The 113,136-nt window shown below is 68.4% G+C and carries 107 protein-coding genes and 1 tRNA gene (2 of these 108 running past the window's edge); 33 read left to right on the top strand and 75 right to left on the bottom strand.

Annotated elements, in window-relative coordinates; all coding sequences use genetic code 11:
- Positions 1–604: the 5' portion of a ThuA domain-containing protein gene (locus HFP15_RS15385; RefSeq protein ID WP_168515961.1), read on the bottom strand. Its footprint begins 173 nt before the window's first position; only the first 604 of its 777 coding nucleotides appear in the window; it begins with the start codon at positions 602–604; its stop codon lies beyond the left edge, outside the window.
- A 22-nt stretch (positions 605–626) separates the two neighbouring features.
- The gene (locus HFP15_RS15380) at positions 627–1,391 is read right to left on the bottom strand and encodes an SDR family NAD(P)-dependent oxidoreductase (protein ID WP_168515959.1); all 765 of its coding nucleotides are present in this window, start codon (positions 1,389–1,391) and stop codon (positions 627–629) included.
- 90 nt (positions 1,392–1,481) lie between these two features.
- On the opposite strand from HFP15_RS15380, the gene HFP15_RS15375 reads away from it, so the two are divergent.
- Positions 1,482–1,889 (top strand): VOC family protein, encoded by a 408-nt coding sequence (locus tag HFP15_RS15375; RefSeq protein ID WP_168515957.1) that lies wholly within the window; start codon positions 1,482–1,484, stop codon positions 1,887–1,889.
- Positions 1,890–1,899: 10 nt separating this feature from the next.
- On the opposite strand, the gene HFP15_RS15370 is transcribed toward HFP15_RS15375, so the two are convergent.
- On the bottom strand, positions 1,900–2,373 hold the full coding sequence (locus HFP15_RS15370) for a VOC family protein (protein ID WP_210717279.1): 474 nt from the start codon (positions 2,371–2,373) through the stop codon (positions 1,900–1,902).
- Between the two features lie 61 nt (positions 2,374–2,434).
- Here HFP15_RS15370 and HFP15_RS15365 point away from each other — a divergent pair, with 61 nt between their 5' ends.
- Positions 2,435–3,748 carry a cytochrome P450 gene (locus HFP15_RS15365; RefSeq protein WP_168515953.1) on the top strand — a complete coding sequence of 438 codons (1,314 nt, stop codon included), beginning with the start codon at positions 2,435–2,437 and terminating at the stop codon, positions 3,746–3,748.
- 15 nt (positions 3,749–3,763) lie between these two features.
- Positions 3,764–4,774, top strand: a complete 1,011-nt coding sequence (locus HFP15_RS15360) for an LLM class flavin-dependent oxidoreductase (RefSeq protein WP_168515951.1) — start codon at positions 3,764–3,766, stop codon at positions 4,772–4,774.
- Between the two features lie 27 nt (positions 4,775–4,801).
- Here the strand turns inward: HFP15_RS15360 and HFP15_RS15355 are convergent, their stop codons facing one another.
- The 3 genes from HFP15_RS15355 to HFP15_RS15345 are packed head-to-tail and all read right to left on the bottom strand — an operon-like array spanning position 4,802 to position 7,230.
- Positions 4,802–5,614 (bottom strand): hypothetical protein, encoded by an 813-nt coding sequence (locus tag HFP15_RS15355; protein ID WP_168515949.1) that lies wholly within the window; start codon positions 5,612–5,614, stop codon positions 4,802–4,804.
- A 54-nt stretch (positions 5,615–5,668) separates the two neighbouring features.
- On the bottom strand, positions 5,669–5,881 hold the full coding sequence (locus tag HFP15_RS15350) for a hypothetical protein (protein ID WP_168515947.1): 213 nt from the start codon (positions 5,879–5,881) through the stop codon (positions 5,669–5,671).
- Positions 5,882–5,883: 2 nt separating this feature from the next.
- Positions 5,884–7,230, bottom strand: a complete 1,347-nt coding sequence (locus tag HFP15_RS15345; protein ID WP_168515945.1) for an aromatic ring-hydroxylating oxygenase subunit alpha — start codon at positions 7,228–7,230, stop codon at positions 5,884–5,886.
- A 120-nt stretch (positions 7,231–7,350) separates the two neighbouring features.
- Here HFP15_RS15345 and HFP15_RS15340 point away from each other — a divergent pair, with 120 nt between their 5' ends.
- Entirely contained in the window at positions 7,351–7,791 is a 441-nt protein-coding gene (locus HFP15_RS15340) for a limonene-1,2-epoxide hydrolase family protein (RefSeq protein ID WP_168515943.1), read from the top strand.
- A 61-nt stretch (positions 7,792–7,852) separates the two neighbouring features.
- Here the strand turns inward: HFP15_RS15340 and HFP15_RS15335 are convergent, their stop codons facing one another.
- On the bottom strand, positions 7,853–9,493 hold the full coding sequence (locus HFP15_RS15335) for a PEP-utilizing enzyme (RefSeq protein ID WP_168515941.1): 1,641 nt from the start codon (positions 9,491–9,493) through the stop codon (positions 7,853–7,855).
- A gap of 228 nt (positions 9,494–9,721) precedes the next feature.
- Here HFP15_RS15335 and HFP15_RS15330 point away from each other — a divergent pair, with 228 nt between their 5' ends.
- A complete protein-coding gene (locus tag HFP15_RS15330) occupies positions 9,722–12,004 on the top strand; it encodes an ATP-binding protein (RefSeq protein ID WP_168515939.1) in 2,283 nt (760 codons plus the stop codon).
- A 6-nt stretch (positions 12,005–12,010) separates the two neighbouring features.
- On the opposite strand, the gene HFP15_RS15325 is transcribed toward HFP15_RS15330, so the two are convergent.
- From HFP15_RS15325 to HFP15_RS15310, 4 genes are all read right to left on the bottom strand, one after another.
- Positions 12,011–12,259, bottom strand: a complete 249-nt coding sequence (locus tag HFP15_RS15325; protein WP_168515937.1) for a hypothetical protein — start codon at positions 12,257–12,259, stop codon at positions 12,011–12,013.
- A 94-nt stretch (positions 12,260–12,353) separates the two neighbouring features.
- Entirely contained in the window at positions 12,354–13,304 is a 951-nt protein-coding gene (locus tag HFP15_RS15320) for a PDR/VanB family oxidoreductase (RefSeq protein WP_168515935.1), read from the bottom strand.
- 5 nt (positions 13,305–13,309) lie between these two features.
- A complete protein-coding gene (locus HFP15_RS15315) occupies positions 13,310–14,212 on the bottom strand; it encodes a TIGR03619 family F420-dependent LLM class oxidoreductase (protein ID WP_210717278.1) in 903 nt (300 codons plus the stop codon).
- Between the two features lie 10 nt (positions 14,213–14,222).
- Positions 14,223–14,669: a nuclear transport factor 2 family protein gene (locus HFP15_RS15310; RefSeq protein ID WP_210717277.1), complete on the bottom strand. Its 447-nt coding sequence runs from the start codon at positions 14,667–14,669 to the stop codon at positions 14,223–14,225.
- Between the two features lie 114 nt (positions 14,670–14,783).
- Here HFP15_RS15310 and HFP15_RS15305 point away from each other — a divergent pair, with 114 nt between their 5' ends.
- The gene (locus HFP15_RS15305; protein WP_168515933.1) at positions 14,784–15,389 is read left to right on the top strand and encodes an RNA polymerase sigma factor; all 606 of its coding nucleotides are present in this window, start codon (positions 14,784–14,786) and stop codon (positions 15,387–15,389) included.
- Here HFP15_RS15305 and HFP15_RS15300 read toward each other — a convergent pair.
- Positions 15,376–16,746 carry an FAD-dependent oxidoreductase gene (locus HFP15_RS15300; protein ID WP_168515931.1) on the bottom strand — a complete coding sequence of 457 codons (1,371 nt, stop codon included), beginning with the start codon at positions 16,744–16,746 and terminating at the stop codon, positions 15,376–15,378. The two genes, HFP15_RS15305 and HFP15_RS15300, sit on opposite strands and share 14 nt — an antisense overlap.
- Before the next feature lie 170 nt (positions 16,747–16,916).
- Here HFP15_RS15300 and HFP15_RS15295 point away from each other — a divergent pair, with 170 nt between their 5' ends.
- From HFP15_RS15295 to HFP15_RS15285, 3 genes are read left to right on the top strand one after another with little or no spacing between them, the layout of a single operon-like run.
- Complete coding sequence (locus HFP15_RS15295) at positions 16,917–19,208, top strand: RND transporter family protein (RefSeq protein WP_246271700.1); 2,292 nt, start codon at positions 16,917–16,919, stop codon at positions 19,206–19,208.
- Complete coding sequence (locus HFP15_RS15290) at positions 19,205–20,305, top strand: peptidylprolyl isomerase (RefSeq protein ID WP_168515929.1); 1,101 nt, start codon at positions 19,205–19,207, stop codon at positions 20,303–20,305. The genes HFP15_RS15295 and HFP15_RS15290 overlap by 4 nt, the downstream gene beginning before the upstream one ends.
- A gap of 21 nt (positions 20,306–20,326) precedes the next feature.
- Complete coding sequence (locus HFP15_RS15285; protein ID WP_168515927.1) at positions 20,327–20,752, top strand: hypothetical protein; 426 nt, start codon at positions 20,327–20,329, stop codon at positions 20,750–20,752.
- A gap of 8 nt (positions 20,753–20,760) precedes the next feature.
- On the opposite strand, the gene HFP15_RS15280 is transcribed toward HFP15_RS15285, so the two are convergent.
- The 12 genes from HFP15_RS15280 to HFP15_RS15225 form a co-directional block, all read right to left on the bottom strand.
- Positions 20,761–20,916, bottom strand: coding sequence for a hypothetical protein (locus HFP15_RS15280; protein WP_168515925.1), 156 nt, complete (start codon positions 20,914–20,916; stop codon positions 20,761–20,763).
- 91 nt (positions 20,917–21,007) lie between these two features.
- Positions 21,008–21,964, bottom strand: a complete 957-nt coding sequence (locus HFP15_RS15275) for a hypothetical protein (protein ID WP_210717276.1) — start codon at positions 21,962–21,964, stop codon at positions 21,008–21,010.
- 72 nt (positions 21,965–22,036) lie between these two features.
- Positions 22,037–22,267 carry a hypothetical protein gene (locus tag HFP15_RS15270; protein ID WP_168515923.1) on the bottom strand — a complete coding sequence of 77 codons (231 nt, stop codon included), beginning with the start codon at positions 22,265–22,267 and terminating at the stop codon, positions 22,037–22,039.
- Between the two features lie 4 nt (positions 22,268–22,271).
- A complete protein-coding gene (locus HFP15_RS15265) occupies positions 22,272–23,564 on the bottom strand; it encodes an MlaD family protein (RefSeq protein ID WP_168515921.1) in 1,293 nt (430 codons plus the stop codon).
- The gene (locus HFP15_RS15260; RefSeq protein ID WP_168515919.1) at positions 23,564–24,835 is read right to left on the bottom strand and encodes an MlaD family protein; all 1,272 of its coding nucleotides are present in this window, start codon (positions 24,833–24,835) and stop codon (positions 23,564–23,566) included. Before HFP15_RS15260 ends, HFP15_RS15265 begins: the two co-directional genes overlap by 1 nt.
- Positions 24,836–24,845: 10 nt before the next feature.
- Positions 24,846–26,240 (bottom strand): MlaD family protein, encoded by a 1,395-nt coding sequence (locus HFP15_RS15255; protein WP_168515918.1) that lies wholly within the window; start codon positions 26,238–26,240, stop codon positions 24,846–24,848.
- Positions 26,237–27,508, bottom strand: coding sequence for an MlaD family protein (locus HFP15_RS15250; protein ID WP_168515916.1), 1,272 nt, complete (start codon positions 27,506–27,508; stop codon positions 26,237–26,239). The genes HFP15_RS15255 and HFP15_RS15250 overlap by 4 nt, the downstream gene beginning before the upstream one ends.
- Complete coding sequence (locus tag HFP15_RS15245; protein ID WP_168515914.1) at positions 27,508–28,848, bottom strand: MlaD family protein; 1,341 nt, start codon at positions 28,846–28,848, stop codon at positions 27,508–27,510. The genes HFP15_RS15250 and HFP15_RS15245 overlap by 1 nt, the downstream gene beginning before the upstream one ends.
- On the bottom strand, positions 28,845–30,083 hold the full coding sequence (locus HFP15_RS43485) for an MlaD family protein (RefSeq protein WP_168515912.1): 1,239 nt from the start codon (positions 30,081–30,083) through the stop codon (positions 28,845–28,847). Before HFP15_RS43485 ends, HFP15_RS15245 begins: the two co-directional genes overlap by 4 nt.
- A 1-nt stretch (position 30,084) precedes the next feature.
- Positions 30,085–30,900 carry an ABC transporter ATP-binding protein gene (locus HFP15_RS15235; protein WP_312871603.1) on the bottom strand — a complete coding sequence of 272 codons (816 nt, stop codon included), beginning with the start codon at positions 30,898–30,900 and terminating at the stop codon, positions 30,085–30,087.
- 11 nt (positions 30,901–30,911) lie between these two features.
- Complete coding sequence (locus tag HFP15_RS15230) at positions 30,912–31,745, bottom strand: ABC transporter permease (protein WP_168515910.1); 834 nt, start codon at positions 31,743–31,745, stop codon at positions 30,912–30,914.
- Between the two features lie 33 nt (positions 31,746–31,778).
- A complete protein-coding gene (locus HFP15_RS15225) occupies positions 31,779–32,627 on the bottom strand; it encodes an MlaE family ABC transporter permease (RefSeq protein WP_168515908.1) in 849 nt (282 codons plus the stop codon).
- A gap of 380 nt (positions 32,628–33,007) precedes the next feature.
- Between HFP15_RS15225 and HFP15_RS15220 the strand changes: the two genes are divergently transcribed.
- On the top strand, positions 33,008–33,766 hold the full coding sequence (locus HFP15_RS15220; protein WP_168515906.1) for a hypothetical protein: 759 nt from the start codon (positions 33,008–33,010) through the stop codon (positions 33,764–33,766).
- Positions 33,767–34,013: 247 nt separating this feature from the next.
- Here HFP15_RS15220 and HFP15_RS15215 read toward each other — a convergent pair whose 3' ends face one another.
- The 17 genes from HFP15_RS15215 to HFP15_RS15135 all read right to left on the bottom strand — a co-directional run bounded on the left by HFP15_RS15215 (position 34,014) and on the right by HFP15_RS15135 (position 52,734).
- Positions 34,014–34,994: a spirocyclase AveC family protein gene (locus HFP15_RS15215; RefSeq protein ID WP_168515904.1), complete on the bottom strand. Its 981-nt coding sequence runs from the start codon at positions 34,992–34,994 to the stop codon at positions 34,014–34,016.
- Positions 34,991–35,236 (bottom strand): hypothetical protein, encoded by a 246-nt coding sequence (locus HFP15_RS15210; RefSeq protein ID WP_168515902.1) that lies wholly within the window; start codon positions 35,234–35,236, stop codon positions 34,991–34,993. Before HFP15_RS15210 ends, HFP15_RS15215 begins: the two co-directional genes overlap by 4 nt.
- Positions 35,237–35,254: 18 nt before the next feature.
- The gene (locus HFP15_RS15205) at positions 35,255–36,283 is read right to left on the bottom strand and encodes a peptidylprolyl isomerase (RefSeq protein ID WP_168515900.1); all 1,029 of its coding nucleotides are present in this window, start codon (positions 36,281–36,283) and stop codon (positions 35,255–35,257) included.
- Positions 36,280–38,607 carry an RND transporter family protein gene (locus HFP15_RS15200; RefSeq protein ID WP_246271699.1) on the bottom strand — a complete coding sequence of 776 codons (2,328 nt, stop codon included), beginning with the start codon at positions 38,605–38,607 and terminating at the stop codon, positions 36,280–36,282. Before HFP15_RS15200 ends, HFP15_RS15205 begins: the two co-directional genes overlap by 4 nt.
- Positions 38,608–38,611: 4 nt before the next feature.
- On the bottom strand, positions 38,612–39,904 hold the full coding sequence (locus HFP15_RS15195) for an MlaD family protein (protein ID WP_168515898.1): 1,293 nt from the start codon (positions 39,902–39,904) through the stop codon (positions 38,612–38,614).
- A complete protein-coding gene (locus tag HFP15_RS15190; RefSeq protein ID WP_312871602.1) occupies positions 39,901–41,148 on the bottom strand; it encodes an MlaD family protein in 1,248 nt (415 codons plus the stop codon). The genes HFP15_RS15195 and HFP15_RS15190 overlap by 4 nt, the downstream gene beginning before the upstream one ends.
- Positions 41,145–42,464, bottom strand: coding sequence for an MlaD family protein (locus HFP15_RS15185; RefSeq protein WP_168515896.1), 1,320 nt, complete (start codon positions 42,462–42,464; stop codon positions 41,145–41,147). Before HFP15_RS15185 ends, HFP15_RS15190 begins: the two co-directional genes overlap by 4 nt.
- Complete coding sequence (locus HFP15_RS15180; protein ID WP_168515894.1) at positions 42,461–43,723, bottom strand: MlaD family protein; 1,263 nt, start codon at positions 43,721–43,723, stop codon at positions 42,461–42,463. The genes HFP15_RS15185 and HFP15_RS15180 overlap by 4 nt, the downstream gene beginning before the upstream one ends.
- Before the next feature lies 1 nt (position 43,724).
- Entirely contained in the window at positions 43,725–45,077 is a 1,353-nt protein-coding gene (locus HFP15_RS15175) for an MlaD family protein (protein ID WP_168515892.1), read from the bottom strand.
- Entirely contained in the window at positions 45,074–46,297 is a 1,224-nt protein-coding gene (locus HFP15_RS15170) for an MlaD family protein (RefSeq protein WP_168515890.1), read from the bottom strand. The genes HFP15_RS15175 and HFP15_RS15170 overlap by 4 nt, the downstream gene beginning before the upstream one ends.
- A 4-nt stretch (positions 46,298–46,301) precedes the next feature.
- Complete coding sequence (locus HFP15_RS15165; protein WP_168515887.1) at positions 46,302–47,123, bottom strand: ABC transporter ATP-binding protein; 822 nt, start codon at positions 47,121–47,123, stop codon at positions 46,302–46,304.
- 10 nt (positions 47,124–47,133) lie between these two features.
- Positions 47,134–47,973 carry an MlaE family ABC transporter permease gene (locus tag HFP15_RS15160; RefSeq protein WP_210717275.1) on the bottom strand — a complete coding sequence of 280 codons (840 nt, stop codon included), beginning with the start codon at positions 47,971–47,973 and terminating at the stop codon, positions 47,134–47,136.
- Complete coding sequence (locus tag HFP15_RS15155) at positions 47,970–48,848, bottom strand: MlaE family ABC transporter permease (RefSeq protein WP_168515885.1); 879 nt, start codon at positions 48,846–48,848, stop codon at positions 47,970–47,972. The genes HFP15_RS15160 and HFP15_RS15155 overlap by 4 nt, the downstream gene beginning before the upstream one ends.
- Positions 48,842–49,120 carry a hypothetical protein gene (locus HFP15_RS15150; protein ID WP_168515883.1) on the bottom strand — a complete coding sequence of 93 codons (279 nt, stop codon included), beginning with the start codon at positions 49,118–49,120 and terminating at the stop codon, positions 48,842–48,844. Before HFP15_RS15150 ends, HFP15_RS15155 begins: the two co-directional genes overlap by 7 nt.
- Before the next feature lie 102 nt (positions 49,121–49,222).
- A complete protein-coding gene (locus tag HFP15_RS15145; protein ID WP_168515881.1) occupies positions 49,223–49,633 on the bottom strand; it encodes a sterol carrier protein in 411 nt (136 codons plus the stop codon).
- 110 nt (positions 49,634–49,743) lie between these two features.
- Positions 49,744–51,291 carry an acyl-CoA synthetase gene (locus tag HFP15_RS15140; protein WP_168515879.1) on the bottom strand — a complete coding sequence of 516 codons (1,548 nt, stop codon included), beginning with the start codon at positions 51,289–51,291 and terminating at the stop codon, positions 49,744–49,746.
- A 12-nt stretch (positions 51,292–51,303) separates the two neighbouring features.
- A complete protein-coding gene (locus tag HFP15_RS15135) occupies positions 51,304–52,734 on the bottom strand; it encodes an aldehyde dehydrogenase family protein (protein ID WP_312871601.1) in 1,431 nt (476 codons plus the stop codon).
- Positions 52,735–52,857: 123 nt separating this feature from the next.
- On the opposite strand from HFP15_RS15135, the gene HFP15_RS15130 reads away from it, so the two are divergent.
- A complete protein-coding gene (locus HFP15_RS15130; RefSeq protein WP_168515877.1) occupies positions 52,858–53,649 on the top strand; it encodes a coniferyl-alcohol dehydrogenase in 792 nt (263 codons plus the stop codon).
- A 50-nt stretch (positions 53,650–53,699) separates the two neighbouring features.
- On the opposite strand, the gene HFP15_RS15125 is transcribed toward HFP15_RS15130, so the two are convergent.
- Together HFP15_RS15125 and HFP15_RS15120 are read right to left on the bottom strand one after the other, a co-directional pair.
- Positions 53,700–54,956 (bottom strand): cytochrome P450, encoded by a 1,257-nt coding sequence (locus tag HFP15_RS15125; RefSeq protein WP_168515875.1) that lies wholly within the window; start codon positions 54,954–54,956, stop codon positions 53,700–53,702.
- A gap of 45 nt (positions 54,957–55,001) precedes the next feature.
- Positions 55,002–55,406, bottom strand: coding sequence for an SCP2 sterol-binding domain-containing protein (locus HFP15_RS15120; protein ID WP_168515873.1), 405 nt, complete (start codon positions 55,404–55,406; stop codon positions 55,002–55,004).
- 205 nt (positions 55,407–55,611) lie between these two features.
- On the opposite strand from HFP15_RS15120, the gene HFP15_RS15115 reads away from it, so the two are divergent.
- Positions 55,612–57,948, top strand: coding sequence for a LuxR C-terminal-related transcriptional regulator (locus HFP15_RS15115; RefSeq protein ID WP_168515871.1), 2,337 nt, complete (start codon positions 55,612–55,614; stop codon positions 57,946–57,948).
- Between the two features lie 6 nt (positions 57,949–57,954).
- Here the strand turns inward: HFP15_RS15115 and HFP15_RS15110 are convergent, their stop codons facing one another.
- Positions 57,955–59,421 carry an AMP-binding protein gene (locus HFP15_RS15110; RefSeq protein WP_168515869.1) on the bottom strand — a complete coding sequence of 489 codons (1,467 nt, stop codon included), beginning with the start codon at positions 59,419–59,421 and terminating at the stop codon, positions 57,955–57,957.
- Positions 59,411–60,016, bottom strand: coding sequence for an RNA polymerase sigma factor (locus tag HFP15_RS15105; RefSeq protein ID WP_168515867.1), 606 nt, complete (start codon positions 60,014–60,016; stop codon positions 59,411–59,413). Before HFP15_RS15105 ends, HFP15_RS15110 begins: the two co-directional genes overlap by 11 nt.
- Positions 60,017–60,230: 214 nt before the next feature.
- On the opposite strand from HFP15_RS15105, the gene HFP15_RS15100 reads away from it, so the two are divergent.
- Positions 60,231–61,385 (top strand): acetyl-CoA C-acetyltransferase, encoded by a 1,155-nt coding sequence (locus HFP15_RS15100; RefSeq protein WP_168515865.1) that lies wholly within the window; start codon positions 60,231–60,233, stop codon positions 61,383–61,385.
- A 2-nt stretch (positions 61,386–61,387) separates the two neighbouring features.
- Positions 61,388–62,536 carry an acyl-CoA dehydrogenase family protein gene (locus HFP15_RS15095; protein WP_168515863.1) on the top strand — a complete coding sequence of 383 codons (1,149 nt, stop codon included), beginning with the start codon at positions 61,388–61,390 and terminating at the stop codon, positions 62,534–62,536.
- Between the two features lie 16 nt (positions 62,537–62,552).
- On the opposite strand, the gene HFP15_RS15090 is transcribed toward HFP15_RS15095, so the two are convergent.
- From HFP15_RS15090 to HFP15_RS15070, 5 genes are read right to left on the bottom strand one after another with little or no spacing between them, the layout of a single operon-like run.
- Entirely contained in the window at positions 62,553–63,323 is a 771-nt protein-coding gene (locus tag HFP15_RS15090; protein WP_168515861.1) for an enoyl-CoA hydratase/isomerase family protein, read from the bottom strand.
- A 5-nt stretch (positions 63,324–63,328) separates the two neighbouring features.
- Positions 63,329–64,135 carry an enoyl-CoA hydratase/isomerase family protein gene (locus HFP15_RS15085; protein WP_168515859.1) on the bottom strand — a complete coding sequence of 269 codons (807 nt, stop codon included), beginning with the start codon at positions 64,133–64,135 and terminating at the stop codon, positions 63,329–63,331.
- Complete coding sequence (locus HFP15_RS15080) at positions 64,132–64,905, bottom strand: enoyl-CoA hydratase/isomerase family protein (RefSeq protein WP_312871600.1); 774 nt, start codon at positions 64,903–64,905, stop codon at positions 64,132–64,134. Before HFP15_RS15080 ends, HFP15_RS15085 begins: the two co-directional genes overlap by 4 nt.
- Complete coding sequence (fabG, locus tag HFP15_RS15075; RefSeq protein WP_168515857.1) at positions 64,902–65,654, bottom strand: 3-oxoacyl-ACP reductase FabG; 753 nt, start codon at positions 65,652–65,654, stop codon at positions 64,902–64,904. The genes HFP15_RS15080 and fabG overlap by 4 nt, the downstream gene beginning before the upstream one ends.
- Positions 65,651–66,103: a MaoC family dehydratase gene (locus tag HFP15_RS15070; RefSeq protein WP_168515855.1), complete on the bottom strand. Its 453-nt coding sequence runs from the start codon at positions 66,101–66,103 to the stop codon at positions 65,651–65,653. The genes fabG and HFP15_RS15070 overlap by 4 nt, the downstream gene beginning before the upstream one ends.
- Before the next feature lie 55 nt (positions 66,104–66,158).
- On the opposite strand from HFP15_RS15070, the gene HFP15_RS15065 reads away from it, so the two are divergent.
- From HFP15_RS15065 to HFP15_RS15050, 4 genes are read left to right on the top strand one after another with little or no spacing between them, the layout of a single operon-like run.
- Positions 66,159–66,989, top strand: coding sequence for an SDR family NAD(P)-dependent oxidoreductase (locus tag HFP15_RS15065; RefSeq protein ID WP_246271698.1), 831 nt, complete (start codon positions 66,159–66,161; stop codon positions 66,987–66,989).
- An 18-nt stretch (positions 66,990–67,007) separates the two neighbouring features.
- Complete coding sequence (locus HFP15_RS15060; protein WP_168515853.1) at positions 67,008–67,637, top strand: TetR/AcrR family transcriptional regulator; 630 nt, start codon at positions 67,008–67,010, stop codon at positions 67,635–67,637.
- Between the two features lie 8 nt (positions 67,638–67,645).
- Positions 67,646–68,803 (top strand): acyl-CoA dehydrogenase family protein, encoded by a 1,158-nt coding sequence (locus tag HFP15_RS15055; protein ID WP_168515852.1) that lies wholly within the window; start codon positions 67,646–67,648, stop codon positions 68,801–68,803.
- A gap of 22 nt (positions 68,804–68,825) precedes the next feature.
- Positions 68,826–69,521, top strand: a complete 696-nt coding sequence (locus HFP15_RS15050) for a TetR/AcrR family transcriptional regulator (RefSeq protein WP_312871599.1) — start codon at positions 68,826–68,828, stop codon at positions 69,519–69,521.
- Here HFP15_RS15050 and HFP15_RS15045 read toward each other — a convergent pair whose 3' ends face one another.
- From HFP15_RS15045 to HFP15_RS14995, 11 genes are read right to left on the bottom strand one after another with little or no spacing between them, the layout of a single operon-like run.
- Positions 69,522–70,742 carry an NAD(P)/FAD-dependent oxidoreductase gene (locus tag HFP15_RS15045; RefSeq protein WP_168515850.1) on the bottom strand — a complete coding sequence of 407 codons (1,221 nt, stop codon included), beginning with the start codon at positions 70,740–70,742 and terminating at the stop codon, positions 69,522–69,524.
- A 7-nt stretch (positions 70,743–70,749) separates the two neighbouring features.
- Entirely contained in the window at positions 70,750–70,941 is a 192-nt protein-coding gene (locus HFP15_RS15040) for a ferredoxin (protein ID WP_168515848.1), read from the bottom strand.
- An 18-nt stretch (positions 70,942–70,959) separates the two neighbouring features.
- Positions 70,960–71,823 carry an SDR family NAD(P)-dependent oxidoreductase gene (locus HFP15_RS15035; RefSeq protein WP_168515846.1) on the bottom strand — a complete coding sequence of 288 codons (864 nt, stop codon included), beginning with the start codon at positions 71,821–71,823 and terminating at the stop codon, positions 70,960–70,962.
- Between the two features lie 50 nt (positions 71,824–71,873).
- Positions 71,874–73,076: an acetyl-CoA acetyltransferase gene (locus HFP15_RS15030; RefSeq protein ID WP_168515844.1), complete on the bottom strand. Its 1,203-nt coding sequence runs from the start codon at positions 73,074–73,076 to the stop codon at positions 71,874–71,876.
- Positions 73,076–74,494, bottom strand: coding sequence for an OB-fold domain-containing protein (locus HFP15_RS15025; protein ID WP_246271697.1), 1,419 nt, complete (start codon positions 74,492–74,494; stop codon positions 73,076–73,078). The genes HFP15_RS15030 and HFP15_RS15025 overlap by 1 nt, the downstream gene beginning before the upstream one ends.
- Positions 74,491–75,687: an acetyl-CoA C-acetyltransferase gene (locus HFP15_RS15020; RefSeq protein WP_168515842.1), complete on the bottom strand. Its 1,197-nt coding sequence runs from the start codon at positions 75,685–75,687 to the stop codon at positions 74,491–74,493. Before HFP15_RS15020 ends, HFP15_RS15025 begins: the two co-directional genes overlap by 4 nt.
- Positions 75,684–76,946 carry an acetyl-CoA hydrolase/transferase family protein gene (locus HFP15_RS43880; RefSeq protein WP_168515840.1) on the bottom strand — a complete coding sequence of 421 codons (1,263 nt, stop codon included), beginning with the start codon at positions 76,944–76,946 and terminating at the stop codon, positions 75,684–75,686. The genes HFP15_RS15020 and HFP15_RS43880 overlap by 4 nt, the downstream gene beginning before the upstream one ends.
- Positions 76,943–77,152: a hypothetical protein gene (locus HFP15_RS15010; RefSeq protein WP_210717320.1), complete on the bottom strand. Its 210-nt coding sequence runs from the start codon at positions 77,150–77,152 to the stop codon at positions 76,943–76,945. Before HFP15_RS15010 ends, HFP15_RS43880 begins: the two co-directional genes overlap by 4 nt.
- 12 nt (positions 77,153–77,164) lie before the next feature.
- Positions 77,165–77,650 (bottom strand): aromatic-ring-hydroxylating dioxygenase subunit beta, encoded by a 486-nt coding sequence (locus tag HFP15_RS15005; protein WP_168515838.1) that lies wholly within the window; start codon positions 77,648–77,650, stop codon positions 77,165–77,167.
- Entirely contained in the window at positions 77,647–78,921 is a 1,275-nt protein-coding gene (locus tag HFP15_RS15000) for an aromatic ring-hydroxylating oxygenase subunit alpha (RefSeq protein WP_168515836.1), read from the bottom strand. The genes HFP15_RS15005 and HFP15_RS15000 overlap by 4 nt, the downstream gene beginning before the upstream one ends.
- Positions 78,918–80,621, bottom strand: a complete 1,704-nt coding sequence (locus HFP15_RS14995) for an AMP-binding protein (RefSeq protein ID WP_168515834.1) — start codon at positions 80,619–80,621, stop codon at positions 78,918–78,920. The genes HFP15_RS15000 and HFP15_RS14995 overlap by 4 nt, the downstream gene beginning before the upstream one ends.
- Positions 80,622–80,756: 135 nt before the next feature.
- Between HFP15_RS14995 and HFP15_RS14990 the strand changes: the two genes are divergently transcribed.
- From HFP15_RS14990 to HFP15_RS14950, 9 genes are all read left to right on the top strand, one after another.
- Positions 80,757–81,476, top strand: a complete 720-nt coding sequence (locus tag HFP15_RS14990) for a hypothetical protein (RefSeq protein ID WP_168515832.1) — start codon at positions 80,757–80,759, stop codon at positions 81,474–81,476.
- Positions 81,477–81,517: 41 nt separating this feature from the next.
- Positions 81,518–82,054: a cytochrome c oxidase subunit 3 gene (locus HFP15_RS14985; protein ID WP_210717272.1), complete on the top strand. Its 537-nt coding sequence runs from the start codon at positions 81,518–81,520 to the stop codon at positions 82,052–82,054.
- A gap of 8 nt (positions 82,055–82,062) precedes the next feature.
- The gene (locus HFP15_RS14980) at positions 82,063–82,338 is read left to right on the top strand and encodes a cytochrome C oxidase subunit IV family protein (protein ID WP_168515828.1); all 276 of its coding nucleotides are present in this window, start codon (positions 82,063–82,065) and stop codon (positions 82,336–82,338) included.
- Between the two features lie 17 nt (positions 82,339–82,355).
- A complete protein-coding gene (locus tag HFP15_RS14975; RefSeq protein ID WP_210717271.1) occupies positions 82,356–83,993 on the top strand; it encodes a PEP-utilizing enzyme in 1,638 nt (545 codons plus the stop codon).
- On the top strand, positions 83,990–84,883 hold the full coding sequence (locus HFP15_RS14970) for a DUF7064 domain-containing protein (RefSeq protein ID WP_168515826.1): 894 nt from the start codon (positions 83,990–83,992) through the stop codon (positions 84,881–84,883). Before HFP15_RS14975 ends, HFP15_RS14970 begins: the two co-directional genes overlap by 4 nt.
- A 12-nt stretch (positions 84,884–84,895) precedes the next feature.
- Complete coding sequence (locus HFP15_RS14965) at positions 84,896–85,510, top strand: hypothetical protein (RefSeq protein ID WP_210717270.1); 615 nt, start codon at positions 84,896–84,898, stop codon at positions 85,508–85,510.
- Positions 85,507–86,985 carry a pyruvate, phosphate dikinase gene (locus tag HFP15_RS14960; protein WP_168515824.1) on the top strand — a complete coding sequence of 493 codons (1,479 nt, stop codon included), beginning with the start codon at positions 85,507–85,509 and terminating at the stop codon, positions 86,983–86,985. Before HFP15_RS14965 ends, HFP15_RS14960 begins: the two co-directional genes overlap by 4 nt.
- Entirely contained in the window at positions 86,982–88,598 is a 1,617-nt protein-coding gene (locus tag HFP15_RS14955) for a PEP-utilizing enzyme (protein ID WP_168515822.1), read from the top strand. The genes HFP15_RS14960 and HFP15_RS14955 overlap by 4 nt, the downstream gene beginning before the upstream one ends.
- A 110-nt stretch (positions 88,599–88,708) precedes the next feature.
- Positions 88,709–90,232, top strand: a complete 1,524-nt coding sequence (locus tag HFP15_RS14950) for an acyl-CoA synthetase (RefSeq protein ID WP_168515820.1) — start codon at positions 88,709–88,711, stop codon at positions 90,230–90,232.
- 38 nt (positions 90,233–90,270) lie between these two features.
- Here the strand turns inward: HFP15_RS14950 and HFP15_RS14945 are convergent, their stop codons facing one another.
- The 4 genes from HFP15_RS14945 to HFP15_RS14930 form a co-directional block, all read right to left on the bottom strand.
- Positions 90,271–91,983, bottom strand: a complete 1,713-nt coding sequence (locus HFP15_RS14945) for a phytoene desaturase family protein (RefSeq protein ID WP_312871598.1) — start codon at positions 91,981–91,983, stop codon at positions 90,271–90,273.
- A gap of 115 nt (positions 91,984–92,098) precedes the next feature.
- Positions 92,099–93,001, bottom strand: a complete 903-nt coding sequence (locus tag HFP15_RS14940) for a hypothetical protein (RefSeq protein WP_168515818.1) — start codon at positions 92,999–93,001, stop codon at positions 92,099–92,101.
- 242 nt (positions 93,002–93,243) lie between these two features.
- Positions 93,244–93,861: a TetR/AcrR family transcriptional regulator gene (locus tag HFP15_RS14935; protein WP_168515816.1), complete on the bottom strand. Its 618-nt coding sequence runs from the start codon at positions 93,859–93,861 to the stop codon at positions 93,244–93,246.
- A gap of 241 nt (positions 93,862–94,102) precedes the next feature.
- Positions 94,103–94,693 carry an acyl-CoA-like ligand-binding transcription factor gene (locus HFP15_RS14930; protein ID WP_168515814.1) on the bottom strand — a complete coding sequence of 197 codons (591 nt, stop codon included), beginning with the start codon at positions 94,691–94,693 and terminating at the stop codon, positions 94,103–94,105.
- A gap of 86 nt (positions 94,694–94,779) precedes the next feature.
- On the opposite strand from HFP15_RS14930, the gene HFP15_RS14925 reads away from it, so the two are divergent.
- Both HFP15_RS14925 and HFP15_RS14920 read left to right on the top strand, forming a co-directional pair.
- A complete protein-coding gene (locus tag HFP15_RS14925) occupies positions 94,780–95,607 on the top strand; it encodes a mycofactocin-coupled SDR family oxidoreductase (RefSeq protein ID WP_168515812.1) in 828 nt (275 codons plus the stop codon).
- 15 nt (positions 95,608–95,622) lie between these two features.
- Positions 95,623–96,480, top strand: coding sequence for a mycofactocin-coupled SDR family oxidoreductase (locus HFP15_RS14920; RefSeq protein WP_168515810.1), 858 nt, complete (start codon positions 95,623–95,625; stop codon positions 96,478–96,480).
- 211 nt (positions 96,481–96,691) lie between these two features.
- On the opposite strand, the gene HFP15_RS14915 is transcribed toward HFP15_RS14920, so the two are convergent.
- From HFP15_RS14915 to HFP15_RS14900, 4 genes are all read right to left on the bottom strand, one after another.
- Positions 96,692–96,768, bottom strand: a tRNA-Arg gene (locus tag HFP15_RS14915).
- Between the two features lie 283 nt (positions 96,769–97,051).
- Positions 97,052–97,783: an SDR family oxidoreductase gene (locus HFP15_RS14910; protein WP_168515808.1), complete on the bottom strand. Its 732-nt coding sequence runs from the start codon at positions 97,781–97,783 to the stop codon at positions 97,052–97,054.
- On the bottom strand, positions 97,783–99,180 hold the full coding sequence (lpdA, locus tag HFP15_RS14905; RefSeq protein ID WP_168515806.1) for a dihydrolipoyl dehydrogenase: 1,398 nt from the start codon (positions 99,178–99,180) through the stop codon (positions 97,783–97,785). The genes HFP15_RS14910 and lpdA overlap by 1 nt, the downstream gene beginning before the upstream one ends.
- 35 nt (positions 99,181–99,215) lie before the next feature.
- A complete protein-coding gene (locus HFP15_RS14900; protein ID WP_168515804.1) occupies positions 99,216–99,620 on the bottom strand; it encodes a nitroreductase family deazaflavin-dependent oxidoreductase in 405 nt (134 codons plus the stop codon).
- A gap of 143 nt (positions 99,621–99,763) precedes the next feature.
- Between HFP15_RS14900 and HFP15_RS14895 the strand changes: the two genes are divergently transcribed.
- Together HFP15_RS14895 and HFP15_RS14890 are read left to right on the top strand one after the other, a co-directional pair.
- Positions 99,764–100,804 (top strand): LacI family DNA-binding transcriptional regulator, encoded by a 1,041-nt coding sequence (locus HFP15_RS14895; protein WP_168515802.1) that lies wholly within the window; start codon positions 99,764–99,766, stop codon positions 100,802–100,804.
- A gap of 144 nt (positions 100,805–100,948) precedes the next feature.
- Complete coding sequence (locus HFP15_RS14890; protein WP_168515800.1) at positions 100,949–101,569, top strand: TetR/AcrR family transcriptional regulator; 621 nt, start codon at positions 100,949–100,951, stop codon at positions 101,567–101,569.
- An 89-nt stretch (positions 101,570–101,658) separates the two neighbouring features.
- Here the strand turns inward: HFP15_RS14890 and HFP15_RS14885 are convergent, their stop codons facing one another.
- Together HFP15_RS14885 and HFP15_RS14880 are read right to left on the bottom strand one after the other, a co-directional pair.
- On the bottom strand, positions 101,659–102,321 hold the full coding sequence (locus HFP15_RS14885; RefSeq protein WP_168515798.1) for a histidine phosphatase family protein: 663 nt from the start codon (positions 102,319–102,321) through the stop codon (positions 101,659–101,661).
- A gap of 9 nt (positions 102,322–102,330) precedes the next feature.
- Positions 102,331–103,533 carry a S8 family peptidase gene (locus HFP15_RS14880; protein ID WP_168515796.1) on the bottom strand — a complete coding sequence of 401 codons (1,203 nt, stop codon included), beginning with the start codon at positions 103,531–103,533 and terminating at the stop codon, positions 102,331–102,333.
- A gap of 127 nt (positions 103,534–103,660) precedes the next feature.
- Here HFP15_RS14880 and HFP15_RS14875 point away from each other — a divergent pair, with 127 nt between their 5' ends.
- Complete coding sequence (locus tag HFP15_RS14875; RefSeq protein ID WP_168515794.1) at positions 103,661–104,542, top strand: hypothetical protein; 882 nt, start codon at positions 103,661–103,663, stop codon at positions 104,540–104,542.
- A 15-nt stretch (positions 104,543–104,557) separates the two neighbouring features.
- Here the strand turns inward: HFP15_RS14875 and HFP15_RS14870 are convergent, their stop codons facing one another.
- Complete coding sequence (locus tag HFP15_RS14870; RefSeq protein ID WP_168515792.1) at positions 104,558–106,168, bottom strand: acyl-CoA synthetase; 1,611 nt, start codon at positions 106,166–106,168, stop codon at positions 104,558–104,560.
- 120 nt (positions 106,169–106,288) lie between these two features.
- Here HFP15_RS14870 and HFP15_RS14865 point away from each other — a divergent pair, with 120 nt between their 5' ends.
- Positions 106,289–107,941, top strand: coding sequence for a bifunctional 3'-5' exonuclease/DNA polymerase (locus HFP15_RS14865; RefSeq protein ID WP_168515790.1), 1,653 nt, complete (start codon positions 106,289–106,291; stop codon positions 107,939–107,941).
- Here the strand turns inward: HFP15_RS14865 and hrpA are convergent, their stop codons facing one another.
- The 3 genes in view from hrpA to ybiA are tightly spaced (at most 46 nt apart) and all read right to left on the bottom strand, a layout consistent with a single transcriptional unit that may run on beyond the window.
- Positions 107,942–111,796, bottom strand: a complete 3,855-nt coding sequence (gene hrpA, locus HFP15_RS14860; RefSeq protein ID WP_168515788.1) for an ATP-dependent RNA helicase HrpA — start codon at positions 111,794–111,796, stop codon at positions 107,942–107,944.
- A 46-nt stretch (positions 111,797–111,842) separates the two neighbouring features.
- Positions 111,843–113,006, bottom strand: coding sequence for a lactate 2-monooxygenase (locus tag HFP15_RS14855; RefSeq protein ID WP_168515786.1), 1,164 nt, complete (start codon positions 113,004–113,006; stop codon positions 111,843–111,845).
- 46 nt (positions 113,007–113,052) lie between these two features.
- Positions 113,053–113,136: the 3' end of a riboflavin biosynthesis intermediates N-glycosidase gene (gene ybiA / locus HFP15_RS14850; protein ID WP_312871597.1), read on the bottom strand. It continues 429 nt past the right edge of the window; the window shows 84 of its 513 coding nt (coding positions 430–513); the start codon falls outside the window, past its right edge; it ends in the stop codon at positions 113,053–113,055.

The following is a 113,136-nucleotide window of genomic DNA, read 5'->3' as shown; positions in this document are numbered from 1 at the left end:
CGTCGTTCGTGTCGCGCCTGCCCAGTACCGCGTTCCAGGTCGACCAGACCGTGCGATCGGTCAGCGGCGCGTCGGTGACCAGCAGTGGTGTGATCGCGGTGTCATCGATGTCGGCCAGATACAGCTCATCCGTGATCGTGAACCCGTCTTCGAGCCCGGCGACAACCGGATGGGCGGCCACCGCGGCGATCTTCTGCGACACCGCGTGCCGGTATCCGGAGTCCGGATGCCCGGCCTCCCGGATGAACCGGAACCGGCCGCCCATGACCTTCGCGTAGTCGTCCCACAGCGGCCACGCCGCCAGCGCGTGGTGCAAGAAGACGAACCCATGGCCGCGATCCACGACCCGCAGGAAGTCCTCGCGGAACTCGCCGGGTGGCTCGTGGAGATCGGGGGGCGTGTGATCGGGTTTGAACCCGAAGCCAGGCATGTCGTACATGAGGTACGCGTCCCACCGGTGCGGTTCCACGCCGGCGAAATGCCGTTGCGCCGCGGGCTGTTCGACCTGGACGCACTCTATACCCGGAAGCGATTCGAGCATCGCGCCGAACGCGTTGCGGTCGTAGGAGTGCCCTCGGGTCACCGTCAGTACCTGTCGTGCCATCGCCGCCTCCGCTCGGGCCCGGTCAGTGCTGGACACGGGTCAGCAGCCCGCCGTCGACCACGAGATTCGCCCCGGTGCAGAAGCTTGCCCGCGCGCTGAGCAGGAATGCCACCGCGTCGGCGACCTCGGCCGGATCACCGAAGCGGCGCAGGGCCACCCTGTTCTTCACCATGTCGTAGACCTCGGGGCGTCCTTGCCTGACCTGATCCCAGGCACCGCCTGCGAACTCGACCGGCCCCGGCGAGACCACATTGACCCGGATGCCGTCCGCGGCGTACGCCTGCGCGAGAGCCGACGCGTGGTGCAGCACCGCTGCCTTGATGGCGCCGAACGAATTGGGCCCGGAGGGCATCCCGACGTCCAGAGCGCTGGTCGAACCGATCGCCACGATGGCACCGTGACCGGCCCCGGCGAGGTGCGGCCGGGCGGCCTCGGCCAGAACCGCGAACGCCTGAAGATCGCCGCGAACGCTGTCCACCCAGGAGTCATCACCTTTGAGGCTTCCGGGCGACGCGTTCGACACCACGATGTCGAGACCACCGAGGTTCTGCGCACTCGCCTCGACGAAGGCACGCACCGCCGCTGGATCGCCGACGTCCACGACGTCGGCGAACACCCGCACCCGCCGCGCCTCGAGCTCATCGCGAACCTGCGAGAGCTGCTCTTTGCCGCGTGCGCAGAGCGCGAGCGCGCAGCCTTCGCGAGCCAGCACGTCCGCGACGACCTTCCCGATCCCTCGGCTCGCGCCCGTGACAAGTGCACGCCGGCCCTTCAGTCCCAGGTCCATCCGCCACCCCATTAAGTCTTGTGCAAAATAATCTATTCAGCGACCATACTTTCAAACATGGTTAGCCTGAACAAGCTTCGAGGAGTCGACATGGGTGCGCAGCTGGTGAAACCGACCATCGACATCGGCATCGTGACCACGAATCCCGAGGCGATGGCCGACTTCTACGGCACCGTGATCGGATTCCCGCCACTTCCCGATGTCCCGATGGACGGCTTTCGGGTCAAGCGGTTCCAGGTCGGCGAGTGCGTGCTGAAGATCGTGACCTTCGACGACGAACCCGGCGGCCGCGCGGTGACCGGCACCCTCGGCGACTCGACGGGCCTGCGCTACTGGACCGTCTCCGTGGCCAACCTCGGCCAGATCCTCGCCGCGGTGGAGGGCGCCGGGCAGAAGGTCGTCGACGGCCCCACCGAAGTACGCCCCGGCGTGACCATCGCCCTCGTGACGGACCCGGACGGCAATCTCCTCGAGTTCGTCAACCGCCCGGCGACCTGAACCCACGGTCTCAGGACAGCACGCCGGTGTCGAACCATCGCTCCAGGCGCTCGCGCTGCGCCTCGTTGACGTACTCGATGCGATGAGCTGGTACGGCCGCCGAGCGAGCGTAGATGACCGAGATCGTGCCGTCGGGCTGCCGGAAGACGGCGTCGACCGGGTCACCGGCGGTCTCCAGCCACTTCAGCCGCGCGACCGGATCGGGCTCCCAGACGCCGAGATGATGCAAGCCCGCCTGCGCCGGGGAGTAGATACCCCGCCCCTGGCACTCGATGACCTCCATGCGGAAGGGCCGGTCGCGCGTGTAGGCGACGAGCATCTCCAGTGGTCCCGTCGTGCCACCGAGACGGTCCTCCACCTCGTGCACGGTGAGCCTCGTCGGTTCGTTGAAGGTGTGACCGAGGCGCGATTCGAGATCGCGGATCGCGGCCCGCATGTCGGGAACGACGAGGCCCGCGTGATAAGGCATCAACAAGACCGTCACCTTCCTAAGTCCAGTGGTGAACAGTAGATTCCTAGAGTAATACGCGAGCGAGGAGGCCGTCATGCCTGAAGTTCTCAACGCGAAGCCGGGCGACGGGATCGCGCCGGACAGCCCGTTCGCCCGCCTGCTGTCACTCGATCCGGCGGCCCTCCGATGTCCCTTCGACGCGTACGCGAGCCTGCGCGAACAAGGTCCGGTGGTGTGGAGTGGCCGGCTCAACGCGTTCGTGGTCAGCCGGTATCCCGACATCCGGGAGGTGCTTCGCGATCCGGTGACGTTCTCGTCCCGGCACGCCAGTGGCTCCAGTTCCGTGACCGCGCTCGCCGAGCGGATCATGAACAACCCAGACTTCCCGGAGGATGTGCGCGGGCAGGCGGAACGGCGCCTGCGGTTGAGCCGGTCCCCTGTGCTGCTCAACGCGGACCCGCCGCTGCACCAGCGCCACCGGCGGCTGGTCAGCCACGCGTTCACGCCCCGGCGCATAGCCGAGATGGAGCCACTGTTCCAGCGCGTCACCGACGAGTTGGTCGACGCCTTCGCAGGCAAGGGCACGGCCGAGTTGGTCGCCGATTTCGCGCTTCCCCTTCCCATGACGGTGATCGCGACGATCCTCGGCGTTCCACCTGAACTGATGGCCACGTTCAAGAAGTGGTCCGGCGCCTTCACCCGTGGCGTCGGCGCGCTCGACCTGCCGCACGGTGAAATCTGCGAGCTGTTCCGATCGGTCGGCGAGTTCTACGACTACTTCACCGACCAGCTCGAGATCCGGCGCGGCGCACCGGCCGACGACCTGCTCACCGATCTGCTCGGCGCCCGTGTGGACGGTGAGCATCCACTGACGCCGGACGAGATCCTGCAGATGCTCGTCCAGTTCCTCATCGGCGGCAACGAAACCACCACGAATCTGATCGCCGGCACCATGCTGCACCTGCTACGCGATCCCGTTCGTCTCGACCGCGTCAAGGCGGATCCGGAGCTGGTTCCCGCGCTGATCGAGGAAGGACTGCGACTCGAGGCGCCCACCCAGGGGATGTTCCGCACCGCCACGGCCGGCACCGAGATCGGCGGTCACCCGATACCGGAGGGCGCCATGATCTATCTCGTCTTCGCGTCCGGCAATCGCGACGCCTGCGAGTTCGCCGATCCCGACATGATCGACCTCGACGCCCCGAGGCCGCACCACCTCGCGTTCGGCCGCGGGGAGCACGTCTGTCTCGGCGCCAACCTGGCGCGCCGCGAGAGCATCATCGCGATCCGGACGCTTCTCGCTCGCCTGCCCGGCATCGCCGCGTCCGTCGAGGTCGATGATCTGGACTATCACCCGACGTTCATCCTGCGCGGCCCCGCCCGGCTGCCCGTGACGTTCACCGCGTGAGCGAGGAGGCACAGCATGCGGATCGGCCTGCGCTACGACATGCGGGCGCCCGACCTCGGCCCGGGATCCGCCTCGCCCGCGCAGCTGTACGAGGCCGCCGTGGAACAGGCGAAATGGGCTGACGAACAGGGCTTCGCCGCCGTCTACCTCGCCGAACACCATGGCGCGGAAGACAACTACTGTCCCGCACCGATGATTCTGGCGGCCGCGATGGCGGGCGCCACCCGCTCGATCGCGCTGCACCTTTCCGCCCTGTGCATCACGATGCACCATCCGCTACGGCTCGCCGAGGACCTCGCCGTCCTGGACCTCATCGCCGGACCGGGCAGGCTGCTCGTCACCGCGGGCATGGGGTACCGCCCGCACGAGTTCGAGATGTTCGGTGTGGACTACCCGGGCCGCGCCGCCGTCTACGAGCACACGCTGGACGTGCTCCGGCGGGCGTGGACCGGGGAAGAGTTCGTTTTCGACGGCACGACCGTCAGGGTGACCCCCACCCCCGCCTCCCCAGGCGGGCCTACGGTCTACATCGGAGGCAACGCGAAGCCCTCCGCGCGTCGCGCGGCCCGCTTGGGCCTCGGCTACCGGCCAGCAAGCGAGGAGCTTTACGAGTACTACGAGGCCGAGTGCGCGCGAGCCGGCCGTCCCGCTCCCGAACCGTTCCCGAAACATGGCCCGGCGTTCGTGCACGTGACCGAGGACCCCGAGCGAACGCTGGCGCGACTGGCGCCGCATCTGGTGCACGCCAGCACCATGTACGCCCGGTGGGCGGGCGAACGCGCCGGAGCCCGCGTGAACGGCTACTGGAAGGAACTCGGCGACATCGAGTCGATCAAGGCGGATCCGCGGATGTGGATTCTCACGCCGGAGGAAGCGGTCCAGCGGCTCCGTGCGCTCGAACCGGATTACGAGCTGCGGCTGCACCCGCTGCTGGGCGGCATTCCGCCGGAGCTGTCGTGGCAGAGCCTGGAGCTTCTCGTCGGCCAGGTCCTGCCGCAGGTGCCAACCGCGGCCACGCGAGACTGACAGCTGAGGCGGGACCTGCGGCGAGCCCTAGACTTCCGAGGTCGCGGTCCCCGCGCTCAGTTCCGTCCGGGCCACTCGGGGTGTCGCGGTGACGCCACGGCCGACGACGTAGAGGGTGCCCAACGCGAGAGCAGCCGTGACGACCGCGGCGAGGTTCTGCACGACGGCTCCGGCGTCGCTGTTGATCGCGGCGTAGACAGGCCAGCCTGCCCACAACTCCCACCCTGCGAATGAGGCCGGGATGAGGATGATCGCGAGTGGGTAAGCGCGGCGACCGAACTGCCGTACCGCGAGGACGAGCAGAGCGCCGCCGAGAAGCTCTCCGAAATTGGCGAAGACCCACCAAAGAGGAAAGTCCGATCCGATACGCCAAGGCTGCTCGCCGTAGTAGTCGTAAGCGCTCGTGATGATGTAGCCCTCGAGGACGAAGTTCATGACGGCCTGCCCGGCGACACACCACCAAAAGAGCTTCCAGGTGGTACCACGGCGGAATATCTGAAAGAACACGTAGAAGGTCACGCCCGTGAAGAACGTGTACACGAACAACGCCCACCATGGGTATTCGATCGGAACGGGCAGGTCACGGAACTGGGTCCACGCCACGATATTCCCTTTGTGGAAGCGGAGCTTGCCGAGCGCGTCCCAGATGGGTTCCACCGGATTGCACAAGACGCTGCCGAGAAGACAGTAGAGGGGCAGCGCCGAGCGAGTCCGGATCAGCTCGATCAGGCCCGCCAACAGGATGATCGCCGCGAAGGAGCCGAACACGACGAAGAACGTCCATGCGTGAGCGGAAGTGATCGTCGGGACCGTAGTGATATCCGATTGTTGCGCGAACACTGCTACCTCCTGATGGACTTCCGAACAGGCGCCCGTCAAGCTCGGCCGCGGGCCTCAGTGCGATGCCGTGTTGATGCGGTGGCTGTTGCGCGGCGAACTCACCCACCCGCACAGATGTGGGTCCGCGTCGAACTTCGCGCCGTCGAGCCATCGCCCCTGCGGCGTGTAGTACCCGATCTCGCCGTCGCGCCGCGTGACGCGCACCCGGCCCGGCTCGGCGAGTTCGTACAGGACACCGCTGAACGGGCTGCGCACTCCTCCCGCCATGCTCACTCACCCTCCACGTAGCGGCGCAGCAGCCGCTGCATCCACTTGATGTTGTCCTCCTGGTAGGACGCGAACGTCACGGTCTGCTTCGTCGCGGTTTCCAGTCCGAACTGCACCTTCTCCATGTTGAAACAGTCCTGGTCCAGGATGTTCCCCACGATGCCGAGCCCCGCGACACTGCTGAACGGGTCGTCGAAGCCGAGCCTGACCTCCTCGGCCGGTGCCGGACGCTCACCGGTGAACGGGGACACGTAGAACACGTCCATCACGCAGGTCCGGTGGTCGTCGCCGTTCGGCCGGAACCGGTAACAGATCTTGTGCACCCCGCCCCACGGCATGAAGTTCGGGAAGACGGTGTAGGTGAAGTTGTCGACGAGTTCGCAGTCCGCCCACTCCTCGACCCTGTCACCGATGAAGCCGCGCCATTTCTCCCTGCTGGTGCGGACGACGAACGAGCGCGCCGTCTCCCCCGGCTCGGGTTCGACCGGCAGCTGTTCACCCTCACGGACGTCCAGTGTCGCTCGCAGCAAGTCCTCGGTGTCCGGGTCCCCCGGCATCATCGGCCCGACGACCTCCGAGGGAGTGATGAAACGCGCGAACGTCTCGTAGCAGTCGACCTGGCAGACACCGAACGCCGCGTACGGCACGGTCTGCGGATGCGTCGCCGCGGCGTGCCAGCACTCCATGAACGCCTCTTGCGCGACCTTCCAGTTGCACCGGAGCAGCTTCGACACGTGCGCCTCGACATAGCGGTTCTTCATGTCCCACTTGGCGAAATGCTCCGGCAGCGCGCCGAGGAACGACGTCAGCGGCTCGGCGCCGGGATCGGGGTTGATGAACACGAAACCCGCCCAGGTCCCGACCCGAACCTGGGGCAGCTTGAACTCTTCCGGGTCGACGTGCGCGAACTCCCACGGAGCCGGAATCCGCTTCAGATCACCGTTGAGCTCCCAGGTCATCGCGTGGAACGGGCACCGGATCTCCGAGCACCGGCCGGCGAAGTCCTTCAACTGCCGGCCCCGGTGCAGGCAGGCGTTGGGAAACGCGCGGATCTCGTCGGGGCCGGATCGCACGATGAGGTAGGACAGTCCGGCGATCTCGTAGACATAGTGGTCGCCGACCTCGGGAATGTGCTCCTCGCGACAGGCGAGCTGCCAGACCTTCCTCCAGAGCTTCGCCTTTTCCTTCTCGTGCCAGGTCCTCGACACGTAGATGTCGATCGGCGCCTCGTCGAAGTCGAAGTCACCCCTGGACTCCTGACGGATGTGCTTGGGCACCTCACGGGTGTCCAGGTTCAGCACGTCCTGGTAAGAGATCAGCCGATCTCCTACCTCGATCCTCTCGCCCACGGTGGTCCTCGCCTCCCTCGCTTCGGTCGGCTTCAGCCTACCTTCGCATTTACTAGATTGGTAGACTATTTGTGACGCGAGCAAGTACCTGGTACCTCGCCGAACGATCAAGGAGACCGCGTGAAGATCAGCGACAGCGCGCAGCCCCGGAACGAGGCCGAACAGGTCGTGGTGAACTTCCTGGACGGATGGGGTCCGGGGGCATGGCCACACATGCGCGAGTGCTACGACAAGTGGATGACCGACGATGTCTCCTGGGAGAACACGGGGTCGCCGCCGACCAAGGGCAAGGAGGCGGCCAAGGAGTTCCTCACCGCGCTGCACGACACGCTCGACATGGAGTACTGCACGGCGGAGCTGCACAACCTGGCATCTCGCGGCGACATCGTGCTGACCGAACGCACGGACAGGGTCCACCTCGCGGACGGTTCGGTGGCGATCGAGATCCCGATCATGGGTACGTTCGAGGTGCGTGACGGCAAGATCGCCCGCTACGCCGACTACAACGCGGACTCGCCCATCAAGGAACGCTTTCCGCGCCACGCCCGAGGGGACTACTGAGACACCTACGACGAAGAGGGCCCGTGCGGCGCACGGGCCCTCTTCGTCGTACCGGCCACGTTCACCCGCCGCGGTTGGCCCGCTCGATCACGCGGACGACGTTGTGCTGCCCGTCGACCAGGATCTGGTCACCGTCGTGAATACGCGCGGTGCCGTCCCCGGTTCCGATCACGTACGGAATGCCCATTTCCCGCGCCACCAGCGCACCGTGGCTCGCCGCGCCGCCGAGATCGATGACGAGCGCCTCCGCGAGCGTGAAAAGCGGCGCCCAGCTGGGATCGGTGAACCGGCACACCAGGATGTCACCCGGTTCGAGCTCGACGTCGTCGTTCGGGTCCAGGACCACACGCGCACGGCCCTTCACCTGCCCGCCCCCGGCGGCCGCACCGGTGATCTGGTCGCCCTCGTCGCCCGGTCCCGCGGACGGTGCCCGCTCCGCCGTCGTCACCTCGGGCATGCCCTCGAACGAGCTGGGCAGCTTCATGCGCTTGTACTCTTCGCGGGTGCCACGCCGGTAGGCGATCAACTCGCTCGCATCCGGAAGCCGGCCCTCCACCAACCGGTCGAGCTCCTCCAAGGTCAAGAAGAAGACATCGTCGACTTCGGCCAACCTGCCGCCGGCGACCTCTTCCCTGCCGAGGTCGCGGGCCGCCGCCCGGCAGCCGTCCAGCGTCATCAGGTAGCCGGCTTTGCCGATCTCGTTGTTGCGCACGATGTTCCTCGCCCTGGCCAGGACGAACTTGAGGGCCGGCCGCCCGAGCGCGGAGGTGGCCTTCAACAGCTCCGCCTGGGCCTGTGCGCCGGCGCGGACGGCCTCCTCCTCGCGGGCCCGCGGCGAGACGTAGTTCTGCCGGGCGGCCATCGAGCGGGCCATCGAGCGCAGCGGCGCCGGTTCCTCGCGCCAGGAACGGGTGTAGACGTTGCCCTCGTTGGGACCGTGGAAGCCGTACTCGGCCAGGAACGCCTCTTCGGTCAGCTCACCCTGCGCGAGCCGCCACAGGTCCTCGGCCATGCCGACCTCGCGGACGTTGCCCTGCCCGGAAAACGCCCGCGTCGCCAGCGAGGTGTCCCCGGCCTTCGCCGCCGCGTCGTGCAGCGCACTCTGTACCGCCTGCAGCTGAAGCCGGACCTTGCAGTGGATACCGAAGATGCGCTGGAACCTGTCCCGCGCCTCGTGCAACCGGTCGATCGGGCGGGCGATGGTGTGCCTGCCGGTACGACTCGCCTCGAAGACGTCGCGATGCCACCACTGACGCACGTCCTCGTACACCGCGCGCAGCTCACTGCCGGTCCGGAGCATGGCCCGCGGCATCTTCACCAGGATGATCGGGATCCGCCACGGCCTCGCCGGTTCCTTCGGGACGCCCTCGCGGGTCGCGCCCATGATGTCACGTTCGAGGTCGTTGGGATCGACGCCGGGCATCGGCGCGACCATGCGCCGGACAGCGTCCACATTGAACGCCTGCCGACCGTAGATCGCGGCGGTCTTGAGATCGTTGGGATCGTCGGACATGACGATCTCCCTGCGCGCCACGACGCCGAACGAATACATCGACCACAGGACGCCCTCTTCGAGACCTCGCCCCCACACGCTCCAGCACAGCGGGGACAAGATGTCGGGAGTGGCTTCGGAGACATTGGTGATCGACCAAAGACGTCCCGGCTCACTGGTTCCCCGAACGGGATCGAACAACTCGGCCATACGTGCTTCCTCTCGAATGACGATCTCATCGGCGAGACGCCTGGGCAAATACTCTAGTAACAATTAGTCGGTTACGCGAGTATTCTTTCGAGTGTTCGTCCACCACAGTGCACAGTCGACTACACGGCGCGCAAGCACGGTCACGGTGAGGGACCGATTGGACATGGTTCAACACGAAATCCGCCGAGCCCGTTGGCAGCGGACACGGCCAGGTGAGATCGTTGTTCCATGGGTGCGCGTTCAGTGAAGAACCTCCCAGCCGAGCTGACGAGCTTCATCGGCAGGCGTGATGACCTGCTGCGCGCGAAGAACCTGCTCACGACCTCGCGGCTGCTCACCCTGACCGGCATGGGCGGCACCGGGAAGACGCGCCTGGCCCTGCGGCTCACTCACGAGACCCACCGCACCTTCCCGGACGGCGCCTGGCTGGTCGAACTCGCCGATCTTCGCCAGGGGGCGCTGCTTCCCCAGGCCATCAGCGCGGTACTGGGCATCCGAGACGAATCGAGTGATCCGGTCGGCACCCTGATCAGCCACCTGCGAGGCCAGCGCTGCCTGCTCGTCCTCGACAACTGCGAGCATCTGGCCGAGCCGGGCGCGATACTGATCGGCGAGCTCCTGCGCGCGGCCCCGACGCTGAAGATCCTCGCCACGAGCAGGCACGTGCTCGGCGTCGAGGGTGAGCAGGTCTTCCCCGTGCCGTCGCTGGCCCAGGACCGCCGCGACAACCAGCCCAGCGAAGCGATGCAGCTGTTCGAAGAACGGGCCGCTTCCGCCGCGCCGAGCTTCCGGCTGAGCGCGGACAATCGCGAGATCGTGGCCGCCATCTGCCGTCAGGTCGACGGCCTCCCACTCGCTGTCGAGCTCGCCGCGGCCAACGTCCGCTCGTTCTCTCCCGCCGAGATCCTCGACCGGCTTTCCGACCCCGACCTGCTCACGGCGAGCGAGCGGACACGCCCTGCCCGCCACCGCACCCTCGACGCCGCGATCGAATGGAGCTATCGCCTGTGCTCGCCACAGGAACGACGCACCTGGGAACAGCTGTCGGCCTTCTCCGGAGGTTTCACCGCGCAGTCCGCCGAAGCGGTGTGCACCACCCTCGACGAAGACGTCACCGTGCTGCGCGCACTGATGGGGCTGATCGACAAGTCGATCGTCGCGCGAGTCGACGGTGCCGATGGCGGCCGGACCCGATACCGGATGCTCGAGCCGGTACGTCAGTACGCCGCCCAGAAACTCACGATCGCGCCCGACGCCGACGAGGTGCGCAGGCGCCACCGCGACTACTTCCTGCAGCTCGCCCGGTGCGGGCTGGAGGCCTACTGCAGTTGCGGTGACGTCGAATGGTTCGCCACGACCACCACGGAGCGCGCGAACCTGCGGCAGGCACTCGATTTCAGTCTGTCCGACGCGCGCGACCCCGAGATCGCGGTCGAGATGGCGGCGACGCTGCGGCCGTTCTGGCAGCAGACGGGAGCCATCCTCGAGGGATATCGCTGGTTGTGCGCGGCTCTGGAACGGGTCGCGGCGCCAGGACGGCCCCGCGCGGCGGGCCTGGTCTCGGCGGCCGTCCTCGGTTTCCTTCTGGAGGAAACCGAGCGCGCGCGGGCCCTGCTCCGGGAACACGTGGAGTTGACGGCCCGCCACGGGTACGACGAATTCGGCACCCTCGTGCTCTTCGCATCCGCACTCGAGGCATTCGCCGACGGTGACGTCAGGTTGGCCTTCGACCGGTCGGAGAAGGCCGTCGAATCGGCATCCGACCGGGAGAATCCGGGCATCGTCGCCGAGTCGATGGCACTGGCGGCGTTGTACGCCTTCGTGCTCGATCACGAGCAGGCCGAGACGATAGCGGCCCGCTTCGTGTCCTATACCGAGTCGCACAAGGCGCACCTGCTGAAGGCGGTGGCGTTGTACCCGCTCGGTGCCGTCCGGTGGCGCAAGGGCGATGTGGCATCCGCGACCTCTCTCATGCGCGAGGCGCTGCGGCTCTACCAGATGTTCGACCATCCGGGAATGGTCGCGGTGTGCGTCGAAGGCCTGGCGTGGTCGGCGGCCGAGACCGACTCCGAGCGGGCGGCGACTCTGCTCGGGGCGGCTAAGTCGGTGTGGAAGTACAGCCAGATGCGCCTTCCCGAAACCGCCGTCGGCCAGGTCGGGCAGACCATCGAGGCGCGCCTCCGGCAGGACATGGGCGACCTGGGGTTCGAAGAGGCCTTCGCCGCGGGCCAGCAGCTGTCCTTCGACGACGCCGTGACACTGGCCATCGGTGCCCCGGCCGAACCTGCTCACAAGCCGAAGAAGCCCTCCGCTCGCGCCGGGCTGACCCGGCGCGAGCGAGAGATCGCGGCACTCGTCGTCGACGGCCTCACCAACCGGGAGATCGCGGCCAAGCTCGTCATCTCCCACCGCACGGCCGACGCGCACGTGGAGCACATCCTCGCCAAGCTCGGTTTCCGGTCACGCACGCAGATCGCGCGGTGGTTCAGCGAGCAGGAGCAATCGGGCTGAGGCCCCTCAGGCGGCCGTCGCCAGATACGCGAGCGCTTCCACACCGGCGGCGGTGAGGGAAACACCGCCGGCGACGGGACGATCCGATCGTGCGACCAGGCCCAGCCGCTCCAGCCTGCCGAGCGCGTACAGTTCCTCCTCCGCGGTGCCGTCCGGGTGCGCCGCCGGTTCGGCGAGCCCGGCCCACTGGTGCGAGTGTGCGAGCAACTCCGTGATCCCAATCTGCTCGAGCACGAGCAGGTCTGCGCTGTTCATGCGTGTGACCTCCTTGTCAACGTCCTCGAGCCTGCCGGACCGCGACCGGCCCGCCCATTGGCCAAACCACCTACGTAGGTACCTATGTCGGGCGTCACAGATCCAGCACGAGGCGCCCGCCGAGGCACCGGCTGACGCAGATCATCATCGTCTCCCCCGCCTCGCGCTCGTCCTCGGTGAGGTAGCTGTCGCGATGGTCCGGGGTGCCCTCGAGTACCGGGGTCTCGCACTCGCCGCAGTACCCCTCCTCGCAGGAGTACGCGACGTCGGGTACGGCATCCCGCACCGCGGCGAGGATGCTGTGTTCTTCCGGCACCAGAACGGTCGTGCCCGTTCTCCCGAGCACGACCTCGAACGCCGCTCCGGACGTGTCGGCCGGCCCGTCGGCGCCGAACCGCTCCACACGAAGCGACGCCCCGGTCGCGTGCGTGGCGAACTGCTCGGCCACGGCATCGAGCATCCCGCCCGGCCCGCAGGCGTACACCAGCGTGTCCGGGCCCGCACCCCGCAACGCGGCCGCGAAGTCGGGCCGCCCATGCGTGTCCTCGGGACACAGTTCGAGTCGTTCGGCCGGATAGGCGGCCAGGTGCTCGCGGAACGCCATGCTCGAGAGCGTGCGTCCGCCGTAGAGCAGCTTCCACGACGCGCCACGCGCACACGCGGCGGCGATCATCGGCAGGATCGGGGTGATGCCGATTCCTCCGGCGAGGAACAGGTACTTCTCCGCCTGGTCGAAGGGGAAGTTGTTCCTCGGCTCGCCGACGGTCAGCTTCTGCCCGGTCGCGGCTATGTCGTGCAGTTCCCGCGAACCACCCCGGCCGTGCTCTTCCCTCAGCACGGCGACGACATACTCCTCGGCCCGGTTCACGTCGCCGCACAGCGAGTACTGGCGGGACAATCCGGACGGCAGCGTGACATCGATGTGTGCCCCGGGTTCCCAGCGGGGCAGCCGGCCACCACCGGGCTCGCGCAGGACGAGCGAGATGACGTCGCGGGCCTCCCGGCGCACCTCGTCGATCACGAGGTCGAACTGCCTTCGAGCCATCGTGTTCAGCTCCTCGCCGCGTCGAGGACGGGCGCCAGGCGCTTGAGCAACTCCATCCAGTCGCCGCCGGACTGGATCTCCGAGCAGAAGTTCGTCTCCACGATCACGCCCTCGAGGCCGGCCCCGGCGGCCTCGAGGGTCCGCTCGGCGACCTCGTCGACGGTGAGCCGCTTGCCCGCCGTCGACTCCAGCGCCACCCGATAGATCGCGCCGACCGGCGCGCGTCCGGGTTCCCGCATCTCGTTGATCTCGCCCAGCGTGTCGACCACCTGCCGTATCGGCATCGAGCCCGGGTTCCACAGGTCGAAATCACGTGCGGTGCGAACCAGTCCCTTCGCCGACCACATCCCGGACATCAGCTTCGGCCTGCGCAGTGGCTTCGGCCGGATCAGCGAAGGCGCGATGGTGAAGAACGGCCCGTCGTGCCGTACCGGGTCGGCACCCCAGCAGGCGAGCAGAGCCGGAACGAAGTCGTCCATCCGCCGGCCGCGGGTGCGAGGGTCGACACCGACCGCCTGGTGTTCCTCGTGCGACCACCCGGCGCCGAAGCCGACCGTCGTCAAACGCCCCCCACTAAGCTGGTCGATCGTCGACAGACGCTGCGCCAAGGGCGCCGGCCAGTGATTGCCGCCGACGAGGATGCTGGTGCCCAGCTCGATGCTTTCGGTCCACGCCGCGACGGCCGCGAGCAGCTCGGTGGGGCCGAACACCGACTCGTACGCCTTGGGCTGGGCGGAGGCGCTCCCGCCGTACTCCCCGCTCTGCGACAGCGCGTACAGGAAATGGTCCTGCACCCATAGGTGCGCGAAGCCCATCCGCTCCGCTTCCCGCGCGAAGTCCTTCACGAGCGGGCCGTCGACGTGCGGACCGAGCTGGGGAAGGGCAAGGCCCACCGCGATGGCGCTCACGACCGCCTCCTCACTGCGACTCGAGGACGACACGCTTGATCCGGCTCAGCTGAGTCCTCGAGATCCGCCATCGCCCGTCTTCGTTGCGGTACTCCTCGGTGTAGTGTCCGTATCCGGTGTGCGACTCGTACTTGCTCTCCTGCGGAGTCTCGACGATGTCGAACATCGGCCAGATACCGCGAGCGTGCGTCTCGTCCAGGATCTCGATCTCGGGTACGTGTCCGTGGTGGACAGAGACCGCGCCGTCGAAGTGGCGCCTGGCGGAGTCGACGAACTGTTCACGTGTCATCGGCTTGCTCGTCGACTCCGCGAAGTCGATTTCGAGGTCGGCGGTGAACAGCTCCGAGAACATGCCCCACAACTTCAGGTCCACCGCACGGAAGTAGCGTGCCTTCAGCTGCCTGATCTCCTCGATGGCGGCCAGCCTGCGGACCACCTGCTCAATCGATTCCTCCACGCCCGAACACCCTTTCCTCTTCGCCCAGTACTTCGCCAGAATAGTCTACTACTAGACAATCTCCAATACTCCTTCATATAGTCGATCAGTAGACTAATGACGGAGGGACCGGCGATGAGCGCGACGACGGCAACGAAGCCACGTTTCTCTCACGGTGGAGTAAGCCCGGAGGACACCTGGGCACTCGTCGAGAAAGCACGTTCCGGTGATTCGGAAGCGTTCTCGCTTCTGTATCGTCACCATTTCGACCTCGTGCACGGGTACCTGCACTCGCGGGCGGACTTCTCGCTCGCCGAGGACCTGACGAGCGAGACCTTCGCACGGGCACTGGCGCGCCTCGACCGGCTGACCCATCACCAGTCCACCTTCGGCGCATGGTTGATCACGATCGCCCGAAACCTGCTGCTGGACAATGCCAAGGCCGCACGGACCCGCTATGAGGTCACCATGCCGGAGGGCTGGGACTTCACCGACTGCTCCGACGATCCCGCCGTCGGTTTCGAACGCGCCCAGAACATCGAACTCGTCCGGCGATGCCTGACCGGACTGACGCGGGACCAGCGCGAATGCATCGTGCTGCGTTTCTTCCTCGGTTATCCGGTCGCACAGGTCGCGAAGGCCATGAACCGCAACGCCGGATCGGTGCGAGCATTGCAGGTGCGAGCCACGAAAAAGCTCGCCCTGCTGCTCACCGCGGAACGGACTTTCAGCGTCGCATGATCTCGGGGATGCACCGGGGGTCGGTGTGCGTGACCTCGCGGCCGGAGGCGATCCACTCACGCAACTTGTCCTGGATGGACTGTGAACGCACCTTGTCCGCCGAGAAGTAGTGCGCCGCGTACTTCTGCGCCAGGCAGGTCTCGACGTCTTCGGTCGCGAGCTGGGACAGGTACCGGCCCGCGGTGACGGCCTCCGCCGAGGGCCGGTCGACCCCGAGAAGCTCCGCATCGTCGTAGAGCCCGTCGATGTTGACCACCATGCCGAACACCGTGTCGATCGTGTCCTTGAAGGAGCGCTGGATCCGGCTCGCCAGCCCGGTGCGCTCGCCCGCCGAATCGCGGACGACGTCGCGCATGAGCCTTGCCTCGACGGCCGCCACCGACATGCCCTGGCCGTAAAGCGGGTTGAACGACATCACAGCGTCGCCGACGAGGACGAAGCCCTCCGGCATACGTTCGAGTTCTTCCCACAACCGACGGCGGCTACCCGGCATCCGGTAGGTCTCGACCGGGGCGAGGAACTCGGCTTTCCGTGCGATCTCGCCCACCAGCGGACTCGGGGCCTTGTCCAGATGCGCGAGAAACTCCTCCCGGTCCGACGGCGGGTCCGCGTGCACCATGCCCAGCCCGGCGACGAGGTACAAGCCGTTGTCGCACGGCACGACCGCGGCCCCCTGCGGATTACCCGGGTGGGGATGCGCCAGCACACCCTTGACGCCCTCCGGGAGTGCATCCTCCGGCAGCCGCACGGGCACGGTGGCGTAACCGATGAACGAGCGCAGCTCCACCTCCCTCGGCTTGTCGTAGCCGAGGTTCTCCAGCCACGCACCGGCCCGCGACGAGCGACCGCTGGCGTCGACGACCAGATCGGCGCTGATCGAGGCTGCGGCGCTCCCGCGCAGGGTCACTCCGGTTACCCTGCCCGCGTCGTCCGTGCCGATCAGTCCGGCCGCGGTCGCCTTCACGATCTCCACGTTCGGAAGTTCCGCGACCCGGCGGCGGATCACCCACTCCAGGGCCGGCCGCCGCATGCAGACCACACGCGCTTCGCTTTCGACCCGGCCACTCCAGCCCTGAGCCGTGTAGACCGCGAGGTCGGCGGGCGAATCGACGACCACCCCGCCCGCGGCCTGGAAATCCTCACCCAGGCCGCGAAGAAGATCTTCCATCGCCTCCTGCCCCACCGCGAGCAGCGCGTGCACCTGCAACCCCTGGGGGACCCCGCGGCGATGCTCGGGGCCGTGCGGCAGTTCGTCACGTTCGACGATCGTGACGGCGTCGAACGTTTCGCTCAACGCGGCCGCGCTCAGCAGACCGGAGATGCTGCCACCAATGACCACCGCTCGGCCAAAGCTCACTGAACCGACCTCCACACTCGCAGCCACGTTGTGAACACGGAGACCATAGACGGCAGAAACACTAGTGGTCAACTATTGGCAGTCCGATTAAATTTTCGCCTAGCCTCCACAGATACTCGACCTATAGACTATTGTGGCCTCGACTACAATCGAGAGACAAGGCGGATCGCATGTGGAGCAGAGCGGCTTCCCGGGCGGGACCGGACCGGCGGCGCCGGCTACGGCCCCGCCGGGTGCTGGCCACGATCCTGCTGCTGGCCGTAGCGGGCGCCACCGTCGGCGGCTTGCTGCGGTTCCAGGTCAACACGAAGATCGAATCGTTCCTGCCCGCGAACGATCCGTCCCTGACCGCGGTCGAGGACAAGGCCCGCTCCTTCGGCGGCGATCCGATCGTCGTCCTGCTGGAGACGCCACAGCCGCGCCAGACCCTGCTCGACCAGGATCAGCTGGGCCGGCTGCTCGCTGTCGAGGGAAAACTCTCACGGTTGCCGGACGTCGCGGCGGTGTACGGCCCGGCGACCGTGCTGAACCAGATCGCGATCTCCGCACAGGATCTCATCGCACAGATCGCGGGCCGGCGTGACGCCGTGCGCGCACAGGCCGAGCAGGCCGCCCGCGCCGCCGGGCTGCCCGCGACGACCGTGACCGCCCGCGGCGATCAGGCCGTCGCCGCCTTCGACCTGCGTTACGGCTCGTTGCTCGTGCAGGGCCTGCCCACCGGTCTGCCGACGCTGCACAACCCGAGGTTCGTCGAGAACGTCATCTATGACTCCACCGGGGCGCCGCGGCCGGAATGGCATTTCGTCGTACCGAGCCAGAACAGCATCGCGGTACTGGTCCGGCCACGGGAAAACCTCGATCAGGAGCACACAAGCCACCTGGTTTCGGCCGTCCGGTCCACCGTGGCCGACGCGAAGCTGACCGCCGATCGCACGACGATCACCGGGATTCCGGCCATCACCGCGGGCGTCGCGGACCAGGTCGCCAAGGAGGCCCCCCTGCTCGCCGGCCTCACCGCACTCGCGATGATTCTGCGGCTGGTGCTGGTGCCGGCCAGAGTGAGCAGGCCGCGCAGGCTGATCCCCCTCGCCGCGAGCCTCGCCGGCTCGGCACTCACCTTGGCGCTCTTCGGCTGGCTGGGTGTGTCGATGTCGTTCGGCGCGGTGGCGCTGCTGCCGCTCCTGCTCGGTATCGGCAGCTCGTTTCCCATCTACCTGCAGTCACTCGCCGGGCGGCGGCGAGTGCTCGTGACCGCGCTGGCCAGCGCGGTGGCTTTCGGCTCACTCGCCGTCTCACCGCTGCCGTTCGTGCGGGAACTCGGGCTCGCGCTCGCGGTGGGCGTCGTGATGACGGTCCTGGTGGCGCTGGCACTGCACCGGTCACGGTCCCACGAGCCGCCCGAAAACGCACCACTTGATCAGGTCGCGCTCCGGCCGCGCGTCCGCTGGCCGCTGCTGGTCCTGGCCGCGGCCGTGGCCGCGGCGGGCTGGATCGGCCTCGCGGGTGCGTCGATCCAGGCCGACCCGAGGGACTTGGCGCAGGGCCTGCCCTCCCTTGAGGACGCGCAGCACGCCGAAGCGGTGCTCGGTTCCTCAGGCGAGGTCAACGTCGTGCTCCAGGGTGCCGACGTGCTCAGCCCCCAGGCACTGGCATGGTCCCGCGAGGCGGAGAACGCCGTCACGGCGAAGTTCGGTGCTGACGTCCGGCCTGTCCTGACGCCCGCACGGCTGCTCAGCTTCCTGGGCGCCGCACCCACGACCGACGAGATCAGCGCGGGGCTCCGGGTCCTGCCCACCTACATCACAAGCGCCGTGATACGACCCGACGGGCAGGAGTCCCTGATGACCTTCGGGGTCAAGATCGGTGACGTCGGGCAGCAGGCCCGGCTGCTGTCCGACCTGCGCGCGGCGCTGCCCCCGCCACCACCCGGACTGCGCACCGACGTGGCGGGGCTTCCCGTAGCGGCGAACCGCGCTTACACGTTGCTCTCCGACGATCGCTACCTGGCGAACCTGGCCGGGATCGGCGCGGCGGCAGTGGTGCTGTTCGCCGGGTTGCGACGCCGGGGCGACGCCGCCCGCGGGTCGCTCGCCGCGGTACTGGCGACCGGCTGGACGCTGGCGGGTATCACCGTCGCCGGGCTCTCGCTCACGCCCCTGACCCTGGCACTGGGCTCGCTCATCACGGTGACGGCATGCGAGTTCACGGTGCTGCTCGCCAACGCTCACGGGCGGCCCGGCCGGCGGGTGATCGCGTGGGCCTGCGTCACGTCGGCGATCGGCTACCTGGCCCTGCTGCCGTCCTCGCTGGCTCTGTTGCGCGATTTCGGGCTGGTGCTGGCGATCGGCGTCGCGGCGTCCTACCTCGCCGCGAAGGCCGTGCTCATCCTGCTGCCGGCCCGGCGGCCGGCGGCGGAACCCCTCATGACCGCCGCAACGGTGCGGAAGGAGATCTACTCGTGAAGGTATTGACACGCACACGACCGGCCGAAGACACCGAAGACGCGGCCGCCGCCGGGCCGCCTCGCAAGCGGTGGCCGACAAGGCTGATGCCCGGCACCTTCCGGGCCCGCCTGGTCGCCGCGCTCTGCGCGCTGGTGGTGGCGGGTGCGGCCATCGCGCAGATCGTCGTCGACCAGCTGAACCGGCTTCCGGAGGGCGCGGCCTTCGCGATCGGCGACCGGATCGTGACCGTGCAGGACATGCAGCGGCGCACCGATGTGCTCAAGGCACTGTACGGGATCCAGCCGCCGACGGCGCCGGACCAGCTCGACAAGTTCACCCGCGACACCGCGAAGGCCGTGGCCGTCAGCACGATCCTCGACGACGCCGCGCAGGCCGAGGGCGTCGTCGTGGCCGACAAGACGGCGAGCGACCAGCTGGCGACGGTCATCCACGACAACTACAACGGCGATCGCAACGCGTTCCTCAAGACCCTCGGCGACAAAGGAGTGTCCGAACAGGATGTTCTCGACGAGATCAAACGGCAGCTGCGCAATGCTCAGCTCTTCGCACGCGTGACCGCGCCCGCGAAGCAGGCCGACGACGCGGCCGCCCAGGCCTACTACAACGACCACAAGGCACAGATGGTCTCGCCCGAACAGCGCGATATCCGCAACATCGTGGTGACCTCGCAGGACCAGGCGACCCAGATCGCCCAGCAGGCGAGCTCCGGCACCGATTTCGGGGCGCTGGCCAAGCAGTACTCTTTGGACGGACAGACCAAGGACAAGGGCGGCGAGCTGGGCCTGGTAGCCGCGACCGACCTCGATCCCGGCTACGCCTCGGCGGCCTTCGGCGCGCAGAACGGTGCGGTGTTCGGGCCGGTGCAGACGAAGAGCGGCTGGAACGTCGGGCAGGTCACCAGGATCCAGGCGGCCGTGCCGCTGTCGTTCGACCAGCTCAAGGACGCGATCAAGGCACAGCTCGACAACGACGCGAAGATGGCGATCTGGCGGGACTGGCTCGGCGGGAAGATCAAGGACGCGCAGGTGCGCTACGCGTCGCCCTACCTGCCCGCCGACCCGGACTCGCCACCTCAGCAGCCCATGGGCAGCTGAGCAAGACAGGAGGACGAGATCATGGTGGTATTCCTGCTGATTCTCGCGGCGTGCGGGCTCACGGCCGCCGCGCTGCTCACCAAACTGATCGTGCTCGCCTACACCGCGGTGGCCGTGTGCGTGCTCTGCCTCGCCGTCCTCGGCAGGCCCCTGTGGCGCGATCTTCGCGCACGCGGGAACTTCCGGCGTGAAACCCAGGAAGCCGAACCCGCGGCGCCCGAAGAGGACGACGTCGCGGAAGCGCCCTCCGAGCCGGTCGAGGACGCGGTTGTGTACGTGATTCCCGGCCGGATGCGTTATCACCGCGAGGGCTGCGCGTTGCTCGACGGACGCGACCACGAGCGCCTGACGCTCGATGAGGCACACGAAGAGGGGTTCTCGCGGTGCACGGCCTGCGGCGAGGCCTCCCCCGCCGCGGAGCCACACCGGGAAGGACTCCGGCGCTAACCGTGCGGTCACAGCGGGAAGGGCTTCGGCAGGCCCCGCGCCATTTCCCGCAGCAGGCCCAGTATCCAGCCGCCGATCGTGCGCAGCAGATCGGCGAACGGCCCGGGTGCCACCACGGCCAGCACGAGCGCGCCCAGTACCGCGGCGAGATAGGCGACGAACACCAGATTTCCCCAGGAAAAAGCACAATGGCTCGATGAACGCCGACAACGGAACAACCGTGTCAGGCGTTCATCGAGCCACATGCGGCGGGAGTCAGCGCACCGCGCTGACCCGGTCGTCGATCCGGCCCTGCACCGGCGAACCGAACTCCGCCACGTCCTTCGCCGGCGTGTAGCCGAGCTCGAAGGGCTTGCGCTTGAGCACCAGTTCGAGGATCAGGGCGAACACCACGATGCCCAGTGCGATCGTCGCGAGCCCGAGAATCTGCGTCGGCAGCCAGGGGTAGTTGCCGTTGACCGCGATCCACGACGGCAACGCGATCGCGCCGTACACGGTCGTCACCGACAGCGGCGTGATGACCAGCATCAGCAGTGAGCGCCAGCCCCGTAGGAAATCCTGGAAGCGGTAGGCCAGCGCCGCCGCCAGGAAGACTCCGATCGAGTTGCACGGGATCCACCACCACGGCAGCTGCGAGACGATCACCAGGGGTTGGTTGCCGTAATAGTGGTACACGTTGAAGCTGAGCAGGATCTCCTCGAACACGACGTCGCCCACCGCGGCCCCGCCGAGCATCAGCCAGATCGTTTTCGTCGAGGGTTTCGAGGCGAGCAAGGTGAACATGAAGAAGTTGAACGCGCCGTACCCGAACCATCCGGCCGCGATCCACCACGGCATCTCGCGTCCCAGGATCGCGTAGGCCTGCCCCAGAGGCTCCGTCGCGCTCCACGGGAAGTAGACGCCGCCCATCACGTCGAAGAAGACCTCGGGGATGCAGATCACCGCACCGCTCAGTGCGATCATCAGCGGCAACGGGGACTTCGTCCGCACCCACTGGATGATGCCGAGTGCGACACCGCTCAGGCCGATGACGGTCATCACGATCGTGGCGCCGATGTTGTTGTTCACCGGGTACGGCAGGTCCGGCGGCGGCGGAGTGCCGTAGGTGCGGTCGAGCGGTATGTCGTGATGTGCCTTGAGACCTGTGATCAGCAACATGATCGCGATGAAGAGGACCGTCGCGACCGCCGCGATGATCTTCCCCTTACTCACACCCGGGCGTGAGTGATGTGTCGCCGTTGACATAAGTTGCACTCCTCACTTGCGAGACAACTAAATAATTCATTAATAGACCATTAGGTAGACCACCACAAGAGCCGCGCACGCGGCGGCCAGGACGTGACAGAGCGCCGCCCCCCGCCGCAGTGAACGCAGTTTCCTTTCCCTGGCGGCCGCGGAACGCGCGGCGGGTACCAGGTCATCGGCGTTCCGCCGGCCCCAGCGGCCCACCGACCAGAACACCACCGCCGCGATCGCGAGCCCGGCCAGGTAGACCAGTTTCACCGCCGTTGCCACGGGACTACTTCTGCTCGGGGTAGATGCGGGTGAACTGGCCGCCCGGTCCCGGATTCGTGGCCGCGCCGGGAGCGGGGTACGGGTTCTTCCAGCTCAACACCGTCGGCAACCGCACCGGAACACCGTTGGGCACCTGCTCGTTGCCCATCGCGGGTGCGAGCCGGAGGTAGGCGATGCCGGCCTCGTCCGTGAAGCTCATGATCGAACCGAAGTTCGTGAAGAACGCCGCGAGATCCTGACCGTATGGCTGGAGGTAGCCGAGCATCGGGTTCAGGTTGGACATCGTGGTGCGCAGCGTGGGCACGAGTGCGCGCGCATCGGCCGTGACCGCGGGCAGCCGGCTCAGCGTGTCCGGTGTCCGTGCGAGCGCATCGTCCAGGCTCGGCATCATGCCGCGCAGATCCGCGGTGGTGGCCGGCAGTTCGTTCAACGCGGAGGTGAGCGCGGGTGCCGCGTCCTTCAGGTCGGCGGCGACCGGTCCCAGCGACGTCGACAGGTCGCGCAACTTGAGCGTGGCTTGTTGCGCGCTGCCCAGTACGCCGGGCAGATCACGCATCGTGGCCCGCAAACTGTCCGCCTGGCCGCTGGTCGCCGACGTGATGCGCTGCGCACCGCGAACCAGCTGGCCCAGCTGACCTTCGCTGCTGTTCAGCGCGTTCAGAACCGTGGCCGCCTCCTGGCTCAGCGCGGTCAGGTCCTGCGACTGCGCGGCGACCGCGTCGATGGCCGTATATCCCTGGTTTCCCAGGTTCCCCAGCCCGGAGAGCAACTGCGAGATGTTCTGCTGCGAGCCCGCCGTCGCGTCGCCGAGTGAGCGGGACAGGCTCGTGAGTGCCGCGCGCGTGTTCGGGTCCAGGCTGCGCAGCACGTCGTCGAGCTGCACGCTGGGCCGCACCGCCGACGCGGGCAGCGTGGTTCCGGGCGCCAGCTGCGGACCGTTTCCGTCCACCACGTCCACGTAGCCCTCGCCGACGAGGGATCGTTGCCCGACCCGGACCGTCGCGCCCTGGTGCAACGGCGCCGCGGACGGATCGAGCGTCACCGTGACCACCGCCCCGCCAGTGCCCCGGTTGTCGATCTTGCCGACCTTGCCGACGCTGACACCGGCCATCTGCACGTCGCTGGCGGTGACGAGGTTCCCGGCGTTGTCCGTCGCGAACGACACGGCGTAGGTGGGTGCGGACGTGAAGGGCAGCCGGACTCCGGTGCCGGTGAACATGTAGACGAAGACACCGACGCAGGCCAGCGCGAAGGCGCCGAGCACTCCGGTTCGCCACACGGCCTTCCTGCTCTTCATCACTTGGTCCCCTCGGGCTTGGTCGGGTCCGGGTTGCCACCGTGCGAACCCGGCAGCACTCCACCGTCCGGCAGTGGCACGGTGAGGTGACCGCGCACGAAACCGCCGTCGGCGTCGGAGGGCGCGAACACACCGGATGTGTTGTAGAGGAAGGCCGCGACGTCGTTCAGGTACGGAACCAGCGTCGCCGTTACCGGATCCAGCCGCTGGGACATCGGCCGCAGATGGCCCAGAGCCCCGTTGAGGTCGTTGACCAGCGGCCCGAGATCGGACACCACCGGCGCCGCCTTGGCCACCACCGGGCGCGCGGACTGCGCGGTCCGCCCCAGCGTGTCCATCAGCCCGGCGGTTCGCCGCAACACGTCCGGCAATGCCCCCGCGGCCTGGTTCACGTTGTCGAGCGTGGGGTTGAGCTGGCCGGTCAACCCGGTCAGGCTGCCCATCGCCCGGTTCAGCTGGCCCGTCGTGTCGGGCAACTGGTCCAGTACCGAGCGGAGATCGTCGTCGCGGGCGGACAGTGTGCCCAGCGTTTGCTGCAGCGAGTTCACCAGTCCCGCCATGCGGTCCTGGTCGCCGCCGGTCGCCGTGGCGATGCTCGACAGCGCGGTGACCAGCTGACTGACCTTCTCACGCCGTTGCCGCAGTCCGTCCGCCACGGGCTGGAACGACTTCAGCGCGTCGCCGGTGGCGTCGAGTCCGGCGGGCAGCGTGCTCGGCGCGTTCGCCAGTGCCACGTCGGACACCGACAGCAGGCTGCTCAACGCCGCACGTGTCCGGTCGTCGAGATGGTCGAGCACCTCGTCGGGCTGGATCGGCCGCGCGGTCTGAGCGGCCGGAATGACCGCGTCCTGTCCCAGGGGTTTGCCGGGCGGACCACCAGGGTCGACCTCCACGTACATCTCGTTGACCGCGCTCTTCGGCCGCAGCACGACATGCGCGTTGTCGTAGACCTCGCTGCCCGGGTTGACCGAGAACGTCAGCCTGGCCTTGCCCGCGGCCGTCACTTCCGACTTGACGATCTGGCCCACATCCACCCCGGCGATGCGCACCTTGGGGTTCTGGGACGGGACCACCGCCGGGGCGTTGTCGAAGTCGGCCGCGAAGACGAACCGGTCTTCCCACGGACCGATGAACTTGACGTTCGCCATGACGACGGCCAGCGTCGTCACACCCAGCACGATCACGATCAGGACCGCCACGGTGTGCTTGCCGAGTCCGGGAACGGTGCGCAGACGCTGCCAGGTACGCCTCGCCGAGAACTTCTTCGCCATGTTCGTCCTCCTACCGGCCGGATCCGCTCAGCAACGACGTGAGACCACCTGAGCCAAGGGGAAGCGGTGGCAGCGCCGGCGACGCGGGACCGGCCGCGGGTGCGGGAGCGGGGGCCGTGCCTTCCGGCAAGGTCCCGATGCTCTGCAGGTACTGGTACACCGACAGGTCCGTGCCGCCGACCGAGGACGCCCCGGCGCCCAGCGCGAGCGCGAGGAGCGGGCCGTTCTTGTCGCCGTACTGCGACAGGTTCGCGGCGCGCGCGGCCAGATAACCGACCTCCTGGTAGAGCAGGTGATCGTTACCGTTGCCCTGGTAGTCACCGGTGCCATGCCACGGCGAGAGCACCGTGTGCATGATGGGGCCGCTGACCCGGTCCATCACCGGGCCGCCAAGGTTGTCCAGCGTGGCCGTGCCGTTCTGGGCCGTCGGTACCAGCTGCTGGACGACCGGGCGCAGTTGCCCGAGCAGCGGCCGCAACTCGCTCACCAGCGGAGCCGTTTGCCGGATGGCGGCGTCGGTCTTGGTGAGCAACGGGGAGAGCTCGCGGACGGCGGGCCGCGCCTTGTCCGCTGTCTGGTCGAGCCGGTCGAACGTGCCGTCCAGCGACTGCAGCCCGGCACGGGTGGACGCGAGCGTCCCCGGCAGTCCGTCGAGTGTCCGCGCCAGCGGCTTGCTTCCGGCCGACAACGCGGCGGTCGTCGTCGCCAGGTTGTCCACAATGGACCCCAGCTGACCGTCTCGCCTGGTCATCACCGCGGCCAACCCGTCCAGGTTGGTCACCAGGCCGGACAGGTCCGTGCCGGGCTGGGTTCCCTGCAGGGCGTTCAGCACGTCGGCCCCGGGCCCCAGCGTCCCTGGCGCCTCGGCGACCAGTGTCTGGATCGACTGCGTGCCCCCATGTGCCAGCGTCGCGTCGAGCTGCCGGGTCATCGACTGCAGTCCTTTCTGCGCCGGCTCGGGTACGGCTTGCAGGACCTGGTCGAGCTCCACCGGGAGATGGGTGCGTTCGACCGGTATGGCGCCTCCGGGGAACTTCTTGCCGTCGCCGGCGGGCGCCAGATCGACGTAGTAATTGCCGCCGAGCAGGGTCGTCGCCCTGATGGTGGCGGACGGTGTGCTGCCAAGGCGGTCCACCACTCCGTCGTCGAGTTTCATGGACACCAGGGAATGACCGTCGGCGGTTTCCTCGATTCCCGAGACCTTGCCCACGATCACGCCGGCGATCTTGACGTCGCTCTTGTCGGCGTCGAGTTTGTACTCCTTCGCGAACTCGGCCTGGATCTGCTGTCCCGAGCTGAACGCGATCCTGATCGCGTCCTTCTGGTACACCACGACCAGCGCCGCCACCACGGCCACCAGAACGGTGATGCCGAGGAGCACGGGTGACCTTCGCAGCCTGCTCACTTCGATCCTCCAGGCAGTAGACCGGCGCGGTAGCTGTCGGCCTGCCCCGGCGCCGGATAGGGAATCCGGTGCGACATCGGGTCGGGCAGCAGACCGCCGGCCACGACCGAGAGCCCCGGAATCGACAGCCCGAGACGAGCCACGTGGCGCCCCGGTGCCGTCGATGTGGAGACCATGCTGTTGGCCCGGCCGAAGAAGCGGACGATGTCGAGGCTGTAGGGCGCGAGTACCGACAACGGCGTCGCGAGATCGTCCAGCCCCTCCGACAATCGCGGCGCCAGCGGTCGCGCGTCGGCGACGGTGGCGGTCAGGTCGTCCACGGCGGGCGCCGCCTGCCCGGCGACACCTGGCACCTTGCCCAACGGCGGGATGGCTTCGCGCAGCACGCCACGAAGGTCGGCCGTCGACCTCCCGAGCGATACCGCGCCGGGACCGAGATCCGTCATCGCCTGCTGGGTGTCGGCGAGCGGGACGTTCAACGCGTCCATGGCGGCATCCGCGTCGCGCAGGGTGTCCGGCAGTCCTTTGAGCGCGTCCTGCAGGGGCCGGCCGTTGTCGACGCCGACGGCGTCGAACGTGTTCGCGGTCTCCCCGACAAGGGCGGCCAGTTCCTGTTGATGCCCGGAAAACGCGCCGGCGATGTCGTTCACACTGTTCAACAGCCGCGGCAGATCGGCTTGCGGCGAGGCGAGCGCGTTCGTGATCGCGCCGACGTCGTTCAGGATGGGCGGCGCCTTCTCGAGAACGTCATGGAGGTTCTGACTCTGCCCCGCCACGCCGTTGCCGAGCTCCCGCAGCGCGGACGAGAGCTTGTCCCTGGTCTGCGGGTCGAACACGTTGAGCACATTGTCCAGGTCGGTGGCACCGAGGTTGTGCTGCAGGTCGATCTCGCGGTTGCCCAGGCTGCCCGCCTGCGGGTGCCCGCGGTCGAGCTCGACGAACTTCTTCGCCAGCGCCGACTGGTCCGACACGGCCGCTCTGGCGTCGGCGTAGACCGGCACGTGACCGTCCAGGCTCAGCGTGACCAGCGCGTGGCCGTCGGCGTACTCGATCGACTTCACCTTGCCGACGCGCACGCTGTTCTCGCGCACCTCGCTGCCCGGCTTGAGTGTTCCGACGTTGTCGAACTGCGCGCTCACCTCGGTGGTCGCGGCCCACGGCAGCCCCGAGGCGGCCGTGCCGGCGACGAACGCGATGAACCCGGCCGCGCCCAGTACCACTACCCCGACGAGGAACGACACCGCCATCTTGCGGGATGCCCGTGCCATCACCGGCCTCCTAACAACTGCTGCAGCAAGGACTGCTCCTGCGTCTGGTTCAGTCCCGTCGCGCTTCCGTTGCCCGCCGCGGGCGCGGGCGTGGTGGCGGGAGCGGGTGTCGTGGGCCCTACGGGTAGTCCTGCCGGAGGCGCGGCAGGCGCCGTGTCCGGCGGCGGTGACTGCGCCGCGCCGAGTGAGAACCCGGGCGCCTGCAACAGATCTTGCGGGGTGTCGGCCACGACTCCCCGGAAGTAGTTGCCGAGCCCGTCCATCCCGTTCGTGCTCAGCGCCCAGTTCTTCATGAAGTCCAAGATCGTGGTGAGCCGCGGCGCCAGGTCGGCGACCAGGCGATCGCCGGAGGCACTGACGCTGTTCAGCGCCCCGACGCCGGGACGCAGGTCCCGCACCAGCGGAGCGGCCTGGTCGAGCAGCCCCTGAGCGCGGTCGAGGACCGGGGGCAGCGACGCCAGCGCGGGATTCGCGCTGTTCACGAACGCGCTCAGCTCCTGCGTCACCGCCGGCAGGTTGTCGGTCAGCGGCCGGACGTCGCTGAGCGTGGACGCCGTTTGATCACTGACCCCGGCGACTTCGGAGAGGGTGCGCCTGGCCTTCTGCAGGGTGCCCGGCAGCTGACGCAACGCGGCGTCGAACTGCCCGTTCTGCGCGGCCACCGCCGACAGGCTCGTGTTGGCCGCGCCGACGAGGCTGTCCAGCTGTTTGCCGTGGTCGCCGGCGACGGCCTGAGCCACCGGGGTGACGTTGTCGATGAGCGAATCGAGCACCTGGTTCTGCTGGCCGAGGATCTTCCCGAGCCGGCTCGTGTCCGTCATCGCGGGTGCGAGCGCCTTCAGCGCGGCGTCGATGTTGTGTCCCTGCCCGGAGGTCCCTTCCCCGAGCGTGGTCACGAGCGCCGCGAGTGCGGTCGCGGTCGGGTCGTTGACCATGTCGAGCACGTCGTCCAGTCCGACCGAGCGGGTCGCGCGGTTCGCGGGAATCGTTGCGGGGAAGGACATCGCGGGCCGGTCCGCCGACCCCGGGTTCAGCTGGATGTAGCGCTCGCCGAGCAGGCTCACGGCGCGGATCTGCACGCTGGCGTCGTCGTGCAACGGAAGGACGGACTTGTCCAGTTCCATGTGCACCACGGCGTGCCGATCGGCCAGCGTGATCGAACTGATCTGTCCGACCGTGACACCGTCCGCCTTCACGAGGTTGCCCGCGACCAGGGGGCTCGCGTCGGTGAAAATCGCGGTCACCGTCGGCTTGACCTCGTCAGTGCGCACGAGCGCGACGGTCGCGGCTCCCGCGAGCGCGACCAGGGCCACCAGGCCCACGACGATCTTCCACCTCATCGCATCCCGCTCCCCTGTGCGTCTGTCCAGGGCTGTCCCGACGCGGTGCCCGGGGCGGGCGCCGGATTGACGTTCAGCGTGAGCGGAAGCCCTGGATTCTCGTCGAAACTCGAGACGCCGGCACGGATGACCGCCCCGGCGTAGTGGCCCTGGCTGTCGTAATAGGCGAACGCGCTGCCCCAGTTCGCGAGCCAGCCGGCGAGGTCGGGCGTGTACGGGCGCAGGAAGTCAACCGCGGGGTTGAGCCGGTCCACCACCGAGTTGATGTCCGGAACCACGGCGTGCGCGCTGTCCAGGAGCTGGGGCGTGTTCTTCAGCAACTCACTCGCCGCCGCGAGTGTCGGCTTCAGCTCCGCCACGGTCGGCCGGAGATCGGCCAGGAACGGGCTGAGGTTCTTCGACACCGCGGCCAGCTGTGAGGCGGCCGGACGCAGATCGGTCAGCAACGGTGCCGCCTTGTCGACCGTGCCCGGCACCTTGTCCAATGTGGACTTCGCCTGCCCGAGGGTCGGCGGCAACGCGGCAAGCGCGTCGCTCAGCCGTTGCTGTTGCGGCGCGACCTGGGTGGCCAGGTTCGTCACGTTGCCGACGACCTGCTGGAGCTGTCCCTGCCGGGACGCGAGCGGCTCCATCATGACCCGCAGGTCGGTGACCAGGTTGTTGATCGCGTGGCTGTCCTCACCGACGGCCTTGAGTACCTGACCGAGCGCGTCCACCGCGGGCCCGGCCGTCCGCAGCGTCGCTTGGACGTTGCCCGGATTGTCCTTCAGCGTGGCGTTCAGTTGCTGGATCATGGAGGTGAGATGGGCTCGCGTCGGAGGATCGAGCGCCGAGAGCACCTCGTCGACGTCGACCTGGTCCTGCGAGACCGGCACCATCCCACCGGAGGGGATCGTGGCGTTGTGCACCGGCCCGGGCACGAGCTCGACATACCGCTCGCCCAGAACCGCCTTCCACCGCACCACGGCCGTCGTTCCGCTGTGCACGGGAGCGTCCGAACCGGACAGCTGAACATCGACGACGGCCTTGCCGTCCTTCGTGCCCAGCGCCGAAATCGCGCCCGCCTGACGGCCGTTGATCAACACGGGTGAGCCGGCCGCCAGCTCGGCCGCGTTCGACATGACCAGCCGGACGCTGTAGTCGCTCGTGGAGTCGCTCGCCAGAGCCGTACAGCCGGCAGCGCCGACCGAGATCGTCACCAAGGACGCGGTCAGCCATCGTCGCGCTCGGGTCATATCAGTCCATTCCCAGCGGTCCCGCCGAGTCCCCTGCCAGGAACTGCCGGACGAACGGGTCCTGCGAGGCGAAAGCCTCCTCGGCGGGGCCGTAGTGCACGACCTTGCCCTTCCAGATCAAGCCGACGTAGTCGCTGACCTTGCGGGCGGTCTTGATGTCGTGAGTCACGAGCACATACGTGCCGCCGTGCTCCGAATGCACCTGCATGATCAGGTCGTTGAGCAGGCTGGTGCGAACCGGGTCGAGGCCGGAGTCGGGCTCGTCGAACAGCACGACCTCGGGCTGCATCACCAGGGCCCTGGCGAACCCGGCGCGCTTGCGCATGCCGCCCGAGAGTGAGCCCGGTGCCTTGTCCACGGACGCTTCGAGCCCCACCTCACGAAGCCGGGCCATCACGATCTCGCGAATCTCCTCTTCGCTGAGCTCGGTGTGTTTGCGCAACGGGAACGCCACGTTGTCGTAGACGTTCATCGAGCCGAACAGGGCACCGTCCTGGAAGAGCACTCCGAACCGCTTGCGCATCTCCGCTCGCTGGTGTTCCTTCATCGCCCAGATGTCCTGCCCGAAGACCTTCACCTCGCCCTCGTCCGGCTCCAGCAGCCCCACGATGTGCTTGAGCAGGACGCTCTTACCCGTGCCCGAGGGGCCGAGCACCGTGGTGATCGCGTTGGGTACGAACTTCAGCGACAGGCCGTTCATGACCCGGAAATCACCGAATGCCTTGTGGACATCGGTGACCTCGACCGTCGCCTGGTTGTCGGGGTTTCCGGCGGACGGGTGCCCGCCCGCGGCGTTCTGGAGATACTGCGTCGTCACAAAATCACCTGTCAGTTCGCGATGGGCACCTTGACCGAGACACCGAAGAAAAGCTGGTAGAAGATCCCGGTGAACACGCTGACCAGCACCATGTTCACGAGCATCGATTTCGCCGTGTTCTGGCCGACGCCGACCGGCCCGCCGGAGGCGTTGTAGCCGAAGTAGCAGCTGACCAGCACGATGGCCGTGCAGGTGACCATCGCCCAGATCAACGCGTAGATCAGCCCGGACGGCGTCTGGAACGACCAGAAGACGTCGCTGTACCCACCGGGTGAGGCGGTCTGCAGCAGTGGCCGGGCCATGAGCCAGGACCCGACCATCAGCATCCCGGTGGACACGAGCCAGAGGAACGGCACCACCAGCCAGGTCGCCAGCAGCCGGGTGCCCACGAGATACACGCGCGGCTGGAACCCCATCACGTGCAGCGCGTCGATTTCCTCAGTGATCCTCATCGTGCCGAGTTCTGCCGCGTACCCGCAGCCCACCTTCGCCGCGAAGATCCAGCCGAACGTCGGTGCGCTCACGGCCTGCACCCCCGCCACGGCCGTGAACAGTCCGATGTAGTCGGCGGCGCCGAGGCCCTCCAGCATGTAGCTGCCGAGAAGCGCCGCCTCGAGGCCGATCACGAAGGTGAACGTCCACAGGATCAGGCTGCTGGAGAGGACCATGAGGCCGGCCTGGCGGATCACTTCGGAAAAATAGAGGCGGAACGCGCTCGGTGCCGCGACAAAGGCCTGGCCGCTGAACTTCGCCATTTCGCCGGTTGTCGCGAACATCGACGACATCGGGTTGACCGGGCGCGGCCGGTCGCGGCGACGAGGCGCGCTCGCGCGCCCTGCGGTCACCGTAGCTCCATTGCCACTGTTCACCATTCCGCCTTACCTCATTGTCTGCAGTTCGGGATAAAGCCCCTGAATCGTGGCGTTGAACCCGAGATTCAGAATGAACATGCCGACGAACGCGATGACGACCGCCTGATTGACGGCACGGCCCACGCCTTCCGGCCCGCCACCGACATTGAGTCCCTTGTAACTGTGCACCACCGCGATCAGCAGGCCGATCAGCGCGGTTTTCAGCGCCATGCCCCAGAGTTCGGGCACGCTCATGTCGCGGAGCAGGTTGTCCATGTACACGCTCAGCGTGATGTCATTGATGATGCAGCCGACGAGAATTCCACACAGGACACTCGCGACCACCGAAACGATGGTGAGCAGCATTGTCATCAGGGTCAGCGAAATCGCGCGCGGCAGAACGAGCAGGCGCATCGCATCGAGCCCGAGGACCCGCATGGCATCGAGTTCCTCGCGGATCTTGCGTGCGCCCAGATCCGCCGTCACCGCCGTTCCCATCACGCCGGCGACCACCATGCCCGTCATGAACGGGGCGCTCTCCCGGACCGCGACCGTCAACGTGAACTGAGCCATCCGCTGCGCGCTGCCGAGAAGATGAAGAAGCCCGTAGCCGACGGAGGAGATCACGAAGGTGAAGATCCCGACCGTCGCGAACGCCGGAACGACGCCGTAACGCAGCAGGTAGTACATCTCGTCGCGGGTGTCGGACCAGTAGCCGCGAGGGTGCCGGATCGCACTGTAGACGACCCGTCCGAGCAACTGGAACATCTCGCCCACTTCGACGACCGGTCCCCGCACTCGCGAAGGCACGGCCGTGACCAGCTTCGTTCCGCCGCCCACAGAGCCACCGGTCCCCCGGGGTTTGACATCCACCATCTCCGCTCCCTTGCGGACTCCGTCCGGCCCTGTGACAACAGGCTGACGATGACGTGCCTTCACGCCCCGGCCGGCCGGTCACGGTCTTGTGGATCCGCGACCAGGGTCGGAGCAGCACGAGTATGACCAGATTTACTCTGAGGGTCAATATTCTAGTCATCGTGTATTTGGTACTGGATCTCTTGTGGACATCCAGTACGAGCCCGTGAACAGGCCGCCATGACCTGCGACTTTCCGGAAATCACGGCAATCCGGGCCACCGCATCGACGGTCGCACGGCGCGCACTATCCCCCGATCGAGTGAGCACCACTGGACGCGACGTCGAGCGTCGTTCCAGCAATGGTTGAAGTTAGACTATTTTCGTTTAGAGTAGTTCGGCGTGTACAACCCCGAGCTGGTGTTCGGCGTCGTGGACGCGAACGCGTTGCCCATCCTGGTCCTCGCCGGCGCCGCCATGGTCGCGAACTACGTCTGGTTCTTCCTCGCCTTCCGGGCCGCGAACCGGGACGGCGTGTATTCGATTCCCCTGATCTGCACGTTCTACTGGTTCGCCCACGACGTGTCACTGCTCGCCAGGTACGAGCTGTGGTTCGACCACTACGGACACTGGTTCATGATGTTGTGGTGGGTGGCATTCATCCCGGCCGTGCTGTTCGAGCTCGCATTCCTCGTCCAGGCCGTACGACTCGTGCGGGCGGAGCTGTTCCCGGACTGGAGCCGGGCGGCCGTCGGCGGCCTCCTTGCCGCGGGCGTGCTCACCGCGGGGGTCGTCTGGGAGGGTGTGAAGTACATCTTCGCCGACGATCTGTACCTGCTGGGGTTCGGCCTGACCATCGTGTCGTACCCGGTCTTCGGCGTGGGTCTGCTGCTCCGGCGCGGATCGGCCCTCGGCCAGACACCCGGCATGTGGATCGCCTACCTCGTGACCGCGGTGGGCTACTTCGCGGTCAGCGCGGGGTGGTTCGGCCCCGCGTTCCACGCCTGGCAATGGTTCGGCCTCGCCGCGCTGTCCGTTCTCGGCGGTGTCGCGATGACGTTCGCCGTCCACCGCCTCCGCCGCGACCTCGGCACGGGAACGAGATCACCACATCCGCAACGGCCGACACCACCGACGGCAACACCCGTGCCCCGGGGGTGAGGCGCGCTCGCCCGGCGCGCGTCGGTGACCGACCTGCGCACAAGCGCCCGGCCTTCCCGGCGAAGCTTGCCCGGCAACAAGATCGCGAACACCCACGACCGCCGGGTGGCAGCGCGGCACACACTGGCCCAATCCGGTGGCGCCGCCGCTCCGCGATGGGCCACCGGGTCGGGCTGTGACCGTCGATCATCGCTTGTCGACCGGATCCCGGGGTGATCTCGATCCTTCCCGCGGTCGAGGTGCTCCATCACCCCGGCAGCATGTACGACGGCAGGTGCGCCATCGAGTCTCCGGTGATGCCGAGCCAATTGAACGGCAGGTGATACAGCATGACGAGCACAACCGCGCAGAAGCCGACCCCCGCCAGGGCTCGGGCCGGCAGGCGGAGCACGCGAGGCAGGTGTTCGGCGCCGCGCTCGATGAACGACAAGCCGTCCGGGGCGTCCACAGCGGACAGGCGAACGGCGGTGAACGCGAGCGAGACGAAAGCGACCGCCACGCTTTCGTACAGCGGGAACTGGTATTGCGAACCGGCCCACAGGGTCAGCCCGCCCTGGGTACGGGCGAACGCGTAGGCGTCGGTGGTCCGGATGATGACGTTCTCGACGACAAGGTCGAACACGAAGTCACCCACCCCCAGCAGGGCAAGCAGGCTCGCCGTTGACACGTGCGGGAAACGGCGCCGCAACGCCACCGCGGCACGCACCCCGACATAGCCGAGCCCCGCGCAGAAGTACACGTACATCGGCAGTCCCCACAGCAACGCCTCCGCGTATCGGGTCGCCGCACCGGGATGGTGGAACGGCATCCACCTCCCCCACACTCCGAGGTTGACCGAATGGGCGTTCCACGCGAACAGGTACGTGTACAGGTTCAACGACGCGTCGGCGACGAAGCCGAACACACCGCCGAGCATCAGAAACGCGTCGAGCCCGAGACGCCCTCGCCGCCACGGCTTGACGACCAGGAACCACGCGCAGATCGCCAGCACCGTGACGCTGAGCACCTCCAGCACCCGCAGCGCGACCAGGGAATGGCCGGGCAGCGTGTCGGGCCCGAGGACCGGCGCCGGGCTGAATTCCGGCGAGGTCACCCAGCCGGCGAGGGCACGGCCGCAGACGACCAACCACAGCACACCCACGACCGCCCAGACCACCACGGCCCGCCGCGGACGGCCCTGGCCGGTGGCCACGTCCGCCGATTCAGCGGACCGGAGCACTCCGGTCATCGGACACCGACCTCGGCCGCGACTTCCTCATCCTCCACAGTGGCCTCCTCGTCGTCCTCCGCTGCCGGTCCGGGCCCGGCATCCGCCGGCACAGTGCGCCGCGTCCGCCACCGATCCCACGCCAGCACCGCGAGTCCGAGCGCCGATGCGCCCACCGCGATGTACGCCCACAGCAGCACTCCGGAAACGAGAGCGACGGTCAGGCATCCAACTCCGGCCAGCAAGGCCGCCAATACGATCATCACAAGCTCCCTCCGTTGTCAGTGAGACGCGTCCGCAGGCGGCGCGTCGGGATCGGCCGGGCGGTAGGCGTCGGCGTACTCGACGTTCGCCGCCTTCAGCTGATCAGCCAGCCAGGCGCGCCACGCGTCGAGCGTCCGCTGGTTCTGCAGATCGGTCCTCAGCTGATCCTTGGCCTGGTCGAACGACAGTGGCTGCCCCTGCTGCACTTCGACGACCTGCCCGACGTTCCACCCGTAGCGGGTCTGCACCGGGCCGAACAACCCGCCGGCCGGTGCGGCGAAGGCCGCCTTCGAATAGGCGTCCTCCATCTGATCGGCGCTCAAGGTACCCAGATCACCGCCGGAGTCCTTGGTGCTCTGATCCAGTGAGGACGCCTTCGCCAGCGCCCCGAAGTCCGCTCCGCCGCGAAGCTGCGCCAGCATCGCGTTCGCCTCGGCCTCGGATCCCACCACGATGTTGCGCAGGTGCCGCTTCTCCGGCGAGATCATCGACGACCGGTGTGTGTCGTAGGCGGTTCGCACGTCGGCGTCGGTGACCTTCGGGACGTTCGCGGTCACGATCTCCATCAGCCGGTTGGTCGCGAGCTGGCGCTTGATCTCACCGAGGACATCGGCTTCGGAGACCCCATGCGTACCGAGGAACTGGTCGAACGCGGCACGCCCGTCGGTCACGTTCTGCGAGATCAGCTTGTCCAGCACGTCCTGCGCGTTCTTGTCCGCGATGACCACGTTCTTGTCACGGGCGGCCTGGTCGAGCACCAGACTCACCGTGGTGGACTTCGCCGCGTCACGGTTGAACCGGTCCGCCTCCGGACCGTCGGCGGGTGGTTCCACGCCGTAGAGCGCGGACAGCACCGCGATCCGGTGCCGGAACTGGTCCTGGCTGATCGTCGTGCCGCCGTAGCGCAGCACGGCACCGGCGGGCAGCGCGGTCGCCCACGCGATCCCGATCTGGGTGCTCGCCCCGGCGAGGACCAGCAGGCCCACCACCAATCCGGCCCACCGTGCCCGGCCGCGCGGGGCGAGCAATGGCAGCCACGATTTCATACCGTCACCTCCTCTTTCGTCTTCTCGACCGGCACCGCCCCGGCGACCGGCCGCGCGGGAGTCCGCGAAGTCAGCCAGGCGACCAGCAAGGCGGCTCCGAACGAGCCCGCCACACCGGCGGCGAGCAGGAACCCGAATTCGCGGAGCACGGCCAGCCCGGAAAGACACAGCACGAGATACCCGGCCGTGGCGGCCAGTGCCGCGACACCGACGCGGCGCAGGACCGTGCCCGGCCGGCGATCGCGCAGGCGCGCCAGCACGACCGCGAACTCGCATCCGGTGACCGTGGTCAGCGTCGCGACGGCCACCGTGAGCGGGCTGAGGGAGCCGACCGTGAGCCAGGCGAGTCCCGTCACCCAGCCCGTCGCCAGCAGCACTGTCGCCGCCGCGCGCAGGACATCACCACGACGGCGTAGTCCGACCGCGATGATCAGCAGCGCCGCCGCGACTCCGGCGAGGTTGAGCCACAACCGGCTGCTGTCGACGAGATCCAGCCCGCGCACCGCGGCGACCGGGAGACCGACGACCTCGGCCCGTACGCCCGGTGGAGCCGGCGGCAGCGAGGCGCGGACGTCGGCCAGCAGCCTTCCCAGCTCACCGACGTCGGTGATCCCCACGCCGAACAGCATGAGCGACTCCGACCGGTCCGACCGGACCACGGCCGACGTGAGATACCGAGGGACGAGCGTCATCGCCGCCTCGATCTGCTCCGGCGTCGGATTCGCGCCGAGGAAACGGAAGAGGTTCGCGGTCGTGATCACCGGCCGCATCTGGTCGCCGTGTGCCCGCACGATCTCGCTCTGCGCCTGATCGGTCCAGCGCAACACCTCGGGGGTGAGCACGTTCTGCCCGTGCAGCACGATGCCGACCTCACCGCCGGAGCCGAGCACACGCTCCGCGTAGGTGGCGTCGGCCAGCTCCGGAAGGCCGCGGGCGAGTTGCTCCGGTTCCGCCTGAATCGCCATGTGCGGCAACGCGATCAGGCCGCCGAGCGCTCCCGCGGCCGCCACGACGGCGATCAGCGCACGCCGGCTCCGCGTGACCGGACGGGCCGCGGCCACCGGCGCCGAGGGTGCCGGCAGCCCGGTCACGCCGAACACCCGCCGCGCGACGACGGCGATGCCGACGGTCGCGGCGACGCCGAGCGCCAGCGCGAAGCCCAGCTCACGCACGAACGGCAGCGGGGAAAGAGCCAGCGCCCCGAACCCGGCGACAGCGGCGCCCGCGGCGACAAGGATCCGTCGCGGCTTGCCGGGCTGTGACAGGTAGAACGGGAAGTCGCCGCCGATCCCGAGCAGGATCGGCAGAAACGCGACCACACCGAGCGAGAGGGGATGTCCGATCCAGCCGAAGACCGCGATCGTCACCGCACCACCCGCCAGTGAGCACAGCAGCGGACGAAACCGGTTGCGTCGTCGCCGGGTCCACGGGACGACGAAGAAGAGCAGCGCGACCGCCGCCAGCGACAGTCCCCCCAGCAGCGGCAGTTCTTGCTGGGCTCGGTCACTCAAGGCCGCCGTGATCGCGGGCACTCCGGTGACCGTCACTCGTCGCGTGGCCAGTCCAGACTCGTCCACGGTGGACTTGACACTGTCCACGAGCCGCCCCGTCGCACTCTGATCGAGACCTTCACGCGGCCGCACGAGCACGGCGACGGTCGAGGAGTTCGGCACGACGAACTGCCACTGCGGACGGGGGTTGCCATCGTCACCGAACAAGACGGTCCGCACGAACCCCGGGTTGTGCAGGGTGGGCAAACCGGCCGGCAGGCCACGCACCAGCAGCGCGCCGTAGCGGCGATCGAAATCGACGACCGCGGCGTCACCGGCGGCGTTGACGGCGGCGGGCGAGGCACCGCGCTGCTGCGCCTTCTGCTCGGCCTCGGTGCGCAACGCGTCCCGCCTGCCGCTGATCTGGGCCAGCACGTCCTGGGCCGTGCCCGCGGTCTGGTTGAGCACCGTGCCCGGACCGTAGACGGCAGCGACGTCCGGCAGCCTGGACAGCGAGCCCTCGGTACCGACCAGCCGGGACAGCTGATCCTGGTCGGTGAAGAACGCTTGCGGGGTTCGCGATTCGAGCAGCACCACAACGGGGTCGCCGCCGAAGGAGCGCGCCTTGTCCTCGAGTGCCCGGTAGGCCGGGTCGGCAGCGGGCAGGAAGGACGCGATACCGGTGTCGACCTTGGCGCGCGCCAGACCGAGCCCGGTCAACGCGACGAGCACCAGCACGATCGCGGCCATCCCGTGCCGCCGGTTCGGCGGCCACGGCAGGATCGACCGCGACAGCCGCGGCCGCGACAGCCGGAGACCGAAACGCCGTGCCATGCCGTCAGTTCCCTTCGTGCTGTATGTGCGGGTACTGCCCGTTGAACGGCGCGGGCCGGCCCACGGTCCCGGGAAGCGGGTACGGATTGGTCCAGTACAACGAGTTCAGCGGGAGTTTGACCGGGAAGTTCCGCACGCTGGCCGGGCTGAAGATCGTGCCGAGCCGGATGGTACGCACCCCGTCGGAGTTGACGGTGTCCATCGTCGCGCCGAAGTTGCCGAACATCGCACCGATGTCGCGCCCGTAGGGCTCGAGGTAACCGAGCATCGGGTTGAGGTCGGACAGCAGCGCACGCGCGCCCGGAACGAGGGCACGAACCGTACCGCCGAACGCGGGCACCCGGTCGAGGGTGGCGGGCGCCTTGTCCAGTGTGGCGTTGAGATCGGGCAGCAGGCCACGGAGATCGCCGGTGACCTGGGGCAGCTGGAGCAGTGCCTGTTCGAGGAACGGCGCGGCCTGGCGGAGGTCCGACGCGATCGGCGCGAGCGAAGGCGAGAGCTCGCCGAGCTTGCCACCCGCGGTCCGCGTGACGTCCAGCATTCCCGGCAGGGCACGCATGGTGTCGGACACCGCCTGCTGCTCACCCGAGGTGGCCTTGGTCAGCGTCTGCGCGTCGCCTACCACGCTCGCGATCTGCCCACGTCCGGTGTCCAGCGCATCGAGCAGGGAAGTCGCCTTGCCGCTCAACGTCTTGAGGTCATCGGACTGGGCAGCCAGCGCGTCGAGCACGGTCTTGCCCTGCTGGCCGAGTACGCCCGCCCCCTGCATGAGCTCGCCGACGTCGGTTCCGGTGCCCTCGGTCGCGGTGCCGAGTGAACGCACCGCCTGGCTGAGTGACTGGCGTGTTCGGGGGTCCAGCGTGTCGTAGAGCTCATCCACGTCGACCGCCTGCTTCACCGAGGCCGCCGGTAGCGTCGTCCCGCTCGGCAGCGGCGCCCCATGCCCGTCGACGACGTCCACATAGGACGATCCGACCAGCGCCTTGACGCCGACCCGGACCGTGACCCCTTCGTGCAGCGGCACCCCCTGGTCGAGACTCAGGTCGACCTTGGCCTGGCCCTTGTCGACGGCCGTCTTGGTCACGTGGCCCACCGTCACGCCCGCGATGCGCACCTCGCCGACCTCGCGCAGGTTCTTGACGTCGGAGGTCGCGAACGACAGCCGATAGCCGCCGGCGGGCACGCCGGGAACACCGGCCCCGGTCTCGCTCCACAGCCACCCGAACCCGAGCACACAGGCGAGGGCGAAGCCCAGAACCGTCAGCAGCGGCGCCCTGCGGCGCAGGAAGGCGGTCATCGGTGGCCTCCGTTGGTCAGTGAGGGCACGAGCCCGTCCCCGGTGGGATCGGTGACCTTGAGCACGACCTGCGCCCGGCCGAGGCCGCCGTTGGCGTCGGCGAGACTGAAGGCCGACGACGTCTGGTAGACGAAGGCGGCGAGGTCGTCAAGCCAGGGCACGATCCGCGCGGTGGCGCCGGGCAGCGTATGCACGGTCGGCACGAGATCTGTCATGGCGGCGTGCGCGTCGCCGACCAGCGGCCGCAGGTCGGCGACCACCGGGCGAGCGTCGTGCACCACCGGTCCCGCCGCCTGCAACAGCCCACCTGCGGAGTCCACAGTGGAGCCGAGCCGGTTCAGTGCACCCGGGAGCTTGCCCGCGGCGTCGTGGACCGCGTCCAGGGTCGGGTTCAACTCACCGGTCAACGTGGACACGCTTGACGCGGCGTGCTGCAGATCGCCGGTCAGGCCGGGCAGTTGCGAGAGCGTGGTACCAAGGTCTCCGTTGCGCGCCGAGAGCACCGACAGCGTCTGCTGCAGCGACGAAGCGAGTGTCGCGAGCTGCTGGTTGTCACCACCGGCCGCCTGCGAAATCCGCGCGACCGCCGTGACGAGGCGCTGGAGTGCGTCGCGCCGTTGCTGCAGCTGATCGACGACGGGTTTCAGGCTGCCCAGCGCGGCATCGGTCGCGTTCAGCCCTTGCGGCAACTGTTGCGGGGCGGCGGCAAGTGCGACATCGCCCTCGTCGACGAGCGAGGTCAGCGCGTCACGCGTGCGCTCGTCGAGATTGTCCAGCAGTTCGTAGGGCTGTACCACCCGCTGGGTCTGCGTGACCGGGATGACGCCGTGCTGCGGCAAGGGTGTTCCCGGTGGACCGCCGGGGTTCAGCTCGATGTACATGACGTTGAGCGGCGTCTTCGAGCGAACGACGACCTGTGCGTTGCTGTAGACCTGGTGCCCCGGCTCCAGCGACAGCGTCAGTCGTGCCTTGCCGGCGGCCGTGGGATCGGCGGCCACGATCTTGCCGACCGGCACCCCCGCGATACGCACTTCCTGCTTGCTCGACAGCTGGATGCCGGGGGCCATGTCGAAGTCCGCGGCGAACTCGTATCGCTGGTCCCACGGCGCGATGCCGTCGTAACGCGAGACGATGTAACCCCCCGCGATCACGCCGACCACCACCAGCGCGACGACCAGCAGCAGGTCGGCGCGCAGGCCCGGCACGTTGCGCATCCGCTGCCACGTCAGGCGGATCTTGTTCACTGGGAACCACCTCCCGCCGCGTGGGTGATCTGCGCCATGAGGTTCTCCAGGTTGAAGGGGATGCCCGCGACGGACCCGGTGCCCGCACCGACCTGGAAGCTCAGCAGTGAGCCGTGCTGGTCCTGCGTCATCGAGGCGCGGTCGATGTTGGTGGCCATGTAGGCCAGCTCCTCGTAGAACTTGTGGTCGGCCTGGTTGCCCCCGCCGCTTTGGGCGTACGGACCGGTGCCGTGCCACGTATTGAGCAGCAGGTGCGTGACGGGGCCGTTGACCCGGTCGAGCACCGGACCACGAACGGTCTGCAGGACATCGGTGGCCTGCTGGGCCACCGGGTTGAGCTCTTGCACCGCGGGCTGCGCGTCCCGCAGAAGGGGCTGCAGGTCATCCAGCACCGGAACCGCCTGCCGCAGCACGGGATTGAGCTTTTGCACGAGCGGTCCGAGCTGATCGACGGTGGGATGCAGGGCGGGCGCCGTGGACGTCAGCCGATCCAGCGTGCCCGACAGGCCGGTCAGTCCGGCCCGGGTGTCCCGCAAGGTGCCGGGCAGCGACGACACGGCGTCGGTGAGTGGCCCGCTCTGCCCGGCCAGGGTGCGGGCGGTGTTGTTCAGCGACACGACGATCGAATCCAGCTGGCCGTCCTTGGCCGTCAGCGTGTTGGCCACATTAGACAGTCCCTGCACGATCTGCGGCAGGTCGGTCCCCGGCCGGGTGCCCCGCGCGGCCTGCAGCACGTCGGCCCCCGGCCCGAGCACCGAGGGAGCGTCGTGCACGAGCCCGCCGAGGGACTGCTGCCCGCCCTGGCGCAGTGTCTGGTCGAGATCGGCCACGACTTTCTGGACGGAGTGCAGGGTGTCGGTGGGAAGGGCCTCGAGCACGCGGTCCGCCTCCACCGGGATGCGGGTGCGGTCCAGCGGAATGGCACCACCGGCGTAGCGGCCCGGTTCACCGCCGGGATGCAGATCGACCGTGTAGCGCCCGCCGAGGACGGTCCGCGGTTCGATGCTGGCCGAAGGCTTGCTGCCGAGGATGTCGAGTACCTTGTCGTCCAGCTTCATCGTGACCAGCACGGTGCCGTGATCGGTCGCGCTGACGTCGGTGACGTCGCCGACCACGAGTCCCGCGATCTTGACCGACGAGTCGTAGGGGCGCAGCTTGTACTGCGTGCCGAACTCGGCCTGCATCTTCGTCCCCGACGAGAAGAGGTTTTCCAGCTGTGGCTTGAACACCAGCGTCGTGAGGACCAGGACGAACGCGGCGAACACCGCTATGCCGAGGCGGAAGGGACGGGTGAACACGGTACGCAGCCGGCTCATCGGGTGCCTCCCGGTGTGTCGTGCCAGGCGCCGCCACCCGGCGCGGGATACGGCTCCTGTTTCACCAGCGGATCCGGCAGGCCCGCGACGCTGTACAGACTGGGGGCGGCGAGCATGGCGGCGAAGTAGTGCTGATCGGGCGACAGCTGACCGGACAGCAGATCGTGTTCGCTGAAGAAACGACCGGCGTCGGGTGCGTAGGGCGCGAGACCGAACAGCAGGAGATCGGCACTGTGCAGCGTCTGTGCCAGCTGCGGCACCAACGGCCGGGCATCCGACAGCGTGTGCGTGAGGTCGTCGACCGCGGGCAGCGCCTGCTTACTGACGCCGGGAACCTTCCGCAGCGGCGTGACACCCTCGCGGAGCAGGCCGCGAAGATCGGGCGTCGCCTGCCCCAGCGACTGTGCGCCGGGTTCGATCGTGGTGAGCGCGGCGCGTACGTCGCTGAGGGGCGCGTTCAGGGAGGCGAGCCCACCACGAAGGTCCACCAGTGTTTGCGGCAGCTTCTGCAGCGAGTCGCGCAACGGTGCCCCGTTGTCGACGTCGACGGCCCGCAAGGTGGTGTCGAGCTGGCCCACCAATGCGGTGAGCTGCTGTTCGCGCCCGGAAAACCGGCCGACCAGGTTGTCGGCGCTGTTGAGCAGGCCCGGCAGATTCGCGTCGGGGCTGCTCGCGGCGGCGGCGACCTGCGAGACGTCGTCGAGCATTCCCGGCGCGGCCCGCACGAGACCGTTCAGGTCGGCGCCGTGCCCGGCGAGCCCGGTGCCCAGTTGCTGCAGGCTCGACGCGAGCGCCGACCGGGTCTGCGGGTCCAGTGCGTCCAGCACGGTCTCCAGCGAGCTGGAGTCCTTGGTCTGGCTCGAGGGGATCGGCGCGTTACCCAAGGGACCCGCGCTCGGCGTGCCAGGGTCGAACTCGATGTATTTCTTGCCCAGTGCGGAGGAGTCGCCGACACTGGCGCGCGCGTCGCGGTACACCGTGCGCGGGCCGTCAAGCCGCAGCGTCACGATGGCCTGGCCGCCGGAGTACACGATCTGGGACACGGTTCCGGTCCGGATGCCGTTCTCCTTCACATCCTTGCCGGAGTTGAGCGTGCCGACGTTGCCGAAGGCAGCGGTGACGTAGGTGTAGCTCTTCCCCGGCAGCGCACCGCCGGTCTGCACGATCGCGCCGACGAGGCCTATGACGCCTGCCAGCACGCAGGCGGCGATTCCCACCAGGAACCGGCGGGCGACGTCGCGGTGGACGGGCTTGGGCATGTCACAGCCCCCCTAGCAATTGGCCGAGCATCGACTGCTCCTGGTCTGGGGTGAGACCCGTGGCATTGCCGGGGTCGGGGTGCCCGCCGCCCAGCAACCCGTTCAGTGGCTGGGTCCCGCCGGGTGGCAGTGGCAGGTTCGGCGCCTGCTGCGGCCCGGGTGCGGCAGGCGCGCCCCCTACGGCCGGAAGCAGGGAATGGGCCAGGTCCTGCAACGTCTGCGGGGTGACGTAGACGACGCCCCGGAAGTAGTGGGACAGACCGTCGCGCCCGTTGGTGCTCAGCGCCCACTTCCGGACGAAGTCCATCAGGTCCCCCAGGTGCTGGTCCAGCAACTGGGCGGCGACCGGTTTCGCGGACGCGGCCACGCCACGCAGGTCGGGGCCCGCCTGCCGCAGCGCGGCCACCGCGGGAGCGGCCTGCCCGAGCAGCGCCTCGGCGTGATCGAGCACCGGACGCAGCGCGGAAAGCGCGGGATCCGCGGCGTCGGAGAACGCCTGCAACTCGTCGGTGACCTGGCTGAGGTTCCCCGTAACCGGTTTGATGGCACGCAGCGCGGGAATCGCGGAATCGGCGACACCCGCGAGGTTGGCCAGTGTCTGCCGGGCCGTGGCGACGGTGCTGGGCAGTTCCGTCAGTGTCCGGTCGAGGGCGTTCTGCTCGCCCGCGACGGCCGACAAGGTCTGCGTCGTCGACTGCACGAGCTTGGCCAAGGTCTGGCCGTCGTCCGCGGCCAGTGCCCCGCTCACCGGTTCCAGCTTGCCGAGCAGGTCACCGAGTACCTGGTTCTGCCCACTGAGCACGTCCCCCAGCCGCTGCGCGTCGGTCATCGCCGGGGCGAGCGCCTTGATCGCGGCGGCGGCCTGCGGGCCGGCACCGTCGACACCCTCGCCGAGCGTGGTCACGGTCGCCGCGAGAGCGGACGCTGTCGGGTCGTGGAAGGTGTTCAGCACGTCCTGCAACGTCACGGCGAAGTGACTGCGTTCGAGCGGGATGGACGCCTGCTGTGCGAAGGGCTGGTCCGGTGAGCCGGGATTGAGATCGACATAGTCCTCGCCGAGGAGGTTCACCGGGCGGACCGTGACCGAGGCGTCGCGGTGCAACGGCAGTACGCCCTGGTCCACGCTGAGGGTGACCCTCGCGTGCCCGTCCTCCAGCGCGATGCCGTCGATCGCGCCGACCTTGACGCCGGACACGCGGACCTCGTTACCGGGTTCGAGTGGACCGGCGTCGTTCATCAGCACCACCACCTGCGGGCCCGAACCTCCGGAGCTGGCGGCGGTCAGGCCGAGCGTGAGTGCGGTGCAGGTCAGCGCGACGGCGATGACCGAGCGGCGACGTACGCGGGTCTTCATCGGATGCCGTCTCCGTTCGCGTCGGTCCACGGCTGCCCTGCCAGCGAGCCCGGGGCCGGGCGCGGATCCTGCTGCATACCGGGCGGCACGAGGCCGGGATTGTTGTTGACCGAGCTGGCCGATTCGGTGACCAGCGCCCGTCCGAGGTGCCCCGAGGCGTTCATGTTGGAAAACAGCGAGGTCCAGTTCGTGACGAACCCGACGACCTCGGGCGTGTAGGGCCGGAGGAACGACACGGCGGGCGAGAGGGATTGCACGGCCTGCGTCACCCCCGGCACGGTCGCGTCCGCGGAATCCAGCAACCCAGGCGTGGTGTCCAAAAGGGACTGAGCTGCGGTCAGCGTGGGGCGCAGTGCGGCCACGGTCGGGCCGAGCCGGGTCAGGACCGGGCTGAGGTTCTGCGCCAGCGCCGGCAATTGGTCCGCCGTCGGACGCAGATCTCGCAGGAGCGGCACCGTCGCGTCGACCGCCGAGGGAACCCGCTGGAAGGCGTCGGTGCCCGCCCGCAGGGTGGAGGGCAGCTCGCCGAGCGCGGCCTGGAGCTGCCCCGCCCTGCTCGCCAGCTGGGAGACGAGCTGATGCAGGTCGGTAACCGTGCCGCTGAGCTCGTTGTGCCGGTTGTCGAGCGTGCCGACGAGCTGGTCCAGCTGCGTGATCAGGCCGCGGATCGCGGGGCCGTCCTGTCCGACCCCGCGCAGCACGTCGGCCAGTGCGGCGACCATGGGACCCGCGGTGCGCAGCGTCCCGTTCAGGTCGTTCTCGCGTCCCTGCAACGTCTGCTGAAGCTGGCCGACCAGTGACTGCACATGTTGCCGGGTGGGCGCGTCCAGCGCGGCGAGGACGTCGTCGAGCTCGACGCGCTGGGTGTCGGAGAAGACCGTCCGCCCCGACGGCAGCTCCGGGTTGTTCGACGGGCCGGGCAGCAACTCGACGGTCCGCACCCCCAGCACGGAGTTCCAGTCGATCCGCGCCGAGGTGCCCGCGTGCATCGGCGCGTGGTCGCTGTCCACGGTCACCGTGATCTCCGCCTTGTCGCCGCGCACCGCGATCGCCGTGACCTGACCGACCTGTTGGCCCTCGATCGTCGTGCGAGCACCCACGAACGTGCCGGACGCGGTGGGCATCACGACATGCAGCTCGTAGTCGTCCTGATGCAGCAGGACTGTGACGACGCCGGCCACGACGGCGACCGCCACCATCACCCAGATCAAACGCCGCATCGCCTCAGTCCATCCCCAGCGGACCGACGGCGTCGCCGGCCAGGAACTGCCGCACGAACGGATCTTCGGAGCCGAAGGTCTCGTCGGCGGTGCCGTAGTGCACCATCCGGCCTTTCCACAGCACGCCGATGTAGTCACTCACCGTGCGCGCGGTGGGAATGTCGTGCGTGATGACGATGTAGGTGCCGCCGTGCTCACGATGCATTTCCAGGATCAACTGGGACAGCAGCTTCGTGCGCACGGGGTCCAGACCCGAATCCGGCTCGTCGAAAAGCACCACGTCCGGCCGCATCACCAGTGCCCTGGCGAAACCGGCCCGCTTGCGCATCCCGCCGGAGATCTCGTTGGGTGCCTTGTCCAGCGCCTGTTCGAGGCCGACCTCCTTCAGATGCGACATGACGATGTCCCGGATTTCGTCCTCGGTCTTGTCGGTGTGCTTGCGCAGCGGGAACGCGACGTTGTCGTAGAGGTTCATCGAACCGAACAACGCGCCGTCCTGGAACAGCACGCCGAACCGCTTGCGTAGCGCGAACCGCTCGGTCTCGGAGACCCGCCACAAGTTCTGCCCGAACACCCGGACCGCGCCGGCGTCCGGCTCCAGCAGGCCCACGATGTGCTTGAGCAGCACGCTCTTACCGGTACCCGAGGGACCGAGCACAGTGGTGATCGCGTCGTCGGCGAACTCGACCGTCAGTCCATTGAGGACCTTCGAGGCGCCGAAGGCCTTGTGCACATCGTTGACCTGGATGGTCGAGTCGCCTCGTCGCGACCCTTCGAGCACACCGGAAGCACCGGTGTGGGTCGTGCTGGAACCATCTGAATACATCCGAGACTCCTCAGGTGCCGAAGGCTTCGTCGAGGTTGTGACCGTAGAAAAGCTGCGCCAGGATCATCGCGGTGACGCTGATCAGCACGAGGTTCACGAGCATGGCCTGTGCGGTGTTGCGGCCGACGCCGACCGGGCCGCCGCGCGCGTTGTAGCCGTAGAAGCACGAGACCACCGTGACGATGACTCCCACCAGCGTTCCCCAGATCAACGCGTTCGCGAAGTCCCGGAAACTCTGCAGCAGGAACAACACGTACGTGAATCCGCCCGCGGAGACCGTGCTCAGCAGATCCACGAAGAACAGTCGTGCGGCGAGGAAGTGGACACCGAGCGCCGTGATGAACAAGAACGGCAGCACGATCAGACTCGCCGCCAGCCTGGTGCTCGCCAGGTAGGGGATGGGCCGGATGCCCATGACCTCCATGGCGTCGATCTCTTCACTGATTCGCATGGCACCGAGTTCGGCCACGATTCCGCACCCGGCCTTGGCGGCGAGAATCCAGCCGAACACGATCTCGATGACACCGCGCATCAGTGGCACCGCGTTGATCGCCGCGACGTAACTCTCCAGGCCGACACCCTCGAACAGGAACGTGCCGGTGATGCCCAGCAACGCGCCGAGCATGAACAGCATGAACAGCACCACGAGCCCGTTCGACCGGATCAGGTACGCGGACTGGCGGAACACTTCGGACGGGTAGAGCCGTACCGCGGTGGGCAGGTCGCGGAACACCCGTGCCGAGAACATCAGCAACTGGCCGGTGTGCTCGATCGAGCCGCGCACCGCGCTGGTTTGCGGCGCCGGTGTCTTGGCACCGGCCTGCTGGCCCCGTTCCTCGATCGCGGTCATTTGAACGCCCCCAGTCCCGGGAAGAAGCCGAGCACGATCGCGTTGTAGCCCAGCTGCATCACGAAGAGCGCGACGAAGGAGATGACGACGGCCTGGTTGACCGCGCGCCCCAGCCCGATGGCACCACCCGCCGCGGTCATGCCCTTGTAGCAACAGACCGCACCGATCAGCAGGCCGGCCAGCAGGGTGTTGATCACCATCGCGACCAGTTCGACCGGGCTCAGGTTGGTCCACTCGAAGCTGTAGAACTCGGCCGCGTTGAGCCCGCCGATGTAGGAGCCCGCGAGCTGGGAGGTGAGCACGGTGATGATCTCGGCGGGCACCGCCAGCAGCGTGGTCACGATCGTGATGGACACGATCCGCGGAACGGCGAGCGCGCGAACCGGATCGATGCCCATCACCTTCATCGCGTCCAGTTCCTCGCGGACCTTACGGGAACCCAGCTCCGCGGTCGCCGCGGCGCCGATCACCCCGGCCACCAGCAGCGCCGCGACCCACACGGTGAACGTCCGCGTGCTCTGCACCAGCAGCATCGGGCCGTAGAGCTCGCCGGCGCCCGCAAGCTGCAGGAACTGGCTGGACGGGACCGACAACGCTAGCAGGAATCCGCAGAGCGCCGCGGTGATCGAGATCCAGGAGCGGCGGATCGTGAAGTGCATTTCCGCGACCACGTCGGACCAGTACCCGCGCGGGTGCCGGATCGCGCTCCACAGCACGCGGATCAGCATCTCGGCCATGCCGCCTGCTTCCGCGACCGCGTTACGCAGGAACCCCGGTACGAAGCCGACGGCCTTGGACATCGCGCCGTCGTACGGTCCGTCCGAGTCGAGCCACGACGATTGCCGCGCCGCCTCGTGCCGCTGGGAAGTCACCATCCGGCGTTCCCCTCCCTCCAGAAGAACATGCTGCTTCCCTTCTCCGGCAACGGAATCTCGCGCCTCACCCGCCCCGGACCCGGCGTGGGCGACTGGCCGCCGAGCCACCGGTGCACGTTGTCTCGCAAGGAGAAGCCGACATCCGGCGTGTGGCGGGTCATCGCGTACTGCCCGGAGGCGCACGGCTCCGCCGCCTTGGCGACCGTCAGGCCGATACCACGCGCCGTACCGGCGACGGCGACGACGTGGCCACCGGGTTCCCGAGCCCGCACCTTTGCCCTCCGGATCAGTCCTAAGTAGAAAACTTAATTTAGTCTATATTAGATTTGTGAGACGGACAACGCCCGGGGTCGGTATACCGCCCCGGGCGTTGGTCAGAACACGAGCAGGTCTTGCCTGCCGGCCCGCTTGAGCTCACCGACGTAAAGCCGCGGCAACCACGACGCGGCCGAGAGCAGTTCCAGCAACTCCTCGGTCCGGCCGGCGGCGGCCACCTCACCGTTCGCCATCGCCGAGCGCAGATCGAGCCGTCCCTGACACCACATGTTGGCGGTGTCGGCGCTCATGGCGACCAAGGCCGACGGCTCGGCGTCGCCGGCGCCACCCAAGTGCACCTCACGCCGTTCCGTGTCGATGTCGAGCACGCAATCCGGTTCGACGAACCCGAGCCGCACCCGCATCCTGCGCCCCGCGAGCATCGGGCCTGCCTGCGGATCACGAAACGCCGATCGCACGGTTCCGCCGATATAGCGGTCGATCTCGGCAGCACAGCTCAGCGGCATCATGACCTCCACGTCTCTGGGGAGTTGGTGGGAACCGTCACACAAGAGGCTGCTGCCCGCACGGACGAGGGCGAACCGAAGAGATACGTAATTCCGTACGTAGGCCGGTGGGCTCAGACGTTCGCCGGTGCCGCGTACCGGGCCCTGAGCTGGTGCTTCACCAGCTTCCCCGTCGGAGTGCGCGGCAGTTCGGTGATGAAATCGACACTGCGGGGAGCCTTGTAGTGCGCGATGCGGGCGCGTACGTAGTCGATCAGCTCGCGCTCCAGGTCCGGACCGGGCACGACACCCGGCGCGGCCTGCACGACCGCCTTGACCTGTTCCCCCATCTCCGCGTCGGGCACGCCGATCACGGCGACGTCGAACACTTTCGGATGCGGCGTCAGGACGTTCTCGACCTCCTGCGGGTAGATGTTCACACCCCCGGAGACGATCATGAAGGACTTGCGGTCGGTCAGGAACAGGTAGCCGTCGTTGTCGAGATAGCCGACGTCGCCGACCGTGGTCCAGTTCGGATGGAGCGGGTGCTGCGCGGCGCGGGTCCGCTCGGGATCGTTGTGGTACTCGAACGGCAGTACCTCACGCTCGAAGTAGACGAGCCCGATCTCACCCGGAGGCAGCTCCGCGCCGTCCTCCGCGCACACGCGCACGGTACCGAGCGCGGAACGCCCGACCGTGCCGGGTTTGGACTTCCACTCCTCCGGCCCGACCACCGTCAGCCCGTACCCCTCGGTGGCGCCGTAGTACTCGTGGACGATCTCGCCCCACCAGTCCATCATCGCCCGCTTGACCTCGACCGGGCATGGCGCGGCCGCGTGCACCGCCACCCGCAGGCTGGACAGGTCGTACCGCTGCCGCACGTCCGCGGGAAGCTTGAGCATCCGCACGAACATCGTGGGCACCACCTGCGTCGCCGTGACGTGGTAACGCTCGATCGTTTCCAGCGTGCGCTCCGCATCGAACTTTTCCATCACCACGACGGTGCCGCCCAGCGCGTGCACTCCGGCGGCCCAGCGCAACGGCGCGGCGTGGTACAGCGGAGCGGGAACAAGATAGGCGTCGTCCTGGCCCAGGCCGATCACATGCTTGAGAAACGGCACCAGCACGTCTGCGGCCGGATCATCCACCTGCACCTTCGGCACCGTGACCCGGACACCTTTCGGCCGCCCGGTCGTGCCCGAGGAGTAGAGCATGGGCCCGCCCAGCGGCTGCTCGGCCAGCGGCTCCGCGGAGGCGGCCGCGAGAGCGTCTACATAGGACTCGTGACCGGCGATCGTGCCGCCGAACGCGTAGCGTGCCCCCAACTCCGGTGTCAACGGAACGAGCGCCTCGGCGAGCTCATGCACCCCCGCCGACGCGAACAGGACCTTGGATCCACTGTCGGCGACGATGTAGGCGACCTCTTCCGGCGCGAGGTGCCGGTTGATCGCTGTCACGTAGAGACCGGATCGCAGCGCGGCCCAGTAGATCTCGAAGAACGCCGGCGTGTTGTCCGACAGCAACGCGATCACGTCGCCCTGACGTAAGCCGGAGTCGTGGAGCATCCGCGCGAGCCGGGCCGAGTTCCGGTCCAGCTCGGCATAGGTGAGAGTTTCCCCGCTTCCCGCCATGACGACAGCGGGCTTGCCGGGTGTGAGAGCGGCAAAGGTTCCTGGATACACGTGGTCGTCCTTTCAGAAGAACCGCTTCATCAGCCGGAGCTTGCCCGGTGTGTAGGGCGGGTAGACCAGCTTCGGGTCCGGGCGCGACGGCTTGGCCAGCACCGCCTTGCGATGGCTGAACGTTTCGAAACCCCAGCGCCCGTGGTAGGCGCCCATGCCGCTGTCACCGACTCCACCGAAGGGCAGTTGCGGCGCCAGGCAGTGCATCGCGACGTGGTTGACGACGACACCGCCCGAACTGGTCTCGCTCACCACCTTCTCGCGCACTCGCCCGGAACGGCTGAACAGGTACACCGCCAGGGGTTTGGGCCGTGAGTTGACGAACCGGAGCGCGTCGTCGAGCGAGTTCACCCCGAGCACCGGCAGGATCGGCCCGAAGATCTCCTCGCTCATCAGCGCCGAATCGGGCGCCGGGTCGACCACGACGGTGGGCTCGATGGCCCGGGCCGCCGGGTCGGTGCCGCCGCCGAGCGCGACGGAGCCGCCCGTGGCCGACAGCAAACCGGCCAGACGATCGAACTGACGACTGTTGACGATGCGCATCGCCGCCTGGTCCGCATCGGACCGGAACTGCCGCATGGCATCGGTGACCGCGGAGACGAAGCGCTTCTGAACGGCGTGCTCGACCAGCACGTAGTCGGGCGCGATGCAGGTCTGTCCCGAATTCATCAGCTTGACCCACGCGACGCGGCGCGCGGCGACTTCGATGTCGGCGTCCTCGGTGACGATCACCGGGCTCTTGCCGCCGAGCTCCAGCGTCACCGGCGTCAGGTGCTCGGCGGCGGTTCGCATGATGATCCGGCCGATTTCGGTGCCACCGGTGAAAAAGGCGTGGTCGAAGCCCTGACCGAGCAGTTGCCGCGTCACCTCCGCTTCGCCTTCCAGCACGGCGACGGCGTCGCCGTCGAGGTACTCGGGCACCAGCCGGGTGAGCAGCCGCGACGACGCCGGAGCATGTTCGGAGGGTTTGATCACCGCGCAGTTGCCCGCCGCGAGCGCACCCACCAGCGGTCCGAGGGACAGATACACCGGGTAGTTCCACGGCCCGATGATCAACACCACTCCGAGCGGCTCGTACTGGTACCAACCGCGGCCGGGGAGATTGGAGAGGGACAGGCCGGTGCGCCGCCGCTTGGTCCACTTCCGCAGGTTCTTACGCGCGAACACGGCCTCCGCCTTCGTCGACGCGATGTCCCCCAGCCACGCCTCTGCCGGCGGCCGGCCCAGGTCCTCGGCGAGCGCGCCCGCGATCTGGTCTTCGCATTCGTCGAGCATCCGCTCGAGCGCACGCAACTGCCGCGTACGCCAGGCCAGGTCACGGGTGCGACCTTCGGCGAAGGTCTGCCGTAACCGGCCGACCGCATCGTCGATCTCGGCGGTCGCGACACGAGCCGCATCGCGAACATGGCCGTTGACCTGGGTCTGGGGTGGGATCGGTACCACTGGGCCCTCCTGGAACTGTCCTCGAGACCGCACCGGCTGCGGGATCGGGCCCGTGGACAACGTCGTCTCTTCTAGTTTAGATTAAATTATATTCGAGACCTACCCTCCGGCGAAAGGACCACCATGACGACTGTTTCGGGGCTGCGCTGCGTCGTGACGGGCGCGGCATCCGGCATCGGCCACGCGGTCGCCGAGCACCTCGGCAAGGCCGGCGCCTCGGTCACGTGTCTTGACCGCAACGAGCCCACCGCACCCGTCGAGCGCTTCGTACGCGTCGACCTGGCCGACCCGGCGAGCATCGACGCGGCGGTCGCCGAGCTCGGCACCGGCTGGGACGCGCTCATCAACGTGGCCGGCATTCCCGGCACCGCACCGGCGGAACTGGTGTTCTCGGTGAACTTCCTCGGCCTGCGCCATCTCACGGAGTCGATGTTCGAATCACTCAACACCGGCGGCGCGATCGTGAACGTCTCCTCCACGGCCGGGTTCCAGTGGGCGGAGCGGCTTCCGCTGCTGCGCGAGCTGCTGGCCGCGGAATCCTTCGAGGCGGGGCTGGACTGGTTCCGGCGGAACCCACAGGACACCAACGCCTACAACCTGTCCAAAGAAGCCCTGACCGTCTACACGATGGCGATGGGCACCGGCCTGGTGGAACTCGGCCTGCGGATGAACGCCGTGCTTCCGGGCCCCGTGGACACGCCGATACTGCCGGATTTCGAGGACTCGATGGGCAAGGACACCCTGGACGGCCTCAAGTTCCTGCTCGGCAGGCACGCCAGCCCTGAGGACATCGCCGCCCCGATCGTTTTCCTGGCATCACCAGAGGCGCGCTGGGTCAACGGGCACGCCATGGTCGTCGACGGCGGCATCACCGGCGCGGTGCTCTCCGGACTCGTACCCGCCCCGGAGATCTAGCGGACACATGAGTAAGGGCCCTGGCGCGCGCCAGGGCCCTTACTCATATGTCACCGAAGCGTGCAGGGCATGCTCTTGACACCACGGACGAAGTTGCCCACCAAGTAGGTCGGGTCTGAAACCTGTAGTTCCGGTACTCGGTGCAGCAGCTGGTCGAAAAGCGCCCGGAGCTGGGTTTTCGCCAGCATGTTGCCCATGCAGTAGTGCGGCCCACCGCCGCCGAAGGCCACGTGCGGATTCGGGCTGCGCGTGATGTCGAAGCGCTCCGGCTCGCTGAACACCCGCTCGTCGCGGTTGCCCGAAGAGTAGAACATGACGACCCACTCCCCCTCGGACAGCTGCTGTCCACCGAGCTCGACGTCGCGCATGACCGTGCGCCGGAACGTCATCACCGGCGTGACCCAGCGCGCGAACTCCTCGATCGCGGTGCCGATCCGGCCTTCGAAGTTCTCCAGCAGCAGCGCCCGCTGGTCCGGGAACTCGCACAGCGCCTTCGTGGTCAGGCTGATCGTGTTCCGGGTGGTGTCGTTGCCCGCGACGGACAACAGCACGAAGAACGCACCGATCTCCTCGTCGGTCAGCCGCTGACCGTCCACTTCGGCCTGGACGAGGTTGGTCATCAGGTCCTCGGTGGGTTTCGCGCGGCGCATCTCGGCCAGGTCCATGCCGATCGTGAGCAGGCTGATCAAGGCGTCGTTGAGCACCTGCCCTGGCTCGCGCCCCGCGGCCACGTCCTCGTCCGCCCACGAGACCATGCCGTCCGCGCCCTCGGCGGCGGCCTCGCGATACTGCTCGGGCAGCCCCATCATCTCGTAGATCGTCCACATGGGAAGCCGCTTGGACACCTGCGCCACGAAGTCGCAGTCGCCGGCCTCGATCAGCTCATCGACGATCCGTTTCGCCTGGCCACGAATCTGCTCCTCGATCTTCGCGACCTGCCTCGGCGTGAACGCCGAACTGATCAGCCGGCGCAGCCGCGTATGCCGCGGCGGGTCCATGCCGAGAAAGGACTGCGCCGCGTCGAGAATGTCCTCGGGCACCTCCTCCTGCATGACGCCGTGTGCGGAGGAGAACGTCTCGTAGTCCTTGCTCACCCGCACGATGTCCTCGTGGCGGACGACGGCCCAGACACCCTCCTGTTGCGGCGGCATGAGCGCCCCCTCCAGCGGAGGGTGCCAGCTCACCGGTCGCTCGTCGCGCAGTATGCGGAAACTCCGCTCCCGCTCCTCGGCCGTGGCGGCCCAGAACGACAGCGGGGACACGGAAACCGGGTCGTAGGAACGGGTTGTCGGCATGGTGGACGTCATCGACGCTCCTGTTTTCAGTACTTCGGCGGACTGTGCACGGGCTCGTCAGACCAGCAGGTCCGTGCGCCCGTCGTTGGTGAGGTTGTCGATGTAGACCGGGTACAGCTTCTTGCCGAGCGGAGCGAGCTTGAGCAGGCTCGCCACGTTGCCGTCGACGGCGATCTTGCCGCGCGCCATGGCGAAAGGCAGGTTGACCTTGCCTTGCCAGTAGGCGTTGGCCGTTTCGCACTTCATCGACATCGTGGCCGACGGTGTCAGGCCTGAGCCATCACCCTGGTACACCTGCTGCTGCCCCATGTCGATCACCAGTACGGCCTCGGGGTCGGTGAACGCGAAGCGCAGCACCAGCCCGGTGTCGACAAGCTTCGGCCCGATCTCCTCATCTTTGAACGCGGTCTCGAAAATACCGCCGATGTAGCGGCGAGCCTCATCCTCGTTGCGAAACGACATTGGTCCTCCACGGATGGTTTAGGTGCAGCCGGCCCGGCACGCAGGACGGGGGCCGAGCATGCCGATACTATCCATTTTCAAATCTAAATTCAACTAATATTTGCTGGTCCTCGGCGATGTCGGCCTCGGCCCATCCGGCCCGATCTCGCGACGAAAGGCGCTAGACTGCTACTCCATCCGGACCATCGCACCGGGAGGCTGCAGCATGGGCGAACCCGCACCGGAGCGGGAGCACTCGGCCACCTTGCCCGCCGAGCTGACGAGTTTCGTCGGGCGCAGGAACGAACGTGCCGAGATCAGGCGCCTGCTGGCCGACGCCCGGCTCGTCACGCTGACCGGGTTCGGCGGCGTCGGCAAGACCCGGCTGGCACTGCGCGTGGCCCAGGAACTGCGGCGCGCCTTCACCGACGGTGTCTGGTTCGTCTCGCTGGCCGGTGTCAACGACCCGGACTGGCTGCCACACGCCGTGTCCACCGCACTCGGCCTGCAAGGACGATCGACGCGCACCGCTCCCGGCGCGCTGGTGGAGTATCTGCGCTCCCGCGAGACCCTGATCGTGCTCGACAACTGCGAGCACCTGATCGACACCTGTGCGATGCTGACCGACACGTTGCTGCGGACCTGCGCCCACCTGCGGGTACTGGCCACCAGCCGCGAACCGCTGCGCATCCGGGGGGAGACCGTGCATGCCGTCGCACCGCTCACGGTGCCCGCGCGTGGTCCCGCCGAGGCCACGCTGCACCAGTACGAGTCGGTCAGCCTGTTCGTCGACAGGGCTCGCGCGGTGCAGCCGTCCTTCACGATCACCGAGAACAACCGGGACGCGGTCGCGGCCGTATGCCGCCACCTCGAGGGCATCCCGTTGGCCCTCGAACTCGCCGCGGTACGGCTGCGTGCGATGTCGGCAGCCGAACTCGCGTCCGCGCTGGCCGACCGGCAGGATCTGCTGACCCATGGTGACCGCACCGCGCCCGACCGGCAGCGCACGATGGCGGCCTGCATCGAGTGGAGTTTCGACCTGTGCTCCGAGGCCGAGCGGGAGGTGTGGGCGCGCACGGCCGTGTTCTCGGGCGGTTTCGAACTCGACGCGGCCACCGCCGTCTGCGCGGGCGACCGGGGCGAGATCACGCTCCCGGACGTGCTCCTCGACCTGGTCGACAAATCGGTACTCAGTGCCGAGACCCACGATGACCGGACCCGGTTCCGGATGCTGACTCCCCTGCGGCAGCGCGGCCTGCGCGAGCTGGCCGAGCTCGGGCTGGTCAGCGAGCTACGCCGCCGCCATCGCGACTTCCATGTCGGGCTGGCGGAGCAGGCCGCGGCCGAGTGGATGAGCGCCCGGCAGGTCGAATGGATCGACCGGCTCCGGCGCGAGCAGAGCAACATGCAGGCGGCGCTGGAATTCTGTTTCATGGAGCCAGGGGCCGCGGAACCAGGCCTGCGGATGGGTGCCAGCCTGCTCGAGTACGGCCTGGCCGACGGGCTGTTCCGCGTCGGTCGGCTCTGGTTCGACCGGCTGCTGCCGCTGGCCCCGGAACCGACCGAGACGCGGGCGCTCGCGTTGCGAACGGCCTGCTGGTGGGCGGCCATGCAGGGTGACCTGCCCGCGGCAAGCCGGCTGCTCGCGGACGGCCTCGATGCCGCGAGCGGACTCGAGCCCCGGGTCCGGACCAAGCTCACCCAGGCCGAAGCGTTCGTCGCGATGTTCGCGGGCGACCTGGACCGTGCGATCCCGCTGTTCACCGAGGCGTTGACCGGCTTCCGCGCCTCGGGCGACCACGCCCAGACCGCCCACACGCTCGCGCTCGTGCAACTGGCCCACACCTTCGCCGGCGACCTGGAACAGGCCCTGGCATGCCACGACGAGTGCCTGGCCATCACCGAACCGGTCGGCGAATGCTGGTCGAGGGCGCACTCGCTGTGGATCGCCGGACTCGCGCATCTGGCGGCGGGCGACCTCGAGACCGCGACCCGGCTCGAGCGCGACGGACTGCGCCTGATGTCCCGCATGAACGAACGACTGGGCCTCGGCCTGTGCCTGGAAGCGCTGGCGTGGATCGGCGCGCAGCGCGACGCCGAGCGGGCGGCGATGCTGCTGGGCGCCGCGCAGAACCACTGGGAGGCGATCGAGACCTCGACCGAAGCGTTGCCGGGTCTGTTCGTGCAGCACGAGCACTGCCTCAAAATGGCGCGGTCCGTACTCGGGGACGAGCCGTACCAGACGGCCTGGGATCGCGGCCGCGCGCTCGACGCGGCGGCCGCGATCGAATACGCGTTGACCGATCGTCCGCCGGGCAAGAAGGACAGCGCGCCGCCGGCCGCGCCGGGATACGGCGGCCCGCTGACCCGGCGGGAACGGGAGATCGCGCGACTCGTCGCAACCGGACTGTCCAACCGGGACATCGCGGAACGCCTGGTCATCTCGAAACGCACGGCGGAGACCCACGTCGCCAACATCATGACGAAGCTGGGTTTCACGTCGCGCCACCAGATCATCGCGTTCATGGCCGAACAACAGAACGGCGCTGCCCCGCGCTCGTGAAGGCGCTCAGACGAGGACACCGTCGGCCATCGCATAGCGGTGCAGGAGCTTGCGCCGGAGGACCTTGCCCGCCGAGGTGCGCGGCAGGTCGTCGACGAAGTCCACCGTGTGCGGCGCCTGGCCGTCGCCGCATTTGTCGCGCACATGCTCGATCAGTTCGGCGGCGAGCGGCGGTCCGGGTCGCACCCCTGCCACGACCCGGACCACCGCCCGTACCCGCTCACCCGCCCCGGCATCCGGAATCGTGAGCACGGCCACGCCGGCCACCGCCGGGTGCGCGGCCAGCACCGCCTCGCCCATCCCGGGTTCGGCGAGGTACAGGTAGCCCCGGTCGTCCAGGCTCCCGCGGTCGCCGAGGGTCACCCACCGCGTCTGCCACGGATGCCGAGCGGCACCGGACCAGCCGGGAGCGCCGTGGTATTCGGCCCAGGCACCGGTCAGATAGACCAGGCCGGTCCTCCCGGTGGGAAGCTCCACCCCCCGCTCGTCACAGATGTGCAGCGTCCCCTCGACGGCACGACCCGCCGAACCTGGCCGCGCAGCCCGTTCCTCCGCATCGAGCGCGGCCACCACCGGCCATTCGGCGCCGCCGTAGATCTCGGTGGTCCTCGCCCCCCACCAGCCGGACAGCGCGTCCAGTACTCCGGACGGGCAGGGGCCACCGCTGACGATCACGCGCTCCACAGTGGACATGTCGAACCGGGCGCGGACCCTGGAGGGCAACGCGATCAGCTGCAGAGCCAGATCGGGTACCAAGTGGACGAGGGTCACGCGGTGCCGTTCGATCCCGCCGAGCGCGTCCTCCGGGGCGAACGGCGCCGCGCTGACCACCGTCCCCCGGGCGTCGTGCACGGCGGTCGCCAGATGCACCGCCACCGGGTCCGCCAGCGGCACGGGCAGGAACGCGATCGTGTTCTCGCGTAAGGCACACAACTTCGAAAGCAGCCGGGCCGTGGTGGCCACGCGGGCCGCGTCGGGCACGACGCCCTTCGGCCGTCCGGTGACGCCGGCCGTGTACACCATCGGTGCGCCCCGCACGCCGGAGGGCCGGTCGCGGGCGATGCCGGTCAGGGCATCCTCGTAAGGCTCGTAACCGTCGGCCTCACCATCGAAGGCATACCGCACATCGACGCGGGGCGTCAGCGGCCGCAACGCCGTGGCAAGACCCAGCGTCGCACCACCCGCGACGAGGGCCCGGGCCTCGCTGTCGTTGACGACGTACGCGGCCTCGTCGAGCGAGAGCGCGGTGTCGACCGCCACGGGGTCGAGACCGGAACGCAGGGCCGCGAGGCACACTTCGTAGGCTTCCGGCGCGTTTTCCGCCAGCAACGCGACGCCGTCCCCGCTCCGCAAACCCCGCTCGTGCAGCTTCGCGGCGAGTCTCCCGGCGCGACGAGCGAGTTCACCGTGCGAAAGCACACGCCCGCTGCCCGCCGTGATCACCGCCGGAGTCGCGAAGTCGTCACGGTCCATCGCTCGCGGCCCCTCCCGCCCCGCCGGCCGGCGCTTCGAGCATGGCGGGCGGGATGAGCTCCCTGAGCCTCCTGAGGGCGCGCAACTGCACGGCGCGGACCGCGCCCGAAGGTTTCCGCATCTCGTGCGCCACCTCAGCCACCGACAATCCGCGCAGGTACCGCAGTTCCAGGCAGGTCCGCTGGTCGGGAGTCAGGGTGGCGAGCCGGCGCAGTGCCTCCTGGGCGGCCTGCCGTCGCCAGATCAGCTCGCTGATGTCGCCGGACTCGCCCGGTGCGTCGAAGTTCTCGGGCATCGCCACCTCGCGACGGTGCCGCGCCGATTTCATCTCGTCGAGGACGAGATTCCGCGCGATCGTGATGAGCCAGGCCGCGAACGTCGATCGCCGGTGCGACAAAGACCCCATCCTGCGCAGCGCACGGACAAAGGTCTCGCTGGTGATGTCCTCCGCGAGATGGCGGTCTCCCAGCCGGGCGTAGACGAACCCGAATATGTCACGCATGTGCAACTCGTATAGCCGGCCGATCGCCGCACGGTCTCCGGTCCTGGCCTCGGTCACGAGCGCCCACACCTGCTCGTCCGCTGTCACACTCATCCGTGGTTCCTCGTCGAACGCACCGGTCCTCCCGCCGCCGCGGCCACTTCACCGTGCCCGTCCGATTCCAGGCTGCTGATCACGCGACGGCCGCGAATCAGCACGGATACTGACTTCCCTACGTAGTCCTCGCCGAGCGCGTCGGCACAGACCCTCGTCCTTGTTTTGAATATAGGTTAAAATAAGTCGAATTGTTCCGACCGAAGGAGAGACCATGGCCGAGGCTTACCTCGTCGACGCCGCGCGAACACCGGTGGGCCGCCGCGGCGGCGGCCTGGCCGGTGTCCATCCGGCCGACCTCGGCGCGCACGTGATCCGCAGGCTCGTCGATCGCGGAGACTTCGATCCCGCCGCGATCGACGACGTGGTGTTCGGCTGCATCGACACCATCGGGTCCCAGGCCGGCGACATCGCCCGGACCAGCGCGCTCGCGGCCGGGCTACCGGAGTCGGTGCCGGGAGTCACCGTCGACCGCCAATGCGGTTCGTCGCAGCAAGCCGTGCACTTCGCCGCGCAGGCCGTGCTCAGCGGAACCGCCGACCTCGTAGTCGCCGGCGGAGTACAGAAAATGAGCCAGTACCCCATCCTCAGCTCGTTCGCCGTCGGTGAGCCGTTCGGCGCCGTCGATCCGTGGACCGGTTGCGCGGGTTGGCAGGCGCGGTACGGGGACCGGGAGATCTCGCAGTTCCACTCGGCCGAAACGATCGCGGCCGATTTCGGCTTCGAGCGCACGGACATGGAGGAATTCGCGCTACGCAGCCACCAACGGGCAGTACATGCCGCGAGCGAAGGCCGATTCGACAAGGAAATCACGCCGATCGCCGGCGTCACGCGTGACGAAGGCCCTCGCGTCGACACCTCACTGGAAAAGATGGCCCAGCTCAAGACGCTGGTTCCGGGCGGACGGCTCACGGCCGCGGTCTCCAGTCAGATCTCCGACGCGTCGGCGGCATTGCTCATCGCCTCCGAACGAGCGGTCCGGGAGCACGAGCTGACCCCACGGGCACGCATCCACCACCTGTCGGTGCTGGGCGCGGACCCGGTCAACCTGCTGATCGCCCCGCTGCCCGCCACCGAGCGGGCCTTGAAGAAGACGGGGCTCAGCGTCGGCGACATCGATCTGTTCGAGGTCAACGAGGCCTTCGCGAGCGTCGTTCTCGCCTGGCAGCACCAGATCGGCGCCGATCCGGATCGTGTCAACGTCAACGGCGGCGCGATCTCGCTCGGACATCCGCTGGGCGCATCCGGTGCGCGCATCATGATCACGCTGCTGCACGAACTGGAACGCACCGGTAGCCGCTTCGGGCTGCAGACCATGTGCGAGGGCGGCGGCATGGCGAACGTGACCGTCATCGAGCGGCTGGGCTGAGCATGGAACGCGAGATCTTCACCGACGACCACGAAATGTACCGCCACACGGTCCGGGAATTCCTCGCCCGCGAGGTCATCCCGCACCATGCGCGCTGGGAAGCCGAGCGCTGGATCGACCGCGACGTGTTCCGCGCCGCGGCGAAGCACGGCGTCTACGGACTGCAGATTCCCGAGGAGTACGGAGGTGCGGGCGAGCCGGACTACCGGTACCGGATGGTCGCCGCGGAGGAGGCCGCGAAGGTGCACGCGCTGTCCTTCGCACTCACCATCTCGCTGCAGGACGATCTGGTGCTGCACTACCTGCTCGACCTGACGACGGACGAGCAGAAACGGCGCTGGCTGCCCGGTTTCGCCACCGGGGAACTGATCGGCGCCCTGGCCATGACCGAGCCGGGCGCGGGCAGCGATCTCCGCGGGATCCGTACTTCGGCCCGCAGGGACGGCGACGACTGGATCCTCAACGGACAGAAGACGTTCATCTCCAGCGGCATCATGGCCGACGTCGTGATAGTCGCGGCGCGGACGGACCCGGATGCCGGTTCGCGGGGGTACACCCTGTTCGCCGTCGAGCGGGACATGGCAGGTTTCCAGCGCGGCCGCAAACTGGAGAAGATCGGGCTGCCCGCGCAGGACACCGCCGAGCTGTTCTTCGAAGACGTCCGGGTTCCCGCGGCCAATGTGCTCGGCGAACCCGGCCGGGGCCTGCAGTACCTGATGAGCCATCTGCCGCGTGAACGGCTGGGCGTCGCGGTCAAGGCGATCGCCAACTGCCGTGCCGTCTTCGACGTCACCCGCGACTACTGCAGGCAACGCCACGCGTTCGGCAACCCGATCGGCGACTTCCAGCACGTACGGTTCGAACTGGCCGAGATGGCCACCGAGATCGACGTGGCACAGGCCTACGTGGACCGGTCGGTGCTCGCGTTCAACGCCGGGCACCTGACGCCGGTGGACGCGGCCAAGGGCAAATGGTATGTCAGCGAACTGCAGAAACGGATCATGGACACCTGCCTGCAGCTGCACGGAGGTTACGGATACATGGCCGAGTATCCGGTGGCGAGGGCCTTTGTGGACACTCGTATCCAGACGATCTACGGCGGCACGACCGCGATCATGAAGGAGATCATCGGCCGCGACCTCGCCCGGTGAGACGAGCGGGCGCCGGTCACCGACCGCGGAACACCGGCGCCCGCCGTTCACGGAACGCGGCGATCCCCTCCGCGAAGTCGTCCGTGTCGAACAGGGTGGTCTGCGTGTCGATCTCGGCCTCCAGCACCTGGCGGGGGTCGCGCGGCCAGGCCGTGAACATGTACTTGATGGCGGCGATCGCCAGCGGTGGCCCTTCGGCGATACGCTCGGCATCGGCAAGCGCTCGCGCGAGCGCATCTCCCGAGCCGGCGACCGCGTCGGCCATGCCGATCGCGGCGGCTTCCGGTCCGCTCAGCCTGCGGGGCATCAGCAGCAACTGGCGGGCCACGGCACCACCGACCCTGGCCGGGAGCGAGGCGAAGACGCCCATGTCACCGGCGAGCCCGACACCGGTGAACGTAGTCGAAAACGCGGCGTCCTCGGCGGCGATGACCCGGTCACACGCCATCGCCAGCGCCGCCCCGGCACCGAAGGCGTACCCCTCCACAGCGGCGAGCACCGGTTTGGGGCCGTCCCAGATCGCCCGGATCACCCGCTGCGCGGCCTCGGCCCGCGGCCGTGTCTCGGCCGCGCTCTGCCGCCGCATGCTGGCGATGTCGCCGCCCGAGCAGAACGTACCGCCCGCGCCGGTGAGCACGACCACGCGGACGTCCGGCACGTCCATCGCCGTCTCGATCGCCTCGGCCAGCACCACGCGCAGCTCGAGGTCGATCGCGTTGCGGACCTCGGGCCGGTTGAGTGTCAGCACCCGGATCGCGCCCTTGTCCTCCGTCAGCACGCACGTCATCGCGCTCACCGCCCTTTGTAGACAGCAGGACGCCGTTCGAGTACCGCGGCGAGCCCCTCCCGTGAGTCAGCGGTCCCGGACAGCTCGGCCACCGTGCGCGCTTCCTCGGGCAACCTGGCCTCGACGCCCCCGCCGAGGCCGCCCCAGACCAGCCGTTTCGTCGCGGCCATCGCGAGCGGGGCATTCGCGGCCAGCTCGCGCGCCAGTGCGTAGGACTCCTTCAGCAGCTGCCCATCCGGCACGACACGGGTGAGCAGGCCCGCCTCGGCGGCCTCGTCGGCGGTCAACGTCGGATTCGCCAGCAGGATCTCCATCGCCTTGCGCAGCCCGACGAGCTGGGTGAGCGTGACCGTGACCCCGGCGTCCGGGGCCATGCCGACCCGGACCGCGCCGGACATGAACCGGGCGGACCGTTCGGCGATGACGAAGTCGGCGGCGCACACGAGCCCGAACCCGCCCCCGCCCGCGGCGAAACCGTGCACCGCGGCGATGACCGGCGCGCGCAACTGGATGAGCGCCGATGTCGCGATCTGCAACCACGCGGTCGCCTCGCGCAGGTAGTCCGGAAGGCGCTCACCCTTGGCGGCGAACGTCTTGACATCTCCGCCCGCGCAGAAATGCTTCCCCTCTCCCGTGATCAGCACCGCCCGCACGTCCGGTTCGCCGTGGCAGCGCAGAACCACCTCGTGCAGGGCGCGCAGGAACGGCACGCTCATCCCGTTCGCCGCCTCGGGGCGGTTGAGCCGGATCCGCGCGATGCCGTCGTCTTCCAGGTCGAGCAGTACCGGTCCCGAACCGACGAGCCGCCTCATGCCCTACTCCCCTCGCCACCGGCGAAGCCGGCGATGGCCGCTCCCGCCGCGTCGCCAACGATGTGCTCGATCACGTGCTCGCGTTCCAGGGCGAGCCCCTCGTCGAGCGGCAGCCGTAAACCCTCGTACACCAGTCTTTTCGCGGTTTCCAGCGCGCCGCGGTCGTGCCCGGCGAGACGCTCGGCGAAGGCCGCCACCGCATCCTCGAAGCCTGCCGCGGGCAGGCAACGATAGGCCAGTCCCCACGCGACGGCCTCGGCGCCGGTCAACCGGTCACCAGTGAGTATGTGGGCGAGCGCGCGTTGCCTGCCGGCCAGCCGTGGCAGCCGCTGGCTACTGCCGCCACCGGGCACCTGCCCGAAGTTCAGGTGTGTGTCCGAGATCTTCGCGTTCTCGTGGACCAGGGCGATGTCGCACGCCTGCATCAGCTCGAACCCACCGGCCATCGCGTAGCCCTCCACCACGGCGACGACGGGCACCGGCAGCCGCGCGATGAGTGCGCAGGCGCGGCCGAAGTTGTCGAACAGCGGGGCGAGCGCGGCCCTCCCCTGCTCGCGCAGCCGCCGCAACTCGCCGAAATCCCCGCCCGCCGAGAAGTTGCCGCCGGCGCCACGCACCACGATCACGGTGACCGCGGGTGCGAGCAGTCTCAACGCGCGCTCGAGTTGCGCACCCAGCTCCACGGTGATCGCGTTCATGACCTCGGGCCGGTTCAGCAGGATGTGCCCGACCGAGCCCTCGATCCGGGTCCGCACGACGTTCGCCGTCACATCAACCGCCCCCCGCCGACCTCCAGCACCGCTCCGGTCATGTAGCTGGACAGATCGGAAGCCAGGAAGAGCACGGCACCGGCGACCTCGGACGGCTCACCCGCCCGGCGCATCGGGATCGCGGCCTCCCGCTCCGCGAAGACCTCGGGCGGCATCGCCTCGGTCATGGCCGTGCGGATCAGGCCGGGCTGCACGGCATTGACCCGTACGCCCCGGTGCGCCAGTTCCTTGGCCGCGGCCTTGGTCAGGCCGACGATGCCGGCCTTCGCGGCGCTGTAGTTGGTCTGGCCGGGGTTGCCGGACTTGCCGGACAACGACGAGATGTTGACGATCGAGCCGCGGCCCGCCTCGCGCATGACCTCCGCTCCGGCCCGGACGCCGAGCCAGGTGCCACGCAGATGAACATTGATCACCGCATCGAAGTCCTCCGCCCGCATCCGCCTCAGGGACGCGTCGCGAGTGATGCCCGCATTGTTGACGAGCACGTCGAGGCCCCCGAGTTCGCGCTGGACGCGCTCAACCGCATCGGCCACGGACTGCTCGTCGGTCACGTCGCACGCGACGGGCAGCACCGCCGGTCCGCCGTCGGTCGCGAGTTCCGCGGCGGCCTTCGCGGCCCGCTCACCGTCCAGGTCGGCCACCGCCACCGCGGCCCCATGCTGATGCAGCGTGCGCGCGACCGCCAGCCCGATTCCCTGCGCGGCACCGGTGACCAGCGCCATCCGGCCCTCGACCAGCCCCGCGCTCATGCCACGTACCGCACGATGGACTCGACGACGCACGCGGGACGATCCGAACCGGCGACCTCCATGGTCGTGGACACCTTGAGCTGCACCGCATCCGCCAGCGGCGTCACCTCGGTGATCGTCGAATGCGCCCGCAGTTTCGAGCCTGCCGGCACGGGCGCGGGAAACCGCACCTTGTCCAGGCCGTAGTTGATGGCCATGCGCACCCCGTCGACGCGGTACAGCTCGCGCTGGAACGCGGGCAGCAGGGACAGCGTCAGCAATCCGTGCGCGATCGTCCCGCCGAACGGGCCCGCCTCGGCGCGTTGCGGGTCCACGTGGATCCACTGGTGATCTCCGGTCGCCTGAGCGAAAGTGTCTATCCGCTCCTGGTCCACCACGATCCAGTCGGTGGTGCCGAGCGACTCGCCCGCCGCGCCGGCGAGTTCGCCGATACCGTTGAAGACCCGCATACCTACCCCTGCGTCACTCCGTGGCTGTTTTCAAATTGAACATAAATTAGATAGTATGGCCCCGTCAACCTGGGTGAAGGAGCACGAAATGGATCTCGGCCTGCGGGACGCACGGGTGCTGGTGACCGGAGGCGCCTCCAACATCGGACGCGGCATCGTTCACGGTTTCGCGGCCGCGGGCGCCCGCGTGCTCATCGGTGACATCGACGGCGAGCAAGCGGAGAAGGTACGCGCCGAGGCACTGTCCCGTGGTGCCGCCTCGGCGGAGGTCGCGGAGCTCGATCTGACGACCGAGGACGCTGGTGAACGAGCGGTCGAGCGGGTGCTCGGCCTGTGGGGCGGCCTCGACGCGCTCGTGTGCAACGCGGGCTGGAGCGAACCGCGGTTTCTGCTCGACGACACCGACCGTGCGCGCTGGCAGAAGACGATCGAGGTCAACCTGTTCTCCGCGATCGCATGCACGCAGGCCGCCGTCCCGCCCATGCGTGCCGCCGAATGCGGTTCGATCGTCTACATTTCCAGCGACGCCGCGTTCGGGGAGATCCGGCAAGCCGTCTACGGCACGACGAAGGCCGGCCTCATCGCGCTGTCGCGCACCGTCGCCAAGGAGCACGGCCGCCATGGCATCCGGTCCAATGTGGTCTGTCCGGGACTTGTACTGCCGGAGAGCCCGGATGCCATCGGCAGTACGAGCCTGTGGTCGGGCGGCCGCGACTCGATCTTCGACGAGCGGCAGATCGAGGGATTGAGCAAAGCTCTCCCCCTCCGGCGGCTGACCACGGCCGAAGACGTCGCCAACGCCGTGTGCTTCATGTCCTCGGAGACGCTCGCGCGACAAGTCACCGGGCAGGTCCTCGCCGTCAACGGCGGCTATTCGATGCCCTGACGACAGAAGGACATTTCCATGGCGAAGGCCAGTCGCTCCGGCGGCACCCGAGAGCGCATCCTGACCGCCGCGGCGCGGGTGCTGAGCCGCCGCGGCTACTCCGAGGCGCGCCTCACCGACATCGCCAAGGCCGCCGACCTGCGCGCACCCGCCGTCTACTACTACTTCCCCTCACGCGAGGCGTTGATCACCGAGGTGATGACCGTCGGACAGGTGCGGCTTCGCGAACACGTCGAAAAGGCGCTCGCCGAACTGCCGCCCGGCACCGGGCCCATCGACCGGCTCTGCGCCGCCGTGGCCGCCCACCTGCAGGTGGCGCTGCGGCTGTCCGACTTCGCGACCGCCGTCACGAGGAACAAGGGCCAGCTGCCGGAGGACGTCCGGTTGCGACTACGCGAGGACAGTGCGGCCTACCTGACGCTGTGGCGGTCCTTGCTGGAAGACGCCGCCACGGCGGGCGCGATCAGGCCCGGCCTGGATCTGCGCGCCGCCCGGATGCTGGTGATGGGCGCGTTGAACTGGGCGCCGGAATGGTGGGACCCACGGCAGGGGTCGCTGCCCGCCCTGATCGGTACGGCGCAAAGCCTGGTCCGCCACGGCCTGACCGCGCCCGGCGCGGACACCATCTCTGATCCGATCGAAGATTGAGGAGTCACATGAGCACGCTGTCCCTCGAAGAGCGGGCGGTCGTCGACACGGTGCGCGATTTCGTGGACCGCGAGGTCCGGCCGGTGGCCAGGGACCTCGAGCACGCCAACGAGTATCCGGAGAAGCTCATCGAGCAGATGAAGGAACTCGGCATCTTCGGTCTCGCCATACCCGAGCCCTACGGTGCGGCACCCGTATCGACGCCCTGCTATGTCGCGGTGACCGAACAGCTCGCGCGTGGCTGGATGAGCCTGGCCGGCGCGATGGGCGGCCACACCGTGGTGTCGAAACTGCTGCTCGCGTTCGGCACCGAGGAACAGAAGCGCCGGTACCTGCCGCGCATGGCCACCGGCGAGGTGCGCGCGACGATGGCCCTGACCGAACCCGGCGGAGGTTCGGACCTGCAGGCGATGCGCACGATCGCCCGCCGCGACGGCGACGACTTCGTGGTCACCGGTACCAAGACCTGGATCAGCAACGCGCGCCGCTCGCAGCTGATCGCACTGCTGAGCAAGACCGACCCGGACGCGCGCCCCCGTTACCGCGGCATCAGCATCCTGCTGATCGAGCACGGACCAGGTCTGACGGTGTCCCGTGACCTGCCCAAACTCGGCTACAAGGGGGTGGAGAGCTGCGAGTTGTCGTTCGACGGTCACCGCGCACCGGCCACAGCCGTGCTCGGCGGCGAGCCGGGCCGGGGATTCGCGCAGATGATGAAGGGGCTGGAGATCGGGCGCATCCAGGTCGCGTCGCGGGCGCTGGGTGTCGGACGGGCCGCGTTCGACGACGCGTTCCGCTACGCGCAGGAGCGCGAGTCCTTCGGCACCCCGATCTGGCGTCATCAGTCGGTCGGAAACTACCTCGCCGACATGGCCACGAAACTGACCGCCGCCCGGCAGCTGGTGCTGCACGCGGCCCACCGCTACGACGCCGGCGACCGGTGTGACCTGGAAGCGGGCATGGCCAAGCTCCACGCCTCCGAGGTGGCGATGGAGATCGCGCTGAACGCCGTCCGCATTCATGGTGGATACGGCTACTCCACGGAGTACGACGTGGAGCGCTACTTCCGCGATGCCCCGCTGATGATCGTGGGTGAAGGCACCAACGAGATCCAGCGGAACGTGATCGCCGGCCAGCTCGTCTCGCGTGGCGGTCTGGACTACTGAACAGAGCGCCTATAATTGACGCGTGACTAGAAAACCGGCTGCCCGCCCCGCGAAGGCCACGAAAGCTGGCGACACCAAATCGGCGCGCACCCGGGAACGCATCCTGGATGCGGCGGCGCACGTGCTGAGCAGGAGAGGGTACTCCGGCACGCGCCTGACCGACGTCGCCGAGCAGGCCCAGATCCAGGCGCCGGCGATCTACTACTACTACCCGTCGCGCGAAGACCTCATCGAGGAGGTCATGTGGACCGGTATCTCACGGATGGCCGACCACGTGCAGAAGATCCTGGACGAGCTGCCCCCCGAGACGGCGCCGATGCGGCGGATCGAGACCGCGGTCGAGGCGCATCTAAGGTACGCGCTCGAAGTATCGGACTACTCGACGGCGGCCGTGCGTAACGCGGGCCAGCTTCCCGACGAGCTGCGGACCCGCTACAACGCCGAGGCCGCGCGCTACGGCGACCTGTGGCGCAAGCTCGTGCAGGATGCCAAGGCCGAGGGAGAACTCCGCGACGACCTCGAGCCCATGGCGGCCCGGATGCTCGTGCTGGGTGCGCTGAACTGGAGCACCGAGTGGTGGAACCCGCGCCGGGGGTCGATCGACTCGGTGGTGCGCACGGCCCAGTCGCTGGTGCGGCACGGGCTGAGCGTGCCGGAGGGCGAGACGGAAGCCAAGCCCGCTCCCCGGCGCCGCGCGAAGCGGCCCGCCAAGGTCTGATCAGGCCGCCGCGCTCCGGCGGGCGGCGGCGAACTCCATGGCCTGCGCCCAGCTCGCGCGCCGGGCGATGAGCCCGCGGTACTTCATGACCACCCGCTGGCCGTTCAAGGTGAGCGCACCGACAAGCCGGTCGGCCTCGCGGTAGAGCGCGACCCAGCGCCGGCCCGCCGTCACGTCCCCGTCGACCACGACGACCTCGTCCGCCTGTGGCACCCCCACGAACTGGATTCGCGAGCCGTACCAGTCAGACCAGAAGTACGGCACGGTCTCGTACGGTTCCGCGTTGCCGGGATCGAGCGCGTTGCGCGCCGCCAGCGCGCCCTGGTCGGCCGCGGAGGTCCAGTGCTCGAGCCTCATCGGCCGGTCGAACAACGCGTTGTGCCACCGCGCCACATCACCGGCCGCGTACACACCCGGCGCCCCGGTCGCCAGCGTCGCGTCGCAGACGATCCCGTTGTCCACCGTCAGGCCGGAACCGGCGAGCCAGCCGGTCGCGGGATCCGCACCCACCCCGACGACCACCAGATCGGCATCCACTGTGGACCCATCGGACAGCACCACGCGTTCGGCGCGTCCCGCACGTCCTTCGATGTCCACGACACCGACCCCGCAGCGCAGATCCGTGCCGTTGAGCCGATGCAGGTCCGCGCACGCCGCGCCCATCCGCTTACCGACGGCCCGAACCAGTGGAGTGGGCGCCGCTTCGACCAGCGTGACCGGCAGTCCTCGTTTCCGTGCCCCGGACGCGATTTCGGACCCGATGAACCCCGCGCCGACCACGACCGTCCGCGCACCGGCGTCGAGCGCCGCGCGAACGGCCCGTGCGTCGTCGAGGGTCCGCACCGTGTGCACGCCCGACAGCCCGGCACCGACCGGCAGCGTCCTGGCCTGGGCGCCGGTGGCCAGTACCAGGGCGTCGTAGCCGATTTCCCTGTCCCCCACGAGGACTGCCCGCTCCGCCAGGTCGAGACCGGCCGCGGGAACGCCCAGCTCCAGGCCGACGGCGAGTTCGCCGCGGAGCACGTCCTCGCCGCGATAGGTCGGTACCTGGGGTTCCGGTGCGTCGAGGAAGGCCTTCGACAGCGGTGGCCGGTCGTAAGGAAGATGTGGCTCGCCGCCGACAAGGGTGACGCGCCCGGCGAAGCCCGCCTTGCGCGCGCCTTCGACGGCACGCAGCCCGGCCAGCGACGCTCCGACCACTACCAGGTGCCGATCGGTCATCGGTGCCTCAGCGCTCCAGCCGCAGTGCCTCGGTCGGGCAGCCGGTCACGGCGGCCTCGACGTCGGCGATCTGGTGTTCGGTGATGGTCTCCTCGAGCAGCACCAGCTCGCCTGAATCGTCCACTTCGAACACCTCGGGTGCCAGGGATTCGCAGATCCCCAGCCCGGTGCACTTCGCGCGCTCCACAATGATCTTCATGATTTTCGTTCCTCTTTCTCAGCCGACCGGGTTGGTACCGGGAACGGCTTCGTCCATGGCGGTGATCTCCGCCCAGCGGCTGCCGATCTCATCGAGGGAAGGTGGCTCGGCGAAGCTGACCCCCTTGCCCTGGAACAACTGGACGCGATAGACCTGCCCACCACCAGCCACCAGGACCAGCCCGGTGTCGGCGCACTCGTCCGTGAGCAACTGCGCCACAACAGGGGCCACGTGTTCGGGGGGCAGCTTCGCCAGGACCTCGGAGGGCGCGACATCGGCGGTCATCCGGGTGGCCGCCATCGGGGCCACCGCGTTGACTCCGATGCCGTGGCGCCGGCCCTCGATGGCCAGGGTGTTGACCAAGCCGACGAGCCCGTTCTTGGCCGCCCCGTAGTTCGACTGGCCGAAGTTGCCGAACAGGCCGCTGGTGGAAGTGGCCATCACGATGCGGCCGAAACCCTGCTCACGCAGGTGCGGCCAGGCCGAACGGGTGACGTGGTAGCCGCCGTCGAGGTGCACGCGAAGTACCGCGTCCCAGTGTTCGTCAGCCATCTTGTGGAAGGCCGCGTCGCGCAGAATCCCGGCGTTGTTGACCACGCCGTGCACGGCGCCGAACGCCTCCAGCGCGGTGCCGATGATGGCCTGCGCACCCTCCGCCGTCGCCACGCTGTCGTAGCTGGGCACCGCCGTCCCGCCGGCAGCACGGATCTCTTCGACCACACCGTCCGCCATCGACGTACCCGCACCCGAGCCGTCGCGTGCCCCGCCGAGGTCGTTGACGACCACCTTGGCTCCGGCCGCGGCCAGGAACAGGGCGTATTCGCGCCCGAGCCCGCCACCGGCTCCCGTCACCACGATCACGCGGTCCCGTACCCCGGACATGCCTTCATCCTCTCAGTTGAATTTAATATAAATTAGAAATCTGCCGCGCGTCAAGTAACGGGGCCGCGCTCGCGGCCGACGACGGACACGAACGACACGCATGAACCCGGCCTGCCACCGAGGTTGTGTGTCAGCCCGAGACGCGGCTGGGGCAGCTGTCGTTCGCCCGCTTCGCCGCGGAACTGCAGCCAGCACTCGTACAACATCCGCAACCCGCTCGCGCCGACCGGATGACCGAAGGACTTGAGACCGCCGTCCGGGTTCACCGGCAGCCGGCCGCCGAGTTCGAACGCACCGTCGAGCTCGTCCCGCCATGCCTTCCCCCTGGCCGAGAATCCGAGATCCTCCATGAGGACGAGTTCGGTCGGGGTGAAACAGTCGTGCACCTCGGCGAGCGAGAGCTGCGCGGCGGGATCGGTCACGCCCGCTTGTTCGTACGCATCCGCAGCGCTGTGCGCGACCTCCGGGAACGTCGTGAAGTCGTAGCCGGGGTCTACCGCACCGCGCGCGGGCCCGGCCACCATCGACAACGCCTTCACGAACACCGGCCGGTCGGTGTAGTCGAATGCCTCCTCCGCCCGCACGACCAGCGCACAAGCCGCGCCATCCGACACACCCGAGCAGTCGAACACGCCCAGCCGCCCCGCCACCAACGGGGCGGACTCGATCTTCTCCTTCGCCACCGGTGCACGGAATTGCGCCTTCGGATTCCGCGCGCCGTTGGCGTGGTTCTTCCACGCGACGTGCGTCATCGCCGAACGCATGTCCTCGGCGCTCACGCCGTGGCGAGCCCGGTAGGCCGGATCCAGCAGTGAGAAGGCCGCCGGCGCGGTCAGTGTCAACTCGGCCGCCGTGCCGTCACCCGGCGGATCCATCCTGGTCAGCCCGGAGAATCCGGAGTCCTTCAGTTTCTCCACGCCGATCGCCAGCACCCGGTCGTAGGCTCCGGAAGCCACGGCGTAGCAGGCGTTTCGGAAGGCCTCCGACCCCGTCGCGCAGTAGTTCTCGACGCGAGTGACGGGTTTGTAGTCCACGGCGAGCGCCCGGCTCAGTGTCATCCCGGACTGACCGGACCCCAGCGTGCCCAGCCAGTAGGCGTCGATGTCGTCGCGGCCCAGCCCGGGCAGCCCGGCCAGACATTCTCCGGCGGCGTCCACCAACAGGTCTTCGACGGAGGATTCCCACCGTTCACCGAAGCGAGTGCACCCCATGCCTACGATCGCGACGCGGTCGGCGATCCCGTGGCTGCCCATCAGCTCTCCTCATCCGCGCGCACCGGCCGCGCCTTCCAGAAGTAGTTGTGCACACCACCTGCGGTGTACAGGCGGCGGAAAACGGGCTCGACGCGCGTACCGGCGCCTACCTCGTCCGGCGCCGCGTCCGCGACCTCCAGCGTGTACCGGCCGCCACCGTCGAAGTCGACAACGGCCTCGATCAACGGCGGGGAAGGCGAGAACGCCAAACGGTCCACTGTGTACGTCGCCACCGTGCCGGCGCTCCCGGCGCGAGGCTCGGCCACCATCTCGTCCACGGCCCCGCAGTCCCGGCAGACCCTGGCCGGCGGCAGGTGCGTGAAACCGCAGGCCTGGCACCGGGTTCCGCGGAACCCGAACTTCCATGCGACCGCGCGGGCCGAGGGAGGCCCAGCGGGCATGTCCGGTTCGGGGCGGCGCGGCGGCTCTCGCGTCAGCAGGCCCCGCCACGAGAGGTAGGTCAGGTAGGGCACCTCGTGTGCGCGTGCCAGCTGGGCCGCCACGGTTCGCGGCGCGCGTCGGCCAGTGCCGGTGCGCAGCAGAAACCCGTCGACGCCGTCCGCCAGAGACAGCGCGAGGACGGTCTGACCGGGCTCGGCGGTGTCCAGCACCGAAGCCAGCGCCAATCCGAGATCCGCCGCACCCGCGTGTCCCGCAGGTGAACCGGCCACTGTGGACAGACTGCCGGTGATCAGCCGTCCGGCCTTCGCGCTCACCTGCCGATTCGGCGACGTGATCACGACGTGGTCGGGCGCCCCCACGCCGCCCTCGGAGAGCAGCTCCTTCGCCGCGCGCTCGGCCAGGGGAAGATAGTGCTCGAGCCCGAAGCGGTCCTCCCACTGGCGCCCCGCCGCATCGCCAGGACTTCGCCAGCGATCAAGGAACTCGGCGGTCAGCGACGCCTGTGCGACGACCTCGGCAACCGGATCCGCCGTCTCGCCGAAGAGGAACGCCGCCGCGCAGTCGCCGCCCGAATGCTCGTCCGCCGAGCCGGACAATCCCGTGCGTACATCGGCGAGGACGGCCAGCCCGCCGGTGGCCGCCGCCATCCGGACGGCGGCGACGCCGGAACGCGCCGCGCCCGCGAAGTCGGCCGCCATGGTCTCGAGCGCCAAGCCCAGCGCCGCGTGAATGGCGGTCGCGTTGGTCTTGTCGGCGTATGCGGGCGAGGTGGTGGCGAAATACAGCCCGCCGACCGCGGCGCCGTGCGGCAGCAATGTCCTCGCGGCCTCGACGCCCATCGTCGTGCTGTCCTCGTCAAAACCGGCCGCAACGCGAAGACCCCTCCCCACCGCCACCCGGTGCGCCGGCAGGTAGGTTCCGTATGCCGCGATCTTCGCGCGCACGCCGCCCTGTGCCTTGCGGGGCACCCGCACCCGGTCGGCTCGCATGATCGAGGCTCCGCCATTGTCGATCATGCCGCCTCCACGAGTGCCGCCATCCCCTGCCCGCCACCGACACACATCGTCAGCAGGCCGTGCCGACCGCGACGGCGGCGCAGTTCGTGGAGCAGCGTGGTGAGCATCCGGAGCCCCGTCGCACCGATGGGATGCCCCAGTGAGATGCCGGAGCCGTTGACGTTGACGCGATCGTCGCCGGTGAGCCGCCATTCCCGAAGCACGGCGAGCACCTGCACCGCGAAGGCCTCGTTGATCTCGATCAGATCCACGTCGTCGAAACCGAAGCCGGTACGCGCGAACAACCGGGCCACCGCGGGTACCGGACCGAGCCCCATCGTCGCCGGCTCGCACCCGGCCGCGGCCCACCCGGTCAGAAAACCGTCCGGTGCCAGGCCGAACGTGTCGAGTACATCCTCGGCCACGACGAGGCAGGCCGCCGCGGCATCGTTCTGCTGGCTCGCGTTGCCCGCGGTGACCGTCCCACCGGGCAGCACCGTGCGCAGCCGGGCAAGACTGTCCACAGTGGAGTCCGCTCGGATTCCTTCGTCGCGCTCGAACGGAACCGGATCGCCTTTACGCTGAGGCACCTCGACCGGTACGACCTCCTTCGCGAACCGTCCGGACTCCCACGCCATGGCGGCGTTGCGGTGACTGCGCACCGCGAACTCGTCGGCCTCTTCGCGCGTGATCCCGTATTCGCGTGCGAGGTTCTCCGCTGTCTCCACCATTCCGCTGATCCGGCCGAACCGCCATTCCGGCTGGGAGCGCTCACGTCCCCGGTCGAGCCGGTCGTACAGCATCGCACCGCCCGACCTGCTGCCCCAGCGCACACCCGTGGCGTAGTGCTCGATGTTGCTCATGCTCTCCACGCCACCGGCGATGACGACGTCGGCCGCGCCGGTCTGCACCATCATCGCGGCGGTGGCCAGTGCCTGGAGCCCACCGCCGCAGCGGCGGTCGGTCTGGAACCCGGGGACCCCGATCGGCAGTCCCGCGTGCAAAGCCGCCCAGCGGCCGACGCACGGCACTTCCGAGTTGGCATAGGACTGGGCGAACACCACGTCTTCGACGGCTTCAGGGTCCACACCGGACCGGCGTACCGTCTCCTTGATCACGGTCGCGGCCAGATCCTCGACGGGAACCGGTCGCAACCCACCGCCGAAGGCGCCCACCGGCGTGCGCACCGGCGCCACGATCGCGGCTCGTCTCATGCTGTCCTCCTCACATCCGATGCGGTCAGCGCGGCACGATGGCCGGGGGCCGCGACGGCGAGCATCGCCTCGCGCCGCCCGGCGAGGCCGAGCCCGCGCAGATCCGCCACGCCGTGCTCGGTGACCACGAAGTCCACCTCGCTGCGAGGCGTGCTGACCGGCCCCCGGAGCTCACCGACGATGCGGCTGTGCCCACCGCTCTCCGAGGGCAGGGCCACGATCGCCTTGCCACCCGGCGAGGCATGTGCGCCCCGGACGAAGTCGAGTGCGCCGCCCACGGCTCCGACGTAGTTCCCGGCCGCGATCTCGGCGTTGACCTGTCCGGTCAGGTCGACCTCAAGGGCGGAGTTGATCGCCACGAACTTGCGCTGCGTACCCAGCACCCGGGGGTCGTGTGTGTAGGCGGTCGGGCGCAGCCGCACCGCCGGGTTGCGGTGGGCGAACGAGAACAGGCGCTTACTGCCCATCAGCATCCCGCCGACGCTGACGTGCCGGTCAACGGTCTTACGCGCGTTCGTGACCACCCCGGCTTGCATCAGATCCGCCACCGCATCGGTGACCAGTCCCGAATGAACACCGAGATCGCGGTGCCCGGCGAGTGCGCGCAGGATCGTCTCCGGTAACGCGCCGATGCCGCACTGGAGCGTGGAACCGTCCTCGACGAGGCCCGCGACGAGCTCGGCGATTCTGCGTTCCGCGGCCCCCGGCCGTTTACGCCCCGCCGCCGCGGGTTCGGTGACGGTGTGGACGATCACGTCGATCTCAGTTTCGTCGAGCAGCCTCGACCCGTGTACCCACGGCACGTTCTCGCTCACCTCCGCGATCACCACCCGCGCCGCATCGATGGCGGGAGGCAGGTACTCCTCCGCGAGCCCCAGGCAATATCTGCCGTCCTCGTCGGGCGGTGGCACCAGCAACAGCACCACGTCGATCGGGAACCTGCGGGAAGCGAACAGGGCGGGCAACGCGGAATAGGGACTGGGCAGGATGTCCAGCGCCCCCGACTGCCACAACGCGCGGTTGCCGCCGGCTCCGCAGTAGGACACGAACGACACGCGGTCACCGTGCTCGACCTGGACGGTGCCGGCCGCCGGCAGGCCCAGAAAACATCTGAACCGGCCGATGTCCGCGCGCCGTTCCAGCAGGCGCGAGGTGAGTGCCACCGGCTCAGCACACGCCTGACCCCAGATCACGGTGTCGCCAGGGCGGACATAGCAGGCGAAGTCGAGTTTCCCCGGCGAATCGAGATGAACCGTCACCCGTCCTCCCGCCACCGGTAGGCGGATGGATCCGCCAGGTCCTGCAGCGTCCGGTGCGGCAGCCACACGAGGGTTTCCAGCTCCAGCGCGTCGAGGTACCGGACCCGCCCGGAACGCAGATCCTCCAGCCGCAGCCTCGGCCCGTTCGCCGCGTGATCGATCCGCAGTCCGACTTCGGCGAACTCGCTGCCCACGATCCCATCCACGTGACGCCCTCCTCAGATGAGGAACGACATCGTCGGGATCGCCTCGTCGCTGTTGACGAGAACGACCTTCTTGTACGCCAGGCGGATCTCGCCGGCCACGACCCGCAGCCGGTAGGTCACTCTGCCCGCCCACAGTTCGACACCGCGTGCCCGCGACTCGACCAGCTGAAAGGTCGCACCGACCACGACATCGTCACCTTCGTGGCCCAGCACCTCGACATTGCCGACGACCCGGCTCAGATTCGACGGCGGGGCCTGCGCGTAACGCTTGCCGGTCCGCAACTGGCGCAAGCGGGTGGAAATTCGGCTCCTGTTGTCGTACACGACCGACATCTCGCGCAGCGGATCGATATCGGGCGAGCCGGCCGGAACCCAGTACAGCGCATCGTCGGTCCACAGCGCCTCCCAGGCGTCGTAGTCGTGGGTGTCGGCATACCGCGCCTCGCGGTAAAGGAACCGTTCGATGTCGCGCAGGTCGAGCGCCGTGGCCGCGGTCATGCTTCCTTCTCCATCAACGTCTTGTAGTGGGACCAGAACGCACGCATGCCGGTCTCATCGGTCGCCGTGCCGACACGAAGCCCACGCTCGTCGGTCACCTCGCGCTCCAGGCCACGCCGGATGTCGACCCACTCGGGACGCACCATGCCCAGCCCCCGCTGGTTGCGCTCGTACATCTCGGTGTCGTCGGCGAGCAGCATCCCGGCCGGGCCCACGGAGCCGATGGTCTGCGACACCATCCGCCGATTCAGTTCCGGCGCGCCCTTGAACTGGACGGCCGTCGCGTGCTGCACACATTCGGCGACCGACAGCGGCTGGATAACGAAAAGCTGGATCTCCGCGACGAACAGGTTGGGGAAGATCATCACGTGTGGTGAGCCCTCGACGAGGATGTCCTCCGCAGCGGGCCCGTGCGCCTCGCGCATACGCGCCACGTATTCGGGCACCCGCGATTCCGTGGTGCCGAACCAGCGCATCGGCTCCCCGAACCTGCGGAACTCCGGGCGCAGATCGTTCTCGCTGTGCCCGTTGCCCAGTGCGCGGGTCACCGCGGTCGAGTTGTCACTGTAGAGCGGCCCGATCGGGCTGCCGGTGACACTGAAGATCGAACCGTGCACGAACTGGGGGTGGTAGCCGTCGGTCTCGTTCTCCGCCAGCAGCTTCCAGTTCGCCCGCGTCCGGTGTTTGAGCCAGCCCGCGGTCAGCTCGACCTTTCCCTCGGGGGACAGCCGGACGAGCCGGTCCAGCTCGCCGGCCGCCTCCCCCAGATGTTCGGCGAGGTCCGGCCCGTCGGCGGCGAGGCTGGCGAACACGAAGCCGCGGTAGATCTCCATGCGCGGCACCCGGCCGAGCCCCAGCTCGAGTTTGCCCCGGCCGCCGTAACCCTTCTTGTACGGGTAGCCGAGCAGTTCGCCGGTGTTGCGGTAGGTCCACCCGTGGTAGGGGCACCGGAACGAACTGGAGTTGCCTCGCGCGTCGTCGCACACCAGGTTCGCCCGGTGCGCACACCGGTTGAACACGACGTGCACCTCACCGTCGGCGTCCCGGGTCAGGATCACGTCCTGAGGGCCGATCGTCTTGCGCACGTAGTCGTTCGGCTCCGGTACCTCGCTGACGTGCCCGACGTAGATCCACGTCCGGTACCAGATCTTCGCCAGTTCCTCGGCGAAGACGGCTGGGTCGGTGTAGAGCGAGCTGTGTACCCGCGTCGGCTCGATCAGCCGCGAGTACTTGCCCTCCGATGTGGACTGTGCTGGGACGGTTACGGTCATACCTCGCTCTTTTCCAGTAGTCTCGCGGCGATCTCCGCCAGCCGGAACTTCTGCACCTTTCCGGTGGGTGTGGTGGGCAGCTCGTCCGGTTCGAGGAACAGCACGCGTTTGGGCACTTTGAAACGGGCCAGCTTCGCGGCGCACAGGTCGAGGATCTCGCGCTGTCCCACCGTCGAACCCGGCGTGCGCACAACACAGACGCAGCCGGCCTCGCCCCACCGCTCATCCGGAACACCCACGGCGTACACCTGGCTGATTCCCGGGTATGCGCTGAGCAGTTCCTCGATCTCCTTCGGCATGACGAGTTCGCCGCCGGACTTGTAGAGTTCCTTGCTCCGTCCGGTCAACCGGAGATAGCCGTCCTCGCCGACCACGCCCAGATCGCCCGAGCGCAGCCACCCGTCGTGAAAGGCGGCCGCCGTCTCGTCCGGTTTACGCCAGAAACCGAGCATGGCCGTGGGTCCGCGCGACACCAGTTCGCCTTCGGTCCCATGCGGCAGCAGATTTCCGGTGATCGGGTCGGCGGTGCGGTACTCGACGAGGTCACCGCTGCCGGGAAGCCCGGCCGGGCCGGCGAACTTGGGCTTCCCGACCGTCTCGGCCGTGCGTGCCGAGCTGTCCTCAGGCAGCGTGAGGGTCATCGCGCCACCGCATTCGGTCATGCCGTAGCCCGTGGTGATCTCGCAGATGCCAAGCTCGTCACGCACGCGCTCCCAGAGCCAGACCGGGGCCGGCGCGGCACCGGACAGCATCGCGAACGCCGAGGAAAGGTCGAACTCCGCGCGCCGGGGGTGCTCCAGCAGCGCCACGGTCATCGTCGGGACACACAGGACGTCGGTGGCGCGATACCGCTCAATGGCGGTGAAGTAGCCGACGGGGTCGAACCTCGGCTGCGGGATGACCGCGCCACCGGCGACCATCGCGGCCAGCAAACCCTCGACGTAGCCGAACATGTGGTAGCACGGCAACGCGAAGACGATCCGCCGGCCGTCCTCGAAACCCCGGGTCAGCGCGGACGCGAACGCCGTGCGCAGCACCGCGTCGTGTGTCACGCACACGCCCTTCGGCGAGCCGGTCGTACCGCTGGTGTACAGGATGTCGGCGACATCGCCGGGTTCGGACGCGGGCCGATCGCGTGGCATGGTATGCCGTGCGCCGAGCTCGGCCAGCTCGGCCACCGTGGGCACTCCAGCTCGCCGCGCGCCCCCCGTCGGGAGCTGGACGACGTGGACGAGTTCGGGGAGCTCCTTCGTCGGACCGTGTTGCCACCCGGGTGCGGCCTCGTCGAGCATCGAGAGGTAGTCGAGCTCACCGTGCCCGGTCATCGTGACAAGCACCCGGCAGCCGGACTGCGCGAGTACGTAGGCCAGCTCGTCCTTCCGGTACAGGTAGTTGAACGGCACGGCCACAGCGCCGGCACGCGCGATCGCGAACTTCAGGGGCGCGAACTCGAGATGATTCGCCATCAGCAGTCCGACCCGGTCGCCCGTACTCACGCCGAGTGCGACCAGGCCGTCGGCCAGCCGCGCCGACCATTCGGCGGTCCGCTCGTAGCTCAGGGTGTCATCGAGACCGATGATGAACGGCCGGTCACCATGGCGGTCGGCGCAGTGATCGAGCCAGGAGCCGAGGGTGCGCGGCACCCAGCGCGGATACGCCGCGAGAAGCGCCGCCCGCCGCTCACCGATGTCCTGACTCATATCCGCCTCCCTTCCTCTTTAATTGAGATTAGAATAAGTCACCGCATCGCCGCTAGCAAGACCACTGGCGTGCCGGCCTGAAACCAGCTATTTTAACTACGATTAAAAACTCACGATCCTCGATGGAGCGGTTCGATGAACACCAAAACACAGCGCCTGTGCGCATGGGCCGGGCCGGCGATGATCGTCGTCTTCCTGATCGGCTTCTGGTTCGTGGCCGGGCTCGTACCGCCGCCGTCACCCCATCTGAGTGCGGAGGAGGTGGCGCGCTTCTACGTGGAGCACCGGTCGCGCATCCAGCCGGGCCTGATCATCTCGATGGTCGCCGCCGGTCTCGGCTTCCCCTGGACCGTGGCGCTTGCCCTGCAGATGCGAAGGGCCGAGGGCAGGTGGGCGCCGCTGGCCGTGACTCAGCTGGTCGCGGGATCCGTCCTGCCTCTGCTGATCGTGTTCCCGATGTTCGCCTGGGCCGCCGCGGCCTACCGAGCCGGCAGCAGCTCCCCCGAGATCACCCAGGCGCTCAACGACCTGGGCTGGCTTCCGTTCATCGGGTTCATCGCGCCGCCGATCGTGCAGGCCATCGCGCTCGCGCTCACCGTGTTCGCCGACCGCCGCGCCGTTCCGGTGTTCCCGCGCTGGGTCGGCTACTACAACCTTTGGTGCGCCGTGTTGTTCGCGCCCGGCATCCTCGACATCATCTTCCACACGGGCCCCTTCGCCTGGAACGGGGTGTTCGCGTTCTGGATCCCGCTGGTGGTCTTCGGAAGTTGGTTCTTCGTCAACGCGGTACCGCTGCTGCAGGCGATCGCCAGGCAGGAGCGGGAAGAGGCCGGCACGGCCGCAGCGGTCGCGTGATGGCGACGGCTGCCGCAACGCGTCCGGCTCGCTCGCGTCACGTGCCGGGCGAGCCGGGTGTCTGGGTCCTGATCTTCGGCGATCTGGTCGTTTTCACGGTCTTCTTCGCCACCTACCTGCACGCGCGGGCGAGCCAGCCCGAGCGTTTCGCGGCCGCCCAGAAAGCACTCAACCCGGCTTACGGGGTGGCGTACACGCTGTTGCTGCTCACCGGCTCGCTCTTCGTCGCCACCGGCGTACGCGCCGCACGGCGCCGCGCCGGTTCACCCGCACCCGCGTTGTTCGCCGGAGCATTCGGTTGCGGGCTGGCCTTCGTGGCCCTGAAATCGCTGGAGTATCACGACAAGATCGCGCACGGCCTGACGGCGGGTACCAACGACTTTTTCCTCTACTTCTACATCCTGACCGGCGTTCACCTCTTCCACGTCCTGATCGGCCTCGGCGTACTGATCGCGCTCGTCGCCAAGTCACGCCACCAGCCCCTCCCCTTCCGTTTCCTCGAGGGCGGGGCGACGTTCTGGCATCTGGTCGATCTGCTGTGGATCGTCTTGTTCCCGCTGCTGTACTTCGTGCGATAGGAACAGCCATGCCAAGGCTTACCGCACTGGTACCCACCCGCTATTCACTGGCCTGGGCGGTATTGACCGCCGCCACCATCGTGTCCTGGTATCTCGGGCACGACCACGGTCTCGGTCCCGGCCTGGCCACCACGCTCGTGCTGATCGTGGCCTTCGCCAAAGTCCGGATCGTCGGCCTGTACTTCATGGAGTTGCGCGACGCGCCACGCATCCTTCGCGGGATCTTCGAGGGGTACTGCCTGATCGGATGCGCCGTGCTCCTGGCCTTCTACCACCTACCGTGACGTAAGGGGATCGAGTCATGACTCTGCCCGACCGTGTCGAACCCCCCGTCGGCCTCGACGAGGAAACCAACGCGCTCCACAGCGATTCGCCCCCGGATGCCTCCTGGAGCTCGATCAACCTTGCCGAAGCGGTGCCGGGAGTGATGACCCCCCTGTGCGCGAGCGCCTGGGTACCGGCGAGCGAACTCGGACTGCGTGCCCCGTTCCATGCCATGGGCGCGCTGAGTACCGCCCGCAAGGCAGTCCCTGCCGATCCGATGGAGCGCATCACCAACGTCTTCTTCGGCCGGATGGCCGTGCGCGTCGACTTCCTGTGCGAGATCGGGGACCTCATCCCCGGCCAGTCCGGCGAGGCACTGGCCCGCGACTTCTTCGGCTTCGTGCCACCGGATTTCGAGAGCAGGCCGTCTTTGCGCCGCCTACCGGCGATCGCGGTACGTTATCCGCGCACGCTGCTCAAGATCGCCAAACGGCTCCAGCATCTCCGTCGCACGACCGACGCGTGGTGGCGCGAACGGACACCACAGGTCGCGAACCTGTCCCTGGATGAGGCACGGGAGCTCCTGGACGAGGCGATGGACCGGTTCGCGGAGAACCTGGCGGCTCAGGCGGTGATCAGCGCATGCGCCATCCAACCGGTGTACGAGCAACTGACGAATGCGGCCAAGGCGGCCGGCACCGATCCCGCCGTGCTGTTGCGCGGACAGGGGTCCCACGAGGAAAGCGCCGTACTCGATGATCTGTGGGCCGTCTCCCGAGACAAACTCGATCTCGAGACCTTCCTCGGGCGCCACGGATATCACGGCCCCGGCGAAGGTGAGCTGTCCACTGTGGTCTGGCGTGAGAACCCGGCTCCCGTGCTCCGCCTGATCGAGCAGTACCGCGAGCTTGGCGAAAACGCAGCGCCGGAGCACGGCGAGACGCAGGGTGCGCACGAAAGTGCCGCCGCCGAACGACAGCTGTTCGGCGCGACTCGTGGGCTCGCCCGTCTGAAGGCCCGGGTGCTGCTGCGGCTCGCCCGTAAGTACGTTCCACTGCGCGGCGTGGGCAAGGTGTCGTACCTGCAGGCGCTGGACGTCATCCGCGCCACCGCACGGCACATCGGCGGGATTCTGACCGCGGATGGGGTTCTCGACGAGCCTGACGACGCGTTCTACCTGACGCGTGATGAGTTCCGCGGCGAGCTCGACGGCGACTTGCGCGACCTGGTGGCTCGACGGCGTGCGGTGCGCGCCCGGTACCAGGCGCTGGAGGTGCCGACCGCATGGACGGGGCGCCCCACTGCCACACCCGTCGTGGCCGACGGACCGCCGCAGAACACACTCACCGGCGTCGGTGCCTCGTCGGGTACGATCGAAGGCCGCGCGGTCGTCGTGCTCGACCCGTCGAACGCCGACATCGACACCGGCGACATTCTCGTGGCGCACACGACCGATCCGGCTTGGGTCTCGCTCATGTTCCTGGCGCAGGCCCTCGTCGTCGACATCGGCGGCATGCTCAGCCACGCCGCCGTCGTGGCCCGCGAACTCGACATCCCCTGCGTCATGAACACCAAGAACGGGACCCAGGTGCTGCGCACCGGGGACCGCGTGCGCGTCGACGGCACGGCGGGCACGGTCGAAATTCTGGAAAGGGCTGGAGGACCCACCGAATGAGCACTGTGACACCCACCAGCGAGATCTGGGGGCCGTTGGCCGAGCCCGTCCACCCGGACGAAGCAGGCCCGGCGGACCCGGTCTGGAAGGACAACGCCTATCTGTCCTTTTGGGACGTTCCCGCACGCGTCTTCGGTACATTGCATCTGTCCACCTCACCCAACGGCGAGGGCAGCCGCCGCGCGCGGTGCAGCGTATCGGCCGACGGGCAGGTCGCCGAGGTCGTAGAGGAGCTGCCCGTCGGGGAGTTCCGGAGTGAATCGATCCACTTCGGACTCGACGGGCGCATCAAGGTCTCCCATCCGGACCTCGATGTCGACCTGGTCAACCTTCCACTGTTCACGCCTGCCGACTACGCGGTCGGCGGCGTTATCCCGGAGCTGGTACCCGGGCGCCCGCTGCGGCACTACCAGCAGGCAGCGGCGGTCGAGGGGACGATCCGGCTTCGCGGCAGGCAGCACGACGTGGCCGGGCACGGGATGCGAGATCGCACCTGGGGCTTCCGGGACGAGTCGGCCCAGTGGGTCGAGTACGCAGGTCTCATCGGGGTGTTCGAGGGCACGTTCATCACCGCGATGAAGTTCCTCGGCAACGACGGTTCGCTGCGCGCGGACGGTTTCCTGGTCGACGACCAGGGCCAGCGCACGATCACGGGCATGTGGTTCACCCGCGACGCGGCCGCCCAGTTCGTCTCGGCCCGGCTGAAACTGGGCGACGGCAGCACCTTCGGCGTCACCATGACCGGCCGGGAGGGCGGGTTCTGGGTGCCGATGGGTGCGCGGAACGAAGGCCCCTCCTTCGGTACCTATGACGACTTCCTGCGACTGGAGCTCGCCGGCCGGTCCGGTGCGGGCTTCTTCGAGCAGGGCATCGTGCACCGGGTTTGGTGAGTGGAGACGAACATGATCGACGAGATTCGAGTACTGCAGACAGCGCGGCTGAAGGGACGCCCCCGTGGCGCGGACCTGGCTCCGGCGACAGGGCTCACGGCCGACGAAGTGCAGGTGATCGTGGAACGCCACTTCGCCGCCGGGCACCTGGAGCCCGCGCGAGACCGGGTGAAGCTGACCGCGCAGGGCCGCGCGCGTCTGGACGTGCTGCTCGCGGACGAGCGGGAGCGGATCGACCAGGAAGCCCTGATGTCGGCCTATCACGAGTTCGAAGCGTTCAACGGCGAATTCAAGCAGCTGATCACCGACTGGCAGCTGATCGACGGCTCCCAGCCCAATGACCACAGCGACGCCGAGTACGACAACCGGATCGTCGAGCGCCTCACGGACCTGCACGAGCGGTTCCGGCCGTTGCTGCACCAGATCACCGGGATCGCATCTCGTCTCGCGGTGTATCCAGGCCGTTTCGCCTCCGCCCTGCACAAGGTGCGGTGCGGCGATCATTCGTGGATGGCGCGGCCGCTGGCGGACAGCTACCACACCGTGTGGTTCGAACTGCACGAGGAACTGATCGGGCTCGCCGGGCTGTCCCGCGCCGCCGAAGCCGCCGCGGGGAGGGCCGAATGACCTCGCTCACGGCACCACGGATCCTCACCCTGGACGGCACGACCGGCCAGAGCCGCGACGTACTGGGCGGCAAGGCCTGGAGCATCGAGCACATGCGCGCGCTGGGAATTCCGGTGCCACCGGCGTTCGTGCTCACCACCGAGGTCTGCCAGGCCTACTACACCGACGGCGAGCAACTGCCCGAGGACGTATGGCAAGCGGTGCCCACCGCGATGGACGGACTGGAAAGGACCACCGGCCGCCGCTTCGGCTCGGCGGCCAAGCCCCTACTGGTGTCCGTACGATCCGGCGCGGCGATCAGCATGCCGGGCATGATGGACACGGTCCTCAATCTCGGCATGACGGACGCCGTCGAGCGCGCGCTGGCCGAGCAGTCCGGCGACGCGGGCTACGCGGCGGACACCCGGCGCAGGTTCGCCGAGCAGTTCGAAAAGGTCGTCGGCGATGCTCCCCCGGACAACCCGTGGGAGCAACTGCGCCTCGCGACTATCGCCGTGCTGCGCTCGTGGCAGTCCCGCCGCGCCGTCGCCTACCGCCGTGACCGGGGCATCCCGGAGGAGGGCGGTACGGCCGTGACGGTGCAGGCAATGGTGTTCGGCAACCTCGGCGACTGCTCGGGCACGGGCGTGCTGTTCACTCGCGACCCGCTCACCGGATCGGCCGAGCCGTACGGTGAATGGCTACCACGCGGCCAGGGTGAAGACGTGGTGTCGGGCCGCGCCAACGCGTTACCCCTGGAGGACCTCGCGGTCGCGATGCCCGGCGTGCACGCCGATCTGCTGGCTGCCGCGCGACGGCTCGAACAGGCCGGCCAGGACGTGCAGGACATCGAGTTCACGGTCGAGAACGGCACGCTGTGGCTGCTGCAGACCCGAACCGCGAAACGGTCGCCGGAGGCGGCACTCCGGCACGCGGTGCAATTGCGGCAGGAAGGCCTCATCGACCTCGATGAAGCGTTGCGCCGGATCGCGCCCGAACACGTCGAGGCACTGCTGCGGCCCCACCTCTCACCGGACCGCGGTTCCCCGATCGCCAGCGGCAAACCCGCGTGTCCCGGCGTCGCGTCAGGCATCGTCGTGCTCGACGCCGAGGAAGCAGAGACCCGGGCGGAAGCGGGTGAAAACGTCATCCTCGCCCGGCCCACCACCGACCCGGACGATGTGGCGGCGATGTCGCTGGCGAAGGCGGTCCTCACCGAGCTCGGTGGGTCGACCTCCCATGCGGCCGTCGTATGCCGGGAGATGGGTGTGCCCTGTGTCGTCGGGTGCGGCACCGGGACACTCGCCGGTCTGGCAGGCCGCACGATCACGGTCGACGCGAGCGCCGGAAACGTGTACCGCGGCGAAATCGCCGTCGGTGCCGGGTCCGAACGCGACGATCCGGAACTCGCGGCCCTGTCGTCCTGGCTGCGCCACGACACGTCCTCCGACACACGACTGCCCGACTTGCTCCGCCGCGCGAGGGAGTGTCAATGACGGCGCGTCGACGCGTGCTCGAACTCCTCGACACGCCCTCGTGCGACACCGAACTGACCTGGACCACCGGCAACGTCGCGGAAGCCTTTCCCGGCGTTTTCACGACGCTCGGCTTCGGTTTCACCCATGAGCCCATGGAACTGGCCTTCCGGACGATGTTCGCACGGCTCGGTGTCTTCGGTCCGGGCGAGATCCATCTGCCCGAACGAATCGAGGACACCTTCTGGACGTTGTTCGCCGGACGCGCGGCGGCCAACATCGACAAGTTCCGGCAGATCGCCAACGTCACTCCCGGCACCTCGGCGACCGCGGTGGAACAGCAGCTGTTCGGTTACGTCCGTCCGACCACGGTGGACGACAACTCCTACCGTCGCTATCCGATCATCCTGGCCAAGGCCCCCGCGGCGGTGATTTCGCTGCCGCGCCGTCACGACGCGATGTTCGCCGAACTGCGGACCTGGCGACTGGACCGGCTCAGCCGGATCGAGGAGCTCGACGAACAGGGTTGCCGCCGTGTGCTCGCCGACGCCCGTGCCCGCTTCCAGCGGATCATGGTCCTGCACCTGATCGTGGCGTTCGTCAGTTCCGGGCTGGCCGAGCGGCTGGCGGCGATGGTCGCCAAGCTCGATCTGCCGGGACTCGAAGCCCGGCTGCTCTCCGGTGTGGGCTCCGACGAGAACGAGGTCGCGCACGATCTGTGGGCCCTGGCTCATGGCGAGCTGCGGCTACCCGACTTCACCGCTCGTCACGGCTACCACGGCACGAACGAAGGTCAGCTGTCGGGCGTGTCCTGGCGCGAGGATCCGGCTCCGGTGCTGGCCCGGCTCGACGACTACCGGTCGATTTCGGCGGACAGCCCACGGGCACCACGACGCCGCGCCGTGCACCAAGCGGAGACCCGGCGCGCGGCCATGGCCGAGCTGACGGCCGCCACTCCCCGGCTGCGCCGGTCCCCCGTCACGATGCTGACCAACCTCGCCGCTCGCTGGCTCGCGCTGCGCGAGCAGGGGAAGGCCGGTTACCTGCTCACCTTCGACGTCGCACGAGCCGCGTGCCGGCGGATGGGCGAGCACCTTGTGGCGCAGGGCGTCATCGACGACCGTGAGGACGTGTTCCACCTCGGCTACGACGCCGTCCTCGAAGGCGTCCACGGTGACGTGCGCGACCTCGTGGCTCGACGCCGTACGGAATACGAGGAACGGCTCGACCTGCGACTCCCCCAGTCCTGGACCGGAATGCCCGAGGTGACGAAGGTGGGTGAGCCCACCTCGGGATCCACTGTGGATGGTGTGATCAAGGGTGTCGCCGCGAGCAGCGGACAGGTCGAGGGCCGCGCCCGTGTGGTACGTGATCCGGCCACCACCGAACTGGACGATGGCGACATCCTGGTGTGCGAGACCACCGACCCGAGCTGGGTGTCGCTGTTCCTCGTCGCCGGGGGCGTCGTCACCGACTTCGGGGGCATGCTCAGTCACGGACCGATCGTCGCCAGGGAGATGGGCATTCCTTGTGTCTGCGGGACCGAGGACGGCAGCTGGCGCATCCCCGACGGCGCCTGGATCCGCGTCGACGGTGACGCGGGCACGGTCGAGATCGTCGGAGCACCGGCATGAGCCCGGCCCAGCCGCTCTATGGCACGCCGGGCTCGGCGGCGATGTGCCGTCGGCCGGACGGTGCGGCGCCGCTCGCGACTCGCCTGGCGACCGAGGCGGTGAGCTGAGGCATGTCGTTGACCCTGGGCCTGCACAGGGCACTGCAGCAGACACCGGACGCCGTGATGACGGTGTACGGGCGGCGGACACGAACTGTGCGCGAGGTCGCCGCCCGGGTCGCGCGGCTCGCCGGCGCGTTGCGTGATCTCGGGGTCGGTGCCGGGGACAGGGTCGCGATGCTGTCGCTGAACTCCGACCGGTACCACGAATATCTCCTGGCTGTTCCGTGGGCAGGCGCGGTGCTCAATCCGGTCAACATTCGCTGGAGTATCAGGGAAATCGCTCACTCACTGGCTGATTCGGACAGCAGAGTAGTGCTGGTCGACGATGCCTTCGCTCCACTGGTACCCGGGCTGCGGGAGCGGTACCCGCAGTTGCGCACGGTAATTCACTGCGGTGACGCGGCCACGCCGGCAGATGCTCTGTCCTATGAGGACCTCCTTGACTCCACCGATCCCGTTGAGGACGCCCGCCGGAGTGGGGGCGAGCTGGCAGGCCTGTTCTACACGGGCGGCACGACCGGTTTCCCCAAAGGCGTGATGCTGTCGCACACCAACCTGGTCACGTCCGCGCTCGGCGCCGCGGGAACCGGGTTCATGTACCGGCCGGGGGCCCGGCTCCTGCACGCCGCGCCCATGTTCCACCTCGCTGACCTCTCCGGCTGGATCGCCGTGACGCTACTCGGCGGCACACACATCATCGTGCCGGCGTTCGACCCGGTCGCCGTGCTCTCCGCGATCGAGCGCCACCGCGTCACGGAGGTCCTGCTGGTCCCGGTCATGATCCAGGCACTGATCGACCACCCGGACCTGGACCGGCACGACCTCTCCAGCGTTCGTGCCGTGCTCTACGGAGCCTCACCGATCGCGCGGCCGGCGCTGGAGCGCGCGATGGCCGCACTGCCCAACGCGGGATTCACCCAGGCGTACGGCATGACCGAACTGGCCCCGATCGCGACGCTGCTGGGACCGGACGACCACCGCCTGCCCGGTCTGCTCAGCTCTGCCGGGCGCGCTGCCCCGCATGCCGAAGTCAGGGTGGTCGGCCCGGACGGTGACCCGGTGCCCACCGGAACGGTGGGCGAGGTCGTGGTGCGTGGCGACGCCGTGATGCTGGGCTACTGGAACCAGCCGGCCGAAACCCGCGCCGCGCTGCGCCACGGCTGGATGCACACCGGCGACGGCGGCTACCTCGACGAAAACGGATATCTGTTCATCGCCGACCGGATCAAGGACATGATCGTCTCCGGGGGCGAGAACGTCTACTCCGTGGAGGTGGAGAACGTCATCGCGGCGCATCCCGCCGTCGCCGCCTGCGCCGTGATCGGCGTGCCGGACGAGACCTGGGGTGAGCGCGTGCACGCGGTCATCGTGCGCCGGCAGGGCGCCGATGTCACCGCGGACGAGATCCGGGCACACACCAAAGCGCTCATCGCCGGGTACAAGGCTCCGCGCACAGTCGACTTCGCCGAGTCACTCCCGGTCTCCGGAGCAGGCAAAGTCCTCAAGCGGGAACTCAGGAAACGTTACGCCTGAAGGGATCCCCTCGCCTCGGCGAGGGGATCCCTTCAGGGTCAGCGAAGCGCGGTGAACTTGTACGGGCTGTCCCCCGTGCCGGCGGTCTCGATGTCCTCGATCCCCCGCTCCTGCTCCCGCCGCGCCTTGAGCAGGTGCGCCCGGCCGCCGCTGTCCTCCGCCTTGAACAGCTTGATCATGGTCTTCGCGGCGTTCTGTCCCGGCATACCGCTGATCCCGGCCACCGGGTGCGTGCCAGAACCCGTGAGGAACAGGCCGGGCACCGGGGTGCGGTATCCGGCGAAGCCCGGCGCGGGCTTCCGCGGTCCGAAACGGGTGATCGTCGGATCGACGTGGTAGACGCTGCCGTCGATGGCCCAGAAACGCTCCTCGAGATCGGGCTGGGCAAGGTCGCGCCGCGCCACCTCCAGGCTCTCCACGCCCTCGTAGTACTGCTCGGCATCGCGGATCACCCGTTCGGTGATCAGCTTCTTCGCCTCGGGCCACTCCAGCCGCGGCACCCCCGGCGTGAGCCCGCTCCAGTACCAGAACGTGTCACAGCCGGGCGGGGCCATTGACGGATCGAACGCCGTGGTCACCTGCGCCAGGCCGGGGATCTGCTCCGGCACTTCGCCGCGCACACACGCCTTGGCCGCCTCCAGCGCCTCCTCGTAGGTGTGAAAGCAGTTGCACGCCAGGCGTAGGTCGATACCGTCGCCGCGCCATTTCTCGTGCTTGGTCATCTTGATCCGGCCGGACAGCGCGATGTTCAGCTTGTAGTCGGTGATGCCGCGCTTCTTCGTGGGGATGTGGTCCACCCGGTTCCGCAGCTTCGGTGGCAGTACGCCGCTGGGCAGCAGCCTTGTCAGAGTGGTCTTCGGACTGCATGCCGTCAGGACACCGCGACGGGCCCGGATCTCCCGCCCGCCGGCGATGCGCACGCCGGTGACCCGGTCGCCGTCCATGAGCAGCTGTTCGACCGGTGCACTCGTGATCACCTTGCCGCCGTCGGACTCGAGGCTCGCGATCAACGCCTTGGGCAGCGATCCGGTGCCACCGTGGAACATCGCGACACCGTAGCGGCTCAGCACACCGAGGTAGATCAGCGACCAGCCTGACAAATCGGCATCGAAGGGCATGAATGGCAACGAGGTCAGCAGCGGCGCGCGGATCATGTCGTGCTCGAAGCTCTCCTCGATCGCCTCCGCCTGCGACGAGGCCATCCACCGCCCGATGGCGCTGAGCTCCTTGCGGTTCTTCACGACCGCCTTGACCGACTTCATCACCTTGACCAGCTCCGGCCGCGTGATGTTGGTCTGCATCGCGGGCAGGCCGATCTCGACGGCCGCGTCGATCACCCGGTACAGGTCGAGCAGTGCCTCGGCGTCCTTCTTCGAGAAATACCGCAGTTCCTCGGCCGTCTTGCGGGGGTCGCGCCACAGACCCAGCGACGAGCCGTCCGCGGCGAGCTGGAAATGCGCCGGGTCGATCACCGTCTGGCGCAGCCCGAACCGTTTGGACAGCCCCAATTCCTCGTCGATGTTCGTGGTCCGGAACAACGAAGCCTGGATCGACGCCTCGTTGATCATGTACTCCGGCGCTTCCGGAGCCATGGGATTCGTCGATGTCATTCCACCCGGGGTCGAGTGGGCCTCGACGACAACCACGTCGAGGCCTGCGCGGGCCAGGTAGGCGGCCGCCACGAGTCCGTTGTGTCCCGAGCCGACGACGACGACGTCGGCGCTGCGCGGGATCTGGTTCGCTGTACTCACCAGCGTTCTCCCTATCGAAGTGAATGTAGGTTAAAGGTCGGCCTCGCGAGCCGGCGGAGATGCCGCATGGCCGGGCTGCAGCGGAAACCAGCCCGGCCACGCGGACGCAAGACCCCTACCGCCGCACGGCTCCGGGCTGCCGTACGTGGCGCGGCGCCGCCTGCGGCTCACCCTCGGCCGCCATCTGGTCCAGCATCCGCTGCCGCGCTCCGGGAAGCATGAACCGGAAGGCGAAGATCTTGGGAAGTGTCCAATGCATCTTCGGCTCCGGAACCGCCGCGAAGTAGGCCACGATCCGCACCAACCCGAGACACATCGCCATCATGATCGTGGTGGCGACCCACTTGGCCCAGGTCGGCAGAGTGGAGTTCAGGGCAAGGAAATGCGGCCAGCCGACCGTGAAATAGGCAGCCATCATGCCGGTGGGCGGTGCGAGCAGGAGCCACAAACGCTGTGCTCCCTTCAGCCGCGGTACCAGGAACCACATGATCGCGCCGACGGTCCAGAACGAAACACCGTTGATGAAGCCCCACCAGTACGGGAACTTGAACAGCGTGTAGGGCTGGATGCCGTAGTACTCGTAGATGTGCAGGTTGAGGCCGACGGTTTCCATGATCGCGTCGGTGAAGATGCCGACCGAGAAGACCATGAAGCACTGCTTCACGGTGATGCCCTTTTTGAGCATGTAGTAGCAGAAGTAGGACTCCAGCCCCAGGAACGCCGCGTAGCACGGCGGAATCAGCCACGGGACGTCGATGCCGAAGTTGGTGAACGCGGTCGGCTGGTCGTTGGCCCAGCGCAGGTGACCGAGCAGATCCAGCATCGGCTCCAGCAGCGAGCAGAGGAAACCCCCGCCAATGGCGAGAATCGGAATGAAGTTGCGGTCTTTCGCAGCCGCCCTGATCGCCCACGGAAGCGCGATGAGCACGACCGCGGCACCCGCTACGAAAAAGAAGACCCATGTCGCCACTGGGCCGGCCGCGAAGTCCGGCGGACTGGGCAGGATGAATGGTGGCACGCCCACACCTCCTTGTGCTGTGACTGCGTGCAGCCCGGCGGACCGACACGGACCAGCCAGTTTTCAACTTTAACATATATTAAAAAATGGTCAACCAAGCCGCCCGTGCACGCCTTCCCGTCCACTCGGGAACGACCTGAGCCGAGACCACTTAATTAACGCACGCGTCAATATACGGCGCGCGACGTGTCTCCCACAAGCGTGTCAATCGGGTGATCCGCCCGCGACGGAACGTGAGCGGGCTACCAGAGCGTGCCGGACAGCAGGCGGGAGAACTGCTCGACCACGGCGTTGAGCTGGTCGTGAGTGCCGACGAAGCCGGCGTAAAGTCCCATGCCCCACAGCACTGCGACCAGCATTTCGGTCACCGCGGGAACATCGAGGTCGGACCGGACTTCCCCGGTGTCGACGGCAGTTCGCAGCGCCTCCGCCACGAAGTCCCGTACGTCGTCGAGCTGCTGATGCGCGCTGTCGCGCAGCTGCGGATGCCGGAACGCGTCGAGGATCGAAGCCGCCATGAAGCGGGCGAACGATCGGTCCGCCGAATCGACCTGGGTCGCCACCTCGAGGAACACCGACAGCCGCTCCGGCAGCTCCCGGCCGGCTGCCGCCCGCTCGACCCCGGATGCGACAACGGCTTCACGTGACGACTCGAACAGGGCCCGGTACAGCGCCTCCTTGTCGCGGAAGTAGTGGTTGACCGCAGGACGCGTGAGGCCCGCCCGCTCCGCGATCTCCTTGAAGGTGGTCCCCTCGTATCCGAGCTCGCTGAACACCTCTCGCGCCGTGCGCACGATCTGCTCCCGGGTGCTGGGCCCGTCGCTCAGGGGCGGCCTGCCTCGCCTGCGCTTCTCCAGCATCCGCCGCCCACCTCCTGCTTCGATCCGGCGACTCCACCATAACCACCCGCGATCAGCCCGGGGCGCCGACGATGACTGCCGCGGCCCGGCCGGCCCGTCCCCGGCGAGGTTGTGTCCGACAGAATGGCGTGGACCCCAGCAAGCCGTTCGCCGAGCAAATCGCCGCGAACAGCCCGGATTTGCGGACCGTTCGGCCCGATGGGACTGATCTCCCGCGTACGCGCTGCCGTGACGAGCGAGGTCAGCGGTCGGGCAGGAGAAGGCGCAGCAGGCGTTCCATGATGGTGGGCAGGTCTTCGTCTGGGTGTGCCAGCCAGTATTCGTGGGCGCCGAGGGTGGCCGCGAGCACGGCGTGCCCGACGCCGATGGCGACGAGGTCGTGCGGCCCGGTGCCCCGCCGCAACGCCACGAACTCGGTGGCGACGCGGCGCCACTCGGTGTGCCGCAAAGCCGCCTTTTCCTGCACGGAGGGCACCGTGAGAATCAACTCCGCCCGGTGCAAAGCCCAGGTCCGCTGCTCTGCTGGATGATGCAGCGCCTCGGGGGCGGCGCGGCACAGCGCGTCACCATAGGACACATCCGGCGGCATGGCCGCGAGCAGATCCCGGAAACGGGCGATCTCGGCGGGCGACTCGACCCAGAGCACATCGGCCTTGGTGGAGAAATAACGGAAGAACGTGCGGCGACTGACGCCGGCGGCCGCGGCGATGTCGTCTACCGACACGTTCTCGAAACCGCGCTGCAGGAACAGATCCTGCGCGAGTTCGGCCAGTTCGTGCGCACTGGTACTGGCAGGACGGCCACCACGATCACGCTCCGGGAGACTGACCATGCCCGTCATCCTCGCACGCTCGACTTTTGGCACACTGTGCCATAACCTCGTGGGGTAACCGGCGTCAAAGCAGACACGGAGTCGTCATGGGCATACTGACCGGAAAAGTCGCCTTCATCACCGGAGCCGCACGGGGCCAGGGACGCAGTCACGCGATCCGGCTCGCGAGCGAGGGCGCGGACATCATCGCCGTCGACACCACGGCGAAAGTCGAGACCGTCCCTTATCCCCTGGCCACGGCCGACGACCTCGCCGAGACCACACGCCTGGTCGAAGCCACCGGCAGCCGGATCGTCTCCCGCGACGCCGACGTCCGCGACGCGCTTGCACTCACCGACGCCGTCAACGCGGGCGTGGAGCGGTTCGGCAGGCTGGACATCGTGCTGGCCAACGCCGGCATCTCCAGCCCCGCGCCGACGCTGGAGATGAGCGAGCAGACCTGGCAGGACATGATCGACATCAACCTGACCGGCGTGTGGAAAACACTCAAGGCCTCGGTCCCGCACATCATCGAGGGTGGCCGCGGCGGCTCCGTCGTCATCACCAGCTCGCTGGCGGCGATCTATGCCAACGACAACACCGCGCACTACTCCGCCGCCAAAGCCGGACTCGTCCAGCTCATGAAGGTCATGGCCAAGGAACTCGCCCCACACAGCATCCGGGTCAACACCATCCACCCCACCACAGTCGCGACCCCGATGATCCTCAACGACGCCACCTACAAACTCTTCCGCCCCGACCTCGAACACCCCACCCGCGCCGACTTCGAAGAAGCCGCCCGCACCCTCAACCGCCTGCCCGTCGCCGCCCTCGAACCCGAGGACATCACCAACACGGTGCTCCACCTGGTCTCCGACGCGGGCCGCTACATCACCGGCACCACCCAGGTCATCGACGCCGGCGGCGCACTGTAACGAAAGGACATTCCCATGGGACTACTGGAGGGCAAGGTCGCCCTGATCACCGGCGGCTCACGCGGCCAGGGCCGCGCCCACGCCGTCACATGCGCCAGGGAAGGCGCCGACGTCGTCATCTTCGATCTCGCCACACCCGCCGTCGATGTGGCCTACAAACTGGCCACACCCGACGACCACGCCGAAACCGTCCGGCAGGTGCAAGCACTCGGCCGCCGCATCCTCGCCATCGAAGGCGACGTCCGCGGTCAGTCCACACTGGACAAAGCCGTCGCGCAGACCATCGCCGAACTCGGCAGCATCGACATCCTGATCGCCAACGCCGGCATCTGGACCCAGGGCAACTTCTGGGAACTCACCGAACGGCAATGGGACGAGATGATCGGGGTCAACCTCACCGGCGTGTGGAAATCAGCCAAAGCCGTGGCCCCGCACATGATCGAACGCACAAGCGGATCCATCGTGATCACGTCCTCCGCCAACGGCCTCGAACCCGGCGACCGCTACGCCCACTACGTCTCCGCCAAACACGGCGTCATCGGGCTGATGAAGAACATCGCACTCGAACTCGCGCCCTACGGCATACGGTGCAACGCCATCAGCCCCGGCGCGATCAAAACACCGATGACCGACCACCAGGCGGCCTGGGACATGTTCGCCGGCCACGACAACGGCACCGAGGAAGACATGATCCAAGGCGGCTACCACTACAACGCCCTGCGCGGCCGTACCTTCCTCGACCCGCAGGCCATCGCCGACACCGCCCTCTACCTCAACAGCAAACTAGCCGACAACGTCACCGGCGTGACCATCCCCGTCGACGGCGGCCACCTGCTCATGCCCGGCATCAACCCCACCCCCGTCAGGCAATAACCACGACCACAGGCGCGCGAGTCGTGGCGGCGGCGAGATCGGCCAGGATCACCGTGCGGAACGAGCCCCGAGCCAGAATGCCCGGTGTCGGTCGCCGCGCGGCCGTTCCTTCCATGCACGACGGTAGCGGCGCAGCGCCTCGGACGCCTTACGACGTCAGTCTCTTGCTGTCGAAGCGCTGAGCTCGCCGTGTCCGGCACGTTTGCGCAGGTGGCGCCCTGGGCAGGACTCGAACCTGCGACCTAGAGATTAGAAGGCTCTTGCTCTATCCAGCTGAGCTACCAGGGCCGGCGCCGGCTGTCACCTGGGGGTGGTCCCGCCCCGGTTCAGCCTGCGTCATAGTTCCTATCGTTGAACACCGGCTAAGTGTTTCACCCCATCTGAGCTGCGCTTTCGGGCCAAAATGGGGGACGCCGGTGATCAAGAAGGACGTCTCAGTACGCGCACGCCCGCCGAGCCGCGCGTCCCTGGCAGGACGGCGTCGTTCGAGGTGGGCGTGACGTTCACGGCACAAGTTTACCCGCGCCGTGAGCGTCCTAACCCGCCGATGTCGCCAGGCCCACGTCCTTCGTCAACCACGCCCGAGAAAGGGCATTTTCGTCGCCGTGATGGTCATGAACTGGACATTCGCGTCCAGTGGCAGGCCCGCCATGTACAAAACGGCGTTCGCCACGTGGGTGGCGTCGAAAGTCGGCTCCGGCTTCACACTGCCGTCCGCCTGGCGGGCGCCGCTCTTGATGCCCGCGGTCATCTCGGTCTCGGCGTTACCGATGTCGATCTGGCCGCACGCGATGTCGTACGGCCGCCCGTCCAGCGAGATCGACTTCGTGAGCCCTGTGATGGCGTGCTTCGTCGCCGTGTACGCCGCGCTCCCGGGCCTTGGTGCGTGCGCCGAGATCGAGCCGTTGTTGATGATCCGGCCGCCCTGCGGGCGCTGCCGCTTCATCAGCCCGAACGCGGCCCGCGCGCACAGAAACGCCCCGGTCAGGTTCGTCTGCACCGTGGACAGCCAGTCCGGGACCGCGATCTCGTCAAGATCACCCGATGGGCCGAAACTGCCGGCGTTGTTCACCAGCACGTCGACCCTGCCCCACCGCTGGCACACGGCGTCGAACAGGGCGTCGACCTGCCCCGGGTCACCCACATCGGTGGGAACGGCCAGTGCGTCGAAACCCTCCGCCGTTTCGGCCAGCGCCTCGGCGCGACGGCCGGCCAGCGCGACGTCGTAGCCGGCCGAGAGCAGGGCGCGGGCGATGGACCGGCCCAGCCCGGAGCCCGCGCCGGTCACCACCGCGACGCCCATCAGAAGTTGATCATGTGGCCGGCCAGGCCGTGGACGGCCTCCTTGACCGCCTCGCCGAGCGTCGGGTGTGCGTGCACGTTCCGCGCGACCTCGTGCACCGTCAGATCCCACTGCTGTGCCAGCGTCAGCTCGGGCAGCAACTCCGTGACGTCCGGCCCGATCAGGTGCGCGCCCAGCAGCTCGCCGTGCTTGGCGTCGGACAGGATCTTCACGAAGCCACCGGAATCGGCCAGGCCGTGAGCCTTGCCGTTCGCGGTGAAGGGGAACTTCGCGGCCTGCACGTCGAAGCCCTTCTCGCGGGCCTGCTCCTCGGTGTAACCGAACGAGGCGACCTGCGGCTGGCAGTAGGTCGCGCGCGGGATCATCGTGTAGTCCAGCGACATCGTCTCGGCGCCCGCGATGGTCTCGGCCGCCACGATGCCCATCGACTCGGCGGCGTGGGCGAGCATCAGCTTCGCCGTCACGTCACCGATCGCGTAGATGTGCGGCACGTTCGTCCGGCAGTAGTCGTCCACCGCGATCGCGCGCCGCTCGGTCAGCTCCACGCCGGTGTTCTCCAGGCCGTAGCCCTCCACGCGCGGCTGAAAACCGATGGCCTGCAACACCTTGTCGGCCTCCAGCGTCTGCCGGTTGCCGTTGTTGACGACCGTGACCTTGACCTTCGGCCCGCTGTCGTCGATCTCCTCGACCTTGGTCGACGTGAGCACGTTGACGCCGAGCTTGGCGTACCGCTTGGCCAGCTCCTTGGACACCTCGGCGTCCTCCAGCGGCACCATCCGGTCCAGGAACTCGACGATCGTGACCTCGACGCCGTAGTTGTGCAGCACGTAGGCGAACTCGACGCCGATCGCGCCCGCACCGGCGATGATGATGCTGCCGGGCAGCTCCCGCGACAGGATCTGCTCCTCGTAGGTGACCACGCGCTCGGACAGTGACGTGCCGGGCAGCAGCTTCGTGCTCGCACCGGCGGCGATGACGCAGTTGTCGAACGTGACGGTCTCGGTGCCGCTGTCCGTCTTGACCTGCAAGGTGTTCGCGTCGGTGAACGTGCCGCGGCCGTTGAACTCCGTGATCTTGTTCTTCTTCATCAGGAAGTGCACGCCCTTGACCCGGCCGTCGGCTACCGACCGGCTGCGGTCGAACGCCGCGCCGTAGTCGAAGCGGATCTCGCCGTCGGAGGAGATGCCGAACGTGCGTGCTTCCTTCGTGACCAGGTGCGCCAGCTCCGCGTTGCGCAACAGCGCCTTGGACGGGATGCAGCCCACGTTGAGGCACACACCGCCCCAGTAGCGCTCCTCGACCACCGCCGTCCTGAGGCCGAGCTGCGCCGCCCGGATGGCCGCGACATACCCGCCGGGCCCGGCGCCCAGCACCACCACGTCGAAATGTGTGCTCATGGCTTCAGCTTAGGACTGGACGCCGGGTTCGAAGGTCAGGCCCTTTCGAGGATCACGACCGGAATCTGGCGGTCGGTCTTGGCCTGGTAGTCGTCGTAGGCGGGCCACACCGCGGTCATCTTCGGCCAGAGCGCCGCACGCTCCTCGTCGGAGGCGGTACGTGCCTTCGCGGCGAACTTGTCCGCCTTGACCTGCACCTTCACCTCGGGGTTCGCCTCCAGGTTGAGGTACCAGCCGGGGTGCTTGGGATCGCCACCCTTGGACGCGACGATCACGTACTGGTCGCCGACCTGCTGGTAGATCAGGGCGAACTTCCGGTCCTCACCCGTCTTGCGGCCCTTGGTGGTCAGCACGAGACAAGGCGCGCCGCCCTCCCAGTCGTGACCGACTTCACCGTCGGTCTCCTCGTATCGGCGGATGTGCTCGTCGCCGAACAGCATGCGGAACTTCCTTTCCTAGATGTTCGTCCTTCAGCGTCAACGCATCACCCCCGTCCCGCATTTCAACCCGATCGAGTGCATGTGACCAGGCAAAAAGCGGGAAGCCACCTAAAATTCGGCGGGGCGAGACTCGGGAGGCGGATGTGAACGGCAGGCCCCATGTGACGCTCGAAGACGTCGCGACTGTGGCAAGCGTCTCGCTGGCCACGGCGTCCCGCGTGCTGAACGGGACCACCAACGTCCGCGAGGACCTGCGCGAACGCGTCCTGTCCGCGGCGGCCGACCTGGCGTACGCGCCCAACGTGCACGCGCAGGCGCTCGCGGGCGCGACCAGGCGCACGGTCGGCGTGGTCTGCCACGACGTGGACGACCCGTCCTTCGCCGCGGTCGCGCGCGGGGTGATGCGCGTGGCGGACGAGCACGGCTTTCTGGTGATGCTCGCGAGCACGTTCCACGATCCGGAGAAGGAGATCGCCTACGTCTCGGAGCTGCGCGCGCAACGGGCGTCCACCATCGTGCTGATCGGCTCCGGTTTCGAGGACCGCCGGTGGGAGAAGGCGCTTTCCGCCGAACTGGACGCCTATCGCCGTGGCGGCGGGCGGGTGGCGGCCGTGAGCAGGCACCACGGGGTCAAGGTGGACACCGTGCAACCCGAGAACCGCTCCGGCGCGAAGGACCTCGCGGCGGCGATGCTCGGCCTGGGGCACCGGCGGTTCGCGGTGCTCGCCGGGCCACGCGAGCTGACCACCTCGCTCGACCGGCTGACCGGATTCCGCGAAGGCCTTGCCGAGGGCGGAGTCGAGTTGTCGGAAAAGGACGTCTTCGAAACCGAGTTCACGCGGGACGGTGGGTATTTTGCCGCGACCGAGCTGCTTTCCTCGGGGCACAGCGCAACGTGTGTGTTCGCGGTCAGCGACGTGATGGCGATCGGCGCGCTCAGTGCGTTGCGCGAGGCGGGCCGTTCCGTGCCGGACGACGTCTCGCTGGCCGGCTTCGACGATATTTCCGTGACACGTGACGTCAATCCGTCACTTACCACAGTGGCCCTGCCATTGGCGCGACTCGGCGAACAGGCGATGGAACTCGCGCTGAACGGCAATTCCGGCAACCGCGCCAAGGTGCGCCGGATCGCGGGCGAGGTCGTGTTGCGGGACAGCACTTCCCGGCCACGACGACGGCGCTGACGGCAGAAACGCCGTCAGCCACAAGTCTTCGCCTACAACGCTTCGCGCGATGAGTACCGCCATCCGGGCGGGTATGGGGTAACAATCGGCAGGACATGGTCGTTCGCGAAGACCCTTGGGCCCGATTCGTGCCACCATGACGACATGAAGACCACCTCAGAGCCCAAGTGGCGAAGACTCGAGCCCGATGCGCGCAGGGAACAGATATTCACCTGCGCGGCGCGCCTCTTCGGCGAGCGCCCGTACGCCGACGTGTCCACTTCGGACATAGCGGCGGCCGCAGGCGTGGCACGCGGTCTGATCAATCACTACTTCGGGACCAAACGCGAGCTCTACCTCGCGGTGATCCGCCGGACGGTGACCATGCCCTCGCTCGAACCGGTCGGGCTCTCCAGCGGTCCGCTGGCCGAACGGGCGCAGGTCGCGGTGACCTGGTTCCTGGACATCGTCGCCAAGCAGGGGAAGATGTGGCTCGTCGCGACTTCCGAGGGCATCGGACGCGATCCCGAGGTCGAGCAGATCATGATCGACGCCGAGCGCAGGTCCGCGGACCGCGTGCTCGACGCCGTCGAGATCCCCGACGACCACCCCTCCCGGACCGAGCTGAACGCTTTGGTGCGCGCCTACGCCGGCATGGTGAAGGCCGCCGGGCGCGAGTGGCTGCTGCGCGAGGAACTCTCCCGCGAACAGGTCCAGACCCTTCTGCAGAAGTCCTTCATCACCCTCATCGGCGAGGTCTTTCCCGCCGTCGCTCGTCCGGTCTGAGACGTAGCCTCCAGCGAGCCGCGCCCAGCCCCCGCGCTGCTTTCGCTTCTTACCTTCGCCGAAGGTTCCTTCCGGGCAGCGAAACCGGATCAGCGATAGGTCAGCAACTGGGCCGCGCGTCCGTCGAAATGCGAATGCTCGTTGAACGACAACAGGGTCACGCCACTGCGACCGGACACGAGCTTGGTGATGCCGCAGTTGACCGCGACCCGGTTCATCTTGAGCAACCCCATCACGGGATCGCCGAGCAGCACCCCGGCCAGCGCGCCGATCACCCCGCCCGAGGTGAACACCACCGCGTTCTCGCCCTTGCCCAGCACCGCGACGAGATCGTCGAGCGCGCCGCGGACCCGCGCGAGGAACGCCGGCCACGACTCCGCACACGGGCTGTCCTCGCCGGCACCGATCCACTCGGCGAGCGCCCCGTCCAGCACGCCCTGGTAGCCACGCGAGTCGACGTCGCTCTGTGAGATCCCGTCGCCGTGGTGGCTGACGATGTCGACGTGGTCGTACTCGTTCCACCGCGGGTCTTCCTTGGCCGTCGTGCTCGAACCAATCCGGTCGAGCACCGTCTCGGCCGTCCTCCGCTGCCGGGTCAGCGACCCGGTACGGCCCTCGGTGAAGCGGACCTGGCGGCGCAGCAACTCGGCGCCGACCACCGCCCCCTGTTCGAGGCCGACGCCGGACAGGCGGTCGTAGTCCGCTTCACCGTAAGCAGCCTGACCATGCCGGATCAGGTAGATCGCACCCATTCCTGCAGATTAGCCAGCCGTGTAGAGCAGCTTGTTGGGAGTGCCCGCGGTGGCGTTGCTGATCTTGTCCGGCGTGGCCGCGCTCGTGAGCGCATCGGACACCTGAGCGGGGGTCGCATCCGGGTGATCGGCCAGGTAAAGGGCGGCCGCACCGGTGACGTGCGGGGTGGCCATGGAGGTGCCGCTGATCGTGTCGGTGGCGGTGTCGCTGCTGCCCCACGACGAGGTGATGTTCACCCCCGGCGCGTAGAGGTCCACGGCGCTGCCGTAGTTGGAGAAGCTGGCCTGCCTGTCGGTCTTGTCGCTGGCCGCGACGGTGATCGCCTCGGGAACGCGCGCCGGCGAGGAGCCGCTGGCGTCGGTGCTCTCGTTGCCCGCGGCGACGGCGAACGTCACACCCTTGGCGATCGCGCCCTTGACGGCCTGGTCGAGCGCGTCGTCCACGCTGCCGCCGAGGCTCATGTTCGCGACCGAGGGCCCGCTGTGGTTGTCGGCGACCCAGTCGATCCCGGCCACGACCTGCTCGGTGGTGCCGCTGCCCTGCGCGTCGAGCACGCGCACCGGGACGATGTGCACGCCCTTGGCCACGCCGTACTCGCTGCCGCCGATGGTGCCCGCGACGTGCGTGCCGTGGCCGTTCTCGTCGTTGGGGTCGTCGTCGTTGTCCACGAAGTCCTTGCCACCGGACACGCGGCCGCCGAAGGTCTCGTGGGTGGCGCGCACGCCGGTGTCGATCACGTACGCGGTGACGTTGTCGGCCTTGGTGGAGTAGGTGTAGGAGGAGTCGAGCGGCAGGTTGCGCTGGTCGATGCGGTCCAGCCCCCAGGACGGCGGGTCCTGCTGGGTGTCGGCCACGTGGAACACGTGGTTCTGCACGACGTAGGCGACGGTGCTGTCGGCCGCGATGCGCTTGGCCTCGGCCGGGCTGGCCTTGATGGAGAAGCCGCGCAGCGCCGAGCTGAAGGTGTGCGAGATCTCGGCGCTGAAGCGGTAGCCGAGGTTGTTGGCCAGCGAAAGAATGTTCGCCTTTGCCTCACTCTTCGAAGTGACATTCGGCGCGTCTTTCAGCACGACAAGGTAACTGTCCGTGACTGAACCCGGGGTGTCGGCGTCACGGATCTGGCCTTGCTGGGCCTGGGCCGCGGCGGTACTCCCGCCGACGATGGCTGCCGCGGCAGCCCCGATGGCCAGCAGCTTGCGGGACTTCCCCATGAGCGTGTCCTCCCCACCCTGATGCGGCGTTGTCGCAGTTATGCAAGCGTGACCGGATCAGGTGAGGCAACGTTTCACAGTTACCAGTACTGACCCGTTCGGGGGAACGCTGCTAGCATCAGGCCTAGTGGCCGGAACCGAGACCGCATTCTCCAGGGCGCTCCGCTCCTCGATCGCACGCAGTGGGCTGAGCCTCGACCGGATACAGGCGCGCCTGCAGGCCAACGGCATTCCCATCAGCGTCACCGCGCTCAGTTACTGGCAGTCCGGCAAACGCCAGCCGGAGCGGCAGAGTTCGCTCTCGGCCGTGCGGGTACTCGAAGAGGTGCTCGGTCTCCGGCCGGGTGAACTACTCCGCCTTCTTCCCCCACCCCGGCCTCGTGGCAATCCACGGCGACGCGCCGAGCCCGGCACGGTGAACTTCCCGACGCAGGCCCTGCAGGCGCTGCTGGAACGCATCGGCGCGCCGCACGCCCTGGAGCAGCAACACCGGTTGAAGCTGGTCAGCCTGCACGATCGGTGCGAGATCGCGGAGGACGGTGCCCAGCGCGCGATGACGGCGAAGGCCGTGTTCCAGGCCAGCGCGGACAACCAGGACCGGTGGTTGCTCGTGTACGACCACGGCGGTTCGGCCCCGCCCCGGCTGCACGCGTTGCGCAACTGCAGCGCCGGCCGCGTCGAGGTCGACACGAAGTACGGGTTGACAGCGGCGGAGCTGCTGTTCGACCGGCCCATCGACCGCGGCGACACCCAGGTGATCGAGTACACCCTCACCAACGCCGGTCCGCCCTACCCGGCCTGCGAGAACACCTACTACCGCGAGTTCCGGCGCCCCGTGCGCGAGTACCTGCTGGAGATTCAGTTCGACGCGCCTCCGGTCGCGTGCTGGCAGTACTCGCAGACCGCGGACGCCGAGGGCAGGCGCCAACTGGCCCTCGACACGACGGGCGGGGTGCACGCGGTGGCGATGGACTTCGGGCCGGGCGTCTTCGGTATCTCCTGGGGGTGATCGCGCGCGGGCGCCTTACGCCAGTTGGTTCCGCAGCACCTTGCCCGTCGCGTTCCGTGGCAGCTTGTCCACGAACTCCACGTCCCTGGGGACCTTGTAGCGGGCCAGGTTCTGTTTGACGTAGTCCTTGAGGGTGTCCGCGTCGAGGTCCGCGCCGGGGGAGGCCACCACGATGGCCTTCAGCCGTTGCCCGAAATCCTCGTCAGGGACGCCGATCACCGCCGCCTCGAGGATGTCCGGGCGTTCCACCAGAAGGTTTTCCACCTCGATCGGGAAGACGTTCTCACCGCCGGAGACGATCATTTCGTCGTCGCGCCCGTCGATGAACAGCAGACCGTCCTCATCGAAATGGCCGACGTCGCCGGTGGACAGCAAGCCGTCGATGGTCTCCTTTTTGCGGCCGTCGGTGTATCCCTGGAAACTCAGGCCGCTGCCCACGAAAACGCGGCCCGTTTCGCCCGGTTTCGTGACCCGGTTCCCGTTCTTGTCGAACAACGCGACACGGCAGCCCACCGGCGGCTTCCCGACCGTGCCCGGCGCGCGCCGCCAGTCCTCGGGCGTCGCGACCGTCGCGACCGCGCACTCGGTCGAACCGTAGAGGTTGTGCACCACGTCGCCGAACGCCTCGGTCGCCCGGTTACCGAGATCCGGCGACAACGCCGAGCCCGCGACGAAGATGATCCGCAACGACGACGTGTCGTACCGGCCGAGCACCTCCGGCCCCAGATCCACGATCCGCTGCAGCATCGTCGGCACGAGCACGAGCGCGGTGCACCGGTTGTCCTGCACGCCCTTGAGCGTCGTCTCCGGGTCGAACCGCCGCCGCATCACCACCGTGCAGCCGAGCGCCAGCGACAGGATGAACTGCGAGACACCGGTGCCGTGGAAGATCGGCGCGCCCAGGTACGTCGATTCGCCCGCGCGCAGCGGGATGCGGTCGAGGAACTGCGCCGTGGCGAACAGCGACGTGTGATCCCGCGGCGCGCCTTTCGGCGTACCCGTCGTGCCGCTGGTCAGCAGAACGAAACCACCCCGGCGCGACGGCCACGACAGCGCGCGGTCGTCGGTGCTGGCGATCAGCTCGTCCAGCACCGGAATCTTGTGCTCGGCCAGCGGGTCGTCGGTGTCGACCCACGCCAGGTACCGCTGCACGTCGTCGGGAATCGCGGACAGCAGTTCGGTGAACTCCTGGTCGTAGACCAGCACGCTGACACCCTCGCGCTTGGCCACGTCCGCCAGTTGCGGCTTCGCGAAGCCCGTGTTCATCAGCACCAGGCGTGCGCCGAGCTTGCCCGCGGCGGCCATCGTGATCACCAGCCCGCGGTGGTCGCGGCACAGGGCCGCCAGCACGGTCCCGGGCTCCACCCCACGCTGGGCCCAGGCCCTGGCCAGCGCGTTGGACCGCAGATCGAGCTGCTTGAACGTCAGCGGCCCGCGATCATCGACGAGACCGACGGCGTGCGGGCGGCGGCGCGCCGCGTTCATCACGGCGGCGGCGAACGGGCCCACCTTGCGCATCGCGAGCAGCGACTGCAGGCCCTCGTCGATTCTCGGGAACGGAATGAGCCCCGAACGCCACAACACCTCGATCGAGCGGGTGGTCTCCGTCACCTTGCCGACGAGCATCTGCGGGCACCTCCGTTGGGCCGTACCGAGGGTATGGATGGTTACCGAAGAGTAGTCAAAGAGGCGTGTCTCGACCAGTGCCCTGCCCGGATTGTCGGTGGGTCGGCGCAGAATGGCCACGTGCACATCTTCGTCGGTCAGGAGGAAGACGGCACCTGTTCGGTGCTCGATCCATCCGGCAGGCGGACCCTGGAGGAGCCCGCTCTGGCCGCGCATCTGGCGGAGCTGGAAGCCCGGCATCGACCACGCTGGGTGCTCCCCTCCGTCCAGCAGCTCTATCCGGCGCTGGTCGCCGCCGGGCTGCGCGTCGGCCGCTGCCACGACCTGATGCTCGCCGAGGGCCTGCTGCTCGGCCACGAGGGCCGCATGGGCGAGCCACGCGGGCTCGCCGCGGCGCTGGCCAGGGCACAAGGCCTCGAACCGCCGCCGGACGCGCCCAGCCACGCCGACGCACAGCCCGCGCTGTTCGAGACCCGCTCGACGGGCCTGCCGCCCGGCACCTCGGTGGTCGACGCGGCGAAGACCGTGCTGGCCGAGCAGGAGCGGCGAATCCGCGGCACCGAGCATCCGGAGCGGTTCCGGCTGCTCGTCGCGGCCGAGTCGGCGAGCGCGCTGGTGGCCACCGAGATGGCGGCGGACGGGTTGCCGTGGCGCGCCGACGTGCACGACTCGCTGCTCACCGAACTGCTCGGGCCACGCGTGCCCTCGGGCCAGCGACCCAAGAAACTGGCCGAACTCGCGGCACGGGTGAGCGAGGCCTTCGGCGGCAAACCCGTCAACCCGGACAGCCCGCCCACGATCGTGCGTGCGTTCGGCCGCGAGGGGATCTCGATCCCGTCGGCGCGGGCGCACGTGCTGCGCGAGGTCGATCATCCGGCCGCGGCCCGGCTGCTGGAGTATCGCGAACTGGCGCGCCTGCACTCGGCCAACGGCTGGGCGTGGCTGGACGAGTGGGTCAGCGACGGGCGGTTCCGGCCGGCGTGGGTGGTCGGCGGCGTGGTGTCCGGGCGCTGGGCCAGTTCCGGTGGCGGCGCACTGCAGATCCCGAAGACACTGCGGGTGTGCGTGCAGGCGGATCCGGGCTGGAAGCTCGTCGTGGCCGACGCGGCGCAACTGGAGCCACGCATCCTGACCGCATTGTCGGGCGACCGGCGGCTCGCCGACGTTTCCGCGTCCACGGATCTCTACGCGCGATTGTCGGAGGCGATGTTCTCGACGCTGGACGAGAAATCCCGCGGCCGCGCCAAGATCGCGATGTTGTCGGCGATGTACGGCGGCACCGCCGGCGAGGCGTCGTCGCTGCTCGCCCTGCTGCGCCAGCGTTTTCCGGATGCGGTGTCCTATGTGGAGCATGCTGCCCAATCGGGTGAGCGTGGCGAGCGGGTGCGCTCGCGGCTGGGCCGCACCTCGCCCGCGCCGTCGCAGGCGTGGCGAGCGCTGACCGGCGCCGCCGACGCGGACGAGTCACGCGCCCGCCGCGCGGCACGGGACTGGGGGCGCTTCACCCGCAACTTCGTGGTACAGGCCAGCGCCGCCGATTTCACCGCGGTCCTGCTGGCGACACTGCGCCGCCGCCTGCCCGAACCGGCGCACCTGGTGTTCTTCCAGCACGACGAGGTCATCGTGCACGCCCCCGAGGACCTGGCGGATCAGGTGCCCGCGCTGATCGACTCGTCGGTCGCCGAGGCCGCGGCGCTGATGTTCGGCCCGTCGTGCCCGGTGCATTTCCCGATGGACGCCGCGGTGGTCTCGGTATACGCCGACGCGAAGTGACTAGGCGGCCGCGTCGAGCGCCTTCACGATGCGTTTGACCGACACCGGATGCGCGGTTCCCAGCGTTTGCGCGAAGTAGCTCACCCGCAGTTCCTCGATCATCCAGCGCACGTCCAGCAGGGCCGGGCCGGGAGTGACGCCGGGCGGCAGTGCGTCGACCGCGTGCTGGTACTCCTCGCGCAGCCACGTGATGTCCCGCAGCTGTTCGAGGTCGCGGGCGGCGCCGGTGGACAGTTTGTCGATGCGGCGTTCGATGGCGCGCAGGTAGCGCACCACGTTCGGCAGGCGGTCGAAGCCCGTCGCGGTGACGAAACCGGGGAAGATCAGGCCGTCGAGCTGGGTGCGAATGTCCGCGAGGGACCCCGCAGGGCCGCGTGCGTCGGCGAGCCGGGCCTCGACGTCGTTGGCCGCGCGCAGAATCGACTCCACCGTGGACAGTACATCCAGGACGGTCGGGTTGACGTCGGCGCGTACTTTTTCCAGCAGTACCGCGAAATCCGCCTCGTCCCAGACCGGGCCGCCGTTGTCGGCCATCAGCTTGTCCACCGCGCAGTCGACGCAGTCCTCCAGCAGGCCGGCGACGCTACCGTGCGGATTGCGGCCCAGTACGAGCTTCGACGCGTTGCTCAGGTTCCGGCTGATGAACTTCATCGGCGAGGACAGGTTCAGCCGCAGCAGCTTCCGCGTGCCCAGCCACATCTGCTGTCCCTGCTGCACCGGCGTGTCCAGCATCCGCACGGCGACCGTCTCGCCCTCGTCCACCAGCGCCGGATACGCCTTCACGTCGTGCCCGCGGCGCTTGCCTTCGAAGACCCTCGGCAGCTCGCCGAACGCGGCGTTGGTCAGCCCGCCGCGTTCGATGTCGTTGGCGGCCTTGGAGATCGTCGCGCGCAGCTGGCCGCTGAGCTCGCGCTTGAGCGCCTCCAGGTCTTTGCCTTCGGCGACCTTGCGGCCCTTCTCGTCGACCACGCGGAAGGTCATCCGCAGATGGTCCGGCACCGCGGACCACGCATCCGGCGGCACCGCGACGCCACGCAGCGCCTCCAGTTCGTCCGCCAGCACGTCCAGCAGCGGCCCGTCCTGCGGAAAAACCCGCGACAGCACCAGTTTCGCCGTATCCGGCGCCGGCACGAAGTTGCGCCGCAGCTGCTTCGGCAGCGATTTGATCAGCGCGGTGACCAGTTCCTCGCGCAGCCCCGGCACCTGCCAGTCGAACCCGTCCGGGCCGACCTGGTTGAGCACCGGCAGTGGAATGTGGACGGTCACCCCGTCCGCGTCCGTGCCGGGCTCGAACTGGTAGGTCAGTTCGAAGCGCAGCGAACCCTGCGCCCACACGTCGGGGTAGTCCGACGCCAGCACCTGCTCGGCGTGCTCGTTGATGAGCATCGCCTTTTCGAAGTTGAGCAGGTCCGGCTGCTCACGGCGAACCTTCTTCCACCACGTGTCGAAATGCCGCGAGGACACCACTTCCTCGCCGACGCGCCGGTCGTAGAAGTCGAACAGGGTGCCCTCGTCGACCAGCAGGTCGCGCCGCCGTGCCCGGTTCTCCAGGTCCTCGACCTCGTCCAGCAGCGCGCGGTTCTCGGTGAAGAACTTGTGGGTGGTGTCCCAGTCGCCTTCGACGAGCGCGTGCCGGATGAACAGCTCCCGCGAGACCCCGGGATCGATGCGGCCGTAGTTCACCTTGCGCGACGCGACGAGCGGGACGCCGTAGAGCGTGACCCGCTCGTTGGCCATCACCGCGCCGCGCTTGCGCTCCCAGTGCGGCTCGGAATAGTTGCGCTTGACCAGGTGCCCGGCCAGCGGCTCGACCCATTCCGGCTCGATGCGCGCGTTGACCCGCGCCCACAGCCGGGACGTCTCGACCAGCTCCGCCGACGCGATCCACCGCGGCTGCTTCTTGAACAGCGACGACCCCGGGAACACCGCGAACCGCGCGCCACGAGCACCGAGGTAGTCGCCCTTCTCGGGGTCCTTGAGCCCGATGTGCGACAGCAGCCCGGCGAGCAGCGAGGTGTGGACACGTTGTGGATCGGCGGGTTCGCCGTTGAGCGTCACGCCGAGCGGTTTGGCGAGCTGGCGAAGCTGGCTGTAGATGTCCTGCCATTCGCGCACGCGCAGGTAGTTGAGGAACTCGTTGCGGCACAGCCTGCGGAACTGGTTGCCCGACAGCGTCTTCTGCTGTTCGCGCAGGTACTCCCACAGGTTGAGGTAGGCAAGGAAGTCCGAGGTCTTGTCGGCGAAGCGCGCATGCTGTTGCTGCGCCGCCTCCTGCTTGTCCGACGGCCGCTCGCGGGGGTCCTGAATGGACAGCGCGGCGGCGATGATCATCACTTCGCGGACGCAGCCGTTCTTCGCGGCCTCCAGCACCATGCGGCCCAGCCTCGGGTCCACCGGCAGCTGCGCCAGGTCCCGGCCGGTCCGGGTGAGCTTGTCGTTCTCCAGCGCGCCCAGCTCCTGCAGCAACTGCACACCGTCGGTGACCTGGCGACGGTCCGGCGGTTCCACGAACGGGAACGCGGCGATGTCGCCGAGTCCGAGCGAGGTCATCTGCAGGATCACCGACGCGAGGTTGGTACGCAGGATCTCCGGATCGGTGAACTCCGGCCGCGACTGGAAATCGGCTTCCGTGTACAGGCGGATGCAGATACCGTCGGAGGTGCGGCCGCAGCGGCCCTTGCGCTGGTTGGCCGAGGCCTGCGAGATCGGTTCGATCGGCAGCCGCTGCACCTTGGTGCGGTGGCTGTAGCGGGAGATGCGCGCCGTGCCGGGGTCGATCACGTACTTGATGCCGGGCACCGTCAGCGAGGTCTCGGCGACGTTCGTGGCGAGCACGATGCGGCGGCCGGTGTGCCGCTGGAACACACGGTGCTGGTCGGCCGCGGACAGGCGCGCGTACAGCGGCAGGATCTCCGTGTTGCGAAGGTCCTGTTTGGACAACGCGTCGGCGGTGTCGCGGATTTCCCTTTCCCCGGAGAGGAAAACGAGGATGTCTCCAGGACCTTCGGCGCAGAGTTCGTCCACGGCCTCGGAGATGGCCTGCACCTGGTCGCGCTCCAGCTCGGGCTGGTCCGGGTCGACGATGGGCCGGTAGCGCACCTCGACGGGATAGGTGCGGCCGGACACCTCGACGATCGGCGCGTCCCCGAAGTGCTCGGAGAACCGCTCCGGATCGATCGTCGCCGAGGTGATGATCACCTTCAGATCGGGGCGGCGCGGCAGCAGCTGCTTGAGATAGCCCAGCAGGAAGTCGATGTTGAGGCTGCGCTCGTGGGCCTCGTCGATGATCAGCGTGTCGTAGCGGCGCAGCATCCGGTCGCTCGTGATCTCGGCGAGCAGGATGCCGTCGGTCATCAGCTTGACGAGCGTGTCCTCGCCGCTGCTGTCGGTGAAGCGGACCTTGTAGCCGACGGTGCTGCCCAGCTCGGTACCCAGCTCGCTGGCGATGCGCTCCGCGACGGTCCGCGCGGCGAGCCTGCGCGGCTGTGTGTGCCCGATCTGCCCGCGCACGCCGAGGCCGAGTTCGAGGCAGATCTTCGGCAGCTGCGTGGTCTTGCCCGAACCGGTCTCGCCGGCGACGATCACGACCTGGTGGTCGCGGATCGCGGCGGCGATGTCGTCCTTGCGCTGGCTGACCGGCAGTTCCGCGGGGTAGGAGATCTCCGGCACGCTCTCGCGGCGCAGCTGGATGCGCACCTCGGCGGCCTCGATGTCGGCGGCGATCTGACGCGCCACCCGCTCCTGGTCGCGTGCTTTGCGGGCACCGTCGATCCGGCGGCGCAGCCGGTGCTCGTCGCGCGGCATCAACTCGGGCAGCCTCGCCCGCAGTTCGGCAAGGGGGGATGGCGTAGACATACGTGTACCAGGATAGCTGCCTGGTCACGCCGTTTTCGCCGAGTGATCAGCCTCGCTGCAGTGCGCTTGGCGACAGCTCCCCCGGCGTCCGGTACCCGGCCAGCGCGAGCGTCAGGTCCAGCTCCGCGAGCAGGCTGCGCACGACGTGCCGCACGCCGTCCTCACCGCCGTGGGCGAGTCCGTACACGTAGGGGCGCCCGAGCAGCACGGCCTTCGCGCCGAGGGCGAGTGCCTTGAGGACGTCCGCGCCGGTGCGCACGCCCGAGTCGAACAACACCTCGGCCCGGCCGCCGACCGCCTGCGCGATCCGGGGCAGCGCCTCCAGCGACGCCAGCGCGCCGTCCACCTGCCGCCCGCCGTGGTTGGACACCACGATCCCGTCCATCCCGGCATCCACCGCACGCCGCGCGTCATCGACGTGCTGGATGCCCTTGAGCAGGATCGGCCCGTCCCACAGCTCGCGCAGCACCGACAACCGGTCCCAGCTCTTGTCGGTACCGGTGAACATCCCGACCCACTGCAGGATCGCGGTGGGCAGGTCCTCCTCGGGCGTCTTCGCCAGCCGTGCCCGAAACGCCGGGTCGGACATCGCGATCGCCGTGCCCTCGGCCTTGAGGAACGGCAGATACGCCTGGTCGAGGTCGCGTGGCCGCCACGCGAGCGTCCACGTGTCGAGCGTGACGACGAGCGCGGTGTAGCCCTGCTCGCGCGCCCGGCCGAGGATGCTGGCGGTCACGTCGGGATCGTTCGGCCAGTACAGCTGGAACCAGCGCGGGCCGCTGCCGCCGGCCTGCGCGACCTCCTCGATCGTGTGCGCGGCGGCGGTCGAGAGGATCATCGGCACGTCCAGGGCGGCCGCGGCACGGGCGGTGGCCAGCTCGCCTTCGGGGTGCACGATCGTCTGCACGCCCACCGGCGCGAGCAGCACGGGCGCGGGCAGCCGCCGGCCGAACAGCGTCACCGACAGATCGCGTTCGGTCGCGTCGGTGAGCATGCGGGGCACGATCTTCCAGCGGTCGAAGGCTTCCCGGTTCGCGCGCATCGTGGCTCCCGAGCCGGCGCCGCCCGCGACATAACCCAGGGCCTGCGGGGTCAGCAGCTTCGCGGCGGATTCCTCCAGCGCGGTCAGGTCCGTGGTGAACGCCGGTGTGGTCCCGCCGAGACCCTGCAGATAGATCTCGTTCTGGTAGCCACCGAATTTCTCGGCCACGCGCACCTCCTCGTAGCAGCCCGTCGCGAACTCTACTGGCCGGTAATCACTCCGCCAGCCGGGACCTGACCGCCATCAACGCGAGCCCCAGCAGATTGAGGCCCGGCCACGTGTCCGGATCGACGACGCG

This window comes from Amycolatopsis acididurans (assembly GCF_012328925.1).
Taxonomy (GTDB): Bacteria; Actinomycetota; Actinomycetes; order Mycobacteriales; family Pseudonocardiaceae; genus Amycolatopsis_E; species Amycolatopsis_E acididurans.
This window is presented reverse-complemented; position numbering and strand designations above follow the sequence as displayed.

What these genes read in the sequence shown, in the direction of transcription:
- HFP15_RS15165 (WP_168515887.1), bottom strand. Translation starts at nt 47,123, where the DNA reads ATGTATTCAGATGGTTCCAGCACGACCCACACCGGTGCTTCCGGTGTG.
- HFP15_RS14980 (WP_168515828.1), top strand. Translation starts at nt 82,063, where the DNA reads ATGCCAAGGCTTACCGCACTGGTACCCACCCGCTATTCACTGGCCTGG.
- HFP15_RS14975 (WP_210717271.1), top strand. Translation starts at nt 82,356, where the DNA reads ATGACTCTGCCCGACCGTGTCGAACCCCCCGTCGGCCTCGACGAGGAA.
- HFP15_RS14885 (WP_168515798.1), bottom strand. Translation starts at nt 102,321, where the DNA reads ATGGGTGCGATCTACCTGATCCGGCATGGTCAGGCTGCTTACGGTGAA.
- HFP15_RS14900 (WP_168515804.1), bottom strand. Translation starts at nt 99,620, where the DNA reads ATGCTGTTCGGCGACGAGCACATCCGCCGATACGAGGAGACCGACGGT.
- HFP15_RS15225 (WP_168515908.1), bottom strand. Translation starts at nt 32,627, where the DNA reads ATGGTGGATGTCAAACCCCGGGGGACCGGTGGCTCTGTGGGCGGCGGA.
- HFP15_RS15295 (WP_246271700.1), top strand. Translation starts at nt 16,917, where the DNA reads ATGTGGAGCAGAGCGGCTTCCCGGGCGGGACCGGACCGGCGGCGCCGG.
- HFP15_RS14870 (WP_168515792.1), bottom strand. Translation starts at nt 106,168, where the DNA reads ATGCTCGTCGGCAAGGTGACGGAGACCACCCGCTCGATCGAGGTGTTG.
- HFP15_RS14935 (WP_168515816.1), bottom strand. Translation starts at nt 93,861, where the DNA reads ATGCTGGAGAAGCGCAGGCGAGGCAGGCCGCCCCTGAGCGACGGGCCC.
- HFP15_RS15105 (WP_168515867.1), bottom strand. Translation starts at nt 60,016, where the DNA reads ATGAGTGTGACAGCGGACGAGCAGGTGTGGGCGCTCGTGACCGAGGCC.
- fabG (WP_168515857.1), bottom strand. Translation starts at nt 65,654, where the DNA reads ATGAGCGCGGGGCTGGTCGAGGGCCGGATGGCGCTGGTCACCGGTGCC.
- HFP15_RS15055 (WP_168515852.1), top strand. Translation starts at nt 67,646, where the DNA reads ATGAGCACGCTGTCCCTCGAAGAGCGGGCGGTCGTCGACACGGTGCGC.
- HFP15_RS15180 (WP_168515894.1), bottom strand. Translation starts at nt 43,723, where the DNA reads ATGCCCAAGCCCGTCCACCGCGACGTCGCCCGCCGGTTCCTGGTGGGA.
- HFP15_RS43485 (WP_168515912.1), bottom strand. Translation starts at nt 30,083, where the DNA reads ATGACCCGAGCGCGACGATGGCTGACCGCGTCCTTGGTGACGATCTCG.
- HFP15_RS15265 (WP_168515921.1), bottom strand. Translation starts at nt 23,564, where the DNA reads ATGAAGAGCAGGAAGGCCGTGTGGCGAACCGGAGTGCTCGGCGCCTTC.
- HFP15_RS15005 (WP_168515838.1), bottom strand. Translation starts at nt 77,650, where the DNA reads ATGACCGCGGCCACGGCGCTCGACCTGCGCGACATCGAACGGTTCCTT.
- HFP15_RS14990 (WP_168515832.1), top strand. Translation starts at nt 80,757, where the DNA reads ATGAACACCAAAACACAGCGCCTGTGCGCATGGGCCGGGCCGGCGATG.
- HFP15_RS15025 (WP_246271697.1), bottom strand. Translation starts at nt 74,494, where the DNA reads ATGATCGACAATGGCGGAGCCTCGATCATGCGAGCCGACCGGGTGCGG.
- HFP15_RS15110 (WP_168515869.1), bottom strand. Translation starts at nt 59,421, where the DNA reads ATGGACCGTGACGACTTCGCGACTCCGGCGGTGATCACGGCGGGCAGC.
- hrpA (WP_168515788.1), bottom strand. Translation starts at nt 111,796, where the DNA reads ATGTCTACGCCATCCCCCCTTGCCGAACTGCGGGCGAGGCTGCCCGAG.
- HFP15_RS15065 (WP_246271698.1), top strand. Translation starts at nt 66,159, where the DNA reads ATGGCCCCGTCAACCTGGGTGAAGGAGCACGAAATGGATCTCGGCCTG.
- HFP15_RS15170 (WP_168515890.1), bottom strand. Translation starts at nt 46,297, where the DNA reads ATGCGGCGTTTGATCTGGGTGATGGTGGCGGTCGCCGTCGTGGCCGGC.
- HFP15_RS15125 (WP_168515875.1), bottom strand. Translation starts at nt 54,956, where the DNA reads ATGACGTCCACCATGCCGACAACCCGTTCCTACGACCCGGTTTCCGTG.
- HFP15_RS14910 (WP_168515808.1), bottom strand. Translation starts at nt 97,783, where the DNA reads ATGGGCGTCGCGGTGGTGACCGGCGCGGGCTCCGGGCTGGGCCGGTCC.
- HFP15_RS15305 (WP_168515933.1), top strand. Translation starts at nt 14,784, where the DNA reads ATGAGCGCGACGACGGCAACGAAGCCACGTTTCTCTCACGGTGGAGTA.
- HFP15_RS15145 (WP_168515881.1), bottom strand. Translation starts at nt 49,633, where the DNA reads ATGATGCCGCTGAGCTGTGCTGCCGAGATCGACCGCTATATCGGCGGA.
- HFP15_RS15070 (WP_168515855.1), bottom strand. Translation starts at nt 66,103, where the DNA reads ATGCGGGTCTTCAACGGTATCGGCGAACTCGCCGGCGCGGCGGGCGAG.
- HFP15_RS15130 (WP_168515877.1), top strand. Translation starts at nt 52,858, where the DNA reads ATGACGACTGTTTCGGGGCTGCGCTGCGTCGTGACGGGCGCGGCATCC.
- HFP15_RS15365 (WP_168515953.1), top strand. Translation starts at nt 2,435, where the DNA reads ATGCCTGAAGTTCTCAACGCGAAGCCGGGCGACGGGATCGCGCCGGAC.
- HFP15_RS15245 (WP_168515914.1), bottom strand. Translation starts at nt 28,848, where the DNA reads ATGAGGTGGAAGATCGTCGTGGGCCTGGTGGCCCTGGTCGCGCTCGCG.
- HFP15_RS15090 (WP_168515861.1), bottom strand. Translation starts at nt 63,323, where the DNA reads ATGACGTGCGTGCTGACGGAGGACAAGGGCGCGATCCGGGTGCTGACA.
- HFP15_RS15215 (WP_168515904.1), bottom strand. Translation starts at nt 34,994, where the DNA reads ATGACCGGAGTGCTCCGGTCCGCTGAATCGGCGGACGTGGCCACCGGC.
- HFP15_RS15035 (WP_168515846.1), bottom strand. Translation starts at nt 71,823, where the DNA reads ATGTCCGGGGTACGGGACCGCGTGATCGTGGTGACGGGAGCCGGTGGC.
- HFP15_RS15380 (WP_168515959.1), bottom strand. Translation starts at nt 1,391, where the DNA reads ATGGACCTGGGACTGAAGGGCCGGCGTGCACTTGTCACGGGCGCGAGC.
- HFP15_RS14890 (WP_168515800.1), top strand. Translation starts at nt 100,949, where the DNA reads ATGAAGACCACCTCAGAGCCCAAGTGGCGAAGACTCGAGCCCGATGCG.
- HFP15_RS14995 (WP_168515834.1), bottom strand. Translation starts at nt 80,621, where the DNA reads ATGAGTCAGGACATCGGTGAGCGGCGGGCGGCGCTTCTCGCGGCGTAT.
- HFP15_RS14925 (WP_168515812.1), top strand. Translation starts at nt 94,780, where the DNA reads ATGGGCATACTGACCGGAAAAGTCGCCTTCATCACCGGAGCCGCACGG.
- HFP15_RS15325 (WP_168515937.1), bottom strand. Translation starts at nt 12,259, where the DNA reads ATGAACAGCGCAGACCTGCTCGTGCTCGAGCAGATTGGGATCACGGAG.
- HFP15_RS15205 (WP_168515900.1), bottom strand. Translation starts at nt 36,283, where the DNA reads ATGAAATCGTGGCTGCCATTGCTCGCCCCGCGCGGCCGGGCACGGTGG.
- HFP15_RS15360 (WP_168515951.1), top strand. Translation starts at nt 3,764, where the DNA reads ATGCGGATCGGCCTGCGCTACGACATGCGGGCGCCCGACCTCGGCCCG.
- HFP15_RS15195 (WP_168515898.1), bottom strand. Translation starts at nt 39,904, where the DNA reads ATGACCGCCTTCCTGCGCCGCAGGGCGCCGCTGCTGACGGTTCTGGGC.
- HFP15_RS15040 (WP_168515848.1), bottom strand. Translation starts at nt 70,941, where the DNA reads ATGAAGATCATTGTGGAGCGCGCGAAGTGCACCGGGCTGGGGATCTGC.
- HFP15_RS14880 (WP_168515796.1), bottom strand. Translation starts at nt 103,533, where the DNA reads ATGGGGAAGTCCCGCAAGCTGCTGGCCATCGGGGCTGCCGCGGCAGCC.
- HFP15_RS15085 (WP_168515859.1), bottom strand. Translation starts at nt 64,135, where the DNA reads ATGAGGCGGCTCGTCGGTTCGGGACCGGTACTGCTCGACCTGGAAGAC.
- HFP15_RS15115 (WP_168515871.1), top strand. Translation starts at nt 55,612, where the DNA reads ATGGGCGAACCCGCACCGGAGCGGGAGCACTCGGCCACCTTGCCCGCC.
- HFP15_RS15000 (WP_168515836.1), bottom strand. Translation starts at nt 78,921, where the DNA reads ATGACCGTAACCGTCCCAGCACAGTCCACATCGGAGGGCAAGTACTCG.
- HFP15_RS14970 (WP_168515826.1), top strand. Translation starts at nt 83,990, where the DNA reads ATGAGCACTGTGACACCCACCAGCGAGATCTGGGGGCCGTTGGCCGAG.
- HFP15_RS14950 (WP_168515820.1), top strand. Translation starts at nt 88,709, where the DNA reads ATGTCGTTGACCCTGGGCCTGCACAGGGCACTGCAGCAGACACCGGAC.
- HFP15_RS15285 (WP_168515927.1), top strand. Translation starts at nt 20,327, where the DNA reads ATGGTGGTATTCCTGCTGATTCTCGCGGCGTGCGGGCTCACGGCCGCC.
- HFP15_RS15210 (WP_168515902.1), bottom strand. Translation starts at nt 35,236, where the DNA reads ATGATCGTATTGGCGGCCTTGCTGGCCGGAGTTGGATGCCTGACCGTC.
- HFP15_RS15120 (WP_168515873.1), bottom strand. Translation starts at nt 55,406, where the DNA reads ATGTCGTTTCGCAACGAGGATGAGGCTCGCCGCTACATCGGCGGTATT.
- HFP15_RS15175 (WP_168515892.1), bottom strand. Translation starts at nt 45,077, where the DNA reads ATGAAGACCCGCGTACGTCGCCGCTCGGTCATCGCCGTCGCGCTGACC.
- HFP15_RS15100 (WP_168515865.1), top strand. Translation starts at nt 60,231, where the DNA reads ATGGCCGAGGCTTACCTCGTCGACGCCGCGCGAACACCGGTGGGCCGC.
- HFP15_RS15320 (WP_168515935.1), bottom strand. Translation starts at nt 13,304, where the DNA reads ATGGCTCGAAGGCAGTTCGACCTCGTGATCGACGAGGTGCGCCGGGAG.
- HFP15_RS15160 (WP_210717275.1), bottom strand. Translation starts at nt 47,973, where the DNA reads ATGACCGCGATCGAGGAACGGGGCCAGCAGGCCGGTGCCAAGACACCG.
- HFP15_RS14960 (WP_168515824.1), top strand. Translation starts at nt 85,507, where the DNA reads ATGACCTCGCTCACGGCACCACGGATCCTCACCCTGGACGGCACGACC.
- HFP15_RS14965 (WP_210717270.1), top strand. Translation starts at nt 84,896, where the DNA reads ATGATCGACGAGATTCGAGTACTGCAGACAGCGCGGCTGAAGGGACGC.
- HFP15_RS15335 (WP_168515941.1), bottom strand. Translation starts at nt 9,493, where the DNA reads ATGGCCGAGTTGTTCGATCCCGTTCGGGGAACCAGTGAGCCGGGACGT.
- HFP15_RS15375 (WP_168515957.1), top strand. Translation starts at nt 1,482, where the DNA reads ATGGGTGCGCAGCTGGTGAAACCGACCATCGACATCGGCATCGTGACC.
- HFP15_RS15155 (WP_168515885.1), bottom strand. Translation starts at nt 48,848, where the DNA reads ATGGTGACTTCCCAGCGGCACGAGGCGGCGCGGCAATCGTCGTGGCTC.
- HFP15_RS14930 (WP_168515814.1), bottom strand. Translation starts at nt 94,693, where the DNA reads ATGGTCAGTCTCCCGGAGCGTGATCGTGGTGGCCGTCCTGCCAGTACC.
- HFP15_RS14920 (WP_168515810.1), top strand. Translation starts at nt 95,623, where the DNA reads ATGGGACTACTGGAGGGCAAGGTCGCCCTGATCACCGGCGGCTCACGC.
- HFP15_RS15350 (WP_168515947.1), bottom strand. Translation starts at nt 5,881, where the DNA reads ATGGCGGGAGGAGTGCGCAGCCCGTTCAGCGGTGTCCTGTACGAACTC.
- HFP15_RS15200 (WP_246271699.1), bottom strand. Translation starts at nt 38,607, where the DNA reads ATGGCACGGCGTTTCGGTCTCCGGCTGTCGCGGCCGCGGCTGTCGCGG.
- HFP15_RS15095 (WP_168515863.1), top strand. Translation starts at nt 61,388, where the DNA reads ATGGAACGCGAGATCTTCACCGACGACCACGAAATGTACCGCCACACG.
- HFP15_RS15260 (WP_168515919.1), bottom strand. Translation starts at nt 24,835, where the DNA reads ATGGCGAAGAAGTTCTCGGCGAGGCGTACCTGGCAGCGTCTGCGCACC.
- HFP15_RS15185 (WP_168515896.1), bottom strand. Translation starts at nt 42,464, where the DNA reads ATGAGCCGGCTGCGTACCGTGTTCACCCGTCCCTTCCGCCTCGGCATA.
- HFP15_RS15030 (WP_168515844.1), bottom strand. Translation starts at nt 73,076, where the DNA reads ATGGGCAGCCACGGGATCGCCGACCGCGTCGCGATCGTAGGCATGGGG.
- HFP15_RS15250 (WP_168515916.1), bottom strand. Translation starts at nt 27,508, where the DNA reads ATGGCACGGGCATCCCGCAAGATGGCGGTGTCGTTCCTCGTCGGGGTA.
- HFP15_RS15045 (WP_168515850.1), bottom strand. Translation starts at nt 70,742, where the DNA reads ATGACCGATCGGCACCTGGTAGTGGTCGGAGCGTCGCTGGCCGGGCTG.
- HFP15_RS15020 (WP_168515842.1), bottom strand. Translation starts at nt 75,687, where the DNA reads ATGAGACGAGCCGCGATCGTGGCGCCGGTGCGCACGCCGGTGGGCGCC.
- HFP15_RS14955 (WP_168515822.1), top strand. Translation starts at nt 86,982, where the DNA reads ATGACGGCGCGTCGACGCGTGCTCGAACTCCTCGACACGCCCTCGTGC.
- HFP15_RS15330 (WP_168515939.1), top strand. Translation starts at nt 9,722, where the DNA reads ATGGGTGCGCGTTCAGTGAAGAACCTCCCAGCCGAGCTGACGAGCTTC.
- HFP15_RS15060 (WP_168515853.1), top strand. Translation starts at nt 67,008, where the DNA reads ATGGCGAAGGCCAGTCGCTCCGGCGGCACCCGAGAGCGCATCCTGACC.
- lpdA (WP_168515806.1), bottom strand. Translation starts at nt 99,180, where the DNA reads ATGAGCACACATTTCGACGTGGTGGTGCTGGGCGCCGGGCCCGGCGGG.